At 40.7% G+C, this 115,343-nt stretch carries 92 protein-coding genes and 2 pseudogenes (1 of these 94 running past the window's edge); 50 read left to right on the top strand and 44 right to left on the bottom strand.

Features of this window, described 5'->3' with window-relative positions; genetic code table 11:
* The 3 genes from UYK_RS0100660 to nagA all read right to left on the bottom strand — a co-directional run.
* Positions 1 to 408: the 5' portion of a hypothetical protein gene (locus tag UYK_RS0100660; protein ID WP_009459565.1), read on the bottom strand. Its footprint begins 12 nt before the window's first position; 408 of the gene's 420 nt are visible here — the first part of the coding sequence; it begins with the start codon at positions 406 to 408; the stop codon falls past the left edge of the window.
* Positions 409 to 446: 38 nt separating this feature from the next.
* Complete coding sequence (bchM, locus tag UYK_RS0100655; RefSeq protein ID WP_009459566.1) at positions 447 to 1,133, bottom strand: magnesium protoporphyrin IX methyltransferase; 687 nt, start codon at positions 1,131 to 1,133, stop codon at positions 447 to 449.
* 89 nt (positions 1,134 to 1,222) lie between these two features.
* On the bottom strand, positions 1,223 to 2,410 hold the full coding sequence (gene nagA, locus UYK_RS0100650; protein WP_016870714.1) for an N-acetylglucosamine-6-phosphate deacetylase: 1,188 nt from the start codon (positions 2,408 to 2,410) through the stop codon (positions 1,223 to 1,225).
* Between the two features lie 193 nt (positions 2,411 to 2,603).
* Between nagA and purE the strand changes: the two genes are divergently transcribed.
* The 3 genes from purE to UYK_RS0100635 all read left to right on the top strand — a co-directional run bounded on the left by purE (position 2,604) and on the right by UYK_RS0100635 (position 6,305).
* Entirely contained in the window at positions 2,604 to 3,122 is a 519-nt protein-coding gene (purE, locus tag UYK_RS0100645) for a 5-(carboxyamino)imidazole ribonucleotide mutase (RefSeq protein WP_026086311.1), read from the top strand.
* Between the two features lie 1,000 nt (positions 3,123 to 4,122).
* On the top strand, positions 4,123 to 5,727 hold the full coding sequence (locus UYK_RS0100640; protein ID WP_016870713.1) for an ammonium transporter: 1,605 nt from the start codon (positions 4,123 to 4,125) through the stop codon (positions 5,725 to 5,727).
* Positions 5,728 to 5,858: 131 nt separating this feature from the next.
* Positions 5,859 to 6,305 carry a GAF domain-containing protein gene (locus tag UYK_RS0100635; RefSeq protein ID WP_016870712.1) on the top strand — a complete coding sequence of 149 codons (447 nt, stop codon included), beginning with the start codon at positions 5,859 to 5,861 and terminating at the stop codon, positions 6,303 to 6,305.
* A 171-nt stretch (positions 6,306 to 6,476) separates the two neighbouring features.
* Here the strand turns inward: UYK_RS0100635 and UYK_RS0100630 are convergent, their stop codons facing one another.
* The gene (locus tag UYK_RS0100630; protein ID WP_009459573.1) at positions 6,477 to 7,685 is read right to left on the bottom strand and encodes a 4-hydroxy-3-methylbut-2-enyl diphosphate reductase; all 1,209 of its coding nucleotides are present in this window, start codon (positions 7,683 to 7,685) and stop codon (positions 6,477 to 6,479) included.
* A gap of 122 nt (positions 7,686 to 7,807) precedes the next feature.
* Positions 7,808 to 8,635 (bottom strand): SGNH/GDSL hydrolase family protein, encoded by an 828-nt coding sequence (locus tag UYK_RS0100625; RefSeq protein WP_009459574.1) that lies wholly within the window; start codon positions 8,633 to 8,635, stop codon positions 7,808 to 7,810.
* A 452-nt stretch (positions 8,636 to 9,087) separates the two neighbouring features.
* Here UYK_RS0100625 and UYK_RS0100620 point away from each other — a divergent pair, with 452 nt between their 5' ends.
* The gene (locus UYK_RS0100620) at positions 9,088 to 9,528 is read left to right on the top strand and encodes a CAAD domain-containing protein (RefSeq protein ID WP_016870711.1); all 441 of its coding nucleotides are present in this window, start codon (positions 9,088 to 9,090) and stop codon (positions 9,526 to 9,528) included.
* A 125-nt stretch (positions 9,529 to 9,653) separates the two neighbouring features.
* Here UYK_RS0100620 and UYK_RS0100615 read toward each other — a convergent pair whose 3' ends face one another.
* The 3 genes from UYK_RS0100615 to petH form a co-directional block, all read right to left on the bottom strand.
* The gene (locus UYK_RS0100615) at positions 9,654 to 10,646 is read right to left on the bottom strand and encodes an S-layer homology domain-containing protein (RefSeq protein WP_009459576.1); all 993 of its coding nucleotides are present in this window, start codon (positions 10,644 to 10,646) and stop codon (positions 9,654 to 9,656) included.
* A gap of 123 nt (positions 10,647 to 10,769) precedes the next feature.
* The gene (locus UYK_RS0100605) at positions 10,770 to 12,104 is read right to left on the bottom strand and encodes a homoserine dehydrogenase (RefSeq protein WP_026086310.1); all 1,335 of its coding nucleotides are present in this window, start codon (positions 12,102 to 12,104) and stop codon (positions 10,770 to 10,772) included.
* Between the two features lie 133 nt (positions 12,105 to 12,237).
* Entirely contained in the window at positions 12,238 to 13,521 is a 1,284-nt protein-coding gene (gene petH / locus UYK_RS0100600; RefSeq protein WP_009459578.1) for a ferredoxin--NADP reductase, read from the bottom strand.
* Between the two features lie 1,549 nt (positions 13,522 to 15,070).
* Between petH and UYK_RS0100590 the strand changes: the two genes are divergently transcribed.
* The 6 genes and pseudogenes from UYK_RS0100590 to UYK_RS25845 form a co-directional block, all read left to right on the top strand.
* A complete protein-coding gene (locus tag UYK_RS0100590) occupies positions 15,071 to 16,075 on the top strand; it encodes a phosphoribulokinase (protein WP_009459579.1) in 1,005 nt (334 codons plus the stop codon).
* A 387-nt stretch (positions 16,076 to 16,462) separates the two neighbouring features.
* A complete protein-coding gene (metK, locus tag UYK_RS0100585) occupies positions 16,463 to 17,725 on the top strand; it encodes a methionine adenosyltransferase (protein WP_009459581.1) in 1,263 nt (420 codons plus the stop codon).
* A gap of 292 nt (positions 17,726 to 18,017) precedes the next feature.
* Positions 18,018 to 19,745, top strand: coding sequence for a sensor histidine kinase (locus UYK_RS0100580; RefSeq protein ID WP_016870707.1), 1,728 nt, complete (start codon positions 18,018 to 18,020; stop codon positions 19,743 to 19,745).
* 296 nt (positions 19,746 to 20,041) lie between these two features.
* The gene (locus tag UYK_RS26625) at positions 20,042 to 21,187 is read left to right on the top strand and encodes a tetratricopeptide repeat protein (protein WP_009459583.1); all 1,146 of its coding nucleotides are present in this window, start codon (positions 20,042 to 20,044) and stop codon (positions 21,185 to 21,187) included.
* Between the two features lie 66 nt (positions 21,188 to 21,253).
* Positions 21,254 to 22,723 (top strand): CHAT domain-containing protein, encoded by a 1,470-nt coding sequence (locus UYK_RS26620; RefSeq protein WP_016870706.1) that lies wholly within the window; start codon positions 21,254 to 21,256, stop codon positions 22,721 to 22,723.
* Positions 22,724 to 22,771: 48 nt separating this feature from the next.
* Positions 22,772 to 22,891 (top strand): annotated as a pseudogene (locus UYK_RS25845) (Uma2 family endonuclease); the annotation flags it as partial.
* Positions 22,892 to 22,978: 87 nt separating this feature from the next.
* On the opposite strand, the gene UYK_RS0100570 reads toward UYK_RS25845, so the two are convergent.
* The gene (locus UYK_RS0100570) at positions 22,979 to 25,183 is read right to left on the bottom strand and encodes a glycoside hydrolase family 65 protein (protein ID WP_016870705.1); all 2,205 of its coding nucleotides are present in this window, start codon (positions 25,181 to 25,183) and stop codon (positions 22,979 to 22,981) included.
* A gap of 708 nt (positions 25,184 to 25,891) precedes the next feature.
* Entirely contained in the window at positions 25,892 to 26,563 is a 672-nt protein-coding gene (locus UYK_RS0100565) for an esterase/lipase family protein (RefSeq protein WP_009459586.1), read from the bottom strand.
* A gap of 557 nt (positions 26,564 to 27,120) precedes the next feature.
* Here UYK_RS0100565 and UYK_RS0100560 point away from each other — a divergent pair.
* A complete protein-coding gene (locus UYK_RS0100560) occupies positions 27,121 to 27,714 on the top strand; it encodes a hypothetical protein (RefSeq protein ID WP_009459587.1) in 594 nt (197 codons plus the stop codon).
* A 216-nt stretch (positions 27,715 to 27,930) separates the two neighbouring features.
* Here the strand turns inward: UYK_RS0100560 and UYK_RS0100555 are convergent, their stop codons facing one another.
* Both UYK_RS0100555 and UYK_RS0100550 read right to left on the bottom strand, forming a co-directional pair.
* A complete protein-coding gene (locus UYK_RS0100555; RefSeq protein ID WP_016870704.1) occupies positions 27,931 to 29,034 on the bottom strand; it encodes a tetratricopeptide repeat protein in 1,104 nt (367 codons plus the stop codon).
* Between the two features lie 3 nt (positions 29,035 to 29,037).
* Positions 29,038 to 29,769, bottom strand: a complete 732-nt coding sequence (locus UYK_RS0100550) for a 16S rRNA (uracil(1498)-N(3))-methyltransferase (RefSeq protein WP_016870703.1) — start codon at positions 29,767 to 29,769, stop codon at positions 29,038 to 29,040.
* Between the two features lie 294 nt (positions 29,770 to 30,063).
* Between UYK_RS0100550 and dacB the strand changes: the two genes are divergently transcribed.
* Positions 30,064 to 31,518 (top strand): D-alanyl-D-alanine carboxypeptidase/D-alanyl-D-alanine endopeptidase, encoded by a 1,455-nt coding sequence (gene dacB, locus UYK_RS0100545; RefSeq protein WP_009459592.1) that lies wholly within the window; start codon positions 30,064 to 30,066, stop codon positions 31,516 to 31,518.
* A 202-nt stretch (positions 31,519 to 31,720) separates the two neighbouring features.
* Here the strand turns inward: dacB and UYK_RS0100540 are convergent, their stop codons facing one another.
* On the bottom strand, positions 31,721 to 32,266 hold the full coding sequence (locus UYK_RS0100540; RefSeq protein WP_016870702.1) for an NADPH-dependent FMN reductase: 546 nt from the start codon (positions 32,264 to 32,266) through the stop codon (positions 31,721 to 31,723).
* A 605-nt stretch (positions 32,267 to 32,871) separates the two neighbouring features.
* On the opposite strand from UYK_RS0100540, the gene ftsH reads away from it, so the two are divergent.
* Positions 32,872 to 34,788, top strand: coding sequence for an ATP-dependent zinc metalloprotease FtsH (ftsH, locus tag UYK_RS0100535; RefSeq protein ID WP_009459600.1), 1,917 nt, complete (start codon positions 32,872 to 32,874; stop codon positions 34,786 to 34,788).
* 179 nt (positions 34,789 to 34,967) lie between these two features.
* On the opposite strand, the gene UYK_RS0100530 is transcribed toward ftsH, so the two are convergent.
* From UYK_RS0100530 to UYK_RS0100515, 4 genes are all read right to left on the bottom strand, one after another.
* Positions 34,968 to 36,527, bottom strand: coding sequence for a beta-barrel domain-containing protein (locus UYK_RS0100530; protein ID WP_009459602.1), 1,560 nt, complete (start codon positions 36,525 to 36,527; stop codon positions 34,968 to 34,970).
* 107 nt (positions 36,528 to 36,634) lie between these two features.
* Entirely contained in the window at positions 36,635 to 39,259 is a 2,625-nt protein-coding gene (locus tag UYK_RS0100525) for a peptidase domain-containing ABC transporter (RefSeq protein WP_009459604.1), read from the bottom strand.
* Positions 39,260 to 39,404: 145 nt separating this feature from the next.
* Entirely contained in the window at positions 39,405 to 40,160 is a 756-nt protein-coding gene (locus UYK_RS0100520) for a peptidylprolyl isomerase (RefSeq protein ID WP_009459606.1), read from the bottom strand.
* A 106-nt stretch (positions 40,161 to 40,266) separates the two neighbouring features.
* Entirely contained in the window at positions 40,267 to 44,343 is a 4,077-nt protein-coding gene (locus tag UYK_RS0100515) for an esterase-like activity of phytase family protein (protein WP_016870700.1), read from the bottom strand.
* Between the two features lie 1,337 nt (positions 44,344 to 45,680).
* Between UYK_RS0100515 and UYK_RS26930 the strand changes: the two genes are divergently transcribed.
* Together UYK_RS26930 and UYK_RS0100500 are read left to right on the top strand one after the other, a co-directional pair.
* Positions 45,681 to 45,887 carry an alpha/beta hydrolase gene (locus UYK_RS26930; RefSeq protein ID WP_009459609.1) on the top strand — a complete coding sequence of 69 codons (207 nt, stop codon included), beginning with the start codon at positions 45,681 to 45,683 and terminating at the stop codon, positions 45,885 to 45,887.
* Between the two features lie 366 nt (positions 45,888 to 46,253).
* On the top strand, positions 46,254 to 46,619 hold the full coding sequence (locus tag UYK_RS0100500; RefSeq protein ID WP_009459610.1) for a phage holin family protein: 366 nt from the start codon (positions 46,254 to 46,256) through the stop codon (positions 46,617 to 46,619).
* A 141-nt stretch (positions 46,620 to 46,760) separates the two neighbouring features.
* Here UYK_RS0100500 and UYK_RS0100495 read toward each other — a convergent pair whose 3' ends face one another.
* Complete coding sequence (locus tag UYK_RS0100495) at positions 46,761 to 47,021, bottom strand: MoaD/ThiS family protein (RefSeq protein WP_009459612.1); 261 nt, start codon at positions 47,019 to 47,021, stop codon at positions 46,761 to 46,763.
* A gap of 264 nt (positions 47,022 to 47,285) precedes the next feature.
* Between UYK_RS0100495 and ftsE the strand changes: the two genes are divergently transcribed.
* Positions 47,286 to 48,035: a cell division ATP-binding protein FtsE gene (gene ftsE / locus UYK_RS0100490; protein WP_009459613.1), complete on the top strand. Its 750-nt coding sequence runs from the start codon at positions 47,286 to 47,288 to the stop codon at positions 48,033 to 48,035.
* A 31-nt stretch (positions 48,036 to 48,066) separates the two neighbouring features.
* Here the strand turns inward: ftsE and UYK_RS0100485 are convergent, their stop codons facing one another.
* Together UYK_RS0100485 and UYK_RS0100480 are read right to left on the bottom strand one after the other, a co-directional pair.
* Complete coding sequence (locus tag UYK_RS0100485) at positions 48,067 to 48,834, bottom strand: hypothetical protein (RefSeq protein WP_009459614.1); 768 nt, start codon at positions 48,832 to 48,834, stop codon at positions 48,067 to 48,069.
* Between the two features lie 178 nt (positions 48,835 to 49,012).
* Positions 49,013 to 49,570 (bottom strand): hypothetical protein, encoded by a 558-nt coding sequence (locus tag UYK_RS0100480; RefSeq protein ID WP_235182293.1) that lies wholly within the window; start codon positions 49,568 to 49,570, stop codon positions 49,013 to 49,015.
* Between the two features lie 670 nt (positions 49,571 to 50,240).
* On the opposite strand from UYK_RS0100480, the gene UYK_RS0100475 reads away from it, so the two are divergent.
* A complete protein-coding gene (locus UYK_RS0100475; protein WP_009459616.1) occupies positions 50,241 to 51,161 on the top strand; it encodes an alpha/beta fold hydrolase in 921 nt (306 codons plus the stop codon).
* Positions 51,162 to 51,282: 121 nt separating this feature from the next.
* Here UYK_RS0100475 and UYK_RS0100470 read toward each other — a convergent pair whose 3' ends face one another.
* Positions 51,283 to 51,819 (bottom strand): DUF4330 domain-containing protein, encoded by a 537-nt coding sequence (locus tag UYK_RS0100470; protein ID WP_009459617.1) that lies wholly within the window; start codon positions 51,817 to 51,819, stop codon positions 51,283 to 51,285.
* Between the two features lie 358 nt (positions 51,820 to 52,177).
* On the opposite strand from UYK_RS0100470, the gene UYK_RS0100465 reads away from it, so the two are divergent.
* On the top strand, positions 52,178 to 53,038 hold the full coding sequence (locus UYK_RS0100465; RefSeq protein ID WP_009459618.1) for a M48 family metallopeptidase: 861 nt from the start codon (positions 52,178 to 52,180) through the stop codon (positions 53,036 to 53,038).
* 115 nt (positions 53,039 to 53,153) lie between these two features.
* Here UYK_RS0100465 and UYK_RS0100460 read toward each other — a convergent pair whose 3' ends face one another.
* The gene (locus UYK_RS0100460) at positions 53,154 to 53,912 is read right to left on the bottom strand and encodes a metallophosphoesterase family protein (RefSeq protein WP_009459620.1); all 759 of its coding nucleotides are present in this window, start codon (positions 53,910 to 53,912) and stop codon (positions 53,154 to 53,156) included.
* A gap of 420 nt (positions 53,913 to 54,332) precedes the next feature.
* Positions 54,333 to 57,458, bottom strand: a complete 3,126-nt coding sequence (locus UYK_RS0100455; protein WP_009459623.1) for a plasmid replication protein, CyRepA1 family — start codon at positions 57,456 to 57,458, stop codon at positions 54,333 to 54,335.
* A gap of 330 nt (positions 57,459 to 57,788) precedes the next feature.
* On the opposite strand from UYK_RS0100455, the gene UYK_RS0100450 reads away from it, so the two are divergent.
* Entirely contained in the window at positions 57,789 to 58,421 is a 633-nt protein-coding gene (locus UYK_RS0100450) for a Vat family streptogramin A O-acetyltransferase (protein WP_009459625.1), read from the top strand.
* An 80-nt stretch (positions 58,422 to 58,501) separates the two neighbouring features.
* On the opposite strand, the gene UYK_RS0100445 is transcribed toward UYK_RS0100450, so the two are convergent.
* Both UYK_RS0100445 and bchB read right to left on the bottom strand, forming a co-directional pair.
* A complete protein-coding gene (locus tag UYK_RS0100445; RefSeq protein ID WP_009459627.1) occupies positions 58,502 to 59,029 on the bottom strand; it encodes a hypothetical protein in 528 nt (175 codons plus the stop codon).
* 528 nt (positions 59,030 to 59,557) lie between these two features.
* Positions 59,558 to 61,084 carry a ferredoxin:protochlorophyllide reductase (ATP-dependent) subunit B gene (bchB, locus tag UYK_RS0100440; protein WP_016870696.1) on the bottom strand — a complete coding sequence of 509 codons (1,527 nt, stop codon included), beginning with the start codon at positions 61,082 to 61,084 and terminating at the stop codon, positions 59,558 to 59,560.
* A gap of 228 nt (positions 61,085 to 61,312) precedes the next feature.
* Between bchB and UYK_RS27730 the strand changes: the two genes are divergently transcribed.
* Positions 61,313 to 61,471: a toxin-antitoxin system HicB family antitoxin gene (locus tag UYK_RS27730; protein WP_235656339.1), complete on the top strand. Its 159-nt coding sequence runs from the start codon at positions 61,313 to 61,315 to the stop codon at positions 61,469 to 61,471.
* A 175-nt stretch (positions 61,472 to 61,646) separates the two neighbouring features.
* Here UYK_RS27730 and UYK_RS0100430 read toward each other — a convergent pair whose 3' ends face one another.
* The 5 genes from UYK_RS0100430 to UYK_RS24635 all read right to left on the bottom strand — a co-directional run bounded on the left by UYK_RS0100430 (position 61,647) and on the right by UYK_RS24635 (position 64,225).
* Positions 61,647 to 62,171 (bottom strand): tetratricopeptide repeat protein, encoded by a 525-nt coding sequence (locus UYK_RS0100430; protein ID WP_026086308.1) that lies wholly within the window; start codon positions 62,169 to 62,171, stop codon positions 61,647 to 61,649.
* Between the two features lie 242 nt (positions 62,172 to 62,413).
* Positions 62,414 to 63,292 (bottom strand): transporter substrate-binding domain-containing protein, encoded by an 879-nt coding sequence (locus UYK_RS0100425; protein WP_009459633.1) that lies wholly within the window; start codon positions 63,290 to 63,292, stop codon positions 62,414 to 62,416.
* Between the two features lie 3 nt (positions 63,293 to 63,295).
* Positions 63,296 to 63,652 carry a 50S ribosomal protein L20 gene (gene rplT / locus UYK_RS0100420; RefSeq protein WP_009459634.1) on the bottom strand — a complete coding sequence of 119 codons (357 nt, stop codon included), beginning with the start codon at positions 63,650 to 63,652 and terminating at the stop codon, positions 63,296 to 63,298.
* Between the two features lie 22 nt (positions 63,653 to 63,674).
* Positions 63,675 to 63,872 carry a 50S ribosomal protein L35 gene (rpmI, locus tag UYK_RS0100415; protein WP_009459637.1) on the bottom strand — a complete coding sequence of 66 codons (198 nt, stop codon included), beginning with the start codon at positions 63,870 to 63,872 and terminating at the stop codon, positions 63,675 to 63,677.
* Between the two features lie 161 nt (positions 63,873 to 64,033).
* Positions 64,034 to 64,225: a hypothetical protein gene (locus tag UYK_RS24635; RefSeq protein WP_016870693.1), complete on the bottom strand. Its 192-nt coding sequence runs from the start codon at positions 64,223 to 64,225 to the stop codon at positions 64,034 to 64,036.
* Between UYK_RS24635 and UYK_RS27725 the strand changes: the two are divergent.
* A pseudogene (locus UYK_RS27725) lies at positions 64,188 to 64,750 on the top strand (RNA-guided endonuclease TnpB family protein); the annotation flags it as partial. The gene UYK_RS24635 and the pseudogene UYK_RS27725 overlap by 38 nt on opposite strands.
* Positions 64,751 to 64,960: 210 nt before the next feature.
* On the opposite strand, the gene UYK_RS0100395 reads toward UYK_RS27725, so the two are convergent.
* The 6 genes from UYK_RS0100395 to petM all read right to left on the bottom strand — a co-directional run bounded on the left by UYK_RS0100395 (position 64,961) and on the right by petM (position 69,590).
* Entirely contained in the window at positions 64,961 to 65,155 is a 195-nt protein-coding gene (locus UYK_RS0100395; RefSeq protein WP_009459643.1) for a DUF2949 domain-containing protein, read from the bottom strand.
* Positions 65,156 to 65,666: 511 nt separating this feature from the next.
* On the bottom strand, positions 65,667 to 66,212 hold the full coding sequence (locus tag UYK_RS0100390) for a DUF192 domain-containing protein (protein ID WP_009459651.1): 546 nt from the start codon (positions 66,210 to 66,212) through the stop codon (positions 65,667 to 65,669).
* A 73-nt stretch (positions 66,213 to 66,285) separates the two neighbouring features.
* Positions 66,286 to 66,972 (bottom strand): response regulator transcription factor NblR, encoded by a 687-nt coding sequence (gene nblR, locus UYK_RS0100385; protein ID WP_009459653.1) that lies wholly within the window; start codon positions 66,970 to 66,972, stop codon positions 66,286 to 66,288.
* Between the two features lie 344 nt (positions 66,973 to 67,316).
* Positions 67,317 to 68,234 (bottom strand): NAD(+) kinase, encoded by a 918-nt coding sequence (locus tag UYK_RS0100380; protein WP_009459655.1) that lies wholly within the window; start codon positions 68,232 to 68,234, stop codon positions 67,317 to 67,319.
* 120 nt (positions 68,235 to 68,354) lie between these two features.
* Positions 68,355 to 69,335 carry an SDR family oxidoreductase gene (locus tag UYK_RS0100375; RefSeq protein WP_009459656.1) on the bottom strand — a complete coding sequence of 327 codons (981 nt, stop codon included), beginning with the start codon at positions 69,333 to 69,335 and terminating at the stop codon, positions 68,355 to 68,357.
* A gap of 147 nt (positions 69,336 to 69,482) precedes the next feature.
* Positions 69,483 to 69,590, bottom strand: a complete 108-nt coding sequence (gene petM / locus UYK_RS0100370) for a cytochrome b6-f complex subunit PetM (protein ID WP_009459657.1) — start codon at positions 69,588 to 69,590, stop codon at positions 69,483 to 69,485.
* Positions 69,591 to 69,956: 366 nt separating this feature from the next.
* Here petM and pdxA point away from each other — a divergent pair, with 366 nt between their 5' ends.
* Both pdxA and UYK_RS0100360 read left to right on the top strand, forming a co-directional pair.
* Positions 69,957 to 71,060 (top strand): 4-hydroxythreonine-4-phosphate dehydrogenase PdxA, encoded by a 1,104-nt coding sequence (pdxA, locus tag UYK_RS0100365; RefSeq protein WP_016870691.1) that lies wholly within the window; start codon positions 69,957 to 69,959, stop codon positions 71,058 to 71,060.
* A gap of 153 nt (positions 71,061 to 71,213) precedes the next feature.
* Positions 71,214 to 71,726 carry a hypothetical protein gene (locus UYK_RS0100360; protein ID WP_009459661.1) on the top strand — a complete coding sequence of 171 codons (513 nt, stop codon included), beginning with the start codon at positions 71,214 to 71,216 and terminating at the stop codon, positions 71,724 to 71,726.
* A 311-nt stretch (positions 71,727 to 72,037) separates the two neighbouring features.
* On the opposite strand, the gene UYK_RS0100355 is transcribed toward UYK_RS0100360, so the two are convergent.
* Positions 72,038 to 73,666 (bottom strand): TAXI family TRAP transporter solute-binding subunit, encoded by a 1,629-nt coding sequence (locus UYK_RS0100355; protein ID WP_016870690.1) that lies wholly within the window; start codon positions 73,664 to 73,666, stop codon positions 72,038 to 72,040.
* A 445-nt stretch (positions 73,667 to 74,111) separates the two neighbouring features.
* Here UYK_RS0100355 and UYK_RS0100350 point away from each other — a divergent pair, with 445 nt between their 5' ends.
* A complete protein-coding gene (locus tag UYK_RS0100350; protein WP_016870689.1) occupies positions 74,112 to 74,567 on the top strand; it encodes a rhodanese-like domain-containing protein in 456 nt (151 codons plus the stop codon).
* A 57-nt stretch (positions 74,568 to 74,624) separates the two neighbouring features.
* Here UYK_RS0100350 and UYK_RS0100345 read toward each other — a convergent pair whose 3' ends face one another.
* Together UYK_RS0100345 and UYK_RS0100340 are read right to left on the bottom strand one after the other, a co-directional pair.
* Positions 74,625 to 75,254: a ribonuclease H-like domain-containing protein gene (locus UYK_RS0100345; protein ID WP_009459669.1), complete on the bottom strand. Its 630-nt coding sequence runs from the start codon at positions 75,252 to 75,254 to the stop codon at positions 74,625 to 74,627.
* A 117-nt stretch (positions 75,255 to 75,371) separates the two neighbouring features.
* Positions 75,372 to 75,932 carry a CAP domain-containing protein gene (locus UYK_RS0100340; protein ID WP_009459671.1) on the bottom strand — a complete coding sequence of 187 codons (561 nt, stop codon included), beginning with the start codon at positions 75,930 to 75,932 and terminating at the stop codon, positions 75,372 to 75,374.
* A gap of 409 nt (positions 75,933 to 76,341) precedes the next feature.
* Here UYK_RS0100340 and UYK_RS0100335 point away from each other — a divergent pair, with 409 nt between their 5' ends.
* The 6 genes from UYK_RS0100335 (at position 76,342) to UYK_RS0100310 (ending at position 83,679) form a co-directional block, all read left to right on the top strand.
* Complete coding sequence (locus UYK_RS0100335; RefSeq protein WP_009459673.1) at positions 76,342 to 77,091, top strand: carbonic anhydrase; 750 nt, start codon at positions 76,342 to 76,344, stop codon at positions 77,089 to 77,091.
* Positions 77,092 to 77,332: 241 nt separating this feature from the next.
* Complete coding sequence (locus UYK_RS0100330; RefSeq protein WP_009459675.1) at positions 77,333 to 77,638, top strand: glutaredoxin family protein; 306 nt, start codon at positions 77,333 to 77,335, stop codon at positions 77,636 to 77,638.
* A 168-nt stretch (positions 77,639 to 77,806) separates the two neighbouring features.
* A complete protein-coding gene (locus tag UYK_RS0100325) occupies positions 77,807 to 79,306 on the top strand; it encodes a UDP-N-acetylmuramoyl-L-alanyl-D-glutamate--2,6-diaminopimelate ligase (protein WP_009459684.1) in 1,500 nt (499 codons plus the stop codon).
* A 263-nt stretch (positions 79,307 to 79,569) separates the two neighbouring features.
* The gene (locus UYK_RS0100320; RefSeq protein WP_009459686.1) at positions 79,570 to 80,940 is read left to right on the top strand and encodes a DICT sensory domain-containing protein; all 1,371 of its coding nucleotides are present in this window, start codon (positions 79,570 to 79,572) and stop codon (positions 80,938 to 80,940) included.
* A gap of 127 nt (positions 80,941 to 81,067) precedes the next feature.
* Positions 81,068 to 82,243 (top strand): AbrB family transcriptional regulator, encoded by a 1,176-nt coding sequence (locus UYK_RS0100315; protein WP_016870688.1) that lies wholly within the window; start codon positions 81,068 to 81,070, stop codon positions 82,241 to 82,243.
* 620 nt (positions 82,244 to 82,863) lie between these two features.
* Entirely contained in the window at positions 82,864 to 83,679 is an 816-nt protein-coding gene (locus tag UYK_RS0100310) for a DUF1838 domain-containing protein (RefSeq protein WP_016870687.1), read from the top strand.
* A 97-nt stretch (positions 83,680 to 83,776) separates the two neighbouring features.
* Here UYK_RS0100310 and UYK_RS0100305 read toward each other — a convergent pair whose 3' ends face one another.
* The 4 genes from UYK_RS0100305 to UYK_RS0100290 all read right to left on the bottom strand — a co-directional run bounded on the left by UYK_RS0100305 (position 83,777) and on the right by UYK_RS0100290 (position 88,743).
* Positions 83,777 to 84,193: a hypothetical protein gene (locus tag UYK_RS0100305; RefSeq protein WP_009459692.1), complete on the bottom strand. Its 417-nt coding sequence runs from the start codon at positions 84,191 to 84,193 to the stop codon at positions 83,777 to 83,779.
* A 229-nt stretch (positions 84,194 to 84,422) separates the two neighbouring features.
* Positions 84,423 to 84,692: a YciI family protein gene (locus UYK_RS0100300; protein ID WP_026086307.1), complete on the bottom strand. Its 270-nt coding sequence runs from the start codon at positions 84,690 to 84,692 to the stop codon at positions 84,423 to 84,425.
* A 107-nt stretch (positions 84,693 to 84,799) separates the two neighbouring features.
* On the bottom strand, positions 84,800 to 87,235 hold the full coding sequence (gene pheT / locus UYK_RS0100295; protein WP_009459696.1) for a phenylalanine--tRNA ligase subunit beta: 2,436 nt from the start codon (positions 87,233 to 87,235) through the stop codon (positions 84,800 to 84,802).
* Between the two features lie 116 nt (positions 87,236 to 87,351).
* The gene (locus tag UYK_RS0100290) at positions 87,352 to 88,743 is read right to left on the bottom strand and encodes a response regulator (RefSeq protein WP_009459702.1); all 1,392 of its coding nucleotides are present in this window, start codon (positions 88,741 to 88,743) and stop codon (positions 87,352 to 87,354) included.
* Positions 88,744 to 89,344: 601 nt separating this feature from the next.
* On the opposite strand from UYK_RS0100290, the gene UYK_RS0100285 reads away from it, so the two are divergent.
* The 5 genes from UYK_RS0100285 to lhgO all read left to right on the top strand — a co-directional run bounded on the left by UYK_RS0100285 (position 89,345) and on the right by lhgO (position 95,626).
* Positions 89,345 to 90,019, top strand: a complete 675-nt coding sequence (locus tag UYK_RS0100285) for a vWA domain-containing protein (RefSeq protein WP_009459703.1) — start codon at positions 89,345 to 89,347, stop codon at positions 90,017 to 90,019.
* A gap of 48 nt (positions 90,020 to 90,067) precedes the next feature.
* On the top strand, positions 90,068 to 90,850 hold the full coding sequence (locus tag UYK_RS0100280) for a PP2C family serine/threonine-protein phosphatase (RefSeq protein ID WP_009459704.1): 783 nt from the start codon (positions 90,068 to 90,070) through the stop codon (positions 90,848 to 90,850).
* A gap of 53 nt (positions 90,851 to 90,903) precedes the next feature.
* Complete coding sequence (locus UYK_RS0100275) at positions 90,904 to 93,084, top strand: tetratricopeptide repeat protein (protein ID WP_016870684.1); 2,181 nt, start codon at positions 90,904 to 90,906, stop codon at positions 93,082 to 93,084.
* Between the two features lie 483 nt (positions 93,085 to 93,567).
* Positions 93,568 to 94,341: a glucose-1-phosphate cytidylyltransferase gene (rfbF, locus tag UYK_RS0100270; RefSeq protein ID WP_009459706.1), complete on the top strand. Its 774-nt coding sequence runs from the start codon at positions 93,568 to 93,570 to the stop codon at positions 94,339 to 94,341.
* 73 nt (positions 94,342 to 94,414) lie between these two features.
* On the top strand, positions 94,415 to 95,626 hold the full coding sequence (gene lhgO / locus UYK_RS0100265) for an L-2-hydroxyglutarate oxidase (protein WP_009459710.1): 1,212 nt from the start codon (positions 94,415 to 94,417) through the stop codon (positions 95,624 to 95,626).
* Between the two features lie 5 nt (positions 95,627 to 95,631).
* Here the strand turns inward: lhgO and UYK_RS0100260 are convergent, their stop codons facing one another.
* On the bottom strand, positions 95,632 to 95,841 hold the full coding sequence (locus tag UYK_RS0100260) for a hypothetical protein (protein ID WP_016870683.1): 210 nt from the start codon (positions 95,839 to 95,841) through the stop codon (positions 95,632 to 95,634).
* 74 nt (positions 95,842 to 95,915) lie between these two features.
* Between UYK_RS0100260 and UYK_RS0100255 the strand changes: the two genes are divergently transcribed.
* From UYK_RS0100255 to UYK_RS0100185, 15 genes are all read left to right on the top strand, one after another.
* Positions 95,916 to 96,944, top strand: a complete 1,029-nt coding sequence (locus UYK_RS0100255) for an NAD-dependent epimerase/dehydratase family protein (RefSeq protein ID WP_009459711.1) — start codon at positions 95,916 to 95,918, stop codon at positions 96,942 to 96,944.
* A 206-nt stretch (positions 96,945 to 97,150) separates the two neighbouring features.
* Entirely contained in the window at positions 97,151 to 97,702 is a 552-nt protein-coding gene (rfbC, locus tag UYK_RS0100245) for a dTDP-4-dehydrorhamnose 3,5-epimerase (protein ID WP_009459712.1), read from the top strand.
* A 282-nt stretch (positions 97,703 to 97,984) separates the two neighbouring features.
* Entirely contained in the window at positions 97,985 to 99,298 is a 1,314-nt protein-coding gene (locus UYK_RS0100240; protein ID WP_009459713.1) for an NAD(P)H-dependent oxidoreductase, read from the top strand.
* A 794-nt stretch (positions 99,299 to 100,092) separates the two neighbouring features.
* Entirely contained in the window at positions 100,093 to 101,193 is a 1,101-nt protein-coding gene (locus UYK_RS0100235; RefSeq protein ID WP_009459714.1) for a glycosyltransferase, read from the top strand.
* Positions 101,194 to 101,217: 24 nt separating this feature from the next.
* The gene (locus UYK_RS0100230; protein WP_009459720.1) at positions 101,218 to 103,449 is read left to right on the top strand and encodes a GumC family protein; all 2,232 of its coding nucleotides are present in this window, start codon (positions 101,218 to 101,220) and stop codon (positions 103,447 to 103,449) included.
* Between the two features lie 1,108 nt (positions 103,450 to 104,557).
* Positions 104,558 to 105,307 (top strand): heterocyst development glycosyltransferase HepC, encoded by a 750-nt coding sequence (gene hepC, locus UYK_RS0100225; protein ID WP_009459722.1) that lies wholly within the window; start codon positions 104,558 to 104,560, stop codon positions 105,305 to 105,307.
* 185 nt (positions 105,308 to 105,492) lie between these two features.
* Positions 105,493 to 107,340 carry a heterocyst formation ABC transporter subunit HepA gene (gene hepA, locus UYK_RS0100220; protein WP_009459724.1) on the top strand — a complete coding sequence of 616 codons (1,848 nt, stop codon included), beginning with the start codon at positions 105,493 to 105,495 and terminating at the stop codon, positions 107,338 to 107,340.
* A gap of 41 nt (positions 107,341 to 107,381) precedes the next feature.
* The gene (locus UYK_RS0100215) at positions 107,382 to 108,209 is read left to right on the top strand and encodes a class I SAM-dependent methyltransferase (RefSeq protein ID WP_009459726.1); all 828 of its coding nucleotides are present in this window, start codon (positions 107,382 to 107,384) and stop codon (positions 108,207 to 108,209) included.
* 197 nt (positions 108,210 to 108,406) lie between these two features.
* Entirely contained in the window at positions 108,407 to 109,378 is a 972-nt protein-coding gene (locus UYK_RS0100210; RefSeq protein ID WP_009459728.1) for a glycosyltransferase family 2 protein, read from the top strand.
* A gap of 138 nt (positions 109,379 to 109,516) precedes the next feature.
* On the top strand, positions 109,517 to 109,693 hold the full coding sequence (locus tag UYK_RS26460; protein WP_162138631.1) for a hypothetical protein: 177 nt from the start codon (positions 109,517 to 109,519) through the stop codon (positions 109,691 to 109,693).
* 63 nt (positions 109,694 to 109,756) lie between these two features.
* On the top strand, positions 109,757 to 110,731 hold the full coding sequence (locus tag UYK_RS0100205) for a glycosyltransferase family 2 protein (RefSeq protein WP_009459731.1): 975 nt from the start codon (positions 109,757 to 109,759) through the stop codon (positions 110,729 to 110,731).
* 75 nt (positions 110,732 to 110,806) lie between these two features.
* Entirely contained in the window at positions 110,807 to 111,691 is an 885-nt protein-coding gene (locus UYK_RS0100200) for a glycosyltransferase family 2 protein (RefSeq protein ID WP_016870681.1), read from the top strand.
* Between the two features lie 231 nt (positions 111,692 to 111,922).
* Positions 111,923 to 113,077 (top strand): glycosyltransferase family 4 protein, encoded by a 1,155-nt coding sequence (locus UYK_RS0100195; protein WP_009459734.1) that lies wholly within the window; start codon positions 111,923 to 111,925, stop codon positions 113,075 to 113,077.
* A gap of 209 nt (positions 113,078 to 113,286) precedes the next feature.
* Positions 113,287 to 114,321, top strand: coding sequence for a glycosyltransferase family 2 protein (locus UYK_RS0100190; protein ID WP_009459735.1), 1,035 nt, complete (start codon positions 113,287 to 113,289; stop codon positions 114,319 to 114,321).
* Complete coding sequence (locus UYK_RS0100185; protein WP_016870680.1) at positions 114,318 to 115,286, top strand: glycosyltransferase family 2 protein; 969 nt, start codon at positions 114,318 to 114,320, stop codon at positions 115,284 to 115,286. Before UYK_RS0100190 ends, UYK_RS0100185 begins: the two co-directional genes overlap by 4 nt.
* Positions 115,287 to 115,343 lie beyond the last annotated feature (57 nt).

Here is a 115,343-nt window from a genome sequence, read left to right as displayed (position 1 = left end):
GTGGTAATAAACGCCTCCTTGGGAATTAATATCAAATGTGGCATTAAATTCTTTTGCCTTCGCATCTAGATACTGTCTTGCTTCCTCGCCACTAATTTCTGCTTGCTTGGCAAAAGACAATAGGGAAATTGTACCGCTATTTTCTTCGACCAGACGATAAAAGGTAGATTGCAGGCGATCGCTTAATAGCTTTTGGTGTTGTTTACGCATACTCCACACTAGCCATCCTCCATATGCTATGGCTGGTAAGCCAAAAACTAAACCGCCAATTATGGTATCTGCGGCTTTTTGCTGTTCTTGCGGAGTCGGCTTTTGGTTGTATGTCAGTATCTCAACAGCGCTGATCATCAAAAAGATAAACCCAAATGACAACAGTACACCAGCAGATACTTTTTTAATAAATTTCATAACACGACAAGATGTAATATCTTGTCGCGATCTTAGCCTTAGTTCCGGTTAGCTTCCAGTAAGCGGGAGAAATAAAAACGAGTACGTGTCATTGACTGGCGTTGCACAACAAAACCGTTTTTCTCAAGGATCTTGACTACATCAGCCTCTCGGTGTAAATAGGCACGAGTCGCTTTACTTGGGCCTGGAAAGAAACTCCCAATTTTCTTGAGAATTGTCAAAGCACAGGTTTTAGGAGCAAAACTGAGAATTATTCGTGACTGTGCTAAAGAACAAAGGTGAGAAATCATCGCATCCGCTTTTTCTTGGGGATAGTGGATGAGAACATCCAAACAAATCACCGTATGGTAGCTACCACTGAGAGTTTCCAAATCTTGAACAGCAAAAGTCAGATTTTCTGGATTTTTTAGGGTTAGAGAAGCTCTTTGTTTTCCTTCTTCTACCATTTTTTCAGAAATGTCGCTGGCATAGACTTTTGCGCCTGCTTCTGCTAAGGGAATGCTGAGACTACCCACACCGCACCCAGCATCGCAGATAGACAGCTCTGCTAGATTGTCATCAGCTTTTAACCAGCCTAGTACTTTATCTACAGTTTGTTGATGCCCATTGCGAATATCTAGCTGGACTTTGTTGACTTCGCCATCGCCATATATACGTCTCCAACGGTCAAAACCGGTGGAATTGAAATATTCTTTAACAATTGTTTTATCGTCGGCTGCGTTCATGAAATTCAATTATCGAAGACTATCCAATGCTTAAAAGTATCATCTATCAGTTATCAGTTATCAGTTATCAGTTGACTAATTTTCAAGCACTAATTGCTAAATAATCTTTTCCAAGTCAGTTTTTTAGTTGCTTCATCAAATTGCCAACGCAATAATTGGGTAGCAGAAGCACGAACTATACTTGCTGATAAACCGATCGCTTTTCTAGGTGCATCTGTAGCAAGTGCGATCGCCACCTCTACATCACATATTCCCCACTGCACCAAATTTTGCACTCCCACCAACAAAGGTAAAGTCGTCCCTGATAAAGTACCATCTGGTAATCGTGCTGCACCATCTTTAACTTCTATTTGTCGATTATCCCAAGGATAGATACCATCGGGTAGCCCCAAAGGTGACAAAGCATCGCTAACTAGAAAAAGTCCTTTCTGATAATGACTAGCACGTAGTAATATATCTATCATTGTTGGTGAAACATGTTGCCCATCAGCAATAAAACCACACATCACTTCCGGATGAGTAATTGCTGCCCCTAATAATCCTGGTTCACGATGGTGTAGTAATGGCATTGCATTAAAAGCATGAGTTACCATCCTCGCACCCATCTCAAATGCTTGTTGTGCTTGTGCTGCTGTCGCTTGCGAATGTCCTAAACTAACAGTGATACCCAAAGAACGCAAGTAAGGAATTACTTCACCTGTTGCATCTAACTCAGGGGCAAGAGTAACAACTTTGACAATATCAGCATAATCCCCTAACACCCGCTTAACTTCATCTATTGTTAAAGGCAATAAGTACTCAGCGGGGTGAGCACCACGTTTGTGAAAATTTAAAAATGGCCCCTCAAGATGAACTCCCAGAATTCGTGATCGCCACAGATGTAAATTTTCGCCATCTGTTGCCATAAACTTAGCAATCACAGCAAGCGATCGCTGAATATTTTCTACCCCAGTTGTCACCAAAGTTGGTAAAAAAGCGTCTACCCCTGCATTCCACAAAAATTGGCAAATTTTTGGCATCATATGAGCATTTTCAGCTTGCAAGTCTGGGAATGCTAACCCCAATGCACCGTTAATCTGCAAATCAACACCACCCAGCGAAATCCAATCACCTCTGACATCTAAAATTTGTAAATCTGGCGGTGGAACTCTTTTAAAGACTGTATAAGTCGGCAAGATTTGTTCAATCATACCTTGGCTATTCACAAGGAGCATTTGCAAATCTTCATAACCAGGTACTCGTGCGTTAATAATGTCTATGGGAAAGGGAGCGAGCATTGGAATTTGCCATTATTTCTGAGTTAGATTTTAGGGCGAATTACAAATTACGTAGATAAATGAGATGATAATCTCTTGCCTTAGTAACCAGAGACTAAAGGTAAGAGAAGAAAAAATCAAAATAAGTAATATGAAGAAGGCTAAAATTTTCTTGCCTTGTGCCTTCTGTTTTCTACCTTCTATCCCCTATCCTATGACTCAACCTCTTATCGGTATTATTATGGGCAGCGATTCCGATTTACCCACCATGCAAGGTGCGATCGCTGTTTGTAAAGATTTTGGTGTTGCTGTTGAAGTTGCGATCGTCAGCGCTCATCGTACCCCAGAACGGATGATGGAATATGCCAAGTCTGCCCACGAACGGGGTATTAAAGTAATTATTGCTGGTGCAGGTGGTGCTGCTCATCTCCCTGGCATGGTTGCATCTGTAACTCCGCTACCTGTGATTGGTGTTCCTGTACCTAGCCGTCATTTGCAAGGTGTTGATTCCTTGTATTCTATTGTACAAATGCCTGCGGGGATTCCAGTTGCCACAGTAGCGATCGGCAATGCAACAAATGCTGGACTATTAGCTGTACAAATTATTGCCACACACGAAATAGAATTTCTGAAGAAAGTACAAAATTACCGCCAAAAATTATGTGAATCGGTAATGGAAAAGCAAGCTAAATTAGACCAAATAGGCTATGAAGAATATTTGAAACAAATATAGTATCTTATCATGATTTAGTATTAATTAATACATTAAAATACTAGCTCAAAATCTAATTCATGGATGATTAGTATAAATGAATACATTATAAGTCTGTATAAAAAGCAGTATTGAATATGATCAAAAAATTAAATATTTTTAATATTTTTTCAACTTTATCGTCTAGCTTTAGCCAAGAGTGATACAGCCAAAGAATGCAAGCTTAAAGGCTGGAATTGAGATATAGCTTTGTGGGAAAAGTAAAGACAAAATGTATTTAAAGTTACAGAAATCTAGAAGTAGAAGTTTAAAAATATACAATCTAACAAAATTAATTGTTTGTAGATTTACAAAGACACTTCATAATCTTCAGTCTCATGAAACCTGTGAACACATTTGTCTGTGGTGTCTGTTAATTGCAAAAACACCACACCTGCTGGTATTACCAAATTTTTCTTCAATCAAAGTGACAATTGTAAACTTAGATAAAGGTCATAGTGCCTTTTCCTAAAAACTTATGTGCAATCGTTGATATAACTTTGACAAATTTCATCATTGCCCTATTGCCTTTTTGTTCAATTTACCTTATGGGGTAAAAAAGTTTAAATTCGGGTTAGCTAATTTTTACGGTAGTTTGAGTTAATTCAAAAAAACTTTTTTACTTGCTACCGTATTTTTTGTGGAATTTTTGCCAAAATTATGCTCATATAGGCAAAATTTATTTTCTTTGAAAGTAAAAAATTAAAGAGTCAGTGAAGGGTACTTGACTGTTGATGAAACTACATAATAATAATTTTTTAAGAATGTATGTAGTATCACCAAAGTTAATGCTTACTTCTTGAATGCAAATGAGGTTATTGGATTCTCAAATTTACAAAAAACACCTTGCTAAAAATTGAGAATCAGCGAGTTTTTATAGCAAACTTGTGTAATAGATAATATCAATAACCACTTGCTTAGCTTTGGGAGAGCGCTCTTTCTGCTTAACGTATTTTCTCTGTTAAGGACGGTTTAGAGCATGATGTTAAAGAACAAAAAAAAATCGAAAGCAAAACATAGGCGACAGTCTAAAAACTGGAATACCTACAAAACACAATCAAACTCAATTGTCAATCAAATTTTTTGGGTTATTCAGCGCTTGTCTCCGAGCTGGCAAGCTTGTATTCCCATAGCTTGTCTAATTGTGCTGAGTTGGGGTTACGTAGCTGTTGCTCAAACTCCTGCTCCTGCTGGTCCAACCACAACTGACTTAAAAGTTGCACTTGACACTTTGTGGGTTGCGATCGCTGCTTTTTTAGTGTTTTTCATGAACGCTGGTTTTTGTATGTTAGAAACCGGCTTGTGTCGTCAGAAAAACGCTGTTAATGTTCTTGCGAAAAATCTCATTGTATTTGCTTTGGCTACCGTTGCTTTTTGGGCGATAGGTTTTGGCTTAATGTTTGGCAATGGCAATGATTTTATTGGCTTAAGTGGATTTTTCTTGCAAGGGCCTGATAACAGTCCTGCAACTGGAGACGCTTATAAAGGAGTTTTTAGCGCTCTCAACTGGACTGGCGTTCCCCTAGCTGCCAAATTTTTATTCCAGCTAGTATTTGCCGGAACAGCAGCAACGATTGTATCCGGTGCTGTTGCTGAACGCATTAAGTTCGTTGACTTCCTGATTTTTAGCCTCTTGCTGGTTGGTATTTCCTACGCCATAACCGGACACTGGATCTGGGGCGGTGGCTGGCTTTACAAAGCTGGTTTCTTTGATTTTGCTGGTTCCACGGTAGTTCACTCCGTAGGTGGTTGGGCAGCTTTGATGGGAGCCGCATTACTTGGACCGCGCCTTGGTAAATATCAGGATGGGCAGACTGTTGCCATTCCCGGTCACAACATGAGCATAGCCACCTTAGGCTGTTTAATTTTGTGGTTGGGCTGGTTTGGATTTAACCCTGGTTCCGTAATGGCTGCTGATGCCAATGCCATCACCCACATCGCCCTGACTACTAACATGGCAGGTGCTGTTGGTGGTATCGCTGCTACAATCACAGCTTGGCTATATTTGGGTAAGCCAGACCTGTCAATGGTCATTAATGGTATTTTGGCTGGCTTGGTGGCGGTCACTGCACCTTGTGCTTACATCACTATTGGCAGTTCTTTCATCATTGGTTTAATTGCCGGAGTCATAGTAGTTTTCTCAGTCACCTTCTTTGACAAGATCAAAATCGATGACCCCGTGGGAGCGATCTCAGTACACCTAGTCTGCGGTATTTGGGGGACTCTAGCAGTTGGTCTGTTTGCTGTCGGTCCTGGTGTAGCAAACTTTCCTTGGTACACAGAAGGTCTTGGCCCGGTCAGGGGTTTATTTGCAGGTGGTGGCTTAGGACAATTCTTTACTCAGTTAATTGGTGTTCTGTCTGTAGGTGGTATGACTGTTCTCCTCAGCACCATATTCTTCTTGGTACTCAAGGCTACTTTGGGAATCAGAGTATCTCGTGAAGAAGAGATAGAAGGTTTGGATATCGGCGAACACGGTATGGAAGCCTACAGTGGGTTCCTCAAAGAAGCCGATGCAGGTAGATTCACTGAGCCTAGCAGCCCTAGAGGAATCTCGCAGTCTGGAGATTTACCTACAAGCTTGTAATTGTCAATTATTGAGTTTTTGCTAATTAATACCAACTCCTAGTAGCTTTGCTTTTGAAAAAGGGGTTGGTTTTTTATTAACTAACCGCCATAGTTATTGACAAAATATGCAGAAAAATAATTTGTCTTTCTATGAGTGATTTAATTTTGCCAAAAGCTATCAAAAGCCTTCTAGACACACATAGCGATCCAAATTCTGTCTTTGCTCCTTTACTTCCGGTACTTGGGGAAGTTTTGCAATGCGATCGCTGTTTTATTTATCTGAGAAATCCTCAAACTAAACTAGGTAAAATTGTCCATTGGTGGCGGCGTAATCAACAGATAGCAGAGATTACAGACACCGACTGGAGATTAGAACCAGAGTCGTTACCAACAGAAGACCCCTTATTCGCAGCCGCTTTACGAACCGATCCTTCTGTTTATGTCGAAGATGTGGAAACCGCCAGCCCAGAGGTTATTAATAAAGAATTTGAGCATCAAAATTTTGGACATCGGGCGTTAATTCATGCTCATTTATGTCAAGATGGTCAACTGTGGGGTATTTTAAAACCAGAAATTTTTGGTCAAAAGCGAACTTGATCAGCATTTGACCGTGCCATTATCACTCAACTAGAAACTAAACTAAACACCCTTGGCAGTTGCCTATATTCAAACAGCCAATCCATAGCAGTCCTAAATGCTCACATCAAAAACAATAGCTGTGACTTACTTAATATTAATAAATCACAGCTCTATGTCTCGAAAATCAAATCAGGCGATCGCCACTACTGATTTTAATTCAAATATCTTTTCAATTACATCTTCTACTACCTTATCAGGTGTAGAAGCACCAGAAGTCACACCGATAACAATTTCTCCATCAGGCAACCAGTTGTTTGTAATTTCCAAATTACCATTTAATAATCGATGTTCAATGCGATTTTCAGATAGAATTCTATCAACACTATCAATATGGTAAGAAGAAATTCCACGCTCAAAAGCTATTTGTTGTAATTGGGTAGTGTTTGATGAATTAAACCCACCAATTACAATCATTAAATCTAACTGTTTTTCTACCAATTCCAACATGGCATCTTGCCGTTCTTGAGTAGCATCACAGATAGTATTAAAGCTTTGGAAATGGTCATTTAAATTGGCTGGCCCATACTTTTGCATCATAGTATGTTCAAACAGTTTGCCAATTTGCTCAGTTTCACTTTTGAGCATTGTAGTTTGGTTGGCAATGCCAATCATTTCTAAATCTTTATCGGGGTCAAATCCTGCTGAGCAAGCTTTACTGAATTTAGCAAGAAATTCTTCTCGATTTCCACCATGCAATATGTAGTTAGCTACGTATTCTGCCTCTTTTAAATTCAAAACAATGAGATATTTTCCTGCAAAAGAACTAGTAGCGATTGTTTCTTCGTGCTTATATTTACCATGAATAATTGAGGTATACTCACGCTTTTTATGCTTCTCAACTGTATTCCAAACCTTTGATACCCAAGGACAAGTGGTATCAACAATTTTGCAGCCTTTGTCATTAAGTATCTGCATTTCTTGAACGCTGGCACCAAAAGCAGGTAATATCACGACATCACCAGTCTCCACAATCGCAAAGTCTTTTTTCCCTGCTGTGACTGGGATGAATTCTACATTCATTTCCCGCATCCGTTGGTTAACAGAAGGATTGTGAATAATTTCATTAGTAATCCAAATACGTTCTGTGGGGAAGTGCTTACGAGTTTCATAAGCCATCGCTACAGCGCGTTCTACACCCCAACAAAAACCAAAAGCTTCGGCTAGTCGAATTGTGACGTCTCCTCGGGTAAGGGTGTAATTATTATTCCGTATTTGCTGAATTAGCTGACTTTGATATTCTGACTGTAATTGGGTGGCGACTTCTTCTTGATGACCAAACCCTTTACGATGATAATTTTCAGAATGTTGAAGTGAACGTTTAAAAGCTTTAGTATCCATTGTTGTTTAACAAAAATCACTCTTTCACATTTTCTCTTGCTGAGGCACTGTTGTGGTGGGGAAGTGTGAGAAGTATCAGTAGATGAAAAGATTTTATTACCCCCCACACCCCTTATACTCTCCTAGCGCCCACCCTCTAGTTCCATCTGGCTGTATAATTGCAAAGCAGAACTCCATACTAAATAACCTTGAGAATTGAGATGTAAGCCATCGGTGCTTAATTCGGGACGGAGATGACCCTGCTTGTTGACAAATAGGGGATGTAAGTTTAGATATTTAACGCCTTCTGTTTTAGCTATAGTTTGCAGTTGCTGATTCAGCTTTTGAATGCGGCTATTGGAAATAGCTAATAATTTTTCTCGCCCTTCCCAATTTGCTTGTTTTCCTCCGTGTGGCAAAATTGACTGAATAACTATTTGTGTGTGGGGATGCACCTGACGCAGGTAGCGTACGATTCGCCGATGGTTTTGTAAAATTATCTCATCGTCCTTGCCTTGGATTAGATCATTAATACCAATCATCACAAAAATTGTTTCTGGTTGCGTGCGGTCAAATAGTTTTAATCTTTTTAATAACCCAGTGCTATTTTCTCCAGAGATACCTTGGTTTAACCAGTTCCTACCTTCAGGTAATAGCTCAGGAGGAAACCACAAACTAAGGGAATCTCCAACAATTATATTGAGATGATCTGGACGTTTTTCAGCAGCGACTGTCGCTTCTTGTTTGAGGATATCTACCCACTGTTGATAATTGAGTTTATGACGATTACCCAACTCCGGTGTAGGTTGCGATGAAGCATCCGCATTGGCGTGGTTTGGCAATATATCCGCGAAAAAAGCAGTCACTCCCTGCTGTCGCCAGATTAGCAGGATGACAGCTAGTAAGAGTATACCGTTGGTAATCAGCGATAGAATTGCCCAGGTAGGAGAAGTTTTTGCAGAAGTGGACACGATTGTAGGGATATACCAAATCTTTAGTACCAGATTTTATAATGCTGGTGTCCACAAAATTTCACTATTAGCCTCTTGCTACCACAAATAACTTTAAAAGTCTAGACTAGATGAATACATAAAAATTTTTATTAAGTATTAATATCAATTCTACTCTCAGCATTGAGAATAACAGCTTAAGATTGCCTAAATATCAGGTAAAATCGGCATTTAGGCTTGTATAAATAAGGGATGAACTTATTGGTGCATGATTTGTACTCCAATGAGTACGATCATAAACAGCTTACCTGTCTGATGTCAGTCCACCAGATGGGCGAAACAGGCAAGACCAAGACTTGAACTTTGGTTCAAGGCACATCTCTGTATGTGTAAAGTGATGTGTTAGTGCATCGCCGACTCAACAGCCTTTTGGTTGTAATTGTCCCGATCAAAGTAACTCAACTGTCACAATCATGGGAGCGGAAATGCAAGAACCGGAAGTAGTAGAAACAAAGTCTCCAGAGGCAATAGTGCCAGATATGAACAACCAAACAGGAACCATTACAAAAATCCAACCCACTGTGCAAACTCAAGACCAATGGTTGAAGTATGGAGAGGTCGCTTCTAGCTTTTTAGCGACACTACCCGAATACCTGGGAAGCTTTTTTAACAAGTATAGACAGCCCCTGGTTACGATTGGTTTGATTGTGGGAGCCATTGTCGCTGTTAAAGTTGTCTTGGCGATCCTAGATGCTTTAAATGATATTCCTTTAGTGGCACCGACTTTTGAATTAATTGGTATTGGTTACTCTGCATGGTTTATTTACCGCTATTTACTCAAAGCCTCTACCAGGCAAGAGTTAACCAATGAAATTGCGACTCTCAAATCACAAGTGATCGGTAAAGACGCCTAAATCTGAGTAATTCAGTACCCAGAGCGATCGCAACGCTGGTACGCTATGAATTACTGCTGGATCTCGCCTCCTCCTGAGTGGTCAAGTAGATTCTTCGCAACTCTTGACCACTTGTGCTTGAGCATTTAATTAGGCACTTTGACAATATATTCAGATTGAATTGCGTCTAACCTTCCCGTTCGCACCAAAGCTTGATAAACCATAGCCGCTACCTCAGCACGGGTAGCTTCTTTATTGGGATTGAGCGCTTTGGGATTAGGATAGTTAACCACAAGACTATTAGCTGTGGCAGCTGCTATTTTGTCAGTAGCGTAATTAGGAATTTCTTTAGCATCCCTGTAAAAGCTTATAATTCGAGTTTGAGAAGCAGGAACATTTAAATTCATTCCACTAGTCAGGGCAACTAATATCTGGACTCGCGGAATCTTTTGCTGTGGTCTAAAAACTTTGTTAGGGTAGCCTTTCAAGAACCCTGTACTGACGGCTTGGTCGATGGCTGAGTTTGCCCAAAACCCAGGTGGCACATCCTTAAAAGAGATTGTATTCTTGGTCTTGCTAAGTTCTTTGCCAAACGCTTGTTCCACAATGGCAGCAAATTCAGCGCGGGTGACAGGCTGATTTGGTCTAAAGGTGTAATCTTCATAGCCCTTAATTATATTCCGAGAGGAAAGCACATCAATAAAACGACGCGCCCAAAAGTCACTCGGTACATCAGTAAATGCAATTGGTGGGGGAATAGTTGATTTTTGCTCAGGAATAACTAGTGGTAGGGTTCTGTTGCTAGTTAAGGGTGGAACAGGTGCTTGTTCTTGCGGCAAATTATTCGGGTTGACAGTGGGAGATGGTGTGACTCTACTTAAATTCTCTTGGGGAGATGCAGACGGTGTTTGACGAGTTCCCACATCTGGAGGAGTTGGTATCGCTAAAGGTGTGGGGGAAGTAGTCGGAGTAGGGGAAGGTAACAGCGAGCTGTTGAAATTCCAGCCAGACTCCTTACGGGAAAATGACCAAAACAAAATAGCCCCGATAGTGACAAAAGCAACAAGAATGCCAATAAATTCATCAAAGTCGAGGGCATTTGTTTGAGATGACTTAGGATCGGGAGGCGTGTTTGTCATCGGTGATTATCCTACATTGTTGATTGTTGGTTGTTGGTTGTTGATTGGTGGTTGTTGGTTGGTGTTTTTTCTATTACCTATTCCCTACTAACTACTAACCACTAACCACTAACAAAAAGTTTCTCATAACACTCGTAACAAGCTAGGAATGCTGTCTATCGCTTCTAAGGTACGAATTTCTGCCAAAGCTTGGCGGAAATCTCCTTCTCGGACATCGTGGGTAACAACAACAATCTCTGCTAATTCTCCCTGAAAGCCTGTTTGTACAACTGACTCTAAGCTTACACTGTATTTACCAAAGCAGGTTCCCAATTTACCAATTACCCCTGGTTGGTCTTTAGTCAGAAAACGGGTATAGAATCTGGTAACAAGTTCTTCTAGTGGCGTAATTTGGCAGTAGTCTTGATGCCTACAAGATAATAAGGGGTTGGGTGTAGCTGTACTGGTTTGTAGTGCTGCTACCAAATTTAAGATGTCAGACGATACAGCACTAGCAGTTGCACCAGCACCAGCACCTGGACCAAAAAACATTACCTGTCCAATCGGTTCTCCTTCCACAAGAATGGCATTATAAACACCGTTGATGCTGGCTAAGGGGTGTGCTTTTGGAACTAGGGTAGGGTGAACTCTGACGGAAATTGGATGATCGGGTGTAGACGCATACGTGGCTTCCCGTAGAGTAGGGCTGATGGGGGGAAGATTAACTGTTTTAGCTATTGCTAGTAGTTTAATCACAAACCCCAATTTATCGGCATAGGCAATGTCTGTTTTACTGACTTGCCGAATACCCTCACAATAGACATCTTGTAGTTTAATGCGTCCACCAAAGGCTAATGAGGCCAGAATAGCTATTTTGTCTGCAGCGTCCAAACCATCGACATCAGCTGTCGGATCGGCTTCTGCATAACCTAACTTTTGGGCGTCGGCTAAGACATCATCGAAGCTAATGCCTTCAGTTTGCATCCGCGTCAAGATATAGTTAGTTGTACCGTTAACAATGCCTGTGACGGTGTGAATGCGGTTGACACTTAAAGATTGCTTGAGCGGTTGAATCACCGGGATCCCACCACCAACAGCAGCTTCTAACATGACATAAACACCAGCTTTATTGGCAGCAGTAAAGATTTCATCCCCAAAACGGGAAATTACGGCTTTATTAGCTGTGACGACATGTTTGCCATTTTCAATGGCTTTGAGAATTAGCGATCGCGCGGGTTCCAGTCCACCAATAACCTCGACTACTATATCTACCTGCGGGTCGTTGACTATTGCTGCTAAATCTGTTGTTAAGACTGCACCCGGCAATTCTACCATCCGGGGTTTGTCAAGCGATCGCACCCCCACCCGATATATTTCTACATCTCGCAACAACGGGTGACGCCCTGCATTATCTTGTAAAAGTTGCACTGTACCTGTGCCTACTGTACCTAAACCCAGTATTCCCAGCTTTACGCCCACGAATCTTATACCAAATTTCACCAACAACAATTGTAGGGTGGGCATTGCCCACCCTACTAGATCTTTATTTTGTTTGTTGTTTGTTGTTTGTTGTTTGTTGTTTGTTCCAACCAACTACCAACTATCAACCAAATTAATATGTTTCAACGTGCCAGCGCCCAGCTTTCTTGATTTCTTTCTGGTAGTCGCTCCAATTAACGCCCTCTTTCGCTGCTGCTGCTGAAAGTGCTGCATCAATGCCATCTTCCATACCACGCAAACCGCAAATGTAGGTGTGGGTTTTCTCGTTCTTAATCAAACTCCACAGTTCATCTGCATGTTCAGCAACGCGGTCTTGAATGTACATTCTGCCGCCTTGGGGGTTTTTCTGCTCACGGCTAATGGCATAAGTCAAGCGGAAGTTATCAGGATACTTCCCTTGGATTTCTTCCAATTCTTCTTTGTAGAGAATATTTGGAGTTGTGGGAACACCAAATATCAGCCATGAGAAACCTTTGAACTGGTATTCTGGGTTAACAGCTCTTTCGGCATCCTTGAACATCCGCCACAGATAGGCACGCATGGGGGCAATACCTGTTCCTGTTGCCATCATGATCACGTTGGCATCTTCGTCTGGGGGTAGTAACATTTCCTTACCCACTGGGCCTGTGATTTTGACTTCATCTCCAGGCTTGAGGTTACACAGGTAAGTCGAGCAGACACCGTAGACTGTTTCGCCGGTTTCTGGATGCTTGTACTCTAACTGACGGACGCAAAGTGACACAGTCTTGTCATCTACATCATCGCCGTGACGAGTCGAAGCGATAGAGTACAGTCTCAATTTTTCTGGTTTGCCATTCTTGTCCAATCCTGGCGGAATAATACCGATACTTTGACCTTCTACGTAACGCAAATTTCCGCCAGAGATGTCGAACTTGAGATGCTGAACAATACCGATACCGTTTTCCCCTACTAATGGTTCATTGGAAATACATTTACCAATGTAAGGAGCATTAGGGCGGTAAATGTTGACAGGAACGTCAGCGTGGGCATCTTTTTTAGCTTTCGCTTGAGTCATGGTCTTGCCTTTAGTCTCATTCTTCTGGGGCTGTTGCTGGACTGGTGGTTCAGCATTTACAGGTGTGGCATTACCATTTTCTTCGTAAGCAGATTTAGCAGATGTGGCTTTACCATTAGTTTGCTGTAAAACACTGACTGGTTGTATGCTAACAATTCTGCCGCCCAGGCGAGTAATACGTCGCATTTCCTGATTCATGCGGCTGTAAGGCACTTTGATGAACACACTGCCACTGTTACGAATTTGATAGTTCGTCTGATCAGTTTCTTCACTCTGACGCAGACCAACCACTTCGTAAACAAAAACACGGCTACCTGATTCTGTGTTGGCAGCTCCTTCAACAGCACCTCTATAGTACATTCGTTCTACCACTCCGATATTTACTTAACCTTTTCTCAAAAAACCCTTTCACCACATATTCAGCTCTTTTTACCAAATTTTTGGTGGCAAAAAACTGATACTTGGAAAAGCGGCATTAGCCAATGCCTTTTTACGTACACTCACCAAAGACACTAAAGCATGGCAAAAGTCACACCTGTTCACCTTCTAAGGTAGAGGATAAGTCCTTTGGAGAATGTTAATAATGAGTCAATTTAATTTTTTTTTCGTGATATGGCATCGCTACAACATAGATAGCTCTCTGTAACCCAAAGTACACCCTGCTTTAGGTGTTTGACTCCAAATACCAGTTTCGGGAAGATATGCTTCCATTTGTTTTACTTGTGTGAAGCCTCTAAATCATATGAAGGCAGCTATGCAGTTAGTGGTTTAGCAGAAAGCTGTCAGACCTATGTCGTAGGCTTTCCAGCTTAATGGTTCTGCATAATTTTGATTGTTGCCTGACTGCAAAGCTTCACTGCTTAGAGGTTTTGGAATATTTCATATCCACAAAAATACTTTTGTTATGCTAAATAACACAACAAGTACAATCATAGAATATGTAAAGTATTCCGATACAGATTATAAATTAAGTTTTGCTTGATGTGAAACATCTGTCAACCTCTACAAATACATGACCAAGCTGCTTGCTCGCTCTTTTGTACTTATCTAATCAATGTAGTGTAGTGTTAATTGCCTTACTATTGTGTTTTCTTACTTCTTCCTGAGGATAGGTAGCACAGAATGGTTTTTAATCTTATCAATTTTTGCTTCTTGCCTAATAAAAATTCAGAAAAGTTTAAAAATTACTTTAAAAATCAAATTATACCCTATAGACTTGAATTAATAGAGTCATAAGCTGTCACCCTCAATTACCATAATACTTCTGGAAGAGTTGTGAGACTTAAAAATGATGATTGTTGACAGTTTTTGCTGATTGGGTATTTGTAATCTCAAACACCTAATCATTTAAGACCAACAATCTAATGGTTTGTCCATTAGTTTTGTGATGTTTGTAGTGGGTGCTGCCCTAACGGTAGCGGCTACAGCGTTCAAATCAGCGCTAAAGTGCTGCTACAAACTATTCAAAATTAGGGTGGCGAACCACAAGTATCACCAATTTTAAGGGCAACCGCTTTGCGGCTATGGAAAACAAAAAATTCAAAACCCAGATTTTTGGGCTTGTGACTGAACTTCAATAGCTGCACAGTTGGTTTTGAGGGGATTTTTGTGATTCTAAACATTCACAACCATGATTCCAAAAACGCATTTCCTTGCTGATAGCAAGCCTTGTATAGAATAACCCCTTCTGTTAGAATCCAATATATCACTAGGATTAAATACTTACCAGCAACAACTTAGGCAACAAAAACGGGTAACAATTATGACTGTTTAGCTTACCCGTTATATGTCTATTTGTGCTGCTGAGTAGCAAGAACGCAGGATAAACCAAAGGGGTAAGCTCCTGGCTTCATGTCTGTAGGTGTGAAAAATTATTGATTGACTCATCTTTAGCATTTAGAGGAGATTTATGAGTAATAAACCAGAACGTGTGGTATTGATCGGAGTAGCCGGAGACTCTGGGTGTGGTAAATCTACGTTTTTGCGTCGTCTGACGGATTTATTTGGTGAGGAGTTGATGACAGTCATCTGTTTGGATGACTATCATTGTCTGGATCGTAAGCAGCGTAAAGAAACAGGTATAACCGCACTTGACCCCAGAGCCAACAATTTTGACCTGATGTACGAGCAAATCAAAGCGCTCAAAGAAGGTCAATCAATCATGAAGCCAATTTATAACCACGAAACTGGCACTATCGATCCACCCGAACTGGTAGAACCAAATCATATTGTAGTGATTGAGGGGCTACATCCTTTATATGATGAACGTGTGCGATCGCTAATTGACTTCAGCGTCTATTTTGATATCAGTGATGAAGTCAAAATTGCTTGGAAGATTCAGCGAGATATGGCTGAACGCGGTCACCGCTACGAAGATGTTTTGGCTCAAATCAATTCTCGTAAACCTGATTTTCAGAAGTACATTGAACCACAAAGAGAATTTGCTGATGTAGTTCTTCAGGTATTACCTACCAACCTGATCAAAGAGGACAAAGAGCGTAAAGTTCTGCGGGTACGGATGCTACAACGCGAGGGTAAAGAAGGCTTTGAACCAGTTTATTTGTTCGATGAAGGTTCCACAATCCACTGGACTCCTTGTGGACGCAAGCTGACTTGTTCCTATCCTGGTATGCAACTGTACTATGGTTCAGATGTATACTATGGTCGCTACGTCTCTGTCCTTGAGGTAGATGGTCAATTCGATAACCTCGAAGAAGTTATCTACATCGAAACTCACCTCAGCAAAACATCCACCAAGTATCAAGGTGAGATGACTCATTTATTACTCCAGCACAGGGAGTATCCTGGTTCCAACAATGGTACAGGTTTATTCCAAGTGCTAACAGGATTAAAAATGCGCGCCACCTACGAGCGTTTGACAGCAAAGGAAGCCAAAATGGCGGTTCAAGTTTAAGGCAACAGTATTTGTGTCTAAATATATAAGGGACACTATAGTGTCCCTTTTTTTATATTGGGCATAAGAACTAATATCAATTTCCGCTAATTGCTTACGATATTATGCTTCGCTGTTGGTCATTGTTTTTTTCCACTAGCAATTACCTATTACCTATTACCAGCCTACGAGACAGTATAAGTGTTTCAGCGAACATCATATAAGTATTACCTTTTCCTCATCAGTATACTTATTTTAAAGAATACAGCAGTAAAGAGTGGATTTTATGAAATTACCAATTGCTTTATCTGCTGAATGTAAAAATATTGTTATGATTGCAGATTAAAGTAGCTAGATTAAATGGCAACATTTGGTCAGTTAACTCCCATTGTTTAGGAGGAATTTAATTTGTCTAAACGCTATCTATTTACCTCCGAGTCAGTAACCGAAGGTCATCCAGATAAAATCTGCGATCAGATTTCGGATGCAATTCTAGATACATTGCTCACACAAGACCCAGCTAGTCGTGTTGCTGCTGAAGTTGTTGTTAATACTGGCTTGGTATTGATTACCGGGGAAATAACGAGTAAAGCAAGTGTCAATTATGTCAATGTAGCCCGCAAAAAAATAGCGGAAATTGGCTATACCGATGCAGTCAATGGCTTCTGCTCTAACAGTTGTTCTGTGCTGGTAGCTTTAGATGAGCAATCGCCCGATATTGCCCAGGGTGTAAACACTGCCCATGAAGCACGTCAGGAAAGCGAGGAGCAATTTGATAAAGTTGGTGCTGGCGACCAAGGTATAATGTTCGGTTTCGCTTGTAACGAAACACCAGAACTGATGCCCTTACCCATCAGCCTGGCTCACCGTATTGCCCGTCGACTAGCAGCAGTCCGCAAGACAGGTCAATTAGCCTACCTGCGCCCTGATGGCAAAACTCAAGTGACTGTTGCTTACGAAGATGGACGTCCTGTAGGCATTGATACCATCCTGATTTCCACACAGCATACACCTACCATTGGTGATATCACTGATGAGGCAGAAGTGCAAGCCAAAATCAAAAAAGACCTCTGGTCAGCAGTGGTGGAACCTGTATTTGGCGACTTGGAAGTTAAGCCAGATGAAAATACTCGCTTTTTAGTCAATCCCACTGGTAAATTTGTGATTGGTGGTCCGCAAGGAGACTCCGGTCTCACTGGACGTAAAATCATTGTCGATACCTACGGTGGTTACTCCCGACATGGTGGTGGCGCTTTTTCTGGTAAAGACCCCACAAAGGTAGACCGTAGCGCCGCCTATGCTTGTCGCTATGCTGCAAAAAATATTGTTGCTGCAGGTTTGGCAGAAAAATGCGAAGTCCAACTTAGCTATGCTATTGGTGTAGCGCGACCAGTGAGCATTATGGTGGATACCTTTGGTACAGGCAAAGTTGATGATCAAACCTTACTCCAATTAATCACAGATCATTTTGAACTGCGCCCGGCTGGAATTATCCATACCTTTAACTTACGCAATCTGCCAAGCGAACGAGGCGGACGTTTTTATCAGGACGTCGCGGCTTACGGTCACTTCGGTCGGACAGATTTAGACCTGCCTTGGGAACGGACTGATAAGGCGGAGTTGTTGAAACAAGCACTTAACAAACAAGCATCAACTGCTGCGATCGCTTAATTCATTTCAGCCCAGAGTTAGGAGTCAAAAGTATAAATCATAGCTCCTAACTCTGAATTTCAATCAAAAAGGATCGGGGAGGGGGGATAAGGAAGAATTTCTCGCTTGCATTTTCCCGATCACCTATCCCTTATTCCCAATCCCTACATGGGATTAATGCTAACTATAATAGTGAGCGAATATTTGTTCTTACTATAAAGAAAGATAAGATTAGGGGAGAATCACTGGTTCTGTGATTTTATGCCTATGATTGATGTGATAACTTTGGCGGGAGGATAAGAAGATTTGAGGGATGCAAACTCACAAACCAACCGCTTTTGACAACAGTTTAGAAACCACAAAAGTGTCAGTCAACGACCCCTCAACCGACGAACTGCCCACTATCGAATTTCCCTCGCGAGGGAAACTCAAGGCTAGTTCTTGGCGCATCCATCAAAAAATAGGTTATGGTTACTTTCTGGCAATTGGGATTGGGTTTTTTGGTTCACTTGCTGGGTTGTTTGTCGCCAATTTTTATCGAGGACAACAAATCAGGGAATTAGATCACGCCCATTACCAGACACAAATGCTGGTTAATTACAAAGATGCGATCGCAGATGCACAAATCCAAAGTACAAGTTTGCCTGCTGTCGTCGAAGATCCAGAAAAGCTAGCTTACAGAAGAAATAACTTTCTGGAAAATATCGAAAAAACCAAAAAAATAGAAAATCAAATCATGGCTTTTCTGGAAAGCAAACCCAAGAACTTAGCAACCAGTGAAGCTTCTTTACAGACTTTATTACAAAATTATGCGACTACTTTAGACTCCTACGTTCAGGACATTGAGTCTATCTTAGAACCAATTAATAATAACCAGCAAATATCACCACAGCAAGCATCCGTAATCCAGAAGCAATTACTAGCTGTTTTGCGTAGTGACACAGCCTCACGCCTGGATCAACTATATAAATATTTGAATGATCTCCTGCAAAGTGCTGGGCAAGTAGAGGAGAGAATGAAAAATGATGTTAGCCAGTCTAAAGGAATTGAAAGATTAATAGTCATGGCTAGTATGCTCTTGTCGGTAGGAGTTGCTGCTGTTGTAGCTTGGCGTACTTCTCGGGCGATCGCTGAACCAGTCATCACCGTCACTCAAGTTGCCGAACAAGTGGCACGGAAATCGAATTTTGACTTACGCGCACCTATCACCACTGAAGATGAAATCGATTTATTAGCAAAATCACTGAATCGTCTTATCGAACAGGTATCAAAGCATACTAAAGAACTCGAACACGCCAAAGAATTAGCAGAAGGAGCCAACAAAGCCAAAAGTCAATTTTTAGCAAATATTAGTCACGAATTACGTACACCATTGAATGCCATTATTGGTTTGAGTCAACTGCTCCAAGATGACGTTGCTGATACCAACTTAGGAGAAGAGTTCATCAGTGATTTGGAATCGATAAATTCTGCTGGTAGACACCTTTTGTTACTGATCAACGACATCCTCGACTTATCGAAAATCGAAGCAGGAAAAATGACTTTTTACCCAGAGACATTTGACCTGATGACATTAATTAATAGTGTTGTGCTGACGGTAAAACCGCTAGTAGAAAAAAATGGCAATGTCTTAGAGGTAGATTATGAACAAGAATTAGGCATCATGCACACCGATCAGACTAAGCTCAGGCAGGTGCTTTACAACTTGCTGAGTAATGCCGCTAAGTTTACTACCAACGGTAAAGTGATATTAAACGTCAAGAGAGAAAAAGTTTACTCACCACAGGAAGAACCCAGTGAAATTATCATTTTCACTGTGATGGATACAGGAATTGGCATGTCTTTACAGCAACAACAGCAGTTATTCCAACCCTTTACACAAGGAGACGCCTCAACAACGAAAAAGTATGGCGGTACCGGACTTGGGTTGGCAATTAGCCGTCACTTTTGTTTAATGATGGGTGGTGAAATTTTTGTCAAGAGCGAACAGGGAGTAGGGTCTGTTTTTACGGTACGCTTACCACTTGTGGCTCAAGGATAGCCAAGGGAATCGTTCCGGAGGTAGTCCTTCAGTAGAGCAATACTAGCCTACAGGCGAGTCTAACCCGAATCTCAGAGGCATTACCAATTGTTGCTACTGTGCTGTTTTAGTTGCAGTAAGCACGCAAGTCATTAATGTCGATAACCCATCGGTGTGCATCAGCGTTTATCGGTGTTCGACTCACGAATGAATCATGAATTATGAACAGTGAAATTAATACATACGGATAATCCATCTGTGTCTATCAGTGTGCATCGGTGTTCGATTTTTATAACCCGATTGAAATTTAACAGCTTATGATTACCAGTAAACACCGTCGTCTCATAATCTTACTGATTTCAGCCCTATTTGGACTACTTTCCAGCTTAAGCCTGCCAGCTTGGTCGAATTCCCAATCAAATCAAGCGCTACAACTTGCACAGCAAGGACAACAAAGTTACAACGCGGGTAACTTTGATCAAGCAATCCAGCTTTGGCAAGCAGCTGCTAAAGCTTACCAACAAGCAGGCGATCAAGAGGGAATGAACAAGAGCTTAATCAATCAATCCCAAGCTTTGCAAGAATTAGGATTATATCCCAAAGCTTGTAAAACTCTACTCCAAGTATTTGCTGTTGATAACCCCACATGTCACCCAGCCCAAATAGACAAATTCCTCACAACTATTTCCCAACAACGAAATTCCCTTTCACTTACCCAAGCTACTGCTTTACGTAGTCTTGGTGAAGTTCTCCGTAAACAAGGGTTACTGGAAGCATCCCAAAAAGTTTTGCAATTGAGTTTGATAGCACTGGAGAAATCACCCCAGTCCGGTGCTGTGTTATTAAGTTTGGGTAACACCGAACGGACTTTAGGCAATCAAATCCGCGATCGCTGGGATTATGAACAGATCACAGCAATTATTGATCAAAAGTCTCAAGACGCTGCTTTAGCACCATTACAGCAAGCTTTCCAATACTATAAACAAGCAGCCGCAACATCAGCGCCACCAATCGTCAAAATTCAAGCCCTACTCAATCACTACAAGCTTTTACTGGAAAATCAAAGTTGGTGGCGAGAACAAACCAATCGCCGCATTGCTTCTTGGTCGAAATTTGGTGAATCTAAGTTAATCGCACGTGCCAAAGATTTTTTGGCTGAGTTGGAACTAAAGCTGAGTCGGGATGTGCAAACTTTGCAAAGTCAAATTGAATCTTCCTTAGTTAATCTTCCTCCATCCCGTGCAACCATTTACGCTCAGATTCACTTTGCTGATATTCTGCTCAAAAATGAACAAGCAAACAAAGCTAAACCTGTTTTGGATACAGCACTGCAACAAGCACGTACTTTAAAAGACCAGCGTGCAGAAACTTATGTCTTAGGCTATCTGGGGAAATTTTATGACCAACAAAGCAACTTAAGTGAGGCGATCGCACTTACTCAGCAAGCCTTGCTGTTATCTTAATCACAAAATTCTACAGGTGACACTAGGGAAATTACGTATCTTTGGCAATCTCAACTAGGCAGGTTATTGCGAGAAAAGGGAGAAAACAAAGGAGCGATCGCAGCTTACACCGCAGCTTATAATACTCTCCAATCCCTGCGTAGCGATTTAAATGCCAACAATCGAGATGTGCAGTTTAATTTTCTCCAAGAGGTTAAACCTGTTTATTTGGAACTAGCAGATTTATTACTAAAATCAAAACTGAGTGAACGTGAACTTAATTCTCTAGTAGTTGCAAATCCAAACATTAACCAAGCAAAATATGAGCAAAACCAGCCAAAAAATCCCTTAGAATTTGCCCGCCGGGTGATAGAGTCTTGGCAATTAGCAGAACTTGATAACTTCTTTCAAGACCCCTGCTCTCAGGAAACAGATGTGGCAGTTCAGATTGATCATATCGACTCCCAAGCAGCCGTTATCTATCCAATTATTTTTAAAGACCGCTTAGAAATTATTGTTTCTTTACCAGGAAAAAATTTACAGCAAGCTACCATTCCTATCAGTGAAGAACAAATTAATAACACCCTGGATCAACTTTATGACTACTTAGATAATGTCACAATCAGTAACTCTGCTCGCAACATTCTAGCCACTGCTAACCCAGATCCCGAAGAATTAAAAGAAAATATCCAAGCAATTTTACCTATATTAGGACAGCTTTATAACTGGTTAATTCAACCGATTGAGACACAGTTAAATGCGAATCAAATTAAAAATTTAGTCTTTGTAATGAACGGAAGATTGCAAAGAGTGCCAATGGCAGCCCTCTATAGCAATCAACAATATTTAATTGAAAAATATGGGATTGCTCTTGTTCCCAGTTTGCAACTGATTGACACCAAATTACTCAAGCGAAAAAATCTCAAAGTCTTAGCTGCTGGAGTTAGCAAGCAAATCCAAATCCAAGAAGAAATTTTTCCGGCGCTGGTAAATGTCCCAAAAGAATTAGATGAAATCAAACAAGCTTTTCCTGCTTCTCAAAAACTTCTCAATCAAGAATTTACCGCAACAACAATTCAAAATGAACTCAAATCTAATTTTCCTGTTGTTCACCTCGCAACTCACGGGTTATTTAGTTCTAATCCTGAAAGAAATTTTATTATCACCGGAGATGGTAAAAGTATCAGCATTAACGAGTTAAGTACTTTATTAAAAGAACAAGAGAACAATTTAGAATTACTGGTGTTAAGTGCTTGTGAAACTGCCACTGGTGATGAAAGAGCTATGTTAGGTTTAGCAGGAACAGCTGTGCGTTCGGGCGCACGCAGTACTCTTGCTACTCTCTGGCCTGTGAGTGATGCTTCCACCGCTCAACTCATGGGTGAATTTTATCAAGAGTTGAAAAAACCAGAAGTGCAGAAATTAAGTGCTTTGAGAACAGCTCAATTATCACAACTTGAGTCTATTCGCAGTCAGCCTTTATTCAAGCAATTGAAGTCTTTACCACCTCATCCTTATTTTTGGGCTTCTTACGTTTTAGTGGGTAATTGGCAATAAAGCTTAGTTAAGATCAAGATTCGCAACTAAAGCCCTGACTACCAAAAGATTTATTCTTTGGTAGATGATGAATATCAAATTAGCCAGTTTAGGAATGGCGATCGCATTCAATCCCCAATCTTTCCTGAGTTAAATTTAACTGCGGAGCAAATTTTTCAAGCTGGATAAGGGATAAACAATTATGGGTGCAAAAAAATTCCCCTCGTTCACTGGAGAATTGAGGGGAGTTTTGAGAATTCATTCAAGGGGTTTAATTTATTTCATCAGATCAAACTCATAAGTTTGGTTACGCCACTTCAACTTGAACTGCAAGCGTGTCCAGTTAGCTGGGAGATTCGGACAAGCAATGGGGCCAAATTGAGTCATCCGCACGCCACCAAACCCAAAGATGACTGCTTGCCATACTCCGCCTGCACTAGCTGCGTGAATACCTTCATGGGCGTTACGCCGCACATCTGCTAAGTCTACCATCGCTGCTCGTATAAAGTGAGTGTAAGCTTCTGCACTTTGGTTGAGGTCGCAAGCCAAGATTGCATGAATCGCCGGACCGAGAGAAGAACCATAGGTATGATCGGTGCGGGGACTGTAGTAGTCCCAGTTGGTTTGTAAAGTTTGTCGATCAAAGCGATCGCGCAGTAGGTACATTAACATTAATACATCTGGCTGCTTGAGAATTTGCTTTTGGCTAGTGGCTTCTACTCCCAATAATCCTTGCATGGATTTGGTACGGGGTTCGTAGTCAGCCAGGTTGACATACTCTAAGTTATAGAAGCCTTCAAATTGTTCAATCAAACCAGTTTCTAAATCCTGGTTAATGTAGATGTGCTTGGCTATCTTCGCCCACAGTTGTCTTTGTTCTGGCTGCAAGTCAAGTTTTTCTGCTAGTTTTGCTGCTGTGTCGGGATAGGACTTCACCAGCCAATCCCATAATGTCAGGGCAGTTTGCAAGTGCCACTGTATAAATAAGTTAGTGAAGGCATTGTTATCAACGCGATCGTGATTTTCATCTGGACCTATCACATCACGAATATCGTAACTGTGACGTTTTTGGTTCCACTCTACTCGGCTTTCCCAGAAAACCGCTGTATCTAAAATCATCTCTGCGCCATAGTCGCGCATCCATTGATCATCACCAGTCGTTTGCCAGTATTGCCAAGCACCGTAAGCAACATCCGTATTGATATGGACTTCAATATCACCGCACCAAATCCGGACTTGTTCACCATCGGGAGTTGGAACCCAGCGAGGCGTGACTTCATCTCCTGTGCTGGCACTTTCCCAAGCATAAAAAGCGCCCCTGTATCCCATTTCCTGGGCTTTGCGTCGCGCCCCACGTAAGGTATGGTAGCGGTAGTTGAGTAAGTTCCGTGCCAATGCTGGTTGAGTATGAATCAGTAAGGGGAGGATAAAGATTTCTGTATCCCAAAATATATGTCCGCTGTAAGCAAAGCCGGAAAGGGTTTTGGGAGGAATACTCACTGTGTCATCATGACGTGGTGCTACAGCTAGTATCTGAAAGAGATTGTAACGGACACTCAATTGAGCCAAGCGATCGCCTTCAATGACAATATCACTTTCTTGCCAAATTTGATCCCAAGCGGCTATATGGGCTGCTAGCAGAGTTGAATAGCTGGGTGCAGTAACTAAGCGAATGATAGCAGCTTCTGCTGGAGTTGATATTTCCCGTGAGGTGTAGACGGTGACAATTTTTTCGAGGGTGACGGTTTTGTCTGGTATAACTGCTAATTTTGTTATAAGTGTAGGACTATGCTGTTCAAGCTGATGTACATGCACGGTTGTAGTTTCTTCAGCTTCTACCACCAGTTTAGCTGCCATCCCTAGTTCAATAGCAGAATGGAGAGTTTTACTGTGCAACCAGATAGTATTATCTAAACCGCCTTGTTTCAAAGTTTGCCAATGTTTGACTCCTTGGGTATGGGGTTCGGGGTGAAACCCAACTTCTACCTCAACTTCACCCTCGAAGTCTACCGATGTAATCTGACATCTGCTTGCTAAAAAATGTTGATTTGCTAGACTTGCAAACCTTTGAAAATGAAATTCTAGGGTATGTCCAGCCGGACTGCGCCATCGCACATCCCGACTCACTATACCCAAACGTAAATCAAGACGACGTTCGTAGCTGAGAATTTCACCATAGTCCATGCGGAATCTTTCTCCAGCTACTTTGATGGTTAAGGGTAGCCAATTGGGGCAGTTTACCAACTCTGTTGTGGCGATCGCTACGTCATCATACACCCCATGAATCAAGGTTGCTGGACAATCCTGGGGATATCCTTCTTCAAAGGTACCCCGGGTTCCTAAATAGCCGTTACTAAGTGTGAAAACTGTTTCTTGATGATGTAGCTGAGTGGAGTCAAACTCCGTCTCAACAATATTCCAATCGCCAGATTCAACTAGTCGCTGATTTAGTTGGGAATTTTCGATGGTCAAGTCTAGCATGACAAATAAAGCCTATATTTTAGATTTTTCCGTTGATGAGAAAATAGAATGGTGACAATAATTAGGGGTTAAACTATTTTGGATTTTGCGAAAAGTTTGTAGACTTAGATCTTGCACCTACTTTTTCGTCCGCCAAGAAATAAATTTCACGAGTCTCAAAGCTCAAGTAAGCTAAAGCTTACTAGATATACATTTGAGTCCGTTTTAACGGACTTGGGCTATGAGGGTTGAACTTCAGTTCAAAGCGTACTTTCCGCTAGGGTGCTAGGTCTTCCGGCTTGGTATGTCCCAATGGCGAGGCTCAAAGCGTTTCAAGACGGACTTTAAATTCACCTCAATCCAAAGTTCACACTGTCTAGTCAGTTCTTCACTTTTCCCCAAAGTCAAGACTATTCTAAAATCTAAACAGAGAAAAAAGACGTGCAACTGAAAAATGGCGTTCCCGTTTTCATCTCCCCATAGAGAGATTTTCTTATTTTTTCAATAAAAAAAATCTAAAAATATAAAAAAAATACTAATTGATACATTTAGCAAACAAGTACAAGGATATATATATATTTATTAATCAAGTTCTGTAAATACTTTTTCGGACTCAAATCAGGCAAAAACTTTATTTAGCTATTTATATCTCTTTGAGAGATAGCAAGATTTATCTATAAGTTTAGACTTAAACAATTAAAATATTGACTCACTATAAGTAAAGTTTTTTTATTTTCCCGATTTGCTAGCGATCTGGGTATGTAACCAACTTGATGGAAATTGCTGTGTAGCGATCGCCGGAACTGGTTGTGTTAAAGCTTCTGTCACTGCTGACAAACTTCGCACATCAGTCAGCATCCACGCATGAGTCATTACTGGGACAATCACCTCTCGACCCACAGGTACTTGTGAACTATTCGCTGGGAGAATCATCAAATCATAGGGTGTCCAAATAGAGGTAAAATTGATCTGTGAAAGCATGTTAATGTCCTGATTCAAATCTCGTAAAAAAGCACTGTCAGGACGCATCTGCAAACAGCCAAGACCTGGATTACAATAGGCAACCCAAGTACCGTTGTGGGGTGAAGAAATGGTAACAAACCTCTGGACTCTTTGTATCCCTCCTAGTCGTTGGACATAATAACGGCTGACAATCCCACCCATACTGAAGCCAACTAAATCTATTGGTTGTTGTGGTACAAAGGTAGTATCAACAAAGTCAGCAACTTGTTGTGCCAAAGTACCTAAACTGGCATGACCAGTATTAGGAATCAAATCCAGGTCATATACACTCCAACCCTTTTGTGTCAAGTAAGGAATAATTTTGTCAAAAACTCGACCTGTGTCAAAAATGCCATGCACCAATACAACGGGATTACGTCTGTAAGTTAATTTATCCATCTCGAAAATCAGGATTATATAGAATCTAGAAAAAATCTAACTGAGCATTACCACTATCCTCATGCTAGCTATGACACTCTTCCTACTGGTTTAAGACCAAGTAGCATTTAAAGGTGATCATTATCAGTTTCATTACTGGGTAGAAGTCATAAGGGTTTAGGCGATTTGCCCTCTGGCTTCTGCCTCCTGCTTCCTGCCTGTTCCCTTATGTTACGTATAATGAGAGTAAACGTTAAATTTTGTTAAACTGGCTTTCAGAATGTTGCTCTCATATCCCGAAAAATTTAATAATTGATTTTAAGTATCAGCAATTTCAAACCCTTGAGATAAAAAGCTTATAGCATTTTCCAGACCGCCGTTACTTATTTTGGGCATTTGTAAAAACAAATGATAAACGGTGCTGGAATTAGCATTTACGCATAACGAAGAGCCTAAAAAAATAATTGATTGCAAAAGTTTGAGGTCAACCTAGCAATAACTCTAAGAAATGTAATAATTTTCTCTAATTTTTAATGAAAGTACTCAAATTTCAGGTATAAAAGACAGGAGAAATTGTAATGTTCGGTTTTATCAAAAATTTAATTACTGGAATTATGAAATTCATCACTGGGCTTCTCCCTGGCAAGAAAAAAGGCAATGGTTATTATCTGGAACTGAAAGAAGAAGCTGAAACTACACCACCAGTTGCTGCGGCTAAAGCTACTGCTGAAAAAGTTGCCGCTGTTGCAAAGAGTGCAGCCGATAAAGTGACTGAGCTAACTGAGAGTGAAGCCGATAAAGCCGTTGCTGAAACTAATGGTGCGAAACAATCACCAGCACCAGTTGCAGCTGCTCCAGAAACATCTAACGGAGCAAAAGATGTTAAGAAACCTTCTCGTAAAACCTCAATTAAATCAGCGAAAAAAGCTAAAGCAGAAGCTAAGCCTGAATCCACGGTTGAGCTAGTACAAACAGCTGAAGGCGTGACGATAGAGGTTAAAGAAGACAAAGCACCCGCAGTTGCAGCTAAGGCGCAGCCAACAGAAACAACCTTCGCACCCAAGTACTTGATGCCTACTAGTACAAATGGTCGTCGTCGTCCCGGAGCGAATATGAATTCTTTCCTAGAGATGGCGCGTCAGGTGAAAACTCCTGCTAATAAATCAAAATAAGTAGGTCGTCATTTGTTATTTGTCATTGGCTAGGGGCAAAGCATTTGTACTAGTCAATTCAGTTTTGATGTCAAGATACACATACAAATGCTTTGCCCTTACAGGTTGATTTACTTCTCCTAACTTGCATTACGCTTGTTTCCACTTACCTAATGAATAAAAGCAAAATGAGATCTTAAGAATAGTAGGTGTTTTTCACCTACTATTTTTTGATGTTTATGCTTTTGCACAAAGAAAAGCTAATCCACTATATAACTGAAAAGCTGAGTCCCAATTAGTTTTTTCTTGGCGAAATAGATGTATGTGAGATTGAATATGATTCAGCAGTTCTGTTTGATCTAGTACTGTTTCTGCAAATGGTGTGAAGTCTGACCAAATTTTAATTTGAAATAATTTTTGATCCAGAAAGCCAACTAAATTATTCCAATTAATTCTAATAGTATTTTGGCTGGATTGGGAAGTAATTTTTATTCCTTGCTGAAATTTGTAACCATGATCATAAAGTCGCAATATACAACGTCTTTTTGGTAAATGTAAATCGTAAAATTGAAAATAATCTTGGGTTTGAGTTTTCCGTTCTAATTGGCGGCGAGCATTAACATCTACAACTTCTTCAAAAATTGGTAAGATTCCCTGTACCCGTCCTTTGACTTCTTGCCAGTCAAAGCTGAGAGAACCAAGTTGATGAGCTTGATTGCGACAAATAACGGTAGCTGTAGGCGTTGATTCCGTAAAATACTCGACATGAAAAACTTGAATTTTGGCGATGTCAGTTAATTTTGCCCAAAAACAAGGAATACCTGCATTCTTTAACTGTTCACCATAGAATTTAAGTTCTCCGATTGCACCACTACGATATAAACGCCAGCCACGACTAGGTAAGAGTAAGCGGGCGCTGTAGGAGTCTAGTTGCATTATCTGAGCAAATTTTGGTGCTGCTTGGGTTTTCAGTTCATTACTGACCGGTTCTAAAATCAATACACCTGGTTGAGCATCATCAGGATGAACCGTTGCTTGAGCGATCGCGCGGATTCTTTCTTCCTGCTCAATTTCCGACAGTCGTTGCAATCCTTGTCTGGCTTGGGTGACAATCTTAGCATTAGTTATATCTTGCAGCAGTCGTCGATAAACTTTTTCAGCTTCTTGCAGTTTTCCAGATACTTCATACAAACGTCCGATATAAAATTGCACCCAAGGATCTTTTGGTGATTTTTTCGATAATTGTTTAAGTAACTTTGCGGCTTTTTTATAGTCTTTTTCCTGAAAAGCAACAGCAATTTGCTCAATCATGTATAAATTTTCAACTTCTAATTTATACATCCTTTATATCTCATGAGCAGCTGCAACCAAAGATAAAGCTACAATTGGCGCTGTCACAGCCCTCAGAATCCGCCTTCCTAAAGAAACAGGACGGAATCCAGCCTGAATTGCATCTTCAATTTCTGTTTCCGTCCATCCTCCTTCCGGACCAGTGGCAACTACAATTGTTTTCTCGTCATTAAGATTACTCTCTCCATCTTCTCTCTTTTGCAAGCAGCTGAGCAAATGCGGATAATCACCACGCGCCTCGCAAATATATTTCTTATTAGCTACTAACGACAAACTATTACTAAAAGATAGTGGCTCGAGAATCGTCGGTACCGTAGTCCGTTCTGATTGTTCCGCTGCTTCCTTCGCAATCCGCCGCCAGCGTTCTAATTTTTGGGGACTGGGATTGAGCAAAGTGCGATCGCTTACCACCGGAGCAAAACAAGTTACACCTAATTCAGTACAATACCGGACAACTTCATCAAATCCACTTCCTTTTGGCAAAGCTACAATTAGGGTTACAGCTATAGGTAACTCGGTTTCTACGGAAATTAATTGTAAAACTTGGGCTTCCGTACCTAATAGCTTTGCCAACCACCATTTACCCATCCCGTCCATAGCGATAAAGCGATCGCCCGACTGAAGACGCAACACCCGACAAAGATAATGCTGTTGTTCAGTAGTCAGAGTAATGTGTTCATCGTGGAATTGAGAAAATGCGATCGTGATTCGTTGTAGTTGTGGCATTGCTAAACAGACTTTTGCATCAACAGATATAGCACTTCTCCTAATATGCCTCGGTTAAGGTGTAAAGGTAAAAGGTGTCTCTCTATTGTTTTATTTAATACTTACCGGAAAAACGAACCACAGAGAAATAAGAGTGAGAGTTTTTTGCATAAATCCTAAACTTTTTCTTAACAAAGACTCTTGGCTAACACAAGAAAAGCTTTATCTATATTCATCTGTGTTCGTTTTTATCCCACACCCAACTGAAACCGCTATAGTTTTTCTGAGAAATCAGAATTACACAAATTCAGACTAATGCCTCAAAAATCCTCCTGTATCTTTCTACTATTATTTTTTAGTATCCATCTGAATATCAACCAGCAACTAGCAAAAGCACAAACACCCACACCAACAGCACCAATTTGCCCAACCCAGCTAAAAACCACTATCGATGCTGTCACTAATCGTCCCCTCTTTAGTCGAGCACGCTGGGGAATTTTGGTTCAAAATCTTGGCTCCAACCAAACACTCTACAGTCAAGATGCCCACAAATATTTTACCCCTGCTTCCAACACCAAACTCCTGACCACGGCAGCAGCATTGCAACAACTGGGTGAAAATTATCGCTTTCGCACATCCATATATAGAGGTAGCAATAATTTCTTATATATTGTGGGTAGAGGAGATCCTAGTCTCACTGACGCCCAATTAAGAATACTAGCAAAACAATTAAAACAAAAAAGTATTACCCAAATTCAGCAGCTAGTAGTAGACGATCGCTACATTCGGGGCGATCTTGTTCCTTCCAGCTGGCAATGGGAAGACATATACTCAGATTATGGCGCACCAGTTGGCAGCGTAATTCTCAATCAAAACACTTTTAGCTTCAATCTGTTACCACAAACCTTAGGCAAACCTGCACTCATCTCCTGGACAGATGCTGACGAAGCCAAACAGTGGCGGGTAATTAATCAATCCGTGACAGTTGCACAAAATCAACCAAACTCCATCAAAGTCACCCGCGAACTATCAGGAAATGTGTTGCGAATTCAAGGACAACTCGCCGCAAATTCTCAACCTTATCTAGTGACTTTACCAGTAGTTGACCCCAACTATTACTTTTTGCGACGCTTTCGTAGTGCTTTAGCAGCCGAAAACATCACCTTAGGACGGACATCAATAGGAATTTATGCAAATAATCAACAGGAAGTAGCAGCAGTACTTTCCCCACCTTTATCTAAATTGTTAATAGAAATAAACCAGAATAGTAATAATCTTTATGCTGAAGCAATATTAAGAGCATTAGCCATCAAAAAAACCCCACTTCCCAATCAAGCTACAGCAGATACAGCGTTGGAAGTTTTGAAAACAACTTTAACTCAGATGGGAGTCAATTCTACTGGTTATGCACTAGTAGATGGTTCCGGCTTGTCTCGCAAAAACTTAATTAGTCCAGAAGCATTAGTACAAACCTTGCAAGCAATGGCCAATTCACCGCAAGCATCTATTTTTCGTGCTTCCCTACCTGTCGCAGGCGTGAATGGCACTTTAAAAAACCGCTTTCAGAATACACCAGCAGCAAAAATTGTCCAGGCAAAAACAGGAACTCTAACTGGTGCAATTTCCCTTTCCGGCTACATAAATCCACCAAAATATCGGCCTTTGGTTTTTAGTATTATCGTCAATCAAACCGATCAACCCGCCAGCATTGTACGTAAAGCAATAGATGAAATAGTTGTGTCATTAGCACAATTGCAACGTTGTCAATGAGAAACCTTCGTAGTGAGGACTTTGATTCCTCTAACTTGAAAAAAGGCATAGCCTCCCAAATAAAATTTTCTTGGTGTCTTAGTGTCTTAGTGTTTCAAAAATAATTTTATTCACCACAAAGACACAAAGACACAAAGAAGAGCAATAACTAATATCAAGTTCGTTAGGTTGGGTTTCTCAACCCAACTTAAGTGGATTCTTACTAAGAGACTTCTCGTAGCTTGCGGGTATTATCCACCAAGCTCTGAGCAAACTGATCAAATCTTTGGGCAAGCTTTTCATCCAATAATTTACCTTCAGGGCTGAAAGCTTTCCACGCTTGTCCAATAGCAATTTGTTCGGGAATCACCCAACCGTGTACCCAGCGCATAATGATTCTCAAATCATTCAAGGCGTTGCTATTAGGTTGTCCCCCCAACACACTAATTAATCCTGTGACTTTACCAGACAAATGCTCAAAACTCATCAAATCTAAAGCATTTTTTAAAACACCACTGATACTACCGTGATATTCCGGTGTCGCCAAAATTAGCCCATCAGCACGACTCACGGCATTTTGCAACTTTTGCACATCTGGATAATCTGGATACTCCTGTTCCCCGTTACAAAACGGCAACTGCATTTCCCGTAAATCCAGTATTTCCACTTCTGCATCTAAAGCTTCTACCCGTTGGGCTGCTAAACGTAAGGCGATTTGACTGTAGGAGTCTGCCCTTAAACTGCCACCAATGCCAACTATTTTTACCATAATTAATCATCCAGCGACGAATTAACTTCAATAAGCAATAATCATGAACTGCATACATCAGAATTTGTTGTTAGTTGTTCGCTACTCCCCACACTCCACGCCAGTTGCTCTTTGTTGGAAACCAACAAGACCGCACTGGCTCGCCCACTCCTACACCCCTTCTGAGGTTAGCAAACTACCTGGAGATGTATCTTGAAAAACGGAATCATTATGACTATGAATTATATCTTAACTATATATAATTCGGCTTGTCAAATTTTGGTTCAAGCAATATTTTTATGATTAAAGAGTTAATAATTTCTTACGAGGCTAGTTTTTTGTCAAAAAATTTACTCTTATGTCTGACTCTAGTTGGAAAAAGCTTTAAATTGTAAGTTAATTGCCCTTGAGCAAAGTAAAATCAAGATTCTGCAAAAATTATGGGTGATGCTTACCCTGGAACTAGTGGTTAGTATTTCACGTTTACAAGTATGAGTAGAAAAACTTGGGAATGAGTTTTTGTCAGAGCTACACTAGAGTGAGAAAAGGTTATTTCTACTCTTTCTAAAAATAAAGCCATACAAAACCAGCGCTCAGCTCGTGGCAGCGGATTAAGGGTAATTCTTATGAGAAGTTTTGAGAAAAAGGTGTCCAAAAAACAGCGACCGACAAAACGTGCAGCTTTAGCAGGGGCGTTGGTAGCTGGTCTAATCATGTTACCAGGATTTGTGGAGGGAACTCCTCCTGCTTTGGCACAAAAAACAGAACAGCAGCAGGACAACAACACTCTTACCTATGGTAGACTGCTCCAAAAAATTGAAAATGGAGAAGTCGCCAGGGTAGACTTGGATGAAACCGAAAAGGTAGCAGATGTGTATTTAAAGGGGACAGAGAATACTCAACCTCTGCGTGTAAAGCTTTTGGATCAAAACCCAGAGTTGATTGCCCTACTTAAAGCAAAAAGAGTTGAGTTTGATGAGGTTTCCTCTGCTAACAGTAGAGCTGCTGTTGGTCTTTTGCTCAACCTCATGTGGATTTTGCCACTGGTTGCTTTGATGTTATTGTTCCTACGCCGCTCTACAAATGCTTCAAGCCAAGCCATGAATTTTGGTAAATCCAGAGCCCGCTTTCAAATGGAAGCCAAAACTGGTATCAAATTCGATGATGTCGCTGGTATTGAAGAAGCCAAAGAAGAACTGCAAGAAGTTGTTACCTTCCTCAAACAGCCAGAAAAATTTACTGCTGTTGGCGCACGTATTCCCAAAGGAGTGCTGTTAGTAGGTCCTCCAGGTACTGGTAAAACTTTATTAGCAAAAGCCATTGCTGGTGAAGCAGCCGTTCCCTTCTTTAGCATTTCCGGTTCAGAATTTGTGGAAATGTTTGTTGGTGTGGGTGCGTCTCGCGTCCGTGACTTATTCAAAAAAGCCAAAGATAACGCCCCTTGTTTGATATTTATCGATGAAATTGATGCCGTTGGTAGACAAAGAGGTGCTGGTATCGGTGGTGGTAACGACGAACGAGAACAAACCCTCAACCAACTATTGACAGAGATGGATGGTTTTGAAGGTAATACTGGTATTATTATTATTGCTGCTACTAACCGCCCAGATGTTTTGGATGCAGCATTACTCAGACCCGGAAGATTTGACCGCCAGGTAATTGTTGATGCGCCAGATAGGAAAGGGCGGTTGGAAATTTTAAAAGTCCACGCTCGTAATAAAAAGGTTGATCCAGCAGTTTCCTTAGAAGTGGTTGCACGCCGCACTCCTGGTTTTACAGGGGCAGATTTAGCCAACTTGCTAAATGAAGCAGCAATTTTGACAGCACGTAGACGCAAAGATTCTATTACACAGATAGAAATTGATGATGCTATTGATAGGCTGACAATTGGGTTAACTCTTAACCCATTGTTAGATAGCAACAAAAAGCGATTAATTGCCTACCACGAGGTGGGACATGCTTTGTTGGCTACACTTTTGCCCCACGCCGACCCCTTAAATAAAGTCACAATTATTCCCCGTTCTGGTGGAGTAGGTGGTTTCTCTCAGCAAATTCTCAATGAAGAGATGATAGATAGCGGTCTTTACACTCGTGCTTGGATACAAGACAACATTACTATGACACTGGGAGGCAAAGCCGCAGAAGCAGAAGTATTTGGAGAGTCTGAAGTTACAGGTGGTGCGAGTAACGATTTAAAAATGGTTACTAATCTAGCTCGAAAGATGGTGACTATGTATGGGATGTCTGACCTGGGACTAGTGGCTTTGGAAACTCAAAATAGTGATGTCTTCTTGGGTAGAGATTGGGTCAACCGCAACGAATATTCAGAAGAGATGGCTACCAAGATTGATAGACAAGTGCGGGAGATGGCTATTTCTTGTTACCAACAAGCCCGCAAAATTATCCGTGAAAACCGAGCGCTAGTAGACCGTCTAGTAGACTTGTTGGTAGAACAAGAGACTATAGAAGGAGAGCAATTCCGCAAAATTGTTGCTGAGTATACTCAGTTACCTGAAAAACAACAATTGGTGGTTAGTGGTTAGTTGTTGGTTGATTGTTGTTTGTTGGTGGGGTAACAAGTCAAAATTCAAATGCAAGAGTTTGAGTCAAGGGAAAAACTTGATGATGGGGAGATTTATGAATACAGTCTCCCATAATCCTATCTGATGAACGTCCCTTAAACCATCTCAACTTGACCCGAATTTTACAATCCAAAATCCTATTACCTAACAAACTTCAAACTTTCCATCTTCTTGGTAAACAGGTCAGTAAAAATACTAGCAACGTTGCGTTTGCGAAGTTTGATATTGGTACTTACCGACATCCCTGATTGCAGATTAACTTTGCGATCGTTAATCATTAAATGTTGACGTTCAAGAACGACTTTGGCGGGAAATCTGTAGAAGGGATAAATATTATCAGGGGGTAGGGCGTCGGAACCAACCCAGACTAGTTTACCTTTGATATCCCCAAATTCACTGTAAGGAAAGGAATCAATTCTCACATCAACATTCATGCCTTCTTTGACAAAGCCGATATCGCGGTTAGTAATAAAGACTTTGGCAACCAGGGATTGATTGGGAACTATTTTGAGAATTGGCGCTGAAGAGTTAGTTACATAGCCAGGATTACGGGCTTGTAAGTCGAACACTGTACCCGAAACAGGAGCTTTGAGTTCTTGGTAACGTAGGTTTTGCTGGGTTTTGCTGATTTGACTATCAATTTGGGCAATTTGCTGCTCATTGTCAACAATTGCTTTAGTTAATTGACTATCAATTTCTGCAATCCGTTTTTGATTGTCAGCAATTTTAGTTAGTAACTCATTTTTATTCAGGGCGATCGCATTTTCTACCTTTTCTTGTGCTTGTGTAATTGCATACTGGAGTCGTTTTTCTTCTTCTAAAAGTCGATCTACCTCTGCTTGTCGACTCAGGAATTGCTGCTGCTGCTTGTAATACTGATTCCTAGCAATTCCTCCCTCATTGGCCAACACAGTCAAATCTGTGAGAATAGTTTTTTCGACAGCCAGTAATTCTTTGGCACTAACCAACTGGACTTGAGTTTGTTTCAACTGCTTTTGCAATTGATCAACTTCTAACTTAGCAGCACTAATGCGCGATCGCACCTCTGATTGGGCAGACTGCAACCGTTGGAGTTGTTCTGGGGTTAATCCTGCACCAGTTTCAGCACCTTGTAATTGCAGGCGATACAGTTGATTTTCGGCAACCAATTCTGCCCTATGTTGTGTCAAAAAAACTCGTTGAGGAGGTAACGATGTCAGCAGTTGCGTATTTGGGGAAGTTTTACCACCCATTTGCATTTGGTAATACTGATTTTCTGCCATCAAAGCGGCGCGAATTTTTCGCAGTGATGTTTGTTCAGCATTATCAACCGTTGGATCAAGAGCCAGCAATAAGTCACCTTGTTTGACTTGTTGCCCATCTTTGACCAAAATCCTTTTGGCTACACCCGCAACAGGTGCTTGCACTTCCGTAACAGATCCTTCTGGTTCGAGTTTACCTTGAGCGGGAATCGCCTCTTCAAATTGTGCCACAGAAGCCCAGATTACCCCAGCGGTAGTCATGCTGATCAAAGTCCAAACTACCGCCCTGGGCAAAATCGACGACTGTCGTAACACCACAGGCTGATCAAACCGTTTGAGTGTCGGTGATACATCAAGGGAAGGAGTTGCTAAGGATGTACCGCCCTGAGTCGAAACAGCGGTTTTACCGTTGTTTCCATGACCATTAGAGTGAGAATGGGAAGCGTTGGAATTATTCATGGGGAGGTTGGGGAGTGTGGGGAGAGGGGGGAGTCAATAATAAATTAACTGCTAACTAGTAACAACTAACCACTAACAACCAACAACAAACAACCAATAACCAACAACTAACTACTAACTACTAACCCATCCTGTTGTTGATACAGGTGGTAGTAAAGACCGCGTTTGTGCATAAGTTGAGTATGGGTACCGCGTTCTGCTACTTTGCCTTGGTGCATGAGTACAATTTCATCTGCTTGTTGAATTGTGCTGAGGCGGTGGGTGATGATGAACATAGTTCGTCCTCGGAAAGCTTGGATTAAGTTAGTACATACTTGCCGTTCGGTGTCGTAGTCGAGGGCGCTAGTGGCTTCGTCCAAAATTAATAATTGGGGATTTTGCAGAATAGTACGGGCGATCGCGATCCGTTGTCTTTGTCCTCCCGACAGTGCGGAACCGCGTTCACCAACGCGTGTTTTGTAACCGTTGGGTAAGTTCATGATGAAGTCGTGGGCGACTGCAAGTTTAGCAGCAGTGATCACTTCTTCGCTGGTAGCATCAGGGTTAGTAAGGGCAATATTTTCTAGAACTGTGCCGTCAAATAACAACGTGTCTTGGGGGATAATGCCAATTTGCGATCGCAGTGAATACAATTCGACTTTACTAATGTCGTAACCATCGATGAGAATTCGACCTGCGTTTGGTTCATACAGACGCGGTAGCAATTTCATCAACGTACTTTTACCAGAACCACTCATCCCGACGATTCCTACCACCCTTTGAGCCGGAAACGCTAAATTAATATTGTCTAATTGCAGTGAACCGCTTGTGGAAAACCGGAAAGAGACGTTTTCGTAGGTAACAGCGCCCTGAATGAGGGGCATGGGAATATTATCTTGGTCGGCTTGTGTGACTTCCTGGGGCGTATCGACAATATCACTCAGACGTTCCAAAGACAAGGCTGTTTGTTGGAAATTTTGCCATAATTGTAGTAAACGCAACAATGGACTAGTAACATACCCCGCAATAATACGGAAAGCAATTAATTGACCTAGTGAGAGTTCGCCCTTGAGTACTAAGTATGCACCGACCCACAGCACCAGTAACCCAGAAAGTTGATTGAGAAAATTACTTGCCGAACCAGCAGCAGTAGAAGTCACTACAGTTTTAAAGCCAGATGAAACATAGCGGGCATAGTGTTCTTGCCATTGCCAACGGGTACGTAACTCTATATTTTGGGCTTTAACAGTCTGAATACCAGAAAGAACTTCTACTAAATAAGATTGGGTTTCGGCATTGCGTTCGGCTTTTTCCCGCAGTTGTCGCCTAACTATTGGTGCTGCTATGAAGCTAAGCAGGGCAAACAAAGGAATAGTAGATAAAGATACCAGTGTCAACACCCAGCTATAGATAAACATGACAATGATGTAGATCACCGAAAAGACAGAATCTAACACCACAGTCAAAGCTGTTCCCGTGAGAAAGGAGCGGATGTTTTCTAATTCATTTACCCTAGTTGCTAATTCTCCCACCGGATGGCGATCAAAGTAACGCAGAGGTAAACGCAACAAGTGATCAATAATTTCTGAACCCAAGGCTAAGTCAATTCTATTGGTAGCTTCTGCAAATAAGTAAGTCCGCAAAGTACCGAGAACTGCCTCAAAAATCGCTGCTAACAGTAAAAATATACCCAACACTTGCAAAGTGTCGATACTGTTTTGCACCAAAACCTTATCGATGATCACTTGAATCATCAACGGGTTGGCAAGTCCAAACAACTGCACAAAAAACGAAGCTACCAGAACCTCCAATAAAACTGTGCGGTGACGGTTAAGCGAAGGTAAAAACCAACTCAACCCGAATTTTTGTTGCGGCGTCGCTGCGGTCTTTGTGAGTAAAAGAACCTGCCCTTGTTCACCCCAGTTTTTGAGGAACTCAGCCATTTTTTGACGAACAATACCGCCTTCTGGTACACCCAACACCACTTTTGCATCGCTCGTTTCATAGATCACCGCCATGCTATCTTGCCAGTGAATCAAAGCTGGTGTCGGTAAACGATTCATCGCCTTAGCTGGGACACTCACCAATTGCGCCTTCAATCCCATGAAATCAGCAATTGCTCCACACAATTGCAGAGAAGCTGGTTTAGTTGAATCTTTTTGATTATTGGCGATCGCTTTGCGAATAACCTCCCGGCGAAATGGCATCCCGAAATACTGACTCACCATCTGTAAACAGGCTAGGGTAGCATTGCGGGAAGATTCGCGGATGTGGGGGTATTTTTTGGTGGGGCGATGGGGAGGTGAGGTAGTAGGGGGAGTAACTTTTGAGTCTTTACTATTGACAACAGTTGACTCCATGAAATAAGCTTTTAGCGCTGGTTCTTCTGCTAGCAAAGTCAAGAATTCCTGATGTGGAAGCACAAGACAGAGAGTTTCCTCATCACAAGCCATGACTTTTTCACAGGGAACACCCCGTAACAAGCTTTTCCACCCTACAATTTCTCCCGGTTGTAATCGTTGCAATGTCACGGGTATATTGCTTTGGGGATCATGGCCGATCAGTCTCGCCTGTCCTGTATAGATGATTGCTACATCAGGTGGTAGCTCTTGCAGTGGTAGGATAGCTTGTCCCATCCTATAACGCCGCACTTCCAATCTCTTGCATAATTGCTGCAATTTGACAAGAGATAACTTTTCAAAGGGTGGGATACCTAATAAAAAGGTTTCGATTGCACTGGGAGTTTGGGTCATAAAGCGAGGAGCAATTATCAAAATGCGAACAACAATGAATTACAATCACCAATCACCCACCAACGAAAAATCTATCTGTGTCTATCTGTGTGCATCGGTGTGCATCGGTGGTCGATTTCCAAAAAAAGACTTTTTCATCACTGAATTACATTGGCAGTAAATTTCCATCCTCTTGACAGTCATTCATCGGGTTTAATTCTGCAACTTGTTGTCCCAACCACTTGAGAAACAATTCATGGCGCAACTGCCAACGAGTGACATCATTTAACTCAGCAAAAAGTATCTTTTCCAACCTGAGGATGACAAACCACTGGTCTATAGGTGTGGGTGGTAAAAGCTGTCCTGGCTGGGTGACACTTAGCAATTTTGCCAAGGAGGGGTGCAGTTTACCTAGTTCTACTGGCCCAACAATACCTTTAGTGCGGGCTTCTTGCCCTGTAGAATATTTGGGAGCAAGTTCCGCAAAAGATTGCTCCCCTGCTTGCAAACGGAAGTAAAGTTCTTGGGCAATACCACTATCTTTGGTACGAATAACAGAATAAATTACCCGATCAAGTTGGGGTTTACGCTTCTCGAAGTAAGCATCGATCTGAGTTTCCCAAGTAGCTTGCTTAAACTTTTCTAGCCGTAATGCTCGTGTTACTAATTTGCGGACTTGTTCAGGAGTCATACCACGACGGCGTAACCAAGCTTGACGTTCAGCGTCTGTTTTTAAGCTTTGCTGTAAGTAAAATGCTTGACAGGCTTTTTCTGCTTCTTCTGGTGTGCAACCAAACGGTGCGATCGCCTGATCTATGATCATTTCTCGCAACAGTTGTGGCAATAACTGGTAGTTTGCCAGCAAAGGCACAATTTCTTCAGCCGTAACTTTTTGTTCGCGAACTTGTAGAATTACGCTCATTATTAAGGGATTGGGGATTGGGTGGAGTGTGTAGACGCGCTCAAGCGGCTTCCCTTAGGGTGGAGTGGGGGGAGAAATTGCTTCCTTGTCCCCCTATTCCCTCTTCTTAAGCAAAAGCAAAGTTTGCCTGAGTCAGATTATTAGCTTGAATTCCCAGTAACACAGCCACATCTTGTCCATAAACACCCACGATGGTGTTATCACCTTCTTGGCGAGTTGTCCAATCGCTACCGAGAGAGTCATAGTCAAAACTGACGTTAGCAAAGCCAATCACATCTTCTTCTCCACTGTTGAAGTCCGTGATTATATTCGGCTTTGCTGGCAAGTCTGTTTCATCGGTAACAATCCAAAACTGATCGGCTCCTTTAGCGCCAGTCACGATGTTTTCGCCTCCGCCGATACCAAGATATAACTCATCGTTACCGGAACCAGCGTTTATGCTATTTTTTGTACCAGCTAATACGATGTCATCACCGTTACCAGTATTAATTTGGTTGCCTCTACCAAATCCACTGACATCAACGATGTCATCACCATCTCCGGTAAAGAGGATTTGATTATCTCCAAAGAATAAGTCTGGATAAAGATCAGCATTATCGCAATAGGGATCGTAGAGATAATCATCGAAATAATCATCTTCTGATGTACCGTAGATGATTGACTTAGGTGTTCCTAGCCGAGAATCGAGGTTGAGGGGAGTGGACAATTCAACCTTGATAAATTCATTGTTATCTGGTTCTGAAGGATTGCGGATGGCGTTGAATGGATAGTTGTTGTCGTTGGCAAGCAAGACAGTATTTTCATCCAGAATCAGGATATCTTCAATGGTGAGGAAGGGGAAAGTAAAGGTGTTACTACCATCGCCATTGAGGTCGTTAGGATCGGCAATGTTGAGTAAATCAATGACTTCCTCTTTGTAGAGATAGCCTTGTTCATTGGTTCGGGAAATATCGACTTTGAAGACTTTTTTGAATTCTGCTTCTGCTCCCGATTTTTCATCTCGTTCGATGATCAAGAATTCGGTGTCGTTGATTGGGGTAGCATCGCCGATCGCATGGCTTGGATCATCTACTTGATAGTAACCAACTAAATCATCCCTAAAGGATTTTGTCGCAACGTCAAATTCATAAACACGTCGGGAGTCGGTAGGATCACCAGCAACATATCCTTCTAGTATCGGGTAGAGGGTTTGGCGATCTGGGCTGTAACTCATGGCTTCAAAACCACGGGATCTAGCCAGATTCGCGATCGCTTCGTCTTCTTCTACTCCTGGGTTTTGGGGAGAAGCAACATCATCGGCGGTGATTTTGTCTCTTGCTGCTATCCCATCATCGACAAAATCGCTGAAGTAGCCGTCTACTCCTAAGCGGATAAACTGCTCGTACTCTAGTTCTGGGTTGCCCTTATAGTCGGGTGAAAGGTAAAATTTATCACTGCGGAAAGTGTAGGGATGCACCAACAAGCCTGCTTGGTGAGCATCGTACACTAGGGTAGTTGGTTCCTGTAGGTAGCGATCTGCATCACTGATTTGACCATCGCCGTTGATGTCGTCTGGTTGACCGTCACCATTCTCATCGACGGTCTTTGCTGGTACAATCAGCCTTTTGCTGGGGCCGATTCCTTTAGCATAGCTGGCAATTTCTGTCAATCCTTCGGGAGTAATTAGGTCGGCGTAGGTTTTATCAATTCCCTCATACACATAATCGTAGGGAGCGCCGCTACTATCTATTAACTGCACCAAGGGAATATCCACCCCAGCATTGGGCATGATTTCGTTTTTGAGTTCTTTGAGATTGGAGACTTCAAAGGACTGAATGAAAATGCGGTCAGGATCGATGAAATCGTTGGCAACTAGGGTATCAATTAAAATTTGTGAGGTATTGTAATTGATGGGAGTGCCATCTAAAAATTTACCTTCCTTAGCAAAGTAGGTGGGGTGTTTGGTTTCAGGATAGATACCAAGTTTTACGCCTGTTGCGGCTTCGTAGTCTTTGATGAAGTTAATGTATTCTTCCAGTGTGGGGATTTGGAAGTAGCCATCATACTTCGCACTCTCAGGGCGGATATCTGGAATACGCTCAACTGCCCGCAGTTCTTTAATTTCAGCCAGGGTGAAGTCTTCGGCAAACCAGCCTGTGATACTGTCTCCATCTAAAACTTTGGTAGTCAGGCGATCAGCAAACTTCGCAAAATTCGCGACGTTAGTTGTCGCTTCACTGATAACGGGTTTGCCGTTTTCGTCGTAAACAATATTGCCGTTCTCATCGGTCTCTACTGCTGCTAATACAGGTTCGTGACGGACGATTAAAACTCCATCTTTGGTGACAACTAGGTCTGGTTCTAGGAAATCTGCTCCCAATTCCGCACCCAAGTTGTTAGAGGCAATCAAATCTCCGCCTAAATCACCAATCGTATGTTCTGGACGAATGCCAGGCGTACCACCCCGATGACCAATGACGATAGGGTCTTGGCCGTTGAGGGTATTGAGCGGGAAAATATTTGGGGTGGAAATAGGGGCATCTATGAGGACGCCGTTACTGTCAAAATGCAATAGATAGGGACCAAATTCTTCACCAATCCAAATTGTGCCGTCTTTCCCCAGAACAATAGATTCAGGGTCGAAGTCAGTTCCTGTCAAGAAGCGGTCTGTTGTGGTTTCGTTGACAATTTGCCAAGGAATTAGGTTGTGAGGGTCCGATAGTTGGATGTAGTCAGTCCACTCGGCGTCACCACTACCATTGTCTGCGGTTTTAAAATCTGGATCGATTTTATAGATCCGCAGTAGATAATCAGCACTATTGGTCTGACTACCAAAGCCGTTATCTGACAAAAACCAGTAGCTATCTGAATCGGCAAACTGCACACCGCTGAAACCTTGTACAGGTTGTCCTGGAAATGGCCCTGTACGCCCGTTACTAGAAATGGGTTTGCCATTGCCATCATTTTGACCAGATGGCGGGCCTTCGGCATAGGTATCAGCAGGTAAGGAAGAAAATCCAACTAAAGAGGGTTGTTTCATAGTCAAATCTGTCCATACTAAACTGTGATCTGAAGAAGGTGTGGTAGTTACATCCTGGCGATCGCCTACCAGTGGATACAGTGGATCTTTTGTGGTAGGCCAGAATACTTGAGAGGAGTGAATTTTTAATTTCTGAGACGGTAGAACATAGTCCACGCGGAGATTTCCTGGATTATTATCATTGAAATCTGCTGTGTCATAGGCTGGATCGCTGATATGAGTGGTGTTCTTGCCACCATCCAAAAGAGCTTGTTCAGAACCACCCTCACTACTTGGTGTGACACTGGTATTTACACGGGGATTTTCTAATATCTGCCGAATTGCATAGTTGTAACTGTCCCCATCATTAGGATCAGCGTTTTGGTCGCCCAGAATTACGAAGGCTGCTTGTTCTGTCAGTCCACCGTAGTTACCGTTGTCATCATAGATATAATTGCCTGCTCTAGGAGTGATATAGTCTGACCAAAAGCGAATCTCGTCATGATTGCGCTTGCCATTACGATCTTCTGCACCATCGAATACAGGAGGTGTAGGATGACTCACCAAAGCGTGAATTATTTGCCCATTCACCTCGATTGGCACATCCCAATGACTTTTGGAAGATAGCCGTAAAACTTCTTGCTCTTGTTGAGAATACCAGGGAGTATCAGAATTAGGGAGAGTGATCGTTGACAATAAAGAATCGGGCATATCCTTCCACAGAAAATTCTGGAAAGTACGCACATTCTCTGTGTCAATTGGATATTTGGACAGTAATAGCATTCCAAACTGTCCAGGAAAATTGCCGAAACCAAAAGCATCGTCCCCGTATCCACTTTCTCCTGGTGTGGTTACAATCTTGCCATCATTGTTGAGGTCATAGCCAGAACTAATACCTGTATTGGAAGGAGCAATGTAGAAGTATGGATAGTCAACGGGATCTGCTCCATTTTGACTGACTTTTAGGTAGTTCTGCCGGAACCAATCAACTGCTTTGGTTGGGTCATCTGCATAATAATCAAATTCTTGGACACTGATGACATCTGGATTCGTGCGTTGAATGATCTCAGCAATGGCTTTGGCTTGAGAATTGTCTGGCGTAGATAAATCTTCAATTAGCCGCCCTTCCGTACCCCGGTTTAAGGAAGCGTTGAATTGGGCAAAGCGAATTGTGTCTTGTGTCATGGTAAATGCATCCGTAACTTTAATATGACCAAGTAATTGCGTATTTCTCAAATAAAAGTGAGGTATGGGAAAAGTTAAAGTGGGAGTTGCTGACAATCAATTTATAGTATCTATTTCCTCACTTTGCGAAGTAGCCATTGTTTGTGTACTTTGCATCTTTCGTCTACAAGTTAATCAATATTTTCTAAGCAAAAATCACTACTTATTCAAATTAGAAGACACAGACACAATTAAATACTTTCTCAGCAATCGTGCAAATCAGATGGTTATAAAATTTCCTCCCTTTTTCTATGTATTGTGTCTATTTTTAATAAACTAGCTCTGCAAAAACAAACAGAATATATAATTATATTTTGCTTACATATTCAAACAAAATTATCTATTGCCAACTAAACAAAAAATAGAAAATAGATAATTTTTCACTCTAAAGCTGTTCTTCTTAAAGAGCATAAATAAAAAGAGAGAACAAATGAGGAAAATTTGTTTAATAACACTTAATGGCTTATTGTAGTTTAAAATCGCAGACTTAAAGGATGATATATTTGCAGGTTAAGCTTTGAGCAAAAATTAGTTAACTTTTTGTTAATAACTGCTAATTAAATGATCAAGTACGTAAAGAGCGATCGCTTCTGTAAAAAAGCTAATACTTAAAATAGTATAATTCATTACTCAATATCTTTATAGAAGCCATATCTACTAGTTGCATTTTTATGGCAAAATCAGCTAGCTACGACCTAGCGTGTTTCTATGGCTTTCGATAACCTCTGAAATTACTTTCTGAGACCTAGCCAGACAGTTTTGCTACATGGCTACTTGGTGAGACATCAACCTCAGTCGAAGTCCTGAAAACTCAGCTAAGTATTGAACCAATCCGTGCTGATTCTGTCACATTTTTAAGTACACCAGGTCAAATTTTATATTTAGAATTTCAAGTCAAATTGGTTGCAGACACCACAACAATAGGAGGCGATCGCTATATTGATATTTATATACATAATAAGTAATAGCTTGGCGTAGAAATTTAGCCAAGCATATGACATCAATAATTATCAGCTGGGAGATGTAATTATTTATTAAAATATTTCTTTCTTATCAGAAAAATCTGTTCATCAAGAACAAAATAGATTTTAGTTATTTTTATAAAGTTATTGCTATTTTTACTACAGCCAAAGACTGAGTATTTATACCTGAATTTGTGATTACCTGCATAATTCTTCAGCAAATTCAAGATAACTTTGTAAGTCCCAAAGTCATGGGCAATGAATGCGTTATAAACTAGTCCAGTCATACTATTTTTAGCTCTATTTATTGGTGAGCGAGTAGCTGCTTTCCTGGGTGTGTTTCTATCGATTCCCATTGCGGGAATGATTGCTGCTTGGTGTAAAAATGGTTTTTATGCCATCCGCTCAGCCTTGGTACTAGCAGCAGCAGATCCAGAAGGATTAACTGGGTTAAGTTTTATACGTCACTTTCCCACAGATATTCAAATCAGTGTCAAAGATTTTTTAGAACTGTTGGATGAATTAAGTTATATTGCAGGCTAAAAACAGTTAGAAAAATTAGCGATCGCTATTAAGATCTGGTTGCAAACACTACTTTACTAACTTTTTGAACGAACTTACTTAACTGGCTTATCTGCTATTGCAACAATCACTTAAACGTGGAAAACTAGCACATATTGGTATTGATGCTCAACAAATCAGCGATCGCGAAGGTTCGATTCTCAAAAAATTGGAGTAAAAGTTACCATTAAAGGCTTAAAATACTAAAAAGTGATCAAAAACGGTTTCAAGACTAGTAATATAACAAGTCGCTCACAGAAGAATTGTGTTGATTTACATCCCTTCAATTGCGTCAAGGGGATTGACTAGATAACTGTTGTTAATCCAATTTTGTGCTGAGGTGTATCAATGGCTGGTTTTATTATTTCTGTTGTGGTAATTGCAATCAGTTTGTTAATTATCTCCAAACTACCTACTGGCGTTGAGATAGATAGTCCTTGGATTGCTCTGATTGCAGGAGCAATTATCGGTGCTTTCAATGGCTTTTGGAGTCTTTTCCCTGGTTGGTTTAGAACAACTAGCGCCGTGATCAGTCTGGGCTTAATTCCTTTGATTGGTAGCATAATTGTATTTGGTTTAGCAGCTTGGTTAGTAGAAGGATTCAGACTGCGATGGGGAATTGCTAGCGCGATTATTGGAGCGATCGCCCTGAGCATTATCAACTCCATTTTGTTTTTTATTCTGCGTCAGGTTGGTGTAGTGGCAGCCTTTTAAGTTAAAATCCAAAATTTAAAAGTTAAAAGAAATATCTAGAGTAGGTTTTTCTTTTTACTTTTATCTTTTTGCTTGAAAGCAACTCATGGGCGGCGTTGCAACCTACTACGAAGGAAACAACATCTCCTTTCTGCCTTATTCTCAACCACCACTAACAGGAGGAATTAACACTACCTCATCGCCGTCTTGCAAAATAGTATTTGGTTCAACAAATATCAAGTTAATTCCAAACCGGGTTACATCCCGCCATTGGCTTAGTTCAGGATGTTCGGCGATCAAGCGATCGCGCACTGCAACAACTGGTGTATTCTCGGGAAATTCCAGCACCAGTTCTGGCACTCCATAAGCCTCTTGGTAAGCAGCAAATAACTTGACAGTAATTTTAATTGTAGGTTTATACATAAAAGCGTAGCCAAAACAGTCTTTTGAAACTGGTCTTAACATTATCTCTTTTTATAGGGAGTAGTGAAATAACGGCGAATTTTCACGATATGCTACGCCCAGTCCAACGTGACTGTAAGGTTTTTGCATAACTGCTACTAATAAACAACGATCAACGACTAGCCATTAACTAAAAAAATTTCAGTATGGATAATGAGATTCCTGGGTAATATCTGGGAATCCTTATTTTATAAATGTTTAGTTAGTGGGTGTAAATAAATAGCAATGCCAACAGCAGTATCACCGAAACTGGTGTCTGATAAATCTACTTATGCTCAAGATAGCGATACTCAACAGCCTAATCATAGGCTTATGGTGGAATTGCGCTCAACTGCAAAAACATATCTCAATGGTCATAATGCTCTGTTAGATGTGAATTTGGCAGTAAAACAAGGTGAATTTCTATTTATTACAGGTCCTAGTGGTTCTGGTAAATCTACGCTGTTGAAACTACTGTATGGCGAAGAGTTACCAACACAAGGAGAGGTAATAGTTGATGGCTGTGATGTGGCTTGTTTAAGAGGCGATCGCTTATCATTGTTTCGGCGGCGGATTGGTATTGTGTTTCAAGACTATAAACTCATCCCTCAAAGAACAGTGGCAGAAAATGTAACTGTCGTACTGCAAGCACAAGGATATACCCGTAAGGAAATTCAACGGCGTTTAGAACCGACATTAAAGTTAGTAGGTTTGTTGAATAAAGCTGACTGTTTCCCGGAAAAACTATCTGGGGGAGAACAACAACGGGTAAGTATTGCTCGAGCAATTATCGCAACCCCACCATTGCTTTTAGCTGATGAACCAACTGGTAATCTTGATCCTGATAACTCCTGGCAAATAATGCAGATTTTTCAGAAGTTAAATTCCTTTGGAGCAACGGTAATTGTTACTACTCATGATGAGCAGCTAGTCCGACGGTGTGGTCATCGTGTGGTACAAGTCCATAACGGCAGACTACATCAAATTACAGAATAATGAGTGGTTGATTGTTCCAAACAACTAACAACTAACAATTAATCCGATTTTTGACTTTTGCTTTGGTAGGTATTTTAATTGCCATAGGACTTGATGAAAGTGTTTGCATTCGCTCCAATGCTTGCAAGCTATCAAAAGCTGCTTCTCGGATTGCTGTTTCTTCCTCATGACAGAGTAGGAGTCGCAAACATTCACCAATACTTCGTAAATCGGTAGTATTGATTCGATTGTTAGTGATTAATTTGGTGAGGAGACGTATAGCAATTAAACGCTTGAGGGGATCTTTTTCGGTGAGATTACTTAACAAATTATCTAACTGATTTTCATCTCGATTTCCGTAAGAGTTGACTATTTGCCATGTAATTAAAAATAAAGTCAACAGTGTGGTTAAACCTTGCAAAATCACACCAGCAGCAAGCCAATGACTATTGGAGTCTAACCAAATTACAACTGCCATGTACGTACTGAAACAGGTTATACCACCGCTCATTACAGCTAGAGCTAATCGACGATTAGGACTGTTTAAAAATTTTTTAATTTCAGACCATTGCAACTGCCAATGCCATGTTTGCATGGAATAAACAAACATCATTGTCCCAACACCCGCACTGCTGGCTAACAGCAGTTTCCAGTTCCACAACAGCATTGCAACCACTACAGTCAGGAACCCAAGAACGCCTCCTGGCCCTCGAAAACGTTCTAGAGCTAAATTTTTTGTGGCTCCTGACTTGAACTCTGGAAGCATCCAATCGAGGATCTGGTCAATCAATTGCTGCCAAGAAGACGAAGCCTGTGCCACGGTATCTACCTACTTGATTGTGAAAGTTTAATAAATAAGTAATAATACCAATTGGAAACAAGATTGCGACAGATGGATAGCTAAAAAGCTTACCCAGTAAATGTTTCACAATCTAAAACCAATTTAGGGTATAACCTCTATCAGAATACCTGAATTAGAGGTCTTGGCACAGATTTTATCACCGAGTTTTTATAGATTTGCTCTGAAAACAGAAACAGAAGTTATCAATAGTGAATTGACCATCAAAAGCGCAAAAAGTGACACTGTAAATATCATTAGCTGTTACAGAAAGTAAGGTATTGGGGGGAACGGCAGAATCGGAATTAGCTAGATTAGCTCCTGGTAGTACTGTTTGAGTCAACAGTTGGCGATCGCGATCATATGCGGAAAGTACCAAACGCTGTGAACTGGTGACAAAAGCACTCACAAATTGGACTGGTTGCAAAAAAGTCGCTTCTAAATATCCACCTTTTGGCGCTCCCATCATTACCATCAAACTAGAGTCAGTGGGAAATGCAGGATTTGAAGGCTGTATGGCGATACAATTGTCAAAAACTATACCCCATTTTTGATACTGATGCTTGATAACTTCAAAGCATTTTAAATCTTCTAAATTTAAATAAATACAGTTAGGTATAGCCATCTTTTCGGTGTCAAGTGCTGTATGCATTTGACAGTGGAAAGATGAATCTACCATTTGATTGTGAATATTTTGGATATCAAAGTTATCAAGCATTAATTTGTGGTCTTCAAACTTTAGTTGTTGATGAGATTGAAGACAAGCTTGCTTTAACATGACACCCCACCTAACCATTTTCTATAAAATCATCAAATTACTAACTATATAGACAAAAATTACCCTGACTAGACTGTACAAAGTCTTACTTTGATAACTAATTGATTGCACAGTTAAGCAGAAATTAAAGTTAATAGTTAGTTGCGATTTTGTTTACAAGTTTAACTGACACTCAAAGCTATCAGTATTGTTTCTGATAGATTACCATAAATAAGGGTTGAGGGTCTCACCCTTCAGTAATACCTGTTACTAGTATAAGTATCGTAATTATGATATTTTCAAGCAACAAAACCAGAAAAACCAGAAAAAAAATTACTGAATCTTCACAACTTAGGCAGTCTTTTTACATCTACTTCACCCGAAGCGTTGATCAGGAAAATTAATGATTGAATCTGTCTTTGGAGGTAGGTAGGGAGAGTGGGAGAGTGGGAGAGTGGGAGGTGGGGAGGTGGGGAACTCGGGGACCCCACGACCGACAGGGAATGGGGATTAGGGGAGGTGGGGGAGTAAGTAGTTTAAAGAATAGGTAACAACTAACCACTAACCACCAACCACCAATCAACAATCAACAACCAACAATCAACAACTAATGACTCCTGAGTAAAAATCTATGTTTATACCAATAGGATTTGAACAACGCTCTGTGACTACCTCTTTAGGCAGGATGGTTTACTACACTGCTACTGGTTTACCTTGGCAGGAGAATAAAGTTGCTAGCGAGGGATTAGAGACTCTAGTGTTCTTGCATGGATTTGGTGGAGGTTCTTCTGCATACGAGTGGTCAAAAGTTTATCCAGCATTTGCCAGTGAGTATCGCATTTTAGCCCCAGACTTGATAGGTTGGGGTCGATCTGAGCATCCCGCACGGAATTTCACAATTGAAGACTACTTGACAACGATTCGAGAGTTTTTGCAGCAGACTTGCACTCTCCCTGTGAAAGTAATTGCTTCATCTCTGACAGCAGCGTTTACTATTCGAGTTGCGATCGCTCATCCAGAATTATTCAAGTCTTTAATTCTTACCGTACCTTCCGGAATTTCTGACTTTGGACAAGATTACTCTCGCACTTTTTTTGCTCAACTCATCAGTATTCCTGTTGTTGATAGAATACTTTACACTACTGGAGTGGCGACAGAAAATGGTATTCGTAGCTTTTTAGAACAACGACAATTTGCTCGTCCTAACCGGATATATGAAGAAATTGTCCAAGCTTATCTGGAATCAGCCAAGCAACCCAACGCTGAATACGCTGCCCTATCTTTCGTACGCGGTGACTTGAGTTTTGATTTGTCACTTTACATTCAACAATTAACTATTCCGACCGCAATTATTTGGGGAAGAAAATCACAATTTACTAGTCCAGAAATTGGGTATCGTCTTGCTCAAATGAATCCGCAAGCAATTAAATTTTTCCAAGAATTGGAAGATGTGGGATTGACACCACAGTTAGAGCTGCCAGCAGTAACAATTGGTTTAATAAGAAAATTCTTACCTCTTTTAACTGAATCACCAACAGCAGTAACTAATTAAGAGTAACAATCTATAGTTAACTGCAAAATCCCCAACTTTTTTAAAAAAGTCGGGGATCTGGCCTTTGGCAACTCTTCAAAACTAATGAAACGGATCACTAGTCGTAAACGTAGTATCGGCACTAGGATTTATCTTTAATCCGCACATCAATCACGCTGGCATTGAAGTTGTAATTAAAGCCTTCCAACTCAAATGGCATTCCAATTTTGACTTTGCTGTTACCTAAAACAGGGCCATTTTCAGTGATTTGTGCTTTGCCTTCCAAAGTCAATAACATGTCTGTACTAAAACTGTTTGATTTGGGATCTGGCAATTCTTTCACAGTACCGTCTGGCTGGGGAACAAGTACAGTTCTGGGCAATGTTTGAATAGATTTGATATCTATTTTACCGTGAGGTTGATTACGAATAATCACGTTTGTCTTACCGCCTTTTTTAAATCCTTGGCTATATAACTGTTCGGGGTCACGCACATTTAATCCCCGAACAATCAAATCTACTTCAATAGGTACTGTTTTAGTTCCCACCTGGGCAATAGAACCAGTACTACCAGGGAAGAAAAAGATGCCAAATATAACTAGCAAAATTACCAGTCCAGCACCGATATCAAGGACATTAAATTTACCAAATAAACGACCTTTGGAATCTAAAATAGCCATAACTGCAATTTTCCTAAATCTAGTTTTTGACTTTTGAACACCAGGTGCTACAACAGAGAAAACTCTCCGAATTTGAAGTTACCTCATCCCCTCTCCTTAATAAGAAGAAGGGAAAGGGGTGGGATCTTTTCATGCTTGAGGATGAAATTTTCTCATTGGATTACCTCCTTATGTTTTGACATGCGACAGTTTATCATGACCGCTGTTTTTAGTTGCTGTTGCCAAAAAACATCGGTTAAAACTGAATTATAGTCAAGTCTGTAGTGAAATCTGCATTAGAAATTTTTCATGCAACTTGTTGTATCCTGCTTGCGTCGGTTACTTTTACGTTCTTCCTAAAGTCTTTTCAGACCGAATTATGAATAATAGGAAAAGCTTATCTATCTATTACAGTTTTTTTCGGCATCATTTGTTTTATCCGTTGATTTCGGTGCTAGTGGCGCTGAGTATTTGTTTGAGTAGCGCCTTACCATCCCAAGCTTTTGATTGGGTTCCTCTAATTTTTCAAGGAGTCCAAGCACTTCAGCTTTCTAACATGTCCGATCGCCAGGAAGTTGAAATTGGTAAACAAATCAATCAACAACTGCTAAACACTGATGTTCGATTGTACCGCGATGCCAATATTAACCGTTATGTGCAACAAATAGGTCAGCGATTGGTAGCCAATAGCGATCGCCCCAAGCTTCCTTTTACTTTCCAAGTAATTGACGATGATAGTATTAATGCTTTTGCCACTCTTGGCGGATTTGTATATTTAAATACTGGCTTAATAGAAGCTGCCGAAAATGAAGCGGAATTAGCAAGCGTCATGGCCCATGAAATTGGTCATATTGGCGGTAGACACCTCATCAAACAGATGCGCCAAAAGGCGATTGACGAAGGTTTGTTAACAGCAGCCGGGTTAGACCGCAGTAAAGTAGTACAAATTGGTTATCAGTTAGCCCGCAATCTGCCTGGTAGTCGTAAACACGAGTTTGATGCTGATAAAAGAGGATTAGCAACTTTGACACGTACTGGTTACAGTCAAACAGCAATGGTTTCCTTTATGCAAAAACTAGTCAAAAAAGGTTCTGTACCAGCATTTTTGAGTACTCACCCAGCGATAGGCGATCGCATTGATGCGATAAAAAAAGCAATCAATACTCAACCCAACAATGGTAACTATGGTTTAGACAGTTCTACATACAAGACTAATATCCAAGCTTTGCTTAGGTCTTGAAGTAATTTCAGATTTTTGGATTGTGGATTGGGGTTTTCTACCTCATCCAAATCTCACAACAATTTTTGGGTTTTAGATTTTGGATTTTGGATTAAAACCATAGCTTTACTCAAGATCAGGCCAAACACTTGCTACGGCGATTAACATGAAATTGTTTTGGGTTGACGGTGGTCACTATTTCTTCCAAAGCTGAGATACGAATGCAATTTTTGAGAACGTTTGCTTGATAAACTAAATTATTTGTAACATCCAATCCCGTTAACCAACCACTACGGGGATGATAAGCTCCAGTGTCTATATCTAACCATCCTTGTCCTTGAGCTAATTGTCCAGGGGGAACACCTGGTAGAGTACAAGTAATAGTATGACCGATAATCATTAACTTATCGGAGAAGTATGGTTCCTCAATACTATGAAATTCATCTCGCACCCAACAAAGTTGATTGGCAGTTTGTTCTGTTAGGGGAATGAAAGGGTTAACACCAGCATGAACTAACCAAATATCCCCTAAATCAATATATGTAGGCAAATTATCAAACCATTCCAGATGATCGTGGGGAATTGTAGCTTCTTCATAACTAGCTACTGTTGCCTGACCACCACTATATAGCCATGCTTGTACCGTAGGAGTAGGGATGCGTTTAGTGAGAATATTTAATAGCATTTGCTCGTGATTCCCTAATAAACATTGATAGGGACTATCTTTGACAAAATTAACTACCTGGGCGCTTTGTGGACCACGATCTATTAAGTCTCCTAAAAAGTAGACTTGATCGTCAGATGTGGGGGCGATCGCATCCAACAATCTCATTAAACCTTCGTAGTGACCATGCACATCCCCAATTACTATTCTTCGGTAACTAGTTACGCTCATCGGCTTGTTGTTTGACTAATTTTGCCTTTTGCTTTGCTGCTACAGTATAAACTGCATAAATTTCGTAAATTTAGTAAAAAACTTACATATATGTGATTTGTTCCGTTATTCCCACTTGTACTAGCGATATTTAAATTAGATGTAATAATCTTCCTTTAAGACTTTGTACAAAGAACCTCATCCTATGTGCAGATTCTACAAAGAAATTTAAATTTTAAATGAATGTATATGATAATCGCTTCAATTTAATGGTTGACCAGGGGGTAAAACCCCTTATGATACCGTTTCACTATAAGTTTGATTTAGGAGACAAGGAAGACAAGGGGGACGATGTGTATCAAGAATTTTGTAAAATGGTAAAGCCTGTTTCAGCCGTTCATTTAGTAGAAACTTTCAGGCTTTGCTATTTCCAACACAGCGTTACCTTTCGGCTTTCCTACAAAAGTTTACTAACCCCATAGGGAAATTTTCTTTAGTATGTGTAGATATGCGCCACAAAAGGTCTGTGCAATCAGAAGCATCTCTTATATTAGCTGACATCAGCTGGTCTCGTTGATGCCAAACTGCAAATATCCTCTCTCTACCATCATTGATGCTTGCTGAATTGATCTGGTAATTTTGACCAACTCGCTGTAACTTCAAACCTAGTAAATTCAATAATCTGCTCAAGATTTTGATTGCCGAAACGCGTTCTTTACCCTTCACTAAGTTGATACCAAGTGTTCTTTTAATATGTTGACTACACTGCACAGCAGTATTTTGCAACAACATTAAATCAGCATCGTGTTCACTAAATACTCGTTCTGGCTCTAAAAATTGTAGCATTCCTAAGGCTCTCATGGCTTCAACTTTGAGGGTGTATATTTTTAAATCTGGTAGAAAAACCTTGCCTTCACCCCAAAATAATTGTTGTTGCCATTCTTGCTGATCTCGTCGCCAAAAATATTCACTTTCATGAGTGAGATAATAGTGAGTTAACAATTGTCCATAATACCCTTGGTCATCTAGTAATTTAAGTTGGGGAGTAACTGCTATGCCGTATTTTTGCCTGAGAATATATTTATTAATTTGGTTGCGTTCCTCATCTGTTAGTGAATGTTTAGCTATTAGCTGCTCATACTCCACGTAATCAATATCTTTGGCGTTGGCAACAGCCGTTGCTGCTAATAATTGATTTTGTTGCTTAATTTCTTTAATTTTGCGTTTAATTTCTTTTGCTTTTTGACGACTTTGTGACCAGTCTTTTTGGACTTTGACAATTTCTATAATCAATCTTCTGCGAGTTGCCAAATCCTTAGGGTCAGTAGCTAAAAAGGCCAAACGTAAATCACGAATAATATTATTTTGGACAGCATTGCTCCGGATATGTATTTGATGACCATCGGCAATTAAACCATCTTTCATTGATTGACGGTAAAGGTTAATAGAAGCATTTACTCTTGCTGCTAACTTAGACCAAGTTCTTAAATGAATGGGGTCGTAAACTAATGGTAAATCTACATCAATTTTATGTAGAGGACTCAGTAAAGCTAAGTTTTCTTTTTGATTTTCTTGATACCAAGAAGATAGCAAGCGATAATTTGTACTACCACTACCAATTAGACCAATACCTCGCTTCGCACACCAAATAACTCGTGGGACATCATCTCTTACCCTGGCTAATGCTTGTCGTGCTTCTGAATCAGGAATTACCCCTTGAAAAATGCCATAAACACAGTCGAAATGCTGAACATCAATACTAATTCCAGTCCCCAAGCTGGGAGTGACAAAAACAGTATCGTATTCTGACACTTTTTGGTTAATAGATGTGATAAAATCAGCTGCTTCATGACCAGGAGTATTTGTTGTTAAGCTACTAACTACAAGAGTTTTAGCAAATCGCTTTTGCAGTTTTTGCAGTCGTTCTTTCAAGTAATCGGCGATTGTTTCACAACTGTAACGTCCGGAGCGACTATCAGTAGTGACATAGCATTTACGTCCCGCCATTAAATCTAATTCTAATTGGTGAATTAGTGGAGTTGGGTTAGGAGAATCATAAAAAGTAACGTCCCACCCCCGTTGCGGTTTCCATTGATTCACTACTACCCACGGTGTTAATTTAATTCCTGCTAATACTTGTAAATATTCTAAAGAAATATCAGATAAATCGGCATCTTGAGCAATGACTAATCCACCTGTTGTTAATATATTAGCAACTAATTGCTGAAATGATTTTAATAATTTAACTCGTTTTTCTTGACAAGTGTTACTGTTAAGCAGATGCCATAATGATTGTTCTACTTCATCTAAAATTAAGATAGCCCCCTGCCAATCTTCAGGATGCAGCTTCCATAAAGAATCTATACATAATCCTAGAGATGGGGTAGATTGATAGTGAGCATAAAAGCGATCGCTACGAACTAAGCTATCATTATTAACTCCCCAACTAATACCGATTTTTTCACATAAAAATCGACCAAGTTGAATTCTATGAGTAATCAATAAAACTGGTTGATTTCTAGTTTTTGCTTGTTGCACAACTGTCTGAAGTGCCGTGGTTTTACCTGTGCCTTTAGCAGATTTTATACCCACTAATCCAGAAGTGGGAAAAGGTATTTCTCCTAAATAGCGACTGTTTAGAGTCAGTGCTGGAGGAATAGTTAATTCAGTGTGGGGTTTTGTTTGAGCAAGATAAATTTCTAAATCAACGCTTTGGCGATATATTTTCTCAAAGGCGCTTGCACCTTTAGCAACGATAAACTCATCAACTCCTTTTTCTCTCCCTGGTAGTTCAATCACTTTTACAGAACAATCTTTGGTTTGCAATAAAAAACCAAGCTGGGAGATAGCGTTATTTACTGCGGCAATTTTATTAGGTTGAGTTTCAAAGTCAAAGCAAATATAAAATGTGCGTTTAGCGATCGCGATCGCCTTTAAGTCCGGTATCATTTGACGGCTGATAACTTTGCCAAATTCATCTTTAGTGACGCGATAACCGCTAGTAATTCCGGGGATACCGATAGCTGCATATCCTTGCGTTAACAGTGCAGCAGCTTTTTTGACGCCTTCACAGATAATGATTGGTAGATTTCTTGCCATCACCCACGGCCAAAAACCCACAGCTTCACCATTTTCGGCGATGCTGATATCTTCAGGCATGGCTTGATTATAACGTTGAGCGACTTGCTGCCACACACGAAGACTGACTCGCAAACAAAACACCCGCGTCGGTGTGCAGGGAGGATGTTCGTACTTAATAGATTTGCCTTTTTCATTTAGTCGCGGTTGATTTGGCTTGAAGCATCCCCATTCCATTGCTTTCCAGTTATTGAGAGGATCAAGCCCAGCACACCACCATCCACCAGCAGTCACATGGGCATATCGTTGTAACCAACTACTCTTCACCATCCCAATGTTCGTGCGTGGTATGTGTTCAGAAATTAACAGATAGTTATAGGCGGTTTCATCTTGCAGAGACTGAAAATTCAAAGTAGCTAAGTGTAAATCAATACCGCTGCTTTTGACTAATTCTTCTAGATGTTGGGGTTGTAGATAGTGCAAATGCATTAGTCAGGGCAAAATGGGAGACAATGGATTTAAAACCTTACCACGCTCCTACTAGATTTAATAGAAGTAAACTTGACCATTTACAGCTGCTTTTTTTTACCAAGTTACGGGAGACACATCGGTAAAATATTCCGTAGGCTATGGAGTCTTTTTTATTGCCTAACTAATAAGTATGTATTGTGATATTTGTTAGCTTATATATATTATTTATAAGTAAATTCATGTAGCTTATGTCAGTACCTAGTTGCGCGTAAGATGCGATCGCAACTAAAACTATCATCAGATCATCACTTAACTTGGTATAAAGATAAATAATTCCAAGGTGCTGCGATGCAATATCCCGATGCAAACAACCCACATCCCATGGAGGGTTTCCCACAGGTTTGTTTTATCAAAAACACTGTCACAAACCCCAATATCATCATTGGTGATTATACATATTACGATGACCTGGAAGACTCGGAAAACTTTGAACGCAATGTGCTTTACCACTACCCATTTATTGGCGACAAGCTGGTCATTGGTAAGTTTTGTGCTTTAGCCACAGGCGTAAAATTCATCATGAATGGTGCAAATCATCAGATGTCTGGCTTCTCAACTTATCCATTTAACATTTTTGGTAGTGGTTGGGAACGCGTCACGCCGAAACCTGAGGAATTACCTTTCAAAGGTGACACTGTGATTGGTAACGATGTGTGGATTGGATACGAAGCAGTGATTATGCCTGGAGTTAAAATTGGTGATGGTGCGATCGTGGCTGCAAAATCGGTAGTTGTCAAAGATGTACCTCCTTACGCAGTTGTCGGAGGTAATCCAGCTAGTTTATTGCGCCAACGTTTTCCAGACGAAATCATTAATGCTCTTTTAGAAATTGCTTGGTGGAACTGGGATATTGAAAAAATTACGAGAAATTTAGAAAAAATTGTGGGTGCAGATATTGAAGCGTTAAAAAATTGTGTATGATTTCTGCAATTATTGCTGTGATGCTAGCAATTACCAAGGACAAATGAAAACCCTCACGATTTAACTTTATTTATACCAACTTACTTATCTTTGCCCTTGTTTTCTTCCTCAATACTCTTGCGGAGTTCAATATATTGCTTCCCTAATGCTGTGATTTTCACATAATTAGATAAATTATTGCCTTCATAAGGGATATCACGAATTTCCTTTGTATCTTCGATGTAACCTATATCTCGTAAGTGATACAGTTCTCTTTCTAATTTAGCTGTCAAATCGTAATTGCCATAATTGCCAGAGTTAATTTTTTGCAATGTCTTATACATTGATTCCGGTATTGTTAAGAGAAATATTTTATCTGCTCTGTTTTTCGTAGTACTCAGTTTTTTGTTAAGAGAATTGATTTTGTTGTCAATTTTATCTCTGTCAAATGTCAGCGCAACAACATCATCTGCTCGTGGAATAAATACCATTAAGATCGCAATGAAAAGTAATGCTGCTATAGTTAATACAGAACTACGTCCAGAGAACAACATCACCAGTAAAACGCCTTCTATAAAAGCAAGGCATGAAAAAGCCGCCCACCATTTTGTGGTATAGTCTTGAGTCATACTTCACTCTCCCAAAAAGTGACTTGAGAAATTATTATTCTTTTAGTTAAATTTAATTATAGTTTTGATTTTCCTACCTGATTCAGTTTAATATTATGATGCCTTGATAATATCAAAACTTTATTTTCAAGAAGTAGAAATACTTAATATATTTAGATTTTCTAAATAAGTAATGAGAATACTGGTGTGAGTTATCAAATGGTTTCTACGCAACAAGTAACATCGATCGCACTACATTGGTCTTTTCACCTTTGTGTCTTAGTGCCTTGGTGAGTCCACTTACCGCTCTTGAGGTTCCCGTCACGTAGACGCGTAGGCAAAGCGGCTTCAAGGTAGAGTAGTGGCTTAAGATAAGAGTAGGGTGGTTCAAAATTTAATTTTTTTAACCACAAAGACACTAAGACACCAAGAAAGATACGTTATACCACCAAAGGGCTACTCCTAAAGCTATTCAACCCGCTTTAAGTGGGTTTTGGCTATTAGCCCGCACTTTAGTTGCGGGCCGAATATCATATCTAGATTGAATAACTATGCCCCGACAGCTTCCTTGGCAGCGTACAGTACTTCAACTGTGATATCTTTGATGCCACGCTCACGAGCAAATTTCTCGGTGTTGCGTTTCACTTTACCACGGACAAAACCGGGAATCTTGTTCAATTCTGCTAAACCATCTTTAGTCCAGTTGAGGTCAGATTCAGCTGATATACCCTTGGTAATTACTTCTTTTGTATCGTGTCCGCCGAAGATTTCGAGCAAGTGGTCTTCCATTCCTAAGGTGAAGGAATTGTACACCAAATCAGCTATTTGGTTAGTACCTTCGTAACCCATGAATGGTTTGTAACCAATGGGGAAGTTCTGGATATGGATGGGTGCAGCAATCACACCGCAGGGGATATTCAGACGCTTACCAACGTGGCGTTCCATTTGTGTACCGAAAATAGCAGCAGGTTCGACCCGAGCGATCGCATCTCCAATTTGACCATGATCGTCGGTAATAATGACTTGATCACAGTATTCGCTGACTTGTTCCCGGAACCAGTCAGCATCATATTTGCAGTAGGTTCCAGCCCAGACAACGTGAATACCCATTTCCCGCGCCAAAATTTTGGTCATAGCGGCGGCGTGGGTGTTATCACCAAAGACGACTGCTTTTTTACCTGTTAAGTTTTGACAGTCAATTGAGCGGGAGAACCAAGCAGCCTGGGATACATGTAGGGTTTGTTCGTTGATGAAGTCTTCGTAATCAACATCAGCACCTTGGGCGTTAACTATCTGCTGAATTTTGCGGATGCAACGAGCAGTTTCCACTACTCCCATCGGGGTAATGTCTACATAAGGCATCCCAAATTCTGCTTCTAGGTAACTAGCTGCCATTAAGCCGAGTTCACGGTAAGGACAGAGGTTGAACCACGCACGAGGCAAGTTTTTCAACTCGTGAACCGAAGCACCTTCTGGAATAACTGCATTTACCTCAATTCCCAAATCTGCCATCAACCGTTTCAACTCGGTGCTGTCGTGTTGGTTGTGGAAGCCGAGAGTTGAAATACCGATGATGTTGACAGAGGGTTTGGCGGTTTTGCCTTCTGGAAGTTCGCCTTTTTTACGAGCTTTTTCGATGTAGAACTGGACAATTTGATGGAGAGTGCGATCGGCTGCTTGCAACTCGTTGACGCGATAGTGGTTCACATCCGCCAGCATCACATCACCTTTGGCTTCCAACTGCGCCCGTTCCACAAAGTTTTGCAAGTCTTCTTGCAGAATACTGGAGGTACAGGTGGGGGTAAGAACGATGAGGTCTGGATGTTCTTCGGCGTCTTTACGGGTAATATTGTTTACTACCTTTTCTTGGGAACCACGTGCTAAAACGTTGCGGTCGACAACACTGGCAGTTACTGGGGTAAAGTCCCGCTCTCGTTCCAGCATCGAGCGCATGACGTTAAAGTAGTCATCGCCCAGAGGTGCGTGCATAATGGCATGAACATTTTTGAAAGAACTGGCGATCCGCAGAGTGCCAATATGGGCAGGACCTGCATACATCCAGTAAGCCAATTTCATGATAGTGTTCTCCCTTGAAATTAAACCAAGTGTGCCTGAGTAAGAGGTGGACTTTTAGCGTTTAATTATTAAATCGTTTTTGATTCTCTCAAATGTTCTACCCTGGCAGTAATTGGCTTCTTGTAAGTTTACATCCCCTAACAATGCTTGAAATGTCGTTGCTGACAAGGATTGGAGGCTCAATTAAAACAACATTTATGTTGCTAAAGTTCAATAAAAATTAACGTTTTGGTAAATTCCTTAGCATTTGGGAACTTGCAAGGTAATGACGGCGAGTTGTTGGTACGGATACCAAAGTCTTTACATTGTCGCTTGATTGAGAAAGCAGAAGTAGAATGTGTGAGTTTGAATCAATATATTGTTTATTTGTTGGGAAAATCGGCGTAGTTTTATTGATGAGGTGGATGGTTTGATTGAGGTGGGGTTATTGGCGATCGCTTTTTTGAAAATGTTGGGTAAGTCAACCCGAGAAACGTAAAATATCCTGTAAATAATTTTACTGATACCACTAATAGAAAACCCCATCCCTAAGCAATTATTCGCTTGCGGAAGGGGTTATAAATTAGGCAGTCACTAAACGCCGTAAAGATTCAGCACGACGTTTAGCAGTAGAGTTTTTCGGATCGTATTTGAGCGCTTCTTCATAAGCTTGTAGTGCTTGAGCAGTTAAATTTTTGCGCTCGTATGCATGAGCAAGATTATTTAATGCTGTGACATAATCCGGCTTTGTTTTTAGTGCGTCTTTGTACTGGCGAATTGCTAAATCATACTGTTCTTGGGCAAAGTAAGCGAAACCCAACCCATTGTAGATCACAGCGATGTTTTCTTCTCTCTCTTCTTCTGCGGCTTTCAAAGCTTTTTGAAACAGACTGACGGCTTGAGAATAGACTTTTTTTTCTGAGTAAATACTAGCTAATTCGTAATACTCTTGAGTCGTTCCTTTTTCTTTTGAGAGCTTGTTTCGCAAGCGAGAAAAGTTTCTTTCTATCTTGCGATTTTTGAAAATTTGTGGAACAACATTGATAAAGGTGAATAAGAGAATACCCACCAAAATTGCGAGATAAATAACTGCTAAATTGCTATCCATTTTCAATTGCCCAGAGTCAAGTGTCAATTGTTCAGAGTTAAGGGTCAATCGTCCAGAGTCAATAGTTTTTTCCATTGACCAGAAGTATCGCAATTTTTCTAAACGCAAAACGACGTAGTTCGGTTAACACTCTGTGTTTTTTTGCGTCAACCTCTACGACCCTTTGCGTTAAAAAATAAACTCAAACATTGTAGGATATTCCTCATTGACCAATGACTATTGACCATTGACCAATGACTATTTTACGGTAAACCCCAGTGTTGAGCGCGTTGCTGGAGCCAACCTGTTTCCAAATAACGCGCGATCGCTCCATTTACCCGGCGTCGCAAATCATCATACTGTAATCCCTTGGGCATGACTACAGATAAAGGTTCAGTTGATAGCTTTACTGGCAGTAGCCGATACTGAGGATATTGTTGCACCCAACCACTCAGGACACTAGTGTCGGCAGCAAAGGCTACTACTGTATTTTTTTCTAAAAGCGATCGTCCCTCTTGATAAGAATTAACTCCTACCAAATCTGCATGTGGCAAATAATACCTAACGTCGGCTATAGTACTGGAGTTGTTGAGAACGGCTATTTTCTGTTTTTCTAAGTCGCCTAGCTTCTGGAGCGAGGTATTTTTGGTAATTAATCTTGTGCCATCAAAGTAGTAAGGTATACTTAGACTTACCAAGCGGGCGCGTGATTCGGTTGCTGTCACCCTAGCTATGGTGAGATCAACTTTGTTGTCTAATACTTGTGAGAGGCGATCGCGATTAGCTACGGGTTTGAGTTTGACGGCGTTTGTTTTACCAAGTAAGTCTGCTGCTAATTGTTGGGCTAAGTCAATCTCTAAACCTTGGAGATCACCTTTTACATTTCTAAATCCCAAAGGACGCAAATTATCTTTGACAGCTATATTTAAATAGCCCCGCCGCTGAATTTTTGTCAGTTCTGCGGCAGATGCTGATGATTGTGTACCTGAACTTACAAGCACAAATAACAGCAGAAAAAGAATTATTTTTTTACCGATAGTCCTAAAAATGTAATTGCAGGAGCTAAGTGTCTGGTGCTGGGGAGAAAAACCCAGCACCCTATCACTCCATCTCCCTATTATTACTTGTCTAGGACTACGCATGGTTTAACTTTTAGCTTGGCTTGCCAACTCTGCCACTTTAGCAAAACTAGTTGGATCGAGGACAGCCATTTGTGCCAACATTTTGCGGTTGAGTTGGATGTTAGCTTTTTTGAGATTACCGATAAACTGACTGTAGCTCATGCCATGTTGACGCACAGCAGCATTGATGCGGGTAATCCAGAGACGACGGAAATCACGTTTGCGCCTTTTGCGATCGCGATAAGCACTCCGCAGCGCCTTCATTACTTGTTGATTTGCGGTTCTAAACAGGGTGGAGTGAGAACCACGAAAACCTTTGGCGAGTTTGAGAATTTTCTTGCGGCGTTTACGAGCAACGTTACCGCGTTTTACCCTTGTCATAGCTTAATTATTCCTGAACAAATTACAAATAGGGGAGCATCAAGCGCACGTTTTCGGCATCGCGCTCGTCAACAAGAACCATTTTGGAAAGCTTACGCTTTTTATTAGAGGTTTTGTGTTCAAGCAAGTGGTTTTTGAATGCCTTGCGACGTACGATTTTACCACTGCCGGTGGCGCGGAATCGTTTTGCCGCTGCTTTACGAGTTTTGAGTTTGGGCATGGGATGGCTATAATTCGACACAATCCATCATTATAAACTATGGAATTTAAAACTAACCGCTAAGGCGCGAAGAACGCAAAGAAATAACAAGGAGAAGTAAAGATGGATGAGGTGGTGATTGTTGAGTGACGCCAACCGCAGGCAGATATGCTGTGCCAAATTCATAAGGTACGTGGATCGTTATAAGCATCATCTGCGGCAATAGTACGTTCTGTTTGTAAAGCTTGAAAGTATGCTGGATAGTTCACTGCTGCTAGTTCTGCACCACTGCTGTGACGATTAGGGGTTTGTTCGTAGAGGTTAAGGCAATGAATTTTGGAGCGATCGCGACAAGTGTTGACGCTAGTTTGCAAACTCAACCCCTCCCAAAAACAAGCAGAAGAAATCGAATGGGTGCTGACAGCTTTTGAGTCGGCGTGTAACTATGCCAATCAGAAAGTTAAGCCTCAGATAACCAGTAAGATGACTATTCAGAATCTGGTTTATAACGAGATTCGTGCTTTGTTTGGGTTGAGTGCAAATTTAGCTGTTCGTGCTTGCGCCAGAGTTGGAGCTAATCGCAAAACTGCCAAACTCAAAAACAAGCCTGTTAAAGCATTCAAGCCAACATTAGAAGTTCTCTCCAAAAGAAAGCCGCGAAAGGCACAAGGTCTACTCGCCGCAGGGCAAGACAGATTTTGCAATGGTTGTCGGGCAAGGAGAAAAGATTTCAACAGTGGCTAAACCACAACATTAGCCAGTCCATTATTCAGGACGCATTAAAAATTAATGCAGCAGTAGCAATTGAGGACTTAACAGGTATTCGTGAAAAGACTAATCAAAAACCAAGAAATAAGGCAGAGCGTAGGCGTTCTAATTCTTGGTCTTTTTATTCAATTCATTAGCCATTGGTTTGTGATCAACCAACAACCAACAAACAACAAATTATTAAGTAATTTAAAGAGCGGGCTGAATTATCAACCCGCTCTTGTAACTTGTTATAAGTGAAACAGTAAAAATCACTCAGGCTGGTTTTACTTTTGGCGAGCCTTCGTAAAAAGCAAATTTCATGCCACATATTTTGTTCTCCTGAATGAGCTACTCCTGAACTATGCCGCAGTTTCCAACCAGTCGTAGATTTGTTCTAACTGTTCGAGAGTTATCAACCCATACTGCCAGAGAATCATTGGCAAAGGTCCAGGATCTTGCTTGCTGTGACGAAGCGCAACGTCAATAGAGGCAGCAGAAATTGCCAAATCCTCTTGCAAAAAACGAATTAGTTGTGTGTAGTTAGATGGTAGCATTTGTAGTTCACCCCCTTACATATTGTGTATGCTGGCCCCTAAGACTACTGTTGTTCAGTAGGTTATAACTAGTCTTTGGTAAATCACTAAATTTACACAATCAACAGCCTAAGTACTGTTTGTGTATATAGTGTTTTTCAATCAAAGCACCGTTGAAGTTACTAACTGTAGCGCTACTTTCACTTTTTTTTAAATATCCAGTAGCTGACTTAGCTAAATCGGATTTACCCTTTTTACCTCAGTTGCTTAGCTAAATACACCTGTAGGGATAAGGATTCATTAGCTAAATAATCCCTTATTGGCGAATCTTTACACGTACGCCAAAAGATAGATTTTAGTCACAGAATGCTAAAACATAGGCCCCAGCTTGAAGACGTCGGGGTCTATCTGTTTAAGACTGTATTAAATTTTAACGCCAATATTAAATTTTTTACCAGGTACTTAACTATTTTTTTATCAAAATTTTCTCAATTCTTATTTTATCAGGCTTTTAACATCATCATTAAAATTTTTATCTCCGCAAATTTCCGGTCTGTAAGAAATCAATTTTGACACGACTTCCTTTCTTTAACCCCAGTTCCTCGGCTCGTCCGGAACGCAGTTCAATTACCTGATCTACTTGGGTGTTAGGACCATAGGTAGGACAGGGGTCAGCTTTGCAAGGTGGAGCAGTAGTGACCATCTGCACAACGCCTTTTCGCAGAAAAACCATATCTAAAGGTACAGGCACGTTTTTCATCCAAAAGCCGACTGCCATTGGTCTAGGAAATTGAAACAACATCCCTCGATTTGGGCTTAAAGCAGGTCGATACATTAACCCCATAGCCTGTTGTTCTGGAGTTTTTGCCACTTCCAGATCGATTATAGTGCCATTGGAAACAACAGCCCGAGCAGAAACAGGTAACTGCTGACCCTTATTTGTATCAGGTGATAATTGTTCAGTTTTTACTGGTTGAATTTGAGAACTAGGTGCATCAGTAGAAGATTTTGCTGGTGTGGGAATTGAACAGCCTATTAGTAGCATACTCAGAAGTATGGAGAACATGATTTTAGTCATTGGTCAATAGTTAGTCGTTAGTGGTTAGCGGTTATTCCGAATGACCCCTTCAGAATTCGTAATTGATAATTCCTCACGATTCTCTCAACACATAACCAACACCACGCACTGTTTGAATCAGGCGCTTTTGTCCTTCGTCTTCTATTTTCAAGCGTAGGTAACGAATATATACTTCTATCACATTTGATTCACCCATGAAGTCGTAACCCCAAACATTTTCCAAAATCTGTTCCCGAGTTAGTACTTCGCGGGGATGTTCCATGAGATATTTAAGTAATTCAAATTCTTTCATTGTTAAGTCGATCGCCCGTCCATTATAGATGGCGCGGCGAGTGGCGATGTCTAAAACTAAATCGGCAAAACGTAATTGTTCTGTCGTATCTACATCAGGTTTTAAGTAGAGGCGAATTAAATTTAAAAAATCCTCAGAACGGTAGGGTTTAAGAAAGTAATCATCTGCTCCTGCTTCTAAGCAAGCTACACGATCATCGACTGTATCTCTTGCCATTAAGACCAACACAGGCGATCGCACTCCGGTATTTCTCAGATTTTTACACAAAGAGAGTCCAGATTCTCCTGCTAGCATCCGGTCGATCACAACCAAAGCTGGTTGGCGATCGCGGCTTTGTTGCAAACCGTTTACCCCATCATGAGCCACAACAGAATCATAACCAGATTCTTTTAAGTCAAAAGCGATCTGATTAGCCAGAGTTTCATCGCTTTCAATCACCAAAACACAGGGGTTGTGAGCAAGCGTCATATGAATTTTAGACTTTAGATTTTAGACTTTAGATTTTAGACTTTAGATTTGTACAAATGTTCTCACAAACGCTTGTACATTCAGATATAAGCGTAATTTAAAATTTTTTAGTGATAAAAAATATCCTAAATTTGACACCCTATCTCAAATGTTTTAGCACGTCAAACTATAGATTTAGCAATAAAATACTCTACTTGCAGAAAATTTAATCTCTTATTTAAGATTTAAGTAATAGGTAATGGGTAATGGGTAATAGGTAATTGGGTTGGTTTTCTCCCGTCTCCCCCTTGTCTCCCGTGTCTTCCTTGTCCCCGATCCCTGATCCCCAATCCCCTATCCCCTACTTACGGCAACTCCACTGATGTAGGTTTAGCAATATGTGGCAAACCCCAACCGAGTTTTTCTCTTAAAACTCGGAAGAATTCTGGCGGTTGCAGGCGAATAAATTTAGCACAATATTGCGATCGCTCTACATTGACGCGATCGTCCGGTAAAACATAACAGCCGCCATTGCCATCAACTACCATCACCAATCGAGGAGTATTAACTGGGTAAATATTGACTGGTTCTGTATCGGGAAACACCAATGCTCTTGATGCTAAGGAATGGGGACAAATAGGCACTAACTGTAATGCTGGTACACCCGGGGTTACAACCGGGCCACCCGCACTCAACGAATAAGCAGTAGAACCTGTTGGTGTAGAAATAATTACACCATCAGCGGCAATATCAACTGGCGCGTGACGACCCACTGCAATTTCAAAATGGCACATCGAGGTTAGTGGTTCTCGATGTAGCACCATTTCATTCAAGCAGAGGGCTTCCCACTGTATTGAATCTCCCCGAAACACTTTGACAGTGAGCATTGCTCGCTCTTCAACTTCATACTTATCCGCCATTAGTTGCTCTACTGCTTGGGGCAGTTGATTGAGGTAAGTTTCGGTCAAAAATCCCATGTGACCTGTATTTACACTCAGCATGGGGATACCACAATGAGCAACTAAACGTGATGCTGCCAAAACTGTGCCATCTCCCCCTAGCACGATCGCAAATTTTGTTTCCGAGTCAAAACCAGGAGGTGTTAAACCCTCAATAGGTGTGTGGCATATAGGACTCTCTGGGGTAGAGTAACCCAACATACCACCGATGCCGGTTGTGATGCAGACATCCCAACCGTGGGCGGTGAACTTTTCTTTCAGTTCGCTAGCGACGCGACCTGCTATCGGTTTAACGTCGTTGTAGATAATGCCTACTTTCGGCACACTCAAATATCCAATCTTTAGGCACTGCTCTTTATTATGTTAATCGTGACACATTTTAGTCAATTTTGTTAGTTGTTAGTTGTTTGTTGTTTGTTGTTTGCTGCAACCAACCGCCAACCATTAACTATTAATTTTTTTAAAAGGAGTCTTTTTCTCTTTTTTCTTTTTATTTTTTTCGTAGTCTAGCTCTTTCAACTTCTTGAGAATGCGATTGAAGTACTCTTGCAAATAGCTTTCGAGGGTTGTGGTGTCTTTAACATCAAAGCCAAAGACTTGGTACACTTCCTCCATCGGAGAATTGAGAGGTTTACCACTCGCCAGTACTTCTGTAAATGCCAGCCTATCTGCTACATTCCATCCCCACTGGAAGAACCGCAACATTTTGCGGACTGTACGTAGTAAATTAATTGGCATTCGTGTTACTCTTGCTTCTCTGCCTGATAGGCGTTCGCACAAGCTAATTATTTCTTCTGCACTCCAAGCACGAGTACCTACAACCGGAAAAGTCTGCTTTTCAGTTTCTGGTATACTTAATGCCCGAATTGCGAATTTAGCTATGTCTTGAGTATCCATATAGGCAATGGGCGAAGATTCACCCGTTACCCAAACTGGCTGATTTTCTAAAATAGGGATGCCATATTGACCAATCAAGCCTTGCATAAAACCAGCTAGTTGCAAGATGGTGTAGTTTAAGCCCGATTCTGCCAAATAAATTTCTGTACACCGCTTAATTTCCATCAGTGGTACTTCTGGGTATTTGTCGGCATCCAGTATGGAAAAGAATATAAAACGCTCTATACCTGCTGCTAAACACGCTTGAATTAAGGATACCTTGCCCTCCCAGTCCACTTGTTTAATACTTAAGGAATCGGTAGGACGAGATGTAGCCGCATCTATGACTGCGGTAACACCTTCTAATGCAGTTGTTAATGTCTGGGGGTAGCACAGGTCTCCCGGTACAAGTTCCGCACCCCATTCTTTGAGAAATGCGGCTTTCTTAGCACTCCGGACAAGACAACGTACTTTATACCCCTCATCAATGGCACGACGGGCCACTTGTCTTCCCAAGGTGCCAGTGGCACCGACTATTAATAACGTCATGAGGGTTATTTGCGAAACTTAAACTTTTATGAATAAAATCTTAACAGAATCGCACTAACAAACAAAAGTTTACATTCTTTTAAAGTGGTGACACGAGCGAGAGACTACAGCAAAGCCTCTCGGTCTCAAAAGTTTTCAGGGCAAGAATTACTCTTCTTCTGCACCCTGAATTTTTAGTAACAAAGTACCTAAAGCCCAGCCTACGAAAATCAAGCCAAAGGATAGTAGAGCTGCATTAAACATTTCGCCGCCCATTTGTTGTAGTTCTCCTTTACGAATTGTTGAATTAAGTTAAGTTTACCAGAGCCTTTCCTAGCTGCTGTTAGGATTAAACTAATATGAAGTATTGTGACACAGATTCTCACATCATTATGAAATTTTGGATTGGAAATTGCTTTGGTGGATCTGAGTTTGGTCAATTTATCTGTCAGATTCTTCTTTAAAATCGGTTTCAGATTAACCTATGAAAGATTAAGCAGAGTAATTAATTGTAAGATTTGAATTTATTCTTTTCTCGATCCCTGATCCCCTTTCCCGCAACAGTAGTGGACACTTAAGATTATCGCATCTGGGCACTTTTAATTAAGGAAAGTTACAAGCTGTGTTGAGAAAATCGTTTATATGTCTCAGTCTCAATCGCATCAAAACAACTTCATATCACCACCACAGCATCGTCCACGCCTAGCGCTTACTTTAGGAGATCCAGCTGGAATTGGACCAGAAGTAATTTTAAAAGCTTTGGCAGACCCACAAATAAGTAAGAATTTTGATGTGACGGTTGTAGGTAGCCAAGATTTACTTTTGGAAAATTACACCAAAGTTCTCGTTAGTGGAAATTTAGTACCTTTAGCTAATCCAGAAAACTTGTCAATTCTAGATGTAGCGTTAGAGGAACAAATTAAAAGCGAAATTTTGATTGGGACAGGTAATGCGGCGAGTGGTGCAGCCAGTTTTGCCTATTTGGAACGTGCGATCGCCCACACTCAAAAAGGTGAATTCGATGCAATAGTTACTGCTCCGATTGCCAAATCAGCTTGGAAAGCAGCAGGATACGATTATCCAGGGCAAACAGAACTCTTAGCTGAGAAATCAGGTACAGATAGATATGGCATGTTGTTTGTAGCGCGATCGCCCCACAGTGATTGGATGCTACGATGTTTACTAGCCACTACACATATACCTTTATGTCAAGTACCTGAAGTATTGACACCAGAATTACTAACAAAAAAACTTGATTTGCTGGTGGAGTGTTTAGAGAACGACTTTGGTCTTGAGAGTGGCAAAATTGCGATCGCGGGTTTAAATCCCCACAGTGGTGAACAGGGACAAATCGGACGTGAAGAGCAAGAAAAAATTCTTCCTTGGTTAGAGCAAGAACGCCAAAAACGTCCGCAATGGCGTCTAGATGGCCCAATTCCACCCGACACAATGTGGGTTGATCCAGGTAAAGCCTGGTACAGTGGCGTTGATTCAACCAAAGCCGCAGACGCTTACCTGGCACTGTACCATGATCAAGGTCTAATTCCGGTCAAATTAATGGCATTTGACCGCGCCGTCAATACATCTATAGGTCTACCTTTTATTCGTACCTCACCAGATCACGGTACAGCATTTAATATTGCTGGTCAGGGAATCGCCGATGCAACCAGTATGAAAGCAGCAATTAAGTTAGCAGGCGAACTGGCGAGGGTGAGAGTGCAAAGAAGAGGTGGGGTGATGGGGTGATGGGGAGTGTGGGAAGTGTGGGAAGTGTGGGGAGTGTGAGGGGTGTGAGGAGTAGTGAACAACAACCAACCACTAACCAAACCAATGACCATTGACAATTGACTATTGACCCTTGACTATTAACTGTGATGTTTTTAACAATCACAATCAACGATGAATAATAACAAACTTCGTAACATACTCATCGGTACTGGAATTGCCGCTATTGGTGCTATTGGCACTAAAGCCGCAGTAGATTATTTTCGCAACCGTGGTAAGGAAGAAGTTGTTGATGAAAGTCAGGGTGACGCTGTTGCTACATCTCCCCAAGAAGTTGCTTATGCAACTGTAGAAACTAACTCTGTGCAAGATTTTCTAGATAAAAGTTTTGGTGAAGCGGGACGTTATGTCCCGAATCGTCCGCCTAAGATATTTGATTATCAAGGTAATCAATATATGGTCATTTGGGCATACGACAATAAACAGCAAAAAAATCAAATGTTGGCTTTTCTCTACACTGATCAAGGTCGGAAGATGATCGCCAGTGTTGGATATACCAATCAGAAAACTGACTACAATCTCAATTTAGATGGCACACCTTTTGCTGTAGAAGTCAATGGTCAAAAATTCCGTTCTGGTCAGTCAGAAACTGGTGGAACGAATGATGTTGATTTTGTGTTGGCTTAAGATTTTTTGAATTGAATTTTTTTGGTTCAGGTGGTTGAAAAGCCACCTTTTTTATTTTTTATGACTAAATTTGAGTCTGGCACTATCTTCATGCTTCCCCTCTTATAACTCTATCAATTTGTTTTTCTCGTTCTGCCCGTAACTTAGCAACAGGATCGCCTTAATACATTCCGTGTGTTCCCTGGTATTCTCTCAAGTTGCCAAGAGAAACTGTAACAGTAACTCTGTTTGAAGAGTAGCGATCGCAAACATTAACTACACCTTTACATCAGGCTGTAGCATTTTTCAAAGTGCAGGGTCGCAAAGTCTTTTTATTTTCGCTCAATCGCATCTCTGGTAATTTTATACGCTTCCACAAAAGTTCGATAGGATTCTTGAGAAATATTTTCGGCGATTAAGTCGCTAGCTACTTTTTCGAGAATTTGGTCTAATTCTTTTTGCAGTAAATCTTTGCTAATTGTTTTATCTTGTAATAATGCTACAACTGCTTTGATATACTCCGCAGAAATTTCTCTTTGTTTTTGCTCAATTTCTTGATAAGAGATTTCCTTTTCTCTTTCTATTGCTTCTCTAGTAGTTTTATAAGCTTCATTAAAAGTACGAAATGATTCTTGGGAAATTCTTTCAGCAATTAAAGCTTGGGCAGCATTTTTAAAAATATTATCAAGTTGTTTTTGTCTATCTTCCAGCTTACCTATACCTTTATCCATCAGTTTGATTGCCGTATTAATATAATCATCGGCTTTATCTTTTTTACTACGTTCTACCCATAATTTTAGTTGTCTTAACCAGGAGATTACTAAGAGAAAAATTGTTAAAATCAAAGCTAGAAAATCTGCATTTTCTTGAACAAAAGAGGGTTTATCTCGTTCGTAAAAAGCAATTGCCCCTGGATGAATAAAAATTCCTGTACCATCGTTATCTCTGGGACGTCTAATACTAGCAATTAAAGGTTTGACTTCGACATGATTTTCAGCGATCGCATCTGCTATTTCTTGGCGATTTTCAAATATAATACGTGTAATTTCTCGAATTACATTATTGTCGATGTTTTCGCTAGCCACCAATAGCCGATCTACTGCGACTGTATCTAATTCAGCCAACGGCATAGGTGGATTACCTCTGTATGCCCCTTGGGGAATCTTCGCACTTTCAAAGGCAGGATACTTGATTTTCATTGCTTGTGCTTGGGCAATTGGTAGCAAGCGCCCATCTTGATCTTGGACAAGCTTGGCAATACCAAGATTACCTAAAGCCCGGACACGAAATAATGCATCTGCTCTTTTTGATTTAAAGTCTTCTTCTGCTTGCCTATCATCGTAATAATTACTTCGTGAACCTAAAATAACCACATCTGGTTTATCTTTTTTTACCAAACCATAATGTTCCGCAATTTTCAAAAAAGATTTATATTGTCCACCTTTAGCAGGTAAAGCAATTGTTTTACCCCGGAGTTGTTCAAATTTCTTAATATTGGGATCTCTAACAACTAACTGAAACATATCTTGATACAACACAGCTACAGCCCGTGGAGAGGATTTAATTTGAGAAGTCGCTGAGTGAGGTTGACGACTTTCAATCAGATCCATTTCTTGCCCAATCACATCTGCTTGAGCCGTTACTAAATCAGCTTTTCCTTCCTGTAGCATTTCTAGGTTTTGTGTTGTACCGCCTGTTGCAACTAATTTAATGTTAATGTTAGAGTTCTTTTCTACCACCTTTTGAATAGCTTCGCTAATAATATAGCTTTCTCCTTCTGGATCTCCCGCAGCTAGGGTAAGTTGAGGAGTAGTGAGGCGGACAATTATATTCCAGATAATAAATAAAACCAAACCAACACTGGCAAAACCAAGGCTAAGAAATACTAATTTTGATTGGGGGTCAAGTTTTTCCAAAAAACTGATCAAACCCAAATGATTAGGATTTTTAGATGTTGCCATACATGTAAAAGTTTATTTAGTAAAGCATTTGAGTATAAAAAGATGTTAATGTATTATATGTTCTAAAGATTAAGACTCGATTAAATATTAAAATTTATCTACAAACTCAGTAAGTAAAAAATTGCATAAATTCATAGCGAAATCACCATAGCTAAACTCTGCGCCCCTTTGCGATCGCTGCGTTTAAAAACACTACAAAATTCATGTAAATCAGTACGAAGATATTTTTAAAAAAAGCAATATACCTTTAGATAGATAGGCATAAATTTATCAGCTTCATTCTCAAGAAAGAGAAATTTTAGTAGGTTTTTTAGGTACATTTTGGTCAGTCAATCAAATTCTGCATAAGTACTGGGAGACTCAAATCTGGAGGATGCCTAGGCTGTTTATATCTTGGCGTTTTCAGGCTTTGGTAAGTGCTTAATCTAATGAACTAGGAAAAATTATGGATAACAAAATTGTAGAAAATATTATTCCTTCCCAACCCCCAATTGAATCACAGTCTGACGCTCATGTATTAAAGTCTCGTTTAGAGTGGGGAGAACCTGCTTTAACAATTCTGGATGTGCGCGATCGCCAAGTTCACAACCAAGGGCATATTACAGGCGCAATGCCAATGCCATTAAATGAATTGGTAGACCGGGCTACAGCAACCATTGCAAAAAGCCGTGATATCTACATTTACGGTAGCAATGATGAAGAAACAGCCCAAGCCGCACAACTGTTGAGAAACGCTGGCTTTGAACATGTATCTGAACTTAGAGGCGGTTTGGCTGCATGGAAAGCAATTGGTGGTGCAACTGAGGGTGTTGTAGAGGCAAAAGTTCCTCCCAGTGCTGGTGCATACAATGTTGTGGATCGGATGAAAGAACACACAGAACAAGCAGAAAAAGATGTATAGATATTAGTCGATGGTCAATGTCAATTGTCAATAGACTATTGACAATTGACATTTTTATTAATGTTCAAACACATCCTTGAATTGCAACAAATCTAGGGAAACAATGGTTGGTAAACACTGAAAGCATTCTTGAGCTAATTGCAAACGTTCTTCTCGTTCCAGCATCGCGATTAATTTCTGCTGAACTTTGAGTAAGTAGCGCACATCGTTAGCAGCATAACTGAGTTGAGCTTCCGTGAGTTGAGCAGCGTTTCCCCAATCCGAACTTTGGGAACTTTTATCTAATTCTACTTGCTCTAGTTCTAATACCAGATCTTTCAACCCATGACGTGGCGTGTAAGTACGGGCTAATTTACTAGCTATTTTGGTACAAAAAACTGGATTAACGTGAATGCCAAGATTGTAACGTAAGGTAGCGATATCGAAACGGGCAAAGTGAAACACCTTAACGATATTGGTCGCTTCTAGCAATTTTTTCAGGTTAGGGGCTGTGGTTTGTCCTTTAGCAATCCGGATGGCAGTAACTTGTCCTTGGCTATTACACAGTTGTACCAAGCATAAGCGATCGCGCTGCGGTATTAATCCCATTGTTTCTGTATCAACAGCGATCGCCTCAGCTTGTAAATAATGGGATAGAGTAGTATCACTCAGATCGCGATCGCAAACTTGAAAATCTTGTAATTCCATGAATTGTTACAATCATAAATGCAGTGTCTGCTGGAGAAAAATCCTGTTAGACACTACATTATTGTAGTTGTTAGTTAGTAGTTAGTAGCAATCAATTAACAAACAACAACCAACCATCTATCGATTCCGAATGAAAATTTGTGTCAAATAGACTTCACCTTTACTATTAGTCGCAACACCAATTCCAGTCATATTGTAATTGCCTTTAATATTGATCAGATGGTCAGGACTTTTAATCCAGCCATTAACAGCTTCTGCTGCTGGATCGCTATATCCTTGGTTATAAGCAACATTTTCGGCTGCACTTGTGTAGCGAATAGGAATTGCATTTACTCGTTTTTCAAATCCTTGATGGCTAAATGGGACTTTACCTCTAGCCATATTTTGACTATGAATTCTTGCTTGTTTAGAGATATTCGCATTTAGAGTTAGTTTTTTTAGACCCAGAGAAATTCGATAGCGATTAATTTGATCAAAAACTGATTTTTCCAAATCAGTGGTTTTGAAAGCCTGGGGCTTAAGCCCCAGGCTATTAGATGCAACCTGAGATGATGGACTTAGTAACGCTTGACTTGCGAGCAAATTTTTTGTTGAAGTGTGGCCTAGTGAAGTGGTTGTTAACCCACCAGCAAGGACAAGCATACTTAAAGCTGTGCCAAAAGCAGATTGTCGGATCATGAACGATTACTTAAGTAGTGTAATAGAGTTATGAGACACGCACCCTGGATTTTTGTTTCTTGAAATACTCGCATAGTTTTCAGTATTCAAGAATTTTCCACATGTTTGCCTATCCCGATTTTGGCGTTAATTACAGTTAATTACAATCCTATAACTGTGAAGTAATTCCGAATAAAAAATGAAAAATTCAAGAAGTTCAATAAATACATAATTTGATTCCAGTATTTGCACTTAATTAAATCTACTGATTTTTCTACATTCTTACACCCTTATACCTTTACACCTTTTTTAATGAAAATTAAATAACTCTTAAATCGTTGCAATGCCTACTCTTAAAAGCTAGAAAAATTGTTATCTTCCTGGACAAATCAAGCTTGAAGCAGGTAGATTCCATTATTGAGCTAAATGAATGAGTCGAATTAATGGATTTGTTGGACGTCGTCATTTCCTGAAACTGGCAGGAGTGGGAAGTGTTGGTATGATGGCCAGTGTTGCTGGTTGTGACCTTTCTGCCAATGTCAAACAAGCGATCGCCCCCAAAAAAACTTTGACTGATGCCATAGCAGCCAATCGCAATCCAGTTAGTCCTGAACAAGCTTTAAAACGTCTACTTGCTGGAAACCAACGCTTTGTACAGCAAAAACGTCAATACCCCGATCAATCGCTAGAACGTATACGAATGATTGCTCAAGCCCAGTATCCCTTTGCTGCTATATTGGGCTGTGCAGATTCTCGAGTTCCGACAGAAATTATCTTCGATCAAGGATTGGGAGATTTATTTGTAGTGCGAGTAGCTGGTAATGTTGTCTGTGACACGGTTATAGGCAGCCTAGAGTATGCTACCGCAGTTTTGGGTTCCCAACTAATTGTAGTTTTGGGTCACAAAAGATGCGGTGCAGTCGCAAAGGCGCTTCAAGATAAACCCGTTTCTGGCAGAATGGGCTTAATCATTGAAGGTATCAAACCAGCTGTAGAAACAGCAAAATTGACTACAAAAAATTTACAAGATAATGCAGTTATAGCCAACATTAAATATCAAGCAAGCAAGTTACAAGAGAATTCAACAATTTTATCTAGACTTGTTCGTCAAAATAAGCTCAAAATTGTTGGCGCTCGTTATGACTTGGATAGTAGTAAAGTATCTATTGTTTATTCTTGATCTCTTCTCGGACTCTGAATAAAAATAGCCCTAGTCACGAACCAAAGTCTTACCAACTAATTACAGCGTTTCATTGATTCGTAGCGAAAAAATACTCTGCGTTCCTCTGTTGTTGACTCTGCGTTCCTCTGTGTTTTAGTTGCAACCAAAATATCAAGATTTTTGAATTTTGCAAAATTACTTCTAGCAAGCACAATAATAAAAGTCTGTTGCTTGGGAATGTCAAAATTGGTATAGACAAATGCGACTAATCTTATATAGTAAACCAGGATGCCATTTATGTGAGGGATTACAGGAAAAGTTAGAACAAATTGTAGAGATGGGAAATTTTCCGTCTCTACAGCTAGAAATTCGAGATATTACTACCCGTGACGATTGGTTTGGGGCTTACCAATACGAGGTTCCTGTCTTGTTTTTAGCCCATCGATCAAATAGCGCACAGGATACCCATCCCACCAATACACAAGAGAGTATGCAACTCATACCCCGTCCTTCTCCTCGTGCATCAGTGCAGCAGTTGGAAAATTTACTCCGGAAGTATCTATAGCTCTTTGTATAAAAGGGAAAATAGTGCAGAATAAAGCGCAAGCTATGGGTGAGGAACTTGAAGCTAGAGGCTATAAGCTAGCAATTTAGGATTTTGGATCAATCCAAAATCCTAAATCTAAAATTTCTTTCCCTAGTCTGTAGTCCCTTTTTTGAAGAGGTTCACAACATGAAACTGCGGGAGTTATTAGCTACTGTAGAAGGGATTTTGCATTTACCTCAACATCCAGCAATGGATAGGGAGGTAACAGGATTAACAACAAATTCCCATGCTACCAGTCCAGGAGATTTGTTTATTGGTATGCCAGGAACCCGGGTTGACGGTGGTGACTTTTGGCAAAGCGCGATCGCAGCTGGCGCTGTAGCGGCAATTATATCTCCTCATGCAGCACAAAAACACCCTCCTACAGCAGAGGCTTGTGTGATTACCGCCACAGACATGATAAAAGCCTGCGCCCAAATCGCCCAAGTTTTTTATGACTATCCAGGGCAAAAACTTAAATTGGTGGGTGTCACAGGTACAAACGGTAAAACTACAACTACCCATTTGATCGAATATTTTCTGAATCAAGCAAATAAACCTACAGCTTTAATGGGTACTCTCTATACTCGTTGGGCGGGGTTTACCCAAACTGCTGTTCATACCACACCATTTGCAGTCGAACTACAACACCAGCTAGCAACAGCTATAGCCGCTGGTAATGAGTATGGTGTGATGGAAGTTAGTTCCCACGCTTTGGCCCAAGGACGAGTCATGGGATGCAAGTTTGAAGTCGGGGTATTTAGTAACCTTACCCAAGACCATCTTGACTTCCACCGCGACATGGAAGATTACTTTGCGGCAAAAGCTTTACTATTTAATTCTGATTATCTCAAAGGGCGGGCAATAATTAACGCCGATGACGCCTACGGACAGCGATTAATTGCATCTTTAGATGCAGATCAAGTTTGGAGTTATAGTGTTAGCAATTCTACTGCTGACTTATGGATGAGTGATTTAAGTTACGAACCAAATGGTGTTAGCGGGAAACTGCATACACCAGAAGGTGATGCTACTTTTCGTTCACCCCTAGTCGGTCAATATAATCTCGAAAATCTTTTGGCAGCGGTAGGAGCAGTTTTACACTTAGGTTTAGATTTAGAATTGGTGGTATCTACAATACCAGAGTTCCCGGGGGTTCCCGGTCGCATGGAAAGAGTACAGGTGAATCCACAACAGGACATCAGCGTCATCGTAGATTATGCTCACACTCCTGATAGCTTAGAGAACTTGCTTAAAGCTTCGCGTCCATTTATTCCTGGTAAGATGATTTGTGTGTTTGGTTGCGGAGGAGATAGAGATAGGACTAAGCGCCCAAAAATGGGTAAAATAGCCGCTGAACTAGCTGATGTAGCAGTCGTAACATCCGATAATCCTCGTACTGAAGATCCAGAGCGGATCTTGCAGGACATCTTAGCAGGGATACCGGAAACAGTTCAACCAATAGTAATCTGCGATCGCGCTACTGCCATTCGTAGTGCTATTTTAGAAGCACAACCCGGAGACGGTGTTTTGCTAGCTGGTAAAGGTCACGAGGATTACCAAATTCTCGGAACCGAAAAAATCCACTTTGATGACAGAGAACACGCACGCGACGCATTAGAAGAAAGGCTAAGGGCTAAAGCCTAGATATTAGGGTCGGAGATTGGGGATCGTGGAATCAGAGATAAGGGAGATAAGGGGGAGAAAGGGGACAAGGAAGACACGGGAAGGAAGAAATTTTTCTCGCTTGTCTCCTCATGTCTGTTGTCTCATCCATAAAGAGAATTTCTGAATACTGAATCGACGTTTTAGAATTTGGAAGTTAGCAGTATAAAATATCCCCTATCCTCCATCCCCTATTTCCTATCCCCTATCTCCTATCTCCTAGATTTTCTTTATCTGCTTTACTCATGAATGTTTCTCTAGTTCGGAAACTATCAATATATCAGCTGGCTTTGGATGTACAAACGCCTCCTCCAGTTTCGTCTGTTACTCCTGCTATTTTGCTATCACTATTAAAGTCACAAATAGACTTACTAATAGAACAGCAAATTCCCGCAACTTTATGGGTAAAGCTGCCACCAGGAAAAATTTGGCATTCAGAAATTCAGTATTACCAACAGCAATTAGGTAATTCTGGATCTGTTTATCATTGTCATTTTGGGGAGGTAGAAATAGGGGGAGTGGATAGAGAAAATATCAAACCATTTTCCTCATCTCAAAAAGGTCTGCAATTCTTGCCAAATCAGAGGCAGCGAGAATATTTTTTGATAGTGTTATCAGCAAAATTTTGCAGCTTAATAGTAGCTGAACGAGCTATTAAAAATCATAAAACTTTATTAACAATATCTACTTTTGAACCAAAGATCATCCAGCAGGTATTGGATGGTATTAAACAGGCAATAGTGCCAGAAGACTCGGCGATCGCACCAGATCATTTGATTTGTGCAGGTGTGTCTGAACCAGCATTGATGAGTCGATTGTTGACAAAGCAACTCCAACGCCAAGATGAAATTAACCGCCAAATTGTTTCTAAACGGATTGCCAAGATAGAACGGCAAAAACAAGCACTACACAAGAGTTTGCAACTCAAAGACGAATTCTTAAGCAATGTCTGTCATGAACTGCGTACACCTCTGACGCATATGAAGACTGCTTTAAGTCTGTTAAATTCGCCTAGCCTCAAAAATCCACAGCGCCAGCGCTACTCCCAAATGCTCAACACCCAATGCGATCGCCAAAATTCCCTCATTCATGGTGTATTGGAACTGGTACAAATCGAGCGCAATTTAGAAGCAATGAACTTAGAAGCAGTATGCTTAGCAGACATTGTACCTGGAGTAGTTAGTACCTACCAGCCTCTAGCACAAGAAAAAGGCATTATGCTAGCCTATACCGTACCTACAGAACTCCCTGCTGTTTGGTGTGTTAGTGGAGGACTGAGGCAAATTGTCATTCATCTACTTTCTAATAGCATCAAATACACTCCCAATGGAGGTCAAGTTTGGGTGTGGGGAAGGCTTCAGGGCGATTATGTTCAATTAGAATTTCGTGATAGTGGTATTGGTATTAGCGAAAGCGAAATTCCCAAAATATTTGACCGCTTTTATCGTGTGCGTCCCCTACTATCAGAAGATCCTGGTGGTGCAGGCTTAGGTCTAACAATTGTACAGCAACTACTACGAGGCTGTGGTGGCTCTATTTCTGTAAAAAGCAAACCTTCCGAAGGTTCCACTTTTACAGTTCAGTTAGCGGCTGTCGTGGAAAAATATAGTAAGTAGAAGAGGGAGTGGGGAGTAGAGAAATAATTATTAACCACTAACCACTAACAATTAACAATTTTCACAGATGCATGTGTTGTGCGATCGCGCTAGTTTGGTTACTAGTCGATTTAAGAAACACCTTTTAATGAATCAAAATTTAATTGTTGTTCCTCATCAGGAGGATAGCACGACAACGAATCCTATTGTTAGCCAACAACAGCAATTGATCAAGCAACTCCAGATCCTGAGTGCAGAGCTACTTTTGGCTATACCCTTTGGTTTTGCTCTGTTTCACTTCAATTTTGGTGGCATTGCTTGGATCTTTGGCGGAATTATTTCTGGTGCGGCGATATTCCAGACATCCCGAATTTTTTATAATTATTTGCCCAAACCTAACCGGACTGCTAGAGAGATTGGAATGATATTAGTGGGCATAACTATCGGTGCTTCTAATGCCCATGCTAATTTAGCCAATATTAGTGCTAGTGCTCCAGTTTTTGTTTGCCTCACGTTGTTTTTACTACTGTGTGGAGGTTGCATTGGCTACATTTATTCCCGTTTGAGCAAAACCAATCTTTTGACAGCAATGCTAGCTACAGTTCCTGGCGGTGTGGGGGTAATGTCAGCTATCGCAGCAGATTACAATAAAAATGTCACTTTGGTGGCATTAGTACAAGCACTCCGGATAACAAGCGTAGTTTTTCTCATACCCTTAATTGCTAGAGTCACAAATAATACCTCAGTTCAACCACCAATATCCTCTGCTATTGAGCCATACTCTTTTGAGTTACTCTTCTTGGTGTTGGTAATCAGCACCTTAGCAGTTTATATAGCGAAATTCCTGAAAGTTCCTGCTGCCCCTTTTTTTGCTTCATTATTAGTAGGAATGGCATTTAATCCAATTCTCAATTGGCTACCTTTTATAGATGATATCTCTTTTACCCCACCACTTGTAATTAAGTTACTAGGTCAAATGTTGCTGGGAATTACTATCGGTGAGTATTGGGGTGAAAAACCTACCTTCCAAAAACGAACTATAGGATACGCCATCATTTCAGTTGCGATGACTCTTGCTGCTGGGGTAGCCGCTACTTTACTTGCCATGCAATTAACGTCTTGGGATTGGCTAACTTGTCTGTTGGTGACAGCACCTGGAGGATCTGCGGAAATTATCTTAGTTGCCTTGACATTAGATCATAATGTAGAAATCGTGACAGCGGGTCATGTTGTGCGGCTAATCGCCATTAATAGTTTTCTACCGATTGGGATTTTTCTGTTTCGTTATTTTGACAATCAAGAAGGAAGGAGAGAAAGCGTATAAAACAAAGTATTTATTTGAACAACACCAACAGATAACACAACCACATCCCGGTAAATTTATTTGTATCTATCAGTGTGTATCTGTGTAAATCAGCGGTCATTTTTTAAAACATAGTTACGCCAATGTGAATTGAAGAAGCAATATAAGGGTTTTTGGCAAGTGTCCAGAGTTTGATTTGATTAACGAACACCGATGAACACGGATGAACACAGATAGATTATCGGTGTGTATCTGTGTTCCATGAGTGTACCCTACAAGCCGCCCTTGGGGGCGTCTACGATTCTAAAAACATGATTTTTGCTATAGTTTTAATTCACAATATATTGATATTAACTTGAGTATCTCGAACTAACTGAGTAAAATATTACACAAAACTTAGTTAAGTTCTGAAAACTCTGCGACCCTCTGCGTATTCCTTTGCGTCCCCACCGAAGCTTTGAAGTTCCCTCCGGGACGCTGCTTTGTAGACGCCCGTAGGGCGGCTTCTCGTAGAGTACGCCCCAAGCCCTAGCTCAAACTTCTCTCTGCGTTGAAAAACACTCAAGTTTTACCCAAAAGTGTGCTGAAACAAAACCTTCACCTAAAAAGGTATTGTTTAATAAGTAGTCAGGAGCCACAAAATGGTTGCCCAAAATCAAGAATTAGAAGCCTCATACTGGGTGAAAACTCGCTCTTCACTTGATCCTGCTGAATCAAGCTTTTTAAGCTGGACAGGTAAGATATACGCTTTTGTTCCAGGTGAAAAACGCACACTCTTATTTAAAATGGTTGGTATGAGTGTAAGCAGATGTATCCCCACTGAGGCGGGTTGCTGGGATTTTACCTCTAGAGAATTGACTTATTACCTTAACCCCGAAACAGAAGAGATTTTGCATAGATGGGATAATCCCTGGACAGGGGAAACAGTTCCAGTCATGCACGTTGCGAATAACCCAGTGCAAGGTCATTTTAAAGGCAAGTTTCCAGCCCAGGTAGATGATGAGAGTACAACTTTTGTATTTGATATCTTTCCTACTTATCCCAACCCCTTAGTAGAAAATACAAAATTAGCCGAATATAGTCCCCAACCTACTTATCAAGCCGCAGAGTTATTTAAAATTACTGTTCCCACTACAGATTTATTCAATTTGGAATTACCTTCAGTTTCTCAACTGAGACTAAGTTGGGATAGGATTGGCCAATGGCTACCTTGGATGAAAATGGGCGATCGCTCTGGTTATCTTATCTACAGTGCTTGTGGTAGCAAGGTAAAAGGCTTCGACGAATTACCGCAACTACTCAAAGACGAAATCAATACTCGTGTTCCTCTATACAAAAAAGCTCCGAAATCCTTTTTAGATGTCGAAGACATGACTTCTTGGCTTTACTTCCAACAAAATTTAGATGCATATTTAGCTGGTGAAAGATTCCCTCTACCAGCAGCAGAAGAAAACTAACACTAAATTTGATGTAGAGTTTTCCTTTGCATAAAACACAGGACTTTTACGAGGGCGCATAGTCGTGCGCCCCTAATTTAGGCATGTAATTTTTGAATTACTGCCTTTTGCCATTGGTGAGGACATTGATTGCTCCACCTGCGGCTGCACCATCAATTGCATCACCAAGAACATGTCTGGTGTTACCGCGAAGGATTGTACCAGTTACTGCACCCGCAGCTGCGCCTACTCCCACATCTTGAACCACATTACGGTTTTGACGGTTTTTGTACTGACGTCTAGTACCATGAACGGCGTTGACAGCAGCACCAGACGCCGCACCTTTGATAGCATTGTTGACGACAGAACCCCGTCCTCTAATAGCGCCAGAGACTACGCCAGCACCGGCTCCAATACCGATATCTTGTAGTATGTATTCATCAGCAGCAGCAGGTTTAGCTGGTACAAAGGTTGCACCAACTAAACTTGTAGCTAGTAAACCGGGTAAAACTGTGCGTTTAAAAATCTTGTTCATAGACCTACCTTCTCAACTAAACATCAATGATAAAAAACAGTCGAAGTTGAGACAGTTTTGTTTGACCACGTTTTTAGTCTAGGCAATAGCAAATTTTTTTGCATGAGAAATCTTTCATGATAACCGTACAAAAAAATGAGGTAGTAGAAGAATTTTAGAGATAATTTGTTCCCCCAAGCTTCTGCATTTCTGGAAATACACCGCTGTCTACTACCTTTTGCCTTAATATTTAAAACGCCTGAATCCACTCTTTGATAGAGTATTCAGTCCAAATTCCGTTTTGCCAATAGGGGTCATTTTCTACTAATTGACGCACAATATCTTCGTTGTCGGCTTCGTAAATACCAAAAACTTTTGTTAAATCTTTGGTGGGGCCAATAGTAATTAGTACACCAGATTCTTTTTGTTTTGCTAATCCATCTAGATGAGCTTGACGATAAGAGGCGCGTTTTTCGAGGACATCTTCACAGTAAGTCCCCCACATGATGTATTTAGTCATATTTGTTGATAGTTGGTTGTTGATTGTTGATAGTTGGTTGTTGATTGTTGTTTGGATTTGACTGAGATGATCCAAACAACTAACATCTAACAACTAACAACTAATAATTAACTTCTCAGAGCAACACCAAATTTTTCGACCAATGTATCACGGACTTTTTGATGCACGGGTTCAACTTCTGCATCAGTGAGAGTGCGATCGCTGGCTCGATAAATGAGGCGGAATGCTAAACTCCGTTGTCCTTGCGGTACGTGTTCGCCACGATATTCATCAAACAGTTCTACAGATTCGAGTAAATCTTTACCTGCTTTAGTAATTGCTTTTTCAATTTCGGCAACTGTCACCTTAATTGGTGCAAAGAAGGCAATATCTCTATCTGTAGCTGGATAGGTAGAATAAGGCTTGAATGTGGGCACGATAATTTCATCTTGATCTAGTGCATCCAACAGCACATCTAAATCTAGTTGAAATACGTAAACTGCTTCTGGCAAGCTTCTTTCGTGTCGCAGTTGGGGATGTAACTGCCCAAAGATACCCAATCTGTTACCCCGAATCCACAAAGAGGCGGTTCTACCTGGATGCAAACGCTCATCATGGCAATCTGGTTGATACTCCACCTCCAAACTCAGGCGCTGAAATACGCTATCCAAGGTGCCTTTGGCTTCGTACCAAGTCATGGGTTGCTCACGCCCACTACTTGTCCACTTGTTAGATCTGCGATCGCCTCCCAAAATCCCTGCTATGGCATCTGCTTCTTGCAAGCCGTTTTCTTCTTGCCAGAAAATTCGCCCAATTTCAAATCCATTGAGCGCCCCATTGCCTTGTTCTAAATTATACACAAAAGCATCAATCAACCCAGAAAGTAAATCTGTGCGTAGGGCTGAATACTCTACAAATAAAGGATTTGCCAGCAATATTTGTCTATTTTCCCCTGGCTTGACTAAGGAGTAGTGCATTAATTCTGTTAAACCTTCTGCCCGAAAACATGCGCGTAGCTGACGCAGCATGTCTACATCAAAAGGCAAATAACCTGCTCCTGACTTTTCTGGCAGAGTGTCGCAGAAACGATTATAGCCGTAGAGACGGGCAATTTCTTCGATTAAATCAATTTCCCGTTCTAGATCGCGGTAACGGTAGGGTGGTACTGTCACTGTCCATTTGCGATCGCCGATACTCTTGAGTTGACATCCCAAGGCAGTCAAGGTACGCTCTACATCTTCAGCTTGTAGTTCTCCGGGTTGTTCACCTAAATCAACAGGTCCCAACACCTGATTCACCCGATCTAAACGTAGTTCAATTGAACGTGTCCAAGTTGATGGATCAGGGCGGCTGTCAGAAATTTCCTGAGTCACCAGACTTCCTTGCGCAAGTTCGGTAATTAGAGTCAAGGCGCGGCGTGTTGCTATTTCCAAGCCAGCACTATTTATACCCCGTTCGTATCGAGATGAAGATTCACTTCTTAACCCTACACTCCGGGAAGAACGGCGAATGACTACGGAATCAAATAAAGCTGCTTCTAATAACAGGTTTTGCGTACCTTCATGGACTTCACTTTCTTCACCACCCATCACACCAGCTAAAGCAACAGGTTGATCGTTGGCGGTAATCAGCAAGTTCTGGGTGGAGAGGGTGCGAGTTTGCCCATCTAAGGTTTTGAGGGTTTCTCCGGTGTTAGCAAAGCGCACACCAATGGCTAGTTTTTCGCTACCGGCTATAGAAACAAGGCGATCGCGATCAAAAGCGTGTAGTGGCTGTCCCCATTCCAACAATACATAATTAGTAATGTCCACTACATTATTAATAGGCCTAACTCCCGCAGCTCGCAAACGCTGTTGTAACCAATCAGGAGAGGGAGCAATTTTTACCTGTTCGATTACTGTACCAATATAGGTAGGGCAAGCTTGGGTATCAGCTACTTTAATAGCTAAATTTCCCGCACCTTGGGGAACCGAAACTTCATCAGGCTCAGGAATCGTCAATTTTGCACCCGTCAGCGCTGCAACTTCCCGGGCTATACCCACCATACTTAGAGCATCAGCACGGTTAGCAGTCGCAGTCACATCTAAAATGACGTCATCCAAACCCAACAAAGGACGCACATCACTACCTAATTGCAGATTCTCTTGGGTAAAAACATGAATTCCATCTACATCACTTGGCAAACCCAGTTCTTTTAACGAACAGATCATGCCATTTGATGGGACACCACGCAATTTTGCAGGTTTAATTTTTAAATCAATATTTGGTAGATAAGTGCCGACTGTAGCAACTGGTACATAAATATCAGCCCGGACATTGGGAGCGCCGCAAACAATATTTAGAGTTTCTCCCGTACCTATATCAACTTGACAAACACTTAATTTATCAGCATTGGGATGGGGTTGGCGCTCAAGCACTCTCCCAATCACAACACCATCAGCCCAAGTGCGGCGATCTTCAATATCTTCTACCTCAAACCCTGCCATTGTCAGGGTTTCTGCTAATTCTTCGCTTGCTAGTTTTACCTCAACTAGTTCCCGCAGCCATTTAAGAGAAATACGCATGGAATGTGTGCTTGTGCGAAATCAGATCTGAAATTCAGAATGCAATCACTATTTTAGAATTAATCGACAGGATTCCTCAATTCTACGCAAATTCACCACTCTATAAATTTTGTGCATCAAGTCAAATGCATAAACACCATTTTGAGTAAATCTGCACGTGTAAATGGTTTTGTTAAATAACCCGATGCACCTACAAATCTAGCTCTAACTTTATCTATTATTCCCTTGCTACCTGTAACCATCACAATCGGAGTCTCTTTAAACATCGAGTTATTACGGATAATGCGACATAATTCATAACCATCAATTCCTTCCATGTTCAGATCCAATAAAATCAAGTCTGGTTTGTGTCTAATTACTGCCATGACTGCTTTGAGTGGATCGCTGATTGTCACTACAGAAAAATTTTCTTCTTCTAAAAAACGACTAATTTCTTTGAGAAATGTTGGACTATCATCTATAGAAACAATTTTATATTTTTTGCGAATATTTGCAGGAGCAGGAGTAGCTTGTTTTAGAGTAGAGTTGACGTTAATTGGACTTGTGAGTTCTTGTAGCTTTTTTCTTCTTGCCTGAGTGATCTGTGCTAATTGTTGAGAATGTGTGTGAGATTCTGTATCACTGTTTTCTATTGATGATATGTCTATTAATTCTTTATTTTTTAATGTATTTATATGATTATTTTCTATTACTTGCTCAAAAGTTTTCGGTAATTTATCGAAAGGTGGGTCTGGTTCATGCAATAAAATTGAGCCATTTAAAATATAAGGATACAGAGTTTTTAGCACATGTATTTCATCTTGATTGATAATTACTGCCAGATGACGTAGGCTAAAACCCTTTATCCATTCAGTTATATTTTGCTGTATTTCTGGTAAATTGGTTTGTGAACTGAGGGTTTTCACCCGCAGATATGGACGCTGATAAGGTGATGAAATATGTGGTGCAAAAGACTGCCAATCTTGCAACCTCCCTTGACAACGTTCTATCAGTTTTCCAACATCTAGTCTACAAATGATTGGCATTCGCTCTGGATTTTCTTTTAATTCATAATTACCTTGTTTAATTAATAAAAAGGATTCAATGACTTCTTTTGCCAATTCTTGAATCAGTACAGCTGCTTGGGTAGGGTTAAGATGTTTTTGACTAACTAACCAGCAAATAGCTTGATATTCAGCAGGACGTTGATGACTGATAGATTCTTCAGAATTTGAACTATGGTATTCTATGGACTGATTATAGGAATCGGGTTCAAATAGCAGACGTAATTGGACACGAATTTCGCTGGTCAGGGTAGGAATGCGATGACTGAGGCGACGCAAATGACGTTCGAGTCTATCGAAGGGTTCGATGGAATGGGTAGCAAATGTAATTTTGCCCTGGTCAATAAAAATAGACCAGGTAACTGAGTTACTCAAGGCTTGTAAACAAGTGCTGTCAGAACAGTTGGATAATTGTCTTAACAAACTTAGAGGATGTAGATTTGTGAATGTGCCGTAATTATTCATTTCCTTAGAGGATTTACGGGGAAATAGCAGTTTTTTTGTGCATTTGCATTCTGCGCAGAATGTTGCATCTTGTTATTTCTAATTTCTTTACACAAAAATTTTTTTGACTTGTCATGTATATCTTACAAGCTAGAAAAGCTACTCTCAGGAGAGTTGTTAAATTTTGTATAAGTAATAGAGCAAGTGTTTTATATTTTTGTTTTGAGTGATTCTGTATTTTTATACAAATTCCCTCAATATTGATGAGAATGCTAATAATGCTTAATTACTTTTATCTAAACTATGAATCTTCTACATGAAATCTTTAAAATATCCTGTTAGCTCAGTTACGCAGTTATTGTATTCTGTAGATTATACGTATAAGTTATTTTAAATTAAGCTTCTAAAGATAATGCCAAACCTGAGAACTTCTCTTTTTCACCACTAACTCCAAGGGAGTACTTTTGAAAAAAAATTACGTAATTTGGCAGTTGCGAATTGTTTTATAACTAGTAAACTATCTAAAATCCAAAGACATCTAGGTAGTCTTACCAACTCTAGAAACTATATACTTTGAGATCCAGGAAAATAATAGTTTGAAGCTGAATATAACACAAAAGTTATGACCGATACATTAAGACTTGATGAAGTCGTTGAGTTTGCTGAGAACCCAGAACCCCGTTGTCCTTGCGTGTTACTACTTGATACCTCTGGTTCAATGCAAGGTATGGCAATCAATGCCCTAAATGAAGGATTACTGAGTTTTAGGGATGAGTTAATGAAAAATTCCTTAGCTTCCAGAAGAGTAGAAGTAGCAATAGTTACTTTTGATAGCCATATCAATGTCGTACAAGACTTCGTAACTGCCGACCAATTTAATCCGCCCATACTAACGGCGCAGGGATTGACAAATATGGGTGCTGGTATCCATAAAGCTTTGGACTTGATTCAAGAACGCAAAGCCCAGTATCGTGCCAATGGTATTGCTTATTATCGCCCTTGGGTATTCATGATTACTGATGGAGAACCACAAGGTGAAGCAGATAACTTAGTCGACCAAGCAGCAAAAAGACTGCAAGCCGATGAAGTGAATAAACGTGTTGCTTTTTTTACGGTAGGTGTGGAAAATGCTAATATGGCACGCTTAAGTCAAATTGCTGTGCGTACCCCCTTAAAGCTAACGGGATTAAACTTTGTTGAGCTGTTTGTCTGGTTATCCGCCAGTATGTCAGCGGTTTCTCATTCTAAAGTAGATGAGCAGGTGGCACTACCTCCGATTGGTTGGGGTTCTGTTTGATGTAAGGTTGCATCTTTTGTACTTACACAGCTGTTAGAAGATTAGTTTATGAAAACTTCAACAAGGACACCTCAATGGCGGGTAGTTGCCGCATCCGTATGTGGCACAAGCCATACGAAAAACAAGCAGCTGTGTCAGGACGCTCACCACTTTGTAATATTACCTGATAATGTCTTAGTGGTGTCAGCAGCTGATGGCGCGGGTTCAGCTATTTTAGGGAAAGTCGGGGCAATGGTTGCAGCAGAAACAGCAGTGGCAACCATCTGTGCTCATCAAGAAGTTTCCCGACGTACTTTGGTTGAGGATGCTTTTGTGCGATCGCTCTTAACTGATGCCATACTAGCCGCCAGAAAAGCTGTAGAAGCAGAAGCTGTTGCTTGTAATAAACAACCCCAGGATTTAGCCAGCACCCTAATTGTTCTAGTCGCCACACCAGAAATTGTGGCAGTGGCGCAAGTAGGCGACGGTGTGGCAGTAGCAAAGGATCGCATAGGTAACTTGATTGCCTTAACTATGCCTGACAACGGCGAATACATGAATGAAACCACTTTTTTGGTTTCCCCGGGCGCAATGGAAAAAGTCCAACTCAAGGTGTGGCGTCAGTCAGTTGTCAACATTGGTGTCCTCACTGATGGATTGCAGTTGCTGGCAATGAATATGGCTATTAGTGCGCCTCACAAACCCTTCTTTCTTCCTTTGTTTGACTTTGTTGCCAGTGCCGAGGACAAAATTATCGCTAAAGAGCAACTTGTGAAGTTTTTGCGTTCAGACCGGATCACCCAACGCACAGACGATGATCTAACGTTGGTGATTGCGGCGTTAACCGATTAGCAATATTATTGCTGTTTAAAATTACATACACCTTCCCTATCATTAAATATATCATGCAGGTACTACGTTATCTTCCCAACCAAAAAATTGTTCATCTTAATCTCACCGTCAGTTTAGGACGTGGTGGTGAAGCTTGTATTTATACAGTGCCAACTGACGCCAATGCAGTGGCAAAGGTTTATCACAAACCATCTGAGGTGCAAGCACGGAAACTGGAGGTGATGCTCAACCACCCACCAGAAAACCCCACGGCTAGTCTCGGACACATCTCGATTGCTTGGCCGACAGAACTTTTACGAGCAGCAGATGGTAGCGATCGCATCGTCGGCTTTTTAATGCCCCGAATTCGGGGAATGCGTCCGATCATCGACTTTTACAACCCTAGAACCCGTCGCCAGCATTGTCCATTATTTAGCTATCAATACCTGCTCCGCACCGCTCGTAACTTAGCAGCAGCCTTTGCAGCCTTACACGCCAGCGGCTATTGTGTAGGTGATGTGAATGAGTCAAATATCCTCGTCAGTGACACAGCTTTAGTTACAGTTGTGGACACAGACTCATTCCAAGTTTACGACCCTGACAATGATTTCGTACATCGTTGTCCCGTTGGTAAACCAGAATTTACCCCCCCAGAACTACAGAATAAAACCTTCGCCAAGTGCGATCGCGCTGTTCCCCATGACTTATTCGGTTTAGCAGTGCTGATCTTCCAACTTTTGATGGAAGGTACTCATCCATTTTCTGGGATTTACCAAGGCGCAGGTGAACCACCACCCTACGAAGCACGCATCGCAGCTGGTCATTTTACCTATAGCCAAAACCGCAGCGTACCCTACGTTCCCACCCCAATTGCTCCACCTTGGAAAATTCTCCACCCCAGCTTGCAAGAACTATTCCTGCGTTGTTTTGAAGATGGTCATAGCAACCCTCTGTTACGTCCCAGCGCTCAAAGTTGGGTATTAGCCTTAGCGGAAGCTGAAGATGCTTTGGTTAGCTGTAGCACTAACCCCCAACACCGCTACAGCAGCCACCTAGAAATTTGTCCCTGGTGCGAACGTAGCCTGCGATTAGGTGGACGTGACCCCTTCCCATCTCCACAGGTAATTGCTACAAGAGAACACCTCAAACCCCGTATTACCACTAGAAGGCGTACTTCCGACACTCGTCGTTTTCCCCAAACAGCAGCGGTTTCATTCCAGCAACATAACTATTATACTCCCATACCTCCACGTAAGGTTCGTGTTTATAAACCATCTAATAAAGCTGGGTTGTATTCTGTGATTTTTGCTTTGCTTGGTATTGGTACGTTCTTCTATTTGGACTTAACCAATGATTTGACCAGTAGTTATCTACGTAAAGATTCTCTAGCTCAACAAAGTTTGATTGAGTCGCGTGACAATCATCTGAATCTCAGTTTTGCAGATTACTATAAGCAAGGTCATGCTGCTTACAAAGTCAAAAATTATGAGCAAGCAATTGAAAACTTTACCCTAGCAATAAAAAAGCAACCTCAACACGCCAAAGCCTTTGTCAACCGGGGCAATTCTCATTACAATCTCAAAGATTACGATGCCGCGATCGCTGATTACAATCAAGCAATTAAAATTAACCCCAAAGAAGTAAAAGCTTATGTCAATCGTGGCAATGTCTATTACATGCAAGCTGAATATAGTACTGACCAAGATAGAAACTATAATCTAGCTCTTGCTGATTTTAATACTGCCCTGCGTTTAAATCCTAAAGAAGTTGAAGCTTATATCAGAAGAGGTATTGTCCGCGCTCAAATGGCCAAATATAGCGGTGATTCACAGCTAGATTATCAAAAAGCGATCGCTGATTTTAACCAAGCAATCAGTCTCAATCCATCCAGAGCCGAAGCTCACTATCAGTTAGGTCTTGTCCGCTATCAAATTGCCCAATATAGCAGTAACTTTGAACAAGAATACACCAAAGCAATTGCTGATTTTACCAGAGCATTAAACATCAATCCACGATTGTCAAAAGTTTATCTGAAGCGAGGAATTGTCTACCATGAACTTGCTCAGTATGGTGGTAAGGAATCTCGCTCCCAGCAAAGCAAAGCAGTAGAAGATTTACAAATGGCTGCAAAAATTTCTCTGGAGCAAGATGACGAGGAAAGTTATCAACAAGCACTGAGCAGCATTTGCATAGTTGTTGAAAATAAATGTGACACCATGTTCCAGAACGCAACTTTTTCGCAAAAAGCTCGTTAATAACGACTTCAGAAATAATATAAATATAACAGCCGATTTTGATATAGGAAAAGTAAGCTTTTTTCTATACAATCGGCAGCTATATTATTAAGCTAAGAATCTCAAAAAGATAATTTTTTGTTAATTTGTATTAGATAATTACTACAACTAATCTAATGCTAATAAAAAGCATCAATACAGAAAGCAAAAGCTTTTTATATTAGCTGATCTAGCTTGCCAAACCTAAACTTAATTTAGCTATTTTATACTAGGCATTGTATTTTTTATATAGTGATTTTAGTCAAAATATAATTTGTTCTGATCGCTACGAACTTTTCCATTTTTTTACACATATAAGCAGTTAATTTACCTGCTCTTCATACTTATCTAGCAAAATACGGTTAGATTGTATACTGAGAAAAACAGCAATAAATAATGCTTTGTCTTCACTGTTAAACGTTGGAATATTTCAATTCATCTACCTAACACATTAGAGGCTATTGCATGAAAGCAGTAATTTTGGCTGGAGGACTTGGTACCCGCATTAGCGAAGAAACCAGCGTCAAACCTAAGCCTATGGTGGAAATTGGTGGTAAGCCAATATTGTGGCATATCATGAAAATTTACTCTGCTCATGGTATTAATGATTTCATTATTTGCTGTGGTTATAAAGGATACGTAATTAAAGAATATTTTGCTAATTACTTTTTACACATGTCAGATGTGACGTTTGACATGCGGTTTAATCAAATGAATGTACATTTAGGTAATGCAGAACCTTGGCGTGTCACTCTGGTGAATACAGGTGATAACACCATGACAGGTGGTAGATTAAAGCGAGTCAGAGAACATATAGGCAATGAAACTTTTTGCTTTACCTACGGTGACGGCGTTAGCAATGTCAATATCACAGAATTAATTAAATTCCATAAAGAACAAAAAACCTTAGGAACACTCACTGCTGTGCAACCACCTGGACGATTTGGTGCAATTGTTTTGGGAAGCGAACAAACCAAAATTACCAGTTTTCATGAAAAACCAGAAGGAGATGGTGCTTGGATTAACGGCGGCTTTTTTGTCTTAGAACCAGAAGTCATTAATTTTATTGCTGATGATTCTACGGTTTGGGAAAAAGAACCATTAGAAAAGCTGGCTGAGATGGAACAGTTGTCTGCTTTTAAACATGATGGTTTTTGGCAGCCAATGGATACTCTCAGAGATAAAAATTATTTAGAAGATTTATGGAATAAGGGCAAAGCGCCTTGGAAAGTATGGTAGATGATCTCAACTTATGAGTTATGAGTAAAAATCAATCCATAATTATTTCGTGGTGACAGGGGCGAGAATACCGATGTATGATTTTGCAATTATAGGTGGGGGCATAGTTGGTCTTTCCACGGGGATGGCCTTAGGTAAAACCTATCCCAATGCCAAGATTCTAGTATTGGAAAAAGAAAACCAATGGGCTTTTCATCAAACTGGTAACAATAGCGGTGTAATTCATTCTGGTATTTACTATAAACCAGGAAGTTTTAAAGCAAAATTTTGCCGTGATGGTTGCCAATCAATGGTGGAATTTTGCCAAGAACATGGGATTGATTATGAAGTTTGTGGCAAGGTAATAGTTGCTACCGATGAAAGCGAATTACCAGGCTTAGAAAATCTATATAAGCGTGGTTTAGAAAACGGCATTAAAGTTAAGAGAATTAGCCCTGAGGAAGTCAAAGAATTTGAACCTCACGTTACCAGTGTAGGTGGGATTTACGTATATTCTACAGGTATTGCTAACTACAAACAAGTTTGTCTCAAGTATGCGGAAATCATTTCCCAACAAGGAGGAGAATTACGACTCAACACAAAAGTTGAAAAAATAGTTCCCAGTGGCAACAATCAAGTACTAGAGACAAATAACGGTACTTTTGAAACTCGCTTTGTAATTAACTGTGCTGGTTTGCATAGCGATCGCATTGCCAAACTAGGTAAAGTAAATCCACAAGCAAAAATAGTACCTTTCCGGGGTGAATATTACGAGTTAGTACCGGAAAAACGCTATCTCGTCAAAGGTTTAATATATCCAGTTCCAAATCCCGATTTTCCTTTCTTGGGCGTTCATTTTACTCGGATGATTGATGGGACTGTCCACGCCGGGCCCAACGCCGTTTTGAGTCTCAAACGGGAAGGTTATAACAAAACTGACTTTGACTTACATGACTTTGCTGAAGTCATCACCTATCCCGGCTTTTGGAAGCTAGCAGCAAAACACGCCGACGAAGGAATCAAAGAAATCATTCGTTCCTTTAGTAAAGCAGCCTTTACCAAAAGTTTGCAAAAACTAATTCCCGAAGTTCAATCAGAAGATTTAATTCCCACCCACGCTGGAGTTCGCGCCCAAGCATTAATGAATGACGGTAAGTTAGTCGATGACTTTTTAATTATTCACGGACAAAACACCGCTCATGTATGCAATGCACCTTCCCCAGCAGCCACTTCTTCAATTGAAATTGGTAAAGCCATAGTTGCTCAAATTCCCCAACCACAGCATCTTCCAACCACAGTAGCCTGACAACATCAGTGCTTACCAATAGACGCAACAGCAGTTTCAAGGTAGAGTAGGTTGGTGAAAAATCGCCAACCACTCAGACTCTCAGACACAAAGAATTTTGGCATTGCATAATTGCGGAATGCGAGTTGGAATTTGCGCCAACACTCATCACTGTGTCTGGGTTTCTCCGCATCAGCCGCAACCATCATATGATTCAGCAACGTCAGAATTCTCATTCATTTTGCTGTACCCGCCCAAGTTATTTCTAATCGTAATCAATTTATTAATCAACACATAAGGACTTTTCACAATGAAGATTCTCGTCACAGGAACAGAAGGTTATCTTGGCTCATTATTACCTCCCCTGTTAATTCAACGGGGACACGAAGTTATCGGTGTAGATACTGGTTTTTATAAAGTAGGTTGGTTATATAACGGAACTGAACTAACAGCTAAAACCCTCAACAAAGACATCCGTCACATCACTTTAGAAGACTTGCAAGATGTCGAAGCAGTAGTCCACATGGCGGAACTCTCTAACGATCCAACTGGACAGCTAGCACCTAATATTACCTACGATATTAATCACAAAGGTTCAGTTCGTCTTGCCAACCTAGCAAAAGAAGCAGGTGTACGTCGGTTTGTTTACATGTCTTCTTGTAGTGTTTATGGTGTAGCGACAGAAGGAGACGTCACCGAAGAATCTCCTGTTAATCCCCAAACAGCCTACGCAGAATGTAAAACCCTGGTAGAGCGAGATGTCAAACTACTTGCTGATGATGACTTCTCTCCTACCTTTATGCGAAATGCTACCGCCTTTGGTGCTTCCCCCAGAATGCGCTTTGATATTGTTTTAAATAATTTAGCAGGTCTAGCATGGACTACTAAGGAAATCAAAATGACTAGCGATGGTACACCTTGGCGTCCACTCGTTCATGCTTTAGATATTTGTAAAGCTATTGTTTGCACTCTGGAAGCCCCCCGCGATATTGTACACAACCAAATTTTCAACGTTGGAGATACTGCAAATAACTATCGAGTTAAAGAAATTGCGGAAATTATTGCTGATGTTTTCCCTGGATGTAAATTAAGTTTTGGCTCTCAAGGAGCTGACAATCGCAGTTATCGGGTTTCGTTCGAGAAAATTAATACTATGCTACCTGGCTTTAAGTGTGATTGGAATGCCCAGCAGGGTGCGAAACAATTATTTGATTTGTTTAGCAAAATTGATATGACAGAGGAAGTTTTCTTATCTAGAGGTTTTACTCGTTTGAAGCAACTAGAATATCTGATTCGTACACAACAAATTGATCAAGATTTCTTCTGGACTAAATATTAACTAAATAATTTGATTGGTAAGATAAAATGCTTGCAGATTCTGAATCAAACAGCTTTTCTTAGGTCTGCCAATTTTACCAATCATTTTTTGTAAAAATTTTAGATTTGGTGTCATAGAAATATAATTAGCAATAAAAAGTTACTAAAATATCATGATTAGTTGGTATTTAATCCACTAATCTACTTTATTCACTCTGGAGGTTACTGATGATTTTCACCAAAACCGAACTCAAAGACGCATACATTATTGATTTAGAAGAAAAACACGATCACCGTGGTTTTTTTGCACGTACTTTCTGCGCTAAAGAATTTGAAGCACATGGTCTAAAGCCAACAGTTGCCCAATGCAATCTTTCTTTCAACTACAAAAAAGGAACTTTGCGGGGAATGCATTATCAAGTTCCCCCAGCAGCAGAAACAAAGTTGATTCGTTGTACTAAAGGCGCTATCTATGACGTAATTATTGATATGCGTCCGGAATCTCCTACATTTTTACAACATTTTGGTGTAGAGTTAACCGCAGAAAATCATCGTGCTTTATATGTACCGGAGATGTTTGCTCACGGCTATCAAGCACTTACTGACGGAACAGAAGTCACATATCAAGTTGGAGAATTCTATACTCCGGGATATGAAAGAGGTCTGCGCTATGACGATCCTTTCTTTAACATTAAATGGCCTTTGGAAGTCACAGAAATTTCCGAAAAAGATTTGAATTGGCCTTTAATGTCAATGATGAGTGTTGGTGGTTCCAAGTAACAAAATTTATGTCTGATGGGAATTGGAACTAGGAAAACAGTTATTGGTTAAAAATCGACCACCGATAAACACCGATGCACACTGATAGACACAGATAGATTTTCTGTTTGCATTTAATGTTAGTTGTTGGTGATTGCTTTTTTAAATAGAATTGGTTTGTTTAGTTTTGCAGTGACATCAGACATAAATTTGTTCATTTTTTATTTCGCGAAGGTAATACAAAAAAATTAGCATTTTTTCAGGTTATTTACTTATTTAGGTAAAAACACAGGAGTTTAGGTAATGATTATTGTCGATCGCGCTTTAGCTGCTCGTGCAGAAGCTGGCAACCCTGTAAAAGTAGGTATGATCGGTGCAGGCTTCATGGGTCGAGGAATTGCTAATCAAATTGCTAACTCTGTTCCCGGTATGGAGTTGGTTGCTATCTCCAACCGCAATATTGATGCAGCGAAGCGGGCTTATTCAGAAGCAGGGATTGAAAATTTGCAAGTCGCTAACACTGTGACGGAATTAGAAGATGCGATCGCGAATGGAGGCTATACAGTCACCGAAGATCCGATGTTACTTTGCCGCGCTGAAGGTATTGATGCCTTAATTGAAGTTACTGGCGCTGTAGAGTTTGGCGCTCATGTAATCATGGAAGCGATCGCCCATCGTAAACACGTGATCATGATGAATGCTGAACTTGATGGTACGGTGGGCGCTATTTTGAAAGTGTACGCTGACAAAGCTGGTGTGATTCTCACCGCCTGCGATGGCGACCAGCCAGGGGTACAAATGAATCTCTACCGCTTTGTAAAAAGTATTGGTCTGACTCCTCTATTGTGTGGTAACATTAAGGGCTTACAAGATCCATATCGTAACCCCACCACCCAAGAAGCATTTGCCAAGCGTTGGGGGCAAAAACCCCACATGGTCACTAGCTTCGCCGACGGCACAAAAATTTCCTTCGAGCAGGCGATCGTTGCCAATGGCACAGGCATGAAGGTTGCCAAGCGGGGAATGCTGGGCTATAACTTTGATGGCCACGTCGATGAAATGACCAAAATGTATGACGTTGACCAACTCAAGGAACTCGGCGGTATCGTTGATTATGTAGTTGGTGCTAAACCAGGACCAGGAGTATTTGTATTTGCTACTCATGATGATCCTAAGCAACGTCATTACCTCAACTTATACAAATTAGGTGAAGGACCTTTATATAGCTTTTATACTCCTTACCATCTCTGCCATTTTGAAGTGCCGTTGTCTGTTGCTCGGGCTGTTCTGTTTCAAGATTATGTCTTAAGTCCCTTAGGCGCTCCCATTGTTGATGTTGTTACTACTGCCAAAATAGATTTGAAAGCAGGTGAAACCTTGGATGGTATTGGTTATTACATGACTTATGGGCAGTGTGAAAACTCTCATGTAGTTCAAGAGCAAAATCTCTTACCAATGGGTTTAGCTGAAGGATGTCGTCTCAAACGAGATATTCCTAAAGACCAAGTCCTGACCTACGATGATGTGGAACTGCCAGAAGGTAGACTTTGCGACAAACTCAGAGCTGAGCAAAATGCTTATTTCGCCTCGCCTAAAACCTTGACAGCTGTTGGGTAATGAGAGCAGCGCCAAATAAAAATATTATTTTGTTTGTGTAAAGACGCGAAACTTCGCGTCTTTGCTTTACAGATAAGAATATTGCGATCGCTATAACCCCCCTTAATTTCCTTCCGGAGTGCTGGTAAAAATCTTACCCCTTCCCCATCTCGGCGAGGGATAGAGGTCTGTTAATGAAAGATATGCAAAAAGAATAAAAATTTATAATAAACGAATGTATTCTTAGTGAATATCCCCTCCTACATAGGGTAAATTGGGGTATCTCATTAGTAAATCCCAAACAAAATTAAAGTTTTTGTAAATAAGATCATATAATACTAAACTTCTTCTCCGATTTCAAGGAAAATTTCGGTATGAACACTTTAAAAACACCAATCAAAAAATCACTGATGCCAATTATCAATAAATTACTACTAAGGCTACTTGACAAATTAGCAACAGACTCACTGCAAAATTTCTCGAATTGGTCAATGGGTAACAGTACAGGTAAGAAACATCATATATCCTTATCCTCTAGATAAGTACAATGGGTAGTTTGTCTAACTTGCAGTTGAAGTCCTAGAAATCTTTACCAAAGCTATCGCTTCTTGTTTGTACAGTCTAGGGAACTTCATCAAAAATTTATAAAAACCGGAATTTACAGGGAACTTATTTAAAACTTGAAAGTCATATCGGGATTTTCCTATGCACAGATTGTATTTAAAGATGTGTTAACGAAAAACTAAGCATGAGTATGGTATCAAGAATTAATTTTTCAGTTAATGCTGTTGTATAGATTCAACTTATAAATAATTATGAAAGTAGCTTTAGTCCATGATTACTTAACCCAGCGAGGGGGCGCAGAAAGAGTCTTTGAATTACTTTGTAAACGCTATCCCGAAGCAGATATCTACACCTCTTTGTATGATCCCCAACAAACAATCGACTTGGGTGAACGGATTGTCAATACAACTTTTTTGCAAAATATTCCTGGCGCTGCTAAATATTTTCGCCTCATGGCTCCTTTTTATTTTCCAGCCTTTCGGGCTTTAGACTTACAGGAATATGATTTGATTATTAGCAGTAGCACCAGTTTTGCTAAAGCAGTACGCAAAAACCCTTCAGCAAAGCATATTTGCTTTTGTCATAACATTACTCGCTTTTTATGGGATACAGAAACATACTTACGGGAGTATGGAGATTATAGATACTTTGCTCCTTTAATCGAACAAGTTTTTCAAGTGATGAGAAAGGTGGATCTTGCATATGCACAAGAACCAGACCTCTACATAGCAAATTCCAGCGTTGTAGCTCGTCGTATTCAAACTACTTACGGCAAAAAAGCTATTGTTATTAATTATCCTATTGATACTAGTAAATTTGTTTTTACAAAGTCCAAAGAAGATTATTATCTAGCCTCAGCTCGGATGATCAGCTACAAACGTCTTGATATAATAGTCGAAGCTTTTAATTGGCTGGGATGGCGATTACTAATATCAGGAGATGGTCCAGAGCGAGAACGCTTAAAATCGAAAGCTCTTAGCAATGTAGAGTTTTTAGGACACGTCCCAGATGCCCAACGTACACAATTGTTCGCTAAAGCTAGATCCATCATAGTAGCAGCTCTAGAAGACTATGGATTAGTTCCAGTAGAGGCAAATGCTAGTGGCACACCGGTAATTGCCTATGGTGCGGGTGGAGTATTGGATACTCAAATACCTGGTAAAACAGGTGTATTTTTTAAGAGGCAAACACCTGAATCTCTTCAAGCAGCTCTACTAGAAGCCAGGGAAATTGATTGGGATTACGAAGACATTCGTAATCATGCGGTGGCAAACTTTTCAGAGGAAGCTTTCTTTAGTAAAGTTGACCAAGTTGTTGATCAAGCTTGTAATTTAAACATTTCACTAGTTTGACTTGTTAGCTGAGGGATAGTAAACGTGATTCAATCCAGTCTGAGTCCCCATGTAAATCCAGTTAATGAAACAGAACCGGGTTATGGGCAAATTTTTGCGGTACTCATCCGCAGACTTCCTTGGTTTTTAGTAGTATTTATTGCGTGTATTGCTGGTGCTGCTTTGATCACCAAAAGAACACCGCCTACATACAAAAGCTCAATGCAGCTGTTGGTAAAACCCAACTATGAAGGTAATACAAAAGGAGCACCAACTACAGGAAGTACTTTCACTGATACTAATGTTGTAATTGATACTGCAACCCAGCTCAATATCATGCAAAGCTCGGTGCTTATTCAAAGAGCAGTTGATAAACTCAAGCCCGAGTACCCAGACATAACAGCAGAGCAAATTCAGGGCGCTTTGGTATTAAATCAATTAAGAACAAGAGAAGACAATCTTGCTACCAATATTTTTCAAGCGGATTATACCGATACAGATCCAGATAAAACACAAAGAGTTCTAAATGCAATTAGACAAGTATATTTGGAATATAACCAACAACAACAAGCTGAGCGTTTAAGAAAAGGTCTAAGAGTTGTCCAGCAACAATTAAGAGACACTGTAGAAGAAGTCAATAGAGCAGAAGCAAACTTACAGCGCTTCCGCAGAAATCAAAATTTAATTGACCCAGAATCACAGGCAAAATCTCTAGAAGATAATTTAAACGCTATTCTTCAGGATCGACGCACAACTCGTGCTGAATATGAAGAGGCAAAGGCTCGTTATGCATCTTTGCAACAACAGTTGCAAAGTACTCCACAAAATGCCCTTGTAGAGGCCCGTTTGAGTCAGTCTACACGCTACCAAGCATTACTCAACGAAATCCAAAAAACGCAATTAGCTTTGGCACAGGAACGCTTGCGCTTTACTGATCAGGCTCCCAGTGTGATCAAGCTAGTAGAACAACTGCAACAGCAGAAAGAATTGTTGCAACAAGAAGCAGGAAATACTTTAGGAGGACAACAGACTAATATCAACGCCTCAGGAGGTAATCTTCTTAAGCAAGGGCAGAAGAGCGAAATTGACCTGACTCTTGCTGGTCAGCTAGTAGAGACACAAACCAATTTACTCGCCTTGGCAGCTCGTGACCAAAGTTTAGCCCAAAAAGAACAGCAGGTACGTGATGAACTCAAAGGCTTCCCGGCTAAATTAGCTGAATACAGTCGCCTACAACCTCAAATTCAACTTGGTCGTGAAAGACTGCAAGAACTGTTAAAAGCACAACAACAGTTACAGCAGGAACTTGACAAAGGAGGATTTAACTGGGAAGTTGTAGAGCCACCACGCAAGGGTATATTTATGGGCCCCAACCTCAAGCAAAATTTGATGTTGGGTGCAGTTGTTGGGCTAATGTTAGGAGGTGTGGCTGCCTTTATTCGTGATGCGTCTGATGATTCTGTTCATACTACTGCTGAATTAGAAAGGCAGACTGCTTTGCCAGTATTGGGAACTACTCCCAAATTACCACCTGCTAAAACCAGAGAATCAGTCTTCAAGTTACCCTTTGGCAAGCCAGAGGTACTTGCACCTTGGACAATTCAGGTTCTGCAATCTCCTCCACGCTGGGAATCGCTGGATCTAATTTATAAGAATATTGAACTTTTAAATTCAGTTTCCACCTTCAAATCTTTGATGGTAACTTCGGCATTACCTGATGAAGGTAAGTCAGGTTTGGCGTTGGGTTTAGCAATGAGTGCTGCTCGTTTACACAAACGAGTATTACTCATCGATGCTAATCTACGCGCTCCCAACTTGCACAAACAACTCAATCTTCCCAACGAACAAGGACTTTCCACTTTACTGGTGAGTGAGTCTACTTTACCGAATCAAATTAGTATTCCTTCTGCTGGCTCATCATACATAGATATTTTGACAGCTGGTCCTGCACCCGCAGACCCAGCTAATTTGTTGAGTTCCCCTCGTATGGAAGAATTGATGGCTGCCTTTGAAGAGAACTATGATTTGGTAATTGTAGATGCTCCTCCGGTTCTCGGTTTAGTAGATGCCCTACTCACAGCCTCAGCTTGTCGTAGTGTGATCATGGTAGCCAGCATTGGTAGAGTCACAAGGACCCAACTCGCACAAGCTACAGCTATGCTCAGTAGATTAAATCTCATTGGTGTTGTGGCAAATGGAGTTTCAGATGCTGGCAGCACCTACGTACCTTATGGAAAACAACACTCACTCGCATTGCAAAGAGCGATAGAAGAATAGACAATCTAGATTAACGAACGGTTCACAGCTAGCGCTACCCGCAAGGGTAGCGCAAAGTTTTTATTAGATATCTCTAGATATGAATTATAGCTTGTCCGTTTGAATACTCATACTTTCACCAAGACTGGTAATCGTACATCTATTTTGAAAATGGGTATAGGGGTGTAGGAGGAGTTAAATATTGATTTCCTCGTTATAAGTATAATTACTCTTGGGCATAGTCAGCTTTTAGCCCCAAATTTATTTGACGACGGGATATTGGGTAGGGGCAAGAGCAGATGCAAGAAATACAATTTTTCTCCTACACTCTTAGATCCTCATACCCCCTTTTTAAGAATAGGCAGACTTACAGCGATCGCCTACAAACAAGCCAAATCTTCTTCGCCAGGTGACGCCACGTGCTACAACTCTTGGAACCCCCAAGGGCGCAGTGGCTCCTTTATGCTGGGAAACCCGTCCACCGCACTGGCTCCTCTGCCTTCTTGAAAGTAACTAACCGTATTGCTCTCAAACCTACTGTCCTCAGTACGCAAATAGTGACTTTAGGCTTTATGTATGTAATACGTGAACTAAAACCTCCAAAGAAGTACTGCTTTCTCTGCCTAAAATTATATTTGTTCGTAATAATTAAAATTTTGTGAATTGCCAAATATTTTTAAATAAAAAATTATTTACGTAGTTTCATCACAGAAGAAATTCATAGTAACTTAATATTTTTTTGTGAAACACGCAAGCTCTTTAAAGAGTGAATAAAGAATTTATTTTTACGACCGCGATTTTTACTGAGTCTTATATCCTAGATATTGAAGCACATTGATTCCAAAATTGAAAGTACAAAATGAGAAAAAAATCAAGTTTAAAAACATAATTTTTTTAGATAAATCCAAAAGGTAAACAATATCTTTAACTTCTTATCAATATCTGGCTTATCAAACAGGAATTTAATAAACAAGATGTGTAGATGTCTATATGACAGTTCATTTTGTTGCTTACTTAAATAAATTCCCAGGTTTGATTCTAACTAAAAGAGTGAGAAAAGATCAGATTCTTTGGCGCAAAAGCCCTTGATATCAGGTCAGTAATCTACCATAAGTATAACTTAAAACATATGACTACCTCAATAATTTCAGCTTCAGACCCTTGCTATAGTGAAACTCAAACACAAAAAGGCGATCGCCACCCATACTGCACACTTGTCTGGCGACGGGATCAGTTGCTAGTAAAGCCTCTAGGAAACTTAAAGCAACCATATCTGCCTGTACTAGATGACGAGCAATTATTAGTAGAGTGCTTAAAACATTCTTCAGTTAAGTTAGTTCGTATAGATCCAAAACTAGGCGAGGCGAAGCTGAACCTTTGGGCTAATGCCTGTGAGCAAGCATCTAAGCCTATATACTTACGTATAAACTCTGGCAAAAATTACCGTATATCAGAAAATTCCCTATTGAAAACCTTTAAGCGGTTAGGAGATAGGATTGTTGCCTTATTGTTTTTGCTAGTAATAAGTCCGATCGCTTTAGGATTAGCATTATTAATGCAACTGTCTTCCTCAGAACCGATTTTGGAGAGGGAGTGGCACGTTGGCGAACGGGGTAGGTTATTTCGGGGATTTAAGTTTCGCACCACAGCACTAAGTAAAAAAACTGGATTACACAATCTGCCATTGATATTAAATGTAGTGCGGGGTGAAATGAGCCTAACAGGTCCCCGTTGCTGGACATTAGCAGAAGCACTAGAACTAAGCGCCAAAGAACAACAACAGCTAAATCAACTACCAGGAGTTGTAGGTTCATGGCAAGTAGAGCAAGCAGAGTCCAATCAGTTGATTTTGGATTCCGTAAATAGCTTTGAACTGTAATATTCATATACTTGCTGGTCTATGTAGAGTAGGATGTAATCATCCTACTCATTACTACATCTAGAACTAAGTGAAAAATGATATAGACTTTGTCTGTATTCTTCGTCTGCTTGATAGTTGCTTCATGCTTAAGTGCTACAAACGTAATGTGTATGTGCTACTATCCCGAACTTTTATAGAAAATTATGCCCCGACAAATATCTCTGTTAACCCGTAGGTTAGTTCAAGCTACCAGTTTTTGGAAAAATAATCGCTTCATTTTACGAGAGTTTAAACATTTCCGACGGCTTGTAATTGCTGCTTTAGTTTTTTCGTTTTTGGCAGCAACTTTTGAAGGTTTCGGTTTGGGTTTTTTACTTGCTTTTCTACAAAGTTTAACAAGCCCAGATGCCGAGCCTGTAAGAACAGGTATTCAATGGTTTGATGTCTCTATTTTAGGAGTAAACGCTTCTGCAACAGAACGACTGTATAGAATATCAGCATTAATCATCGTTACTACTTTTATACGTATTTTCTTAAGCTACACTGCCCAGATTTGCAACCAGTTTTGTGAAGTTCATTTGGCAGATAACTTATGTAAGCGCATTTTTGAGCAATTACAAGCTCAAAGCTTAGTATATTTTGCTAAAAAGCGATCCGGTGAATTAATTGATGTTCTGACTACTGAAATTTTAAGAGTGAGACAGATTTTTGGAGGTCTAGCTTTTCTAACCACCAGAGCTTTAACTCTACTTATTTATTCTATATCGCTGTTTGTCTTATCGTGGCAATTAACAGTTGTTTCCTTTCTATTATTTAGTCTCATAGGAGTTGCTATTTCCACACTGAACAAACGAATTAGAGAAATTAGTTTTGGTATTTCTATTGCTAACAGTAAATTTACTTCAATTGCCTTAGAATTTATCAACGGTATCCGCACAGTTCAGGCATCTTCGACTCAAGACTTTGAGCGCAAGAGATATTATCAAGCTAGTGAAAACGTCGTCAAAGCGTGGAAAAAAAACTTTTTAATTTCTAATATTCCGAAACCAATAGCAGAAGCTTCATCGACAATGATCATGGTGAGCATGATTATTTTTGTCGTTACCAGTGGCTTCATGCAAATTGGTGAACTATTGACATTTTTCTTTGTGCTATTTCGGATTATCCCTATTATTCAAGATTTAAATGGAACGACAGCTTTTATCAGTAGTCAGGGAGGAGCAATAGATAATATTCAAAATTTGCTTAAACCTGATGATAAAGTTTATTTTCAAAATGGCAAAATTGAGTTTCGGGAGTTGCAAAGAGGGATAGATGTAGTCTCGGTAGATTTTGGCTACGATCGCGAGAATTTAGTCTTACATAACATCACACTTTCCATCGAAAAAGGCAAAATGACAGCGCTGGTTGGATCTACCGGTGCAGGAAAATCAACTCTAGCTGATTTAATCCCTCGCTTCCACGATCCTACAGAAGGAAAGGTTTTGGTCGATGGAGTTGATGTACGAGAATTTGAAATTGATTCTTGGCGACGCAAAATGGCCGTAGTCAGTCAAGATACATTTATTTTTAATACCTCTATCCGCAACAATATTGCCTACGGTACACCAAGAGCAACCGAAGCAGAAATTCGAGAAGCCGCACGTTTAGCCAATGCACTTGAATTTATCGAAGAAATGCCCGAAGGTTTTGATACAGTGTTAGGCGATCGCGGTGTGCGGTTATCTGGAGGACAAAGACAACGAATTGCCATAGCCAGAGCCTTATTACGCAATCCCCAAATCCTTATTTTAGATGAAGCCACAAGCGCTTTAGATTCAGTAACAGAGAGGTTAATTCAAGAATCTCTGGAAAAACTTTCTGCGGGTCGAACAGTGATTGCGATCGCTCACCGCCTTTCTACAATCGCCAAAGCAGATAAAGTAGTCGTACTAGAACATGGTCGAATTGTAGAACAAGGCAAGTATCAAGATTTACTCGAGCAACGTGGTAAACTCTGGAAATATCACCAGGCTCAGTACGAGTCTAATCAGGGTAGCTCTACAACTTAGTCTGAATTTAGTAAATCGCTGCTATTTATATCAATCCCTATATGGAGCAACTATCTACAACTCAAACTTCTCAATTAGAAAATCCTGACTCCCAAACACAAACTCTCTTGCAAACCAGTATCGCTGCTGGCCATTTGGGAGCAAATGCGATCGAATACAGCAAGGAGATGTCTGATGAGGAAGAACACGAACAATTTGAATGGGCTAGTCAAAAAATCTCCTTACTGATCGAAACACTCAAGCAAATACCCAACCGCAAACGGGTAGCAGATATTGGGTGTCGTACCGGCGGTCAAGCAGCCTACTACAAAGCCCAAGCTGGCGAGATTAGCGAAATGCACGGCTTTGAGATTTCCGAAGCACCCTTAGAGGTAGCGAAAAGAGCCGGTATCCTTACCCATGTTTGGGTGAGTGGAGAGTCCGCTTGTCCTGTAGAAGATAACTTCTTTGATGTGATCATTGCTGGTGACATTATTGAACACTTAATGGACACTGACGTATTTTTACAAGAATTGCGGCGTGTACTTCGTCCAGGTGGATATTTGCTGATTACTACTCCTAACATCGCTTGGTGGTGGAATCGTCTTCGTCTGTTATTTGGTAAAGTTCCTGCTAATATTGCTTCAGTTTCTTTTCGGACTTCTCTTGACCCAGCAGTAGACTGCAAGCATCTACGCGTCAGCGTGAATCGTGAATGGTTGTATCTATTCGCACAGCATAATTATGAGTGTGTATCAATCACTGGATACAACTATCCCAAATTATTGCGCTGGCCTTTTAACTTCTTTGATCATTTGCTTAAGCGCGTTCCCTCGCTAGCACACAGCAATCTTTTTGTGTTGAGAAAACCGCTTTCCCAAAGCTGCTAAAACAGGACTTGCTCAAACCTCCTGTAAATTTCAGGAGGCTTGATGTAAAAAAGAAGTGCCTATATTGACATTTGCTCAAGCAAGTAGAGTTGGCTAGATACTGACTCTACTGATAAATAAAGCTTCACTGCTCCTGAAAATTTTGCTAACAAATTAACCCATCTATAAACTTTAAACTCTAAATTTATACAACTAAAATGTTAGTTTCCGTAATTATTTCTAACTACAACTATGCTCGCTACCTATCTGCGGCCATAGAATCGGTCTTGGCACAAAGTTACACAAACTTTGAAATTATCGTGGTTGATGACGGTTCTCAAGATAATAGCCGTGATGTCATCAACCAATACGAACAGCGATCGCCACATCAAGTCAAAGGTATTTTTCAGGAAAACCAAGGACAAGGTGCTGCATTTAACACGGGATTTGCAGCAGCAAAAGGTGAGATCATTGCCTTTTTAGATGCTGACGATGTTTGGAAGCCCAACAAATTACAACGCATTGTCGAAGCATTCCAAGACTCAAATACAGTTGGTGTCATGCATCAATTGGAAAGTATCGATGCTCAAGACAAATTACTAGATACAAATTATACTAGAGGTCGAGTACCCAACATAGAATTAGCAAAATTGATCCTGGATACAGGTAATGCTTGGTTCTATCCTCCCACTTCTGCCTTAGCTTACCGCCGCAGTGCTTTAGCAAAAGTAATGCCAATCGACACAAAAACTTGGCGATTGTGGGCTGATGGCTGTCTTGTTTATTGCACTGCTTTTTTAGGTAAAATTCAATACCTTAAAGAAGTATTAGGTAGTTACCGCCTACACGGTAAAAACTATCACGCCAGCCAGCAAAATCCGGTGTTAACTAGTGAAGAACAAGCTAGTTGGCAAGCAGCGATGGAGACCACAAACCAAGGGGTAAATGCCTTTTTAGAGCGTATAAATTACCCTGCTAGAGTAGACCTAATGCGGAATCTTGACTACCGACGTAGCCTTTATTACTGGCGAGGTAAATGGAATACGCAGGAAATGCTGGCAATTTCTGGTATAATAATGCGCTATCCTTTCTACACTCCCACAGAGCGAGTGTACTTTCTTTTCAGATTTCTACTCAAAAGTATGGGCTTTTTAATGCGTCCGCCCCAGTTAGAAAATTTATCAGCTTAGTAGTTTAAGATACTGTATAAACAGCACAGGTAAAACTACCATCAGACTATTCACGAAAGATACTTAAGTAATATTTACCAGGGACACCAGTAGTTCGTAGCTTGCTCACACACAACCCTTCAGCAAATCTTCCATTCTATGTCCAACGAACCAAATCCCTATCGTCCCAGAATCTTACCGCTCGCAACCAATCTCACACGCCCCCTCTGGTCAGTAATGGTTCCAACATACAAGCGATCGCTCAAATTCAAGCAGCCCTCACCTACAGTCAATCTTTTCGAGTTGTGCGATCGGCTTCTCGCTTATTCTTATTAAATAGTACGCTTTTATATTACGAAAAACCACACCTGATACTTAATTGCATACATAGTAAAAACAATGAATATCAATTCTCAATCACAAACTCCCCTAGTAAGCATTATTACCCCAACCTACAACCGTCCAGATTACTTAAAACAAGCTCTCAAAAGTGCTATCAGCCAAACCTATCAAAATATTGAAATCATTGTTTCTGACAATTGCAGTCCGGAAAATCCCCAAGCAATTGTGGAATCATTTAATGACCCACGCATCCGTTTCTCCCGCAATGAAACCAACTTAGGTATGCTCCCTAACACCATTAAAGCTTTTAAAATGGCACGGGGAAAGTATGTCGCAGCTTTGCTTGATGACGATTTATGGGAAGAAGATTTCTTAGCAAAACTTGTTCCTCCATTAGAAGCAAATCCTAATTTAGTCCTAGCTTTTTGTGACCATTATGTGATTAATGCTGATGGCACCATTGATTATGAACTGACAGAACATTGTTCGCAATTATTTAAACGGGCTGAGCTACCCGAAGGTATTTACCAACCTTTTTATAAACTTGGTTTAGTAGATCAAGCAGTAGCTTCAGCAATGGCTGCTGTCATTCGTAAAGATGTCATAGATTGGGATAGTATTCCTCCAGAAGTAGGTGGCTCATGGGATGTTTATTTAACTTATTTGTGTTGCCGTACAGGTATGGGAGCCTATTATTATCCTCAAAAATTAACCAGATACCGCAGACACGATCAAACAGAAACAATGCAAAGCGGTAGACTTAATTACCAAGCAAAAATCCGTAAATCTCAGGCAGATATGTTCTGCTTAGAGATATTTATGCAAGATGAAAATCTCCAAGAATTTAAAACCTATTTTCAACAGCAATGGGTAAAAGTCAGCACAAGTTTAGGAATTGGCTTAATGCGATCTGAACAAACTAAACAAGCACGTCCATATCTTTGGCGTTCCTTGCGCCAACAGCTAAATTTACGGACTATAGCTGCATTAATGCTGAGTTTTACTCCTCCGAAAATAGCCGCTAAATTTTAAAAAAATACGGAAATATATTCAGCTATTTGTATATCTAAAACATCCAGCTACTTACTATATATAGAGGTAAAATAAATGCGAGTTTCCGCTTGCGTCACAACTAGAAATCGCACAGAATCATTGGATATTTGCCTACAAGCACTGTGGAATTCTCAAATTAAACCCCATATGGTAGTCGTTTCTGACGATTCTACTGATCCTGAAGTACAACAGGCAAATTACCAAGTAGTGCAGAAATATCCAGGTACAACTTATATCCAAGGGCCTCGTCGTGGTGTTTGTGCCAACCGCAACAATGCAGTGAATGCCATTCCAGAATCGGAAACTGACTTTGTTGCTTTTGTTGATGATGATATTTTGGTACAACCAGACTTTTTTAGTTTGGCGATCGCAAGATATTCCCAAATGCCAACAGAAGATAAAAATCTAGCTATCTTAACAGGTACTAGTAAAAACGAATACGTCCAATTTTTTCCAGCTAGACTCACATTCCAAGGGCATTTTTTACCCACCCATGATACTCCTCAAACCGTAGTTATTCACGCAACTTTATTCCCCAGACAATTTTTTACCCAAGAACAGTGGGATGAAAATATCTTTTTTGGTTACGAAGATGCTGAACTTGCTTTGCGAGCAATTAAGCGTGGTTACAAGATTTTATATTGTCCAGAATTACAGGCAAATATTAATCCAGTAGAAAGCGTTTTAGCAAGCGGTACAATTGCTGCTGGTATTGGTGGAATTAACAATTATGATTTATATGTCGAAGCAGCTCGACTTTATATTGGCATCAAACGCTATAAAGATTTGTTCCCCAACCCTTTAAAATTAATAGCTTTTCTATTTATATACTTTTTACAAATGTCAAAGTACTTGTTAGAACATAAAGCTATTCATGCTTGGCCAGAAATTGTGCGTCGTTCTCATATTCAAAGATTATTACTACCATCTGGAACTTGAAAATTATCAAGAAGGCAGTCCCAATGAACAAAATTTCACCGTCATCATGAAAAACCTCACAAGAACAGCCCCTCTCCTTACTAAGGAGAGGGATGATGTAGCTGCGGTGAGGTGACTTTCAACTCATAAGGCATAAGGAAAATCCTAAATATATTTCTGAGTTTCAAATAAAGAAAAAATTGATGCATTGATATATTTTTATAACTCAATTTTAGAGGATAGTTAAACATCGTGAAACTTTGCATTGTTACCCACAATGTTGTTAAAGGTAATGGTCAAGGTCGGGTCAACTATGAAGTTGTCTGGGAAGCAATTCGTCGGGGTTATCATGTGACTCTAGTAGCCAGTGAAGTGGCATCATCGTTACAGCAGCATAGCCAAGTGAGATGGATTTGTGTTCCAGTCAAAGGCTGGCCGACAGAAATTCTTCGCAATATGATTTTCTCTTGGCGGAGTGCTAATTGGCTGCGTCAACATCGGTCTGAGTTTGATTTAGTCAAAGCCAATGGTGCAATTACAACGGTTCCCACTGATGTGAATGCAGTGCATTTTGTGCATAGTTCTTGGCTGAAATTCTCCAGTATGGGAACTATGCCTAAGTCTGCGAAGAATATATTAAATCCACGTTCAGTTGTATACGATTTTTACCAATGGCTATACACAGTGATGAATGCACGTTGGGAAAAATCAGCTTTCCAGCAAGCGCAGGTAGTTGTAGCAGTCTCTGATAAAGTCGGCAAGGATTTGTTGGAAATTGGTGTACCACCAGAACGCTTGCAAGTCATCGTCAATGGCGTTGATCTGCAAGAATTTTCACCCGGAGTAAGCGATCGCCAAAAATGGAACCTCCCCCAAGATGTGCCTTTGGCGCTGTTTGCTGGGGATATTAGAATTCCTCGTAAAAATCTGGATACGGTCTTACATGCCTTAGTCAAAGTACCAAATTTACATTTGGCAGTTGCGGGAATTACTGAAGGTAGCCCCTATTTGCAAATGGCGGCATCTCTGGGGTTAAATGAGCGAGTGCATTTTCTCGGGCTTTGCCGTGATGTCCCGGAGTTGATGAGAGCAGTGGATTTTCTGGTCTTTCCTTCCCGCTATGATCCTTTTGGACTAGTAGTGATTGAGGCTATGGCTTGCGGTTTACCTGTAATTACTGCCGTGACTACAGGTGCAGCAGAATTGGTACAGCCAGAAGCGGGCATTGTACTATCAGACCCTAATGATACCGAAGCTTTAATACAGGCACTGTCATCTTTAACGAGCGATCGCACCTTGCGGAGTCAAATGGGTAAGGCAGCCCGGACTATTGCTGAACAACATAGTTGGCAGTTAATGGCAAAGAGTTACGTAGATTTATTTGAAGAGTTAGTTAAATCAATTTAAAGATCAAAAAAAGTAGTGCGAAATAGCACTGTTGAACATGAATACTAACTTGATATATTTCTAACAACAAGATATCTATATTAATGAACCATAAAAGGTACAAAAACGAAAGATTTAACAGTTGATTTTTGATTATTAAGGGGGTAGGCAGTTATTTTCACCCTCTTTACTTTTAGCTAATACACTTCTACTTTTTAAAACATATTGCAATGCCAGAATTACCATCAGTTGCGATCTGTATACCTACCTATAACCAAGCTCAATATCTGCTAGAGTCTGTAGGTACTGCCGTAGCTCAAACCTATCCAAATGTAGAAGTTTGGGTTGCTGATAACGCTAGTACTGATAATACACCAGAGGTAATGGCACAGTTATGTCAACAATTTCCTCAAATTCGATATCATCGTCATTCAGAAAATCTGGGAATGACCCCGAACTGTAATTGGGTTTTGAGTCAGCCCAAAACTGATTATGTGATCCGCCTCGATTCAGATGACGCGATCGCACCTCGTTATGTAGAGACTTTAGTAGCTCTCATGCAGAAATATCCAGAAGCGGGCTGGGGTCATGTCGCCACTCAGGAAATTGACGAACGGGGAAAGAAACGAACCATCCGCAGAGTCGCAAGAAAGCATGAGTTTCAAAGTGCGGATGAAGCACTACAAGCATCAGTTTCGGGTCTGCGGACTGCTTCTAGCATTTTTATATTTAAAGCAGAAGCTTTGCGAGAAGTAGGGTTTTATGGCGATGGTAGCCTCAAGTACAGCGAAGACTATGATTTAGCCGTGAGAATGTCCGATGCTGGCTATGGTAATGTCTACTCGGATGATATCTTAGCTGAGTACCGCGTTTGGACAGATACCCACAAAATACGTCCCAAGCGCAAAGGTGATCAACTGCAAGCTTATATTTGGATTTATAACAAAAGCTTAATGCCTGCCTTTCAAAGAAGAGGTTGGGAGACCAAAGTTATTGATAAATGTCGGCAAAAAATGGCATTGATTCATGCTGCTGCTTGTTTTTCTCCAATTTTCACCACCGCAGAACGAGCAGAACTGATTGCTTTGTTAAAAGAATTGGGTGATTCACCAGCATTGCGGTTGCGTCTTTTTGCTTGCTCCTTTGGTCTTGGCCCGATGTTTGATTGGCAACATCATATGGAATTAAAGTTAAAAGGTATGATCAAAGGCTGGTTAAGTTGGCTCAAGAATTCTTCAAAAGTTAGCGCAGGTGTCAGTCCATGATGACAATCAGCGTCATGATTCCTACATACCGTCGTCCCCAGGATTTGGCGCGGTGTCTGAAAGCACTAGAGCAACAAACTCGTAAACCCGAACAAGTTGTGGTAGTTGTGCGTGACACAGATACCGAGAGTTGGTCTTTTCTCCAGGATTATCATCCCCAAGGCTTCAGCTTAGAAGCAGCAACAGTCAAAGTCCCTGGTGTAGTTGCCGCGATGAATGTAGGTTTAGATACAGCCAGGGGAGATATAATCGCCATCACCGATGACGATGCTGCACCCCATCCAGATTGGTTGGCACGGATAGAAGCCCACTTTGTTTGTGATCCTCGTATTGGTGGTGTTGGTGGTCGGGATTTGGTGTACGTAAATAATGAACTCATCTACAAGGGCGAGTCAAAAGTAGTAGGGAAATTACAGTGGTATGGACGTGTAATCGGCGACCACCACAAAGGTATCGGTGCAGCGCGAGAAGTAGACGTACTCAAAGGTGTGAATATGGCCTATCGTCGTAATGCGATCGCTCATTTACACTTTGATGAACGTATGCTTGGTACAGGAGCGCAGGTACACTTTGAATTGGCATTTAGCCTAGCATTGCGGAGTCAAGGCTGGAAACTCATCTACGATCCCCTGATCATTGTAGATCACTACCCAGCCCAGCGCTTTGATGAAGACCAGCGCAATAACTTTAATCACCTTGCCTGGAAAAACGCCGTCCACAATGAAACCCTAGCCCTGTTAGAATACTTACCACCTTTGAGGCTAGCAGTATTCATACTTTGGGCTACACTTGTTGGCACACGTAAAGCTTTTGGTTTGCTACAGTTATTACGATTTCTGCCCAAAGAAAAAACCCTAGCATGGCAGAAATGGCTAGCATCCATGCAAGGACGCACCCAGGCTTGGCAGACTTGGCTGTCTCATCACAGCTTCACATCATCAGCCAAAACCCAGCAAGCTTCATGAAGGCAGAAGGCAGAAGGCAGTCCTGAAAAAACCTCACCTCCAGCTCCTCTCCTTGCT

It is taken from the genome of Fischerella thermalis PCC 7521, from assembly GCF_000317225.1.
Classification (GTDB): Bacteria; Cyanobacteriota; Cyanobacteriia; order Cyanobacteriales; family Nostocaceae; genus Fischerella; species Fischerella thermalis.
This window is presented reverse-complemented; position numbering and strand designations above follow the sequence as displayed.

What these genes read in the sequence shown, in the direction of transcription:
- UYK_RS0100480 (WP_235182293.1), bottom strand. Translation starts at nt 49,570, where the DNA reads ATGCTTGATAACTTTGATATCCAAAATATTCACAATCAAATGGTAGAT.
- petM (WP_009459657.1), bottom strand. Translation starts at nt 69,590, where the DNA reads ATGGGCGGCGAAATGTTTAATGCAGCTCTACTATCCTTTGGCTTGATT.
- UYK_RS0100455 (WP_009459623.1), bottom strand. Translation starts at nt 57,458, where the DNA reads ATGCATTTGCACTATCTACAACCCCAACATCTAGAAGAATTAGTCAAA.
- UYK_RS0100280 (WP_009459704.1), top strand. Translation starts at nt 90,068, where the DNA reads ATGAAAACTTCAACAAGGACACCTCAATGGCGGGTAGTTGCCGCATCC.
- UYK_RS0100345 (WP_009459669.1), bottom strand. Translation starts at nt 75,254, where the DNA reads ATGGAATTACAAGATTTTCAAGTTTGCGATCGCGATCTGAGTGATACT.
- UYK_RS0100355 (WP_016870690.1), bottom strand. Translation starts at nt 73,666, where the DNA reads ATGGCAACATCTAAAAATCCTAATCATTTGGGTTTGATCAGTTTTTTG.
- ftsE (WP_009459613.1), top strand. Translation starts at nt 47,286, where the DNA reads ATGCCAACAGCAGTATCACCGAAACTGGTGTCTGATAAATCTACTTAT.
- UYK_RS0100325 (WP_009459684.1), top strand. Translation starts at nt 77,807, where the DNA reads ATGAAACTGCGGGAGTTATTAGCTACTGTAGAAGGGATTTTGCATTTA.
- UYK_RS0100620 (WP_016870711.1), top strand. Translation starts at nt 9,088, where the DNA reads ATGGGAGCGGAAATGCAAGAACCGGAAGTAGTAGAAACAAAGTCTCCA.
- UYK_RS0100390 (WP_009459651.1), bottom strand. Translation starts at nt 66,212, where the DNA reads ATGACTAAAATCATGTTCTCCATACTTCTGAGTATGCTACTAATAGGC.
- UYK_RS0100555 (WP_016870704.1), bottom strand. Translation starts at nt 29,034, where the DNA reads ATGTATAAATTAGAAGTTGAAAATTTATACATGATTGAGCAAATTGCT.
- UYK_RS0100260 (WP_016870683.1), bottom strand. Translation starts at nt 95,841, where the DNA reads ATGAGAATTCTGACGTTGCTGAATCATATGATGGTTGCGGCTGATGCG.
- UYK_RS0100580 (WP_016870707.1), top strand. Translation starts at nt 18,018, where the DNA reads ATGCAAACTCACAAACCAACCGCTTTTGACAACAGTTTAGAAACCACA.
- UYK_RS0100465 (WP_009459618.1), top strand. Translation starts at nt 52,178, where the DNA reads ATGAATAATAGGAAAAGCTTATCTATCTATTACAGTTTTTTTCGGCAT.
- UYK_RS0100305 (WP_009459692.1), bottom strand. Translation starts at nt 84,193, where the DNA reads ATGAACAAGATTTTTAAACGCACAGTTTTACCCGGTTTACTAGCTACA.
- UYK_RS0100450 (WP_009459625.1), top strand. Translation starts at nt 57,789, where the DNA reads ATGCAATATCCCGATGCAAACAACCCACATCCCATGGAGGGTTTCCCA.
- UYK_RS0100425 (WP_009459633.1), bottom strand. Translation starts at nt 63,292, where the DNA reads ATGCGTAGTCCTAGACAAGTAATAATAGGGAGATGGAGTGATAGGGTG.
- UYK_RS0100550 (WP_016870703.1), bottom strand. Translation starts at nt 29,769, where the DNA reads ATGCCACAACTACAACGAATCACGATCGCATTTTCTCAATTCCACGAT.
- petH (WP_009459578.1), bottom strand. Translation starts at nt 13,521, where the DNA reads ATGTACTATAGAGGTGCTGTTGAAGGAGCTGCCAACACAGAATCAGGT.
- pdxA (WP_016870691.1), top strand. Translation starts at nt 69,957, where the DNA reads ATGTCTCAGTCTCAATCGCATCAAAACAACTTCATATCACCACCACAG.
- UYK_RS0100515 (WP_016870700.1), bottom strand. Translation starts at nt 44,343, where the DNA reads ATGACACAAGACACAATTCGCTTTGCCCAATTCAACGCTTCCTTAAAC.
- UYK_RS0100185 (WP_016870680.1), top strand. Translation starts at nt 114,318, where the DNA reads ATGATGACAATCAGCGTCATGATTCCTACATACCGTCGTCCCCAGGAT.
- rplT (WP_009459634.1), bottom strand. Translation starts at nt 63,652, where the DNA reads ATGACAAGGGTAAAACGCGGTAACGTTGCTCGTAAACGCCGCAAGAAA.
- UYK_RS0100470 (WP_009459617.1), bottom strand. Translation starts at nt 51,819, where the DNA reads ATGGCTATTTTAGATTCCAAAGGTCGTTTATTTGGTAAATTTAATGTC.
- UYK_RS0100315 (WP_016870688.1), top strand. Translation starts at nt 81,068, where the DNA reads ATGAATCAAAATTTAATTGTTGTTCCTCATCAGGAGGATAGCACGACA.
- rfbC (WP_009459712.1), top strand. Translation starts at nt 97,151, where the DNA reads ATGATTTTCACCAAAACCGAACTCAAAGACGCATACATTATTGATTTA.
- bchB (WP_016870696.1), bottom strand. Translation starts at nt 61,084, where the DNA reads ATGAAATTGGCTTACTGGATGTATGCAGGTCCTGCCCATATTGGCACT.
- rpmI (WP_009459637.1), bottom strand. Translation starts at nt 63,872, where the DNA reads ATGCCCAAACTCAAAACTCGTAAAGCAGCGGCAAAACGATTCCGCGCC.
- bchM (WP_009459566.1), bottom strand. Translation starts at nt 1,133, where the DNA reads ATGAACGCAGCCGACGATAAAACAATTGTTAAAGAATATTTCAATTCC.
- UYK_RS0100350 (WP_016870689.1), top strand. Translation starts at nt 74,112, where the DNA reads ATGGATAACAAAATTGTAGAAAATATTATTCCTTCCCAACCCCCAATT.
- UYK_RS0100285 (WP_009459703.1), top strand. Translation starts at nt 89,345, where the DNA reads ATGACCGATACATTAAGACTTGATGAAGTCGTTGAGTTTGCTGAGAAC.
- UYK_RS0100190 (WP_009459735.1), top strand. Translation starts at nt 113,287, where the DNA reads ATGCCAGAATTACCATCAGTTGCGATCTGTATACCTACCTATAACCAA.
- UYK_RS0100495 (WP_009459612.1), bottom strand. Translation starts at nt 47,021, where the DNA reads ATGTATAAACCTACAATTAAAATTACTGTCAAGTTATTTGCTGCTTAC.
- lhgO (WP_009459710.1), top strand. Translation starts at nt 94,415, where the DNA reads ATGTATGATTTTGCAATTATAGGTGGGGGCATAGTTGGTCTTTCCACG.
- UYK_RS0100530 (WP_009459602.1), bottom strand. Translation starts at nt 36,527, where the DNA reads ATGAATAATTCCAACGCTTCCCATTCTCACTCTAATGGTCATGGAAAC.
- UYK_RS0100335 (WP_009459673.1), top strand. Translation starts at nt 76,342, where the DNA reads ATGAGTCGAATTAATGGATTTGTTGGACGTCGTCATTTCCTGAAACTG.
- UYK_RS0100540 (WP_016870702.1), bottom strand. Translation starts at nt 32,266, where the DNA reads ATGGTAAAAATAGTTGGCATTGGTGGCAGTTTAAGGGCAGACTCCTAC.
- UYK_RS0100360 (WP_009459661.1), top strand. Translation starts at nt 71,214, where the DNA reads ATGAATAATAACAAACTTCGTAACATACTCATCGGTACTGGAATTGCC.
- UYK_RS0100340 (WP_009459671.1), bottom strand. Translation starts at nt 75,932, where the DNA reads ATGATCCGACAATCTGCTTTTGGCACAGCTTTAAGTATGCTTGTCCTT.
- UYK_RS0100330 (WP_009459675.1), top strand. Translation starts at nt 77,333, where the DNA reads ATGCGACTAATCTTATATAGTAAACCAGGATGCCATTTATGTGAGGGA.
- UYK_RS0100520 (WP_009459606.1), bottom strand. Translation starts at nt 40,160, where the DNA reads ATGAGCGTAATTCTACAAGTTCGCGAACAAAAAGTTACGGCTGAAGAA.
- purE (WP_026086311.1), top strand. Translation starts at nt 2,604, where the DNA reads ATGACTCAACCTCTTATCGGTATTATTATGGGCAGCGATTCCGATTTA.
- UYK_RS0100310 (WP_016870687.1), top strand. Translation starts at nt 82,864, where the DNA reads ATGGTTGCCCAAAATCAAGAATTAGAAGCCTCATACTGGGTGAAAACT.
- UYK_RS26625 (WP_009459583.1), top strand. Translation starts at nt 20,042, where the DNA reads ATGATTACCAGTAAACACCGTCGTCTCATAATCTTACTGATTTCAGCC.
- nagA (WP_016870714.1), bottom strand. Translation starts at nt 2,410, where the DNA reads ATGCTCGCTCCCTTTCCCATAGACATTATTAACGCACGAGTACCTGGT.
- UYK_RS0100375 (WP_009459656.1), bottom strand. Translation starts at nt 69,335, where the DNA reads ATGACGTTATTAATAGTCGGTGCCACTGGCACCTTGGGAAGACAAGTG.
- UYK_RS0100205 (WP_009459731.1), top strand. Translation starts at nt 109,757, where the DNA reads ATGAATATCAATTCTCAATCACAAACTCCCCTAGTAAGCATTATTACC.
- UYK_RS0100235 (WP_009459714.1), top strand. Translation starts at nt 100,093, where the DNA reads ATGAAAGTAGCTTTAGTCCATGATTACTTAACCCAGCGAGGGGGCGCA.
- hepC (WP_009459722.1), top strand. Translation starts at nt 104,558, where the DNA reads ATGACTACCTCAATAATTTCAGCTTCAGACCCTTGCTATAGTGAAACT.
- ftsH (WP_009459600.1), top strand. Translation starts at nt 32,872, where the DNA reads ATGAGAAGTTTTGAGAAAAAGGTGTCCAAAAAACAGCGACCGACAAAA.
- UYK_RS0100200 (WP_016870681.1), top strand. Translation starts at nt 110,807, where the DNA reads ATGCGAGTTTCCGCTTGCGTCACAACTAGAAATCGCACAGAATCATTG.
- UYK_RS0100300 (WP_026086307.1), bottom strand. Translation starts at nt 84,692, where the DNA reads ATGACTAAATACATCATGTGGGGGACTTACTGTGAAGATGTCCTCGAA.
- UYK_RS0100525 (WP_009459604.1), bottom strand. Translation starts at nt 39,259, where the DNA reads ATGACCCAAACTCCCAGTGCAATCGAAACCTTTTTATTAGGTATCCCA.
- pheT (WP_009459696.1), bottom strand. Translation starts at nt 87,235, where the DNA reads ATGCGTATTTCTCTTAAATGGCTGCGGGAACTAGTTGAGGTAAAACTA.
- nblR (WP_009459653.1), bottom strand. Translation starts at nt 66,972, where the DNA reads ATGACGCTTGCTCACAACCCCTGTGTTTTGGTGATTGAAAGCGATGAA.
- UYK_RS0100320 (WP_009459686.1), top strand. Translation starts at nt 79,570, where the DNA reads ATGAATGTTTCTCTAGTTCGGAAACTATCAATATATCAGCTGGCTTTG.
- dacB (WP_009459592.1), top strand. Translation starts at nt 30,064, where the DNA reads ATGCCTCAAAAATCCTCCTGTATCTTTCTACTATTATTTTTTAGTATC.
- UYK_RS0100215 (WP_009459726.1), top strand. Translation starts at nt 107,382, where the DNA reads ATGGAGCAACTATCTACAACTCAAACTTCTCAATTAGAAAATCCTGAC.
- UYK_RS0100615 (WP_009459576.1), bottom strand. Translation starts at nt 10,646, where the DNA reads ATGACAAACACGCCTCCCGATCCTAAGTCATCTCAAACAAATGCCCTC.
- UYK_RS0100395 (WP_009459643.1), bottom strand. Translation starts at nt 65,155, where the DNA reads ATGCTACCATCTAACTACACACAACTAATTCGTTTTTTGCAAGAGGAT.
- UYK_RS0100560 (WP_009459587.1), top strand. Translation starts at nt 27,121, where the DNA reads ATGTTCGGTTTTATCAAAAATTTAATTACTGGAATTATGAAATTCATC.
- UYK_RS0100565 (WP_009459586.1), bottom strand. Translation starts at nt 26,563, where the DNA reads ATGGATAAATTAACTTACAGACGTAATCCCGTTGTATTGGTGCATGGC.
- UYK_RS0100630 (WP_009459573.1), bottom strand. Translation starts at nt 7,685, where the DNA reads ATGGATACTAAAGCTTTTAAACGTTCACTTCAACATTCTGAAAATTAT.
- UYK_RS0100590 (WP_009459579.1), top strand. Translation starts at nt 15,071, where the DNA reads ATGAGTAATAAACCAGAACGTGTGGTATTGATCGGAGTAGCCGGAGAC.
- UYK_RS0100240 (WP_009459713.1), top strand. Translation starts at nt 97,985, where the DNA reads ATGATTATTGTCGATCGCGCTTTAGCTGCTCGTGCAGAAGCTGGCAAC.
- UYK_RS0100500 (WP_009459610.1), top strand. Translation starts at nt 46,254, where the DNA reads ATGGCTGGTTTTATTATTTCTGTTGTGGTAATTGCAATCAGTTTGTTA.
- UYK_RS0100255 (WP_009459711.1), top strand. Translation starts at nt 95,916, where the DNA reads ATGAAGATTCTCGTCACAGGAACAGAAGGTTATCTTGGCTCATTATTA.
- UYK_RS0100275 (WP_016870684.1), top strand. Translation starts at nt 90,904, where the DNA reads ATGCAGGTACTACGTTATCTTCCCAACCAAAAAATTGTTCATCTTAAT.
- UYK_RS0100445 (WP_009459627.1), bottom strand. Translation starts at nt 59,029, where the DNA reads ATGACTCAAGACTATACCACAAAATGGTGGGCGGCTTTTTCATGCCTT.
- UYK_RS0100640 (WP_016870713.1), top strand. Translation starts at nt 4,123, where the DNA reads ATGTTAAAGAACAAAAAAAAATCGAAAGCAAAACATAGGCGACAGTCT.
- UYK_RS0100430 (WP_026086308.1), bottom strand. Translation starts at nt 62,171, where the DNA reads ATGGATAGCAATTTAGCAGTTATTTATCTCGCAATTTTGGTGGGTATT.
- UYK_RS0100460 (WP_009459620.1), bottom strand. Translation starts at nt 53,912, where the DNA reads ATGAGCGTAACTAGTTACCGAAGAATAGTAATTGGGGATGTGCATGGT.
- UYK_RS0100210 (WP_009459728.1), top strand. Translation starts at nt 108,407, where the DNA reads ATGTTAGTTTCCGTAATTATTTCTAACTACAACTATGCTCGCTACCTA.
- rfbF (WP_009459706.1), top strand. Translation starts at nt 93,568, where the DNA reads ATGAAAGCAGTAATTTTGGCTGGAGGACTTGGTACCCGCATTAGCGAA.
- UYK_RS0100570 (WP_016870705.1), bottom strand. Translation starts at nt 25,183, where the DNA reads ATGCTAGACTTGACCATCGAAAATTCCCAACTAAATCAGCGACTAGTT.
- UYK_RS0100635 (WP_016870712.1), top strand. Translation starts at nt 5,859, where the DNA reads ATGAGTGATTTAATTTTGCCAAAAGCTATCAAAAGCCTTCTAGACACA.
- UYK_RS0100290 (WP_009459702.1), bottom strand. Translation starts at nt 88,743, where the DNA reads ATGAATAATTACGGCACATTCACAAATCTACATCCTCTAAGTTTGTTA.
- UYK_RS26460 (WP_162138631.1), top strand. Translation starts at nt 109,517, where the DNA reads ATGTCCAACGAACCAAATCCCTATCGTCCCAGAATCTTACCGCTCGCA.
- hepA (WP_009459724.1), top strand. Translation starts at nt 105,493, where the DNA reads ATGCCCCGACAAATATCTCTGTTAACCCGTAGGTTAGTTCAAGCTACC.
- UYK_RS0100475 (WP_009459616.1), top strand. Translation starts at nt 50,241, where the DNA reads ATGTTTATACCAATAGGATTTGAACAACGCTCTGTGACTACCTCTTTA.